89 protein-coding genes and 1 pseudogene are annotated in these 103240 nt (G+C 46.3%); 47 read left to right on the plus strand and 43 right to left on the minus strand.

Annotated features, from left to right (window positions below):
* A partial coding sequence (locus FTU67_RS09435) for an acyl-CoA dehydrogenase family protein (protein WP_373685118.1) occupies window positions 1-622 on the minus strand: 622 nt, incomplete at its 3' end.
* Window positions 623-646: 24 nt separating this feature from the next.
* On the minus strand, window positions 647-1801 hold the full coding sequence (locus tag FTU67_RS09440) for an acyl-CoA dehydrogenase family protein (RefSeq protein WP_005178038.1): 1155 nt from the start codon (window positions 1799-1801) through the stop codon (window positions 647-649).
* 482 nt (window positions 1802-2283) lie between these two features.
* Here FTU67_RS09440 and FTU67_RS09445 point away from each other — a divergent pair, with 482 nt between their 5' ends.
* Together FTU67_RS09445 and FTU67_RS09450 are read left to right on the plus strand one after the other, a co-directional pair.
* Complete coding sequence (locus FTU67_RS09445; protein ID WP_034597686.1) at window positions 2284-3120, plus strand: IclR family transcriptional regulator; 837 nt, start codon at window positions 2284-2286, stop codon at window positions 3118-3120.
* 225 nt (window positions 3121-3345) lie between these two features.
* Window positions 3346-5058 (plus strand): electron transfer flavoprotein-ubiquinone oxidoreductase, encoded by a 1713-nt coding sequence (locus FTU67_RS09450; protein WP_104488878.1) that lies wholly within the window; start codon window positions 3346-3348, stop codon window positions 5056-5058.
* A gap of 235 nt (window positions 5059-5293) precedes the next feature.
* Here FTU67_RS09450 and FTU67_RS09455 read toward each other — a convergent pair whose 3' ends face one another.
* Both FTU67_RS09455 and FTU67_RS09460 read right to left on the minus strand, forming a co-directional pair.
* A complete protein-coding gene (locus FTU67_RS09455) occupies window positions 5294-7048 on the minus strand; it encodes a bifunctional protein-serine/threonine kinase/phosphatase (RefSeq protein WP_180061682.1) in 1755 nt (584 codons plus the stop codon).
* Between the two features lie 62 nt (window positions 7049-7110).
* A complete protein-coding gene (locus FTU67_RS09460) occupies window positions 7111-7920 on the minus strand; it encodes a formate/nitrite transporter family protein (protein ID WP_005178046.1) in 810 nt (269 codons plus the stop codon).
* Between the two features lie 292 nt (window positions 7921-8212).
* Here FTU67_RS09460 and cynS point away from each other — a divergent pair, with 292 nt between their 5' ends.
* Window positions 8213-8662 (plus strand): cyanase, encoded by a 450-nt coding sequence (gene cynS, locus FTU67_RS09465; RefSeq protein ID WP_005178047.1) that lies wholly within the window; start codon window positions 8213-8215, stop codon window positions 8660-8662.
* Window positions 8663-8871: 209 nt separating this feature from the next.
* On the opposite strand, the pseudogene FTU67_RS09470 reads toward cynS, so the two are convergent.
* Window positions 8872-9354: pseudogene (locus FTU67_RS09470) on the minus strand (KGG domain-containing protein); the annotation flags it as partial.
* 439 nt (window positions 9355-9793) lie between these two features.
* Entirely contained in the window at window positions 9794-11035 is a 1242-nt protein-coding gene (locus FTU67_RS09475; RefSeq protein WP_180061684.1) for an MFS transporter, read from the minus strand.
* 657 nt (window positions 11036-11692) lie between these two features.
* Here FTU67_RS09475 and FTU67_RS09480 point away from each other — a divergent pair.
* The 3 genes from FTU67_RS09480 to FTU67_RS09490 all read left to right on the plus strand — a co-directional run bounded on the left by FTU67_RS09480 (window position 11693) and on the right by FTU67_RS09490 (window position 13151).
* Window positions 11693-11932: a DUF2171 domain-containing protein gene (locus FTU67_RS09480; protein WP_163170109.1), complete on the plus strand. Its 240-nt coding sequence runs from the start codon at window positions 11693-11695 to the stop codon at window positions 11930-11932.
* A 91-nt stretch (window positions 11933-12023) separates the two neighbouring features.
* Window positions 12024-12905: an SDR family oxidoreductase gene (locus FTU67_RS09485; RefSeq protein ID WP_228153007.1), complete on the plus strand. Its 882-nt coding sequence runs from the start codon at window positions 12024-12026 to the stop codon at window positions 12903-12905.
* Between the two features lie 81 nt (window positions 12906-12986).
* Entirely contained in the window at window positions 12987-13151 is a 165-nt protein-coding gene (locus tag FTU67_RS09490; RefSeq protein WP_016658124.1) for a hypothetical protein, read from the plus strand.
* A 97-nt stretch (window positions 13152-13248) separates the two neighbouring features.
* On the opposite strand, the gene FTU67_RS09495 is transcribed toward FTU67_RS09490, so the two are convergent.
* The 6 genes from FTU67_RS09495 to FTU67_RS09520 form a co-directional block, all read right to left on the minus strand.
* Window positions 13249-14652, minus strand: a complete 1404-nt coding sequence (locus tag FTU67_RS09495) for an iron-containing redox enzyme family protein (RefSeq protein WP_228278844.1) — start codon at window positions 14650-14652, stop codon at window positions 13249-13251.
* A 316-nt stretch (window positions 14653-14968) separates the two neighbouring features.
* Window positions 14969-16132, minus strand: coding sequence for an acyl-CoA desaturase (locus FTU67_RS09500; protein ID WP_005178063.1), 1164 nt, complete (start codon window positions 16130-16132; stop codon window positions 14969-14971).
* A 17-nt stretch (window positions 16133-16149) separates the two neighbouring features.
* Window positions 16150-17172, minus strand: a complete 1023-nt coding sequence (locus tag FTU67_RS09505; protein ID WP_160241305.1) for a ferredoxin reductase — start codon at window positions 17170-17172, stop codon at window positions 16150-16152.
* 373 nt (window positions 17173-17545) lie between these two features.
* A complete protein-coding gene (locus FTU67_RS09510) occupies window positions 17546-18865 on the minus strand; it encodes a DcaP family trimeric outer membrane transporter (RefSeq protein ID WP_180057674.1) in 1320 nt (439 codons plus the stop codon).
* A 106-nt stretch (window positions 18866-18971) separates the two neighbouring features.
* The gene (locus FTU67_RS09515; RefSeq protein ID WP_005178072.1) at window positions 18972-20354 is read right to left on the minus strand and encodes an aromatic acid/H+ symport family MFS transporter; all 1383 of its coding nucleotides are present in this window, start codon (window positions 20352-20354) and stop codon (window positions 18972-18974) included.
* Window positions 20355-20645: 291 nt separating this feature from the next.
* A complete protein-coding gene (locus tag FTU67_RS09520; RefSeq protein ID WP_005178075.1) occupies window positions 20646-21560 on the minus strand; it encodes a LysR family transcriptional regulator in 915 nt (304 codons plus the stop codon).
* A gap of 118 nt (window positions 21561-21678) precedes the next feature.
* Here FTU67_RS09520 and FTU67_RS09525 point away from each other — a divergent pair, with 118 nt between their 5' ends.
* The 12 genes from FTU67_RS09525 to pcaD all read left to right on the plus strand — a co-directional run bounded on the left by FTU67_RS09525 (window position 21679) and on the right by pcaD (window position 32905).
* Window positions 21679-22788 (plus strand): muconate/chloromuconate family cycloisomerase, encoded by a 1110-nt coding sequence (locus FTU67_RS09525; protein WP_168406264.1) that lies wholly within the window; start codon window positions 21679-21681, stop codon window positions 22786-22788.
* Window positions 22789-22799: 11 nt separating this feature from the next.
* Complete coding sequence (gene catC / locus FTU67_RS09530) at window positions 22800-23090, plus strand: muconolactone Delta-isomerase (protein ID WP_005178078.1); 291 nt, start codon at window positions 22800-22802, stop codon at window positions 23088-23090.
* A 166-nt stretch (window positions 23091-23256) separates the two neighbouring features.
* Complete coding sequence (gene catA, locus FTU67_RS09535; protein ID WP_180061685.1) at window positions 23257-24177, plus strand: catechol 1,2-dioxygenase; 921 nt, start codon at window positions 23257-23259, stop codon at window positions 24175-24177.
* A gap of 74 nt (window positions 24178-24251) precedes the next feature.
* Window positions 24252-25637, plus strand: coding sequence for a benzoate 1,2-dioxygenase large subunit (gene benA / locus FTU67_RS09540; RefSeq protein WP_180061686.1), 1386 nt, complete (start codon window positions 24252-24254; stop codon window positions 25635-25637).
* Window positions 25634-26125: a benzoate 1,2-dioxygenase small subunit gene (gene benB, locus FTU67_RS09545; protein ID WP_131261937.1), complete on the plus strand. Its 492-nt coding sequence runs from the start codon at window positions 25634-25636 to the stop codon at window positions 26123-26125. Before benA ends, benB begins: the two co-directional genes overlap by 4 nt.
* A gap of 95 nt (window positions 26126-26220) precedes the next feature.
* A complete protein-coding gene (gene benC, locus FTU67_RS09550; protein ID WP_019837573.1) occupies window positions 26221-27237 on the plus strand; it encodes a benzoate 1,2-dioxygenase electron transfer component BenC in 1017 nt (338 codons plus the stop codon).
* A gap of 38 nt (window positions 27238-27275) precedes the next feature.
* Window positions 27276-28061: a benzoate diol dehydrogenase BenD gene (gene benD, locus FTU67_RS09555; RefSeq protein ID WP_160241299.1), complete on the plus strand. Its 786-nt coding sequence runs from the start codon at window positions 27276-27278 to the stop codon at window positions 28059-28061.
* A 53-nt stretch (window positions 28062-28114) separates the two neighbouring features.
* The gene (gene benE / locus FTU67_RS09560; protein ID WP_087662389.1) at window positions 28115-29341 is read left to right on the plus strand and encodes a benzoate/H(+) symporter BenE; all 1227 of its coding nucleotides are present in this window, start codon (window positions 28115-28117) and stop codon (window positions 29339-29341) included.
* Window positions 29342-29365: 24 nt separating this feature from the next.
* Window positions 29366-30052 carry a 3-oxoacid CoA-transferase subunit A gene (locus tag FTU67_RS09565; protein ID WP_016658116.1) on the plus strand — a complete coding sequence of 229 codons (687 nt, stop codon included), beginning with the start codon at window positions 29366-29368 and terminating at the stop codon, window positions 30050-30052.
* A gap of 19 nt (window positions 30053-30071) precedes the next feature.
* The gene (locus tag FTU67_RS09570; RefSeq protein ID WP_016658115.1) at window positions 30072-30725 is read left to right on the plus strand and encodes a 3-oxoacid CoA-transferase subunit B; all 654 of its coding nucleotides are present in this window, start codon (window positions 30072-30074) and stop codon (window positions 30723-30725) included.
* 134 nt (window positions 30726-30859) lie between these two features.
* Entirely contained in the window at window positions 30860-32065 is a 1206-nt protein-coding gene (gene pcaF, locus FTU67_RS09575) for a 3-oxoadipyl-CoA thiolase (protein WP_016658114.1), read from the plus strand.
* A 60-nt stretch (window positions 32066-32125) separates the two neighbouring features.
* Window positions 32126-32905 carry a 3-oxoadipate enol-lactonase gene (pcaD, locus tag FTU67_RS09580; protein WP_180061687.1) on the plus strand — a complete coding sequence of 260 codons (780 nt, stop codon included), beginning with the start codon at window positions 32126-32128 and terminating at the stop codon, window positions 32903-32905.
* A gap of 120 nt (window positions 32906-33025) precedes the next feature.
* Here the strand turns inward: pcaD and FTU67_RS09585 are convergent, their stop codons facing one another.
* Window positions 33026-33913 carry a DMT family transporter gene (locus FTU67_RS09585; protein ID WP_180061688.1) on the minus strand — a complete coding sequence of 296 codons (888 nt, stop codon included), beginning with the start codon at window positions 33911-33913 and terminating at the stop codon, window positions 33026-33028.
* Between the two features lie 338 nt (window positions 33914-34251).
* Between FTU67_RS09585 and FTU67_RS09590 the strand changes: the two genes are divergently transcribed.
* A complete protein-coding gene (locus tag FTU67_RS09590) occupies window positions 34252-35343 on the plus strand; it encodes a putative zinc-binding metallopeptidase (protein ID WP_180061689.1) in 1092 nt (363 codons plus the stop codon).
* A 26-nt stretch (window positions 35344-35369) separates the two neighbouring features.
* Here FTU67_RS09590 and FTU67_RS09595 read toward each other — a convergent pair whose 3' ends face one another.
* Window positions 35370-36425, minus strand: coding sequence for an aromatic ring-hydroxylating dioxygenase subunit alpha (locus FTU67_RS09595; protein WP_180061690.1), 1056 nt, complete (start codon window positions 36423-36425; stop codon window positions 35370-35372).
* 237 nt (window positions 36426-36662) lie between these two features.
* On the opposite strand from FTU67_RS09595, the gene FTU67_RS09600 reads away from it, so the two are divergent.
* A complete protein-coding gene (locus FTU67_RS09600; RefSeq protein ID WP_180061691.1) occupies window positions 36663-37586 on the plus strand; it encodes a LysR family transcriptional regulator in 924 nt (307 codons plus the stop codon).
* On the opposite strand, the gene FTU67_RS09605 is transcribed toward FTU67_RS09600, so the two are convergent.
* The 13 genes from FTU67_RS09605 to FTU67_RS09665 form a co-directional block, all read right to left on the minus strand.
* Window positions 37583-38266, minus strand: a complete 684-nt coding sequence (locus FTU67_RS09605; RefSeq protein WP_104470184.1) for an ATP-binding cassette domain-containing protein — start codon at window positions 38264-38266, stop codon at window positions 37583-37585. The genes FTU67_RS09600 and FTU67_RS09605 overlap by 4 nt on opposite strands.
* Window positions 38266-38952 (minus strand): molybdate ABC transporter permease subunit, encoded by a 687-nt coding sequence (gene modB, locus FTU67_RS09610; RefSeq protein ID WP_104484125.1) that lies wholly within the window; start codon window positions 38950-38952, stop codon window positions 38266-38268. Before modB ends, FTU67_RS09605 begins: the two co-directional genes overlap by 1 nt.
* A gap of 12 nt (window positions 38953-38964) precedes the next feature.
* A complete protein-coding gene (gene modA / locus FTU67_RS09615) occupies window positions 38965-39720 on the minus strand; it encodes a molybdate ABC transporter substrate-binding protein (protein ID WP_180061692.1) in 756 nt (251 codons plus the stop codon).
* 11 nt (window positions 39721-39731) lie between these two features.
* The gene (locus FTU67_RS09620; RefSeq protein WP_180061693.1) at window positions 39732-40964 is read right to left on the minus strand and encodes a molybdopterin molybdotransferase MoeA; all 1233 of its coding nucleotides are present in this window, start codon (window positions 40962-40964) and stop codon (window positions 39732-39734) included.
* Entirely contained in the window at window positions 40964-41887 is a 924-nt protein-coding gene (gene moaCB / locus FTU67_RS09625; protein ID WP_005178124.1) for a bifunctional molybdenum cofactor biosynthesis protein MoaC/MoaB, read from the minus strand. The genes FTU67_RS09620 and moaCB overlap by 1 nt, the downstream gene beginning before the upstream one ends.
* 49 nt (window positions 41888-41936) lie before the next feature.
* The gene (locus tag FTU67_RS09630; protein ID WP_180061694.1) at window positions 41937-42461 is read right to left on the minus strand and encodes a molybdenum cofactor biosynthesis protein MoaE; all 525 of its coding nucleotides are present in this window, start codon (window positions 42459-42461) and stop codon (window positions 41937-41939) included.
* A gap of 3 nt (window positions 42462-42464) precedes the next feature.
* Window positions 42465-42716, minus strand: a complete 252-nt coding sequence (locus FTU67_RS09635; RefSeq protein WP_016658102.1) for a MoaD/ThiS family protein — start codon at window positions 42714-42716, stop codon at window positions 42465-42467.
* Window positions 42717-42718: 2 nt separating this feature from the next.
* A complete protein-coding gene (gene moaA / locus FTU67_RS09640) occupies window positions 42719-43753 on the minus strand; it encodes a GTP 3',8-cyclase MoaA (RefSeq protein WP_373685121.1) in 1035 nt (344 codons plus the stop codon).
* Window positions 43754-43933: 180 nt separating this feature from the next.
* Window positions 43934-44563 carry a molybdenum cofactor guanylyltransferase gene (locus FTU67_RS09645; protein ID WP_127799927.1) on the minus strand — a complete coding sequence of 210 codons (630 nt, stop codon included), beginning with the start codon at window positions 44561-44563 and terminating at the stop codon, window positions 43934-43936.
* On the minus strand, window positions 44560-47337 hold the full coding sequence (locus FTU67_RS09650; RefSeq protein WP_180061696.1) for a nitrate reductase: 2778 nt from the start codon (window positions 47335-47337) through the stop codon (window positions 44560-44562). Before FTU67_RS09650 ends, FTU67_RS09645 begins: the two co-directional genes overlap by 4 nt.
* 297 nt (window positions 47338-47634) lie before the next feature.
* Window positions 47635-49245: a nitrite reductase small subunit NirD gene (nirD, locus tag FTU67_RS09655; RefSeq protein WP_168390761.1), complete on the minus strand. Its 1611-nt coding sequence runs from the start codon at window positions 49243-49245 to the stop codon at window positions 47635-47637.
* Between the two features lie 93 nt (window positions 49246-49338).
* A complete protein-coding gene (nirB, locus tag FTU67_RS09660; RefSeq protein WP_168381796.1) occupies window positions 49339-51885 on the minus strand; it encodes a nitrite reductase large subunit NirB in 2547 nt (848 codons plus the stop codon).
* A 31-nt stretch (window positions 51886-51916) separates the two neighbouring features.
* The gene (locus FTU67_RS09665) at window positions 51917-53257 is read right to left on the minus strand and encodes an MFS transporter (RefSeq protein ID WP_005178146.1); all 1341 of its coding nucleotides are present in this window, start codon (window positions 53255-53257) and stop codon (window positions 51917-51919) included.
* Between the two features lie 444 nt (window positions 53258-53701).
* Between FTU67_RS09665 and FTU67_RS09670 the strand changes: the two genes are divergently transcribed.
* A complete protein-coding gene (locus FTU67_RS09670; protein ID WP_016658095.1) occupies window positions 53702-54289 on the plus strand; it encodes an ANTAR domain-containing response regulator in 588 nt (195 codons plus the stop codon).
* A gap of 2 nt (window positions 54290-54291) precedes the next feature.
* On the plus strand, window positions 54292-55296 hold the full coding sequence (locus tag FTU67_RS09675; protein ID WP_180061697.1) for an ABC transporter substrate-binding protein: 1005 nt from the start codon (window positions 54292-54294) through the stop codon (window positions 55294-55296).
* Window positions 55297-55351: 55 nt separating this feature from the next.
* Here FTU67_RS09675 and cysK read toward each other — a convergent pair whose 3' ends face one another.
* On the minus strand, window positions 55352-56350 hold the full coding sequence (gene cysK, locus FTU67_RS09680) for a cysteine synthase A (protein WP_016658093.1): 999 nt from the start codon (window positions 56348-56350) through the stop codon (window positions 55352-55354).
* 298 nt (window positions 56351-56648) lie between these two features.
* Here cysK and plsB point away from each other — a divergent pair, with 298 nt between their 5' ends.
* The 13 genes from plsB to FTU67_RS09745 all read left to right on the plus strand — a co-directional run bounded on the left by plsB (window position 56649) and on the right by FTU67_RS09745 (window position 71694).
* Window positions 56649-59144, plus strand: coding sequence for a glycerol-3-phosphate 1-O-acyltransferase PlsB (plsB, locus tag FTU67_RS09685; RefSeq protein WP_180061698.1), 2496 nt, complete (start codon window positions 56649-56651; stop codon window positions 59142-59144).
* A gap of 161 nt (window positions 59145-59305) precedes the next feature.
* A complete protein-coding gene (locus FTU67_RS09690; protein ID WP_005178157.1) occupies window positions 59306-59623 on the plus strand; it encodes a helix-turn-helix transcriptional regulator in 318 nt (105 codons plus the stop codon).
* Window positions 59624-59696: 73 nt separating this feature from the next.
* Window positions 59697-61421: a SulP family inorganic anion transporter gene (locus FTU67_RS09695; protein WP_180061699.1), complete on the plus strand. Its 1725-nt coding sequence runs from the start codon at window positions 59697-59699 to the stop codon at window positions 61419-61421.
* Window positions 61422-61651: 230 nt separating this feature from the next.
* The gene (gene sstT / locus FTU67_RS09700) at window positions 61652-62845 is read left to right on the plus strand and encodes a serine/threonine transporter SstT (RefSeq protein WP_160243129.1); all 1194 of its coding nucleotides are present in this window, start codon (window positions 61652-61654) and stop codon (window positions 62843-62845) included.
* A gap of 35 nt (window positions 62846-62880) precedes the next feature.
* Window positions 62881-63555, plus strand: a complete 675-nt coding sequence (locus FTU67_RS09705) for a YoaK family protein (protein WP_005178167.1) — start codon at window positions 62881-62883, stop codon at window positions 63553-63555.
* A 15-nt stretch (window positions 63556-63570) separates the two neighbouring features.
* Window positions 63571-64104 carry a DUF2058 domain-containing protein gene (locus FTU67_RS09710; RefSeq protein WP_180057261.1) on the plus strand — a complete coding sequence of 178 codons (534 nt, stop codon included), beginning with the start codon at window positions 63571-63573 and terminating at the stop codon, window positions 64102-64104.
* 178 nt (window positions 64105-64282) lie between these two features.
* Complete coding sequence (locus FTU67_RS09715) at window positions 64283-65521, plus strand: mechanosensitive ion channel family protein (protein WP_180057259.1); 1239 nt, start codon at window positions 64283-64285, stop codon at window positions 65519-65521.
* Window positions 65522-65725: 204 nt separating this feature from the next.
* Window positions 65726-66088: a NirD/YgiW/YdeI family stress tolerance protein gene (locus FTU67_RS09720; RefSeq protein ID WP_180057257.1), complete on the plus strand. Its 363-nt coding sequence runs from the start codon at window positions 65726-65728 to the stop codon at window positions 66086-66088.
* Between the two features lie 289 nt (window positions 66089-66377).
* Window positions 66378-68231 carry an ABC transporter ATP-binding protein gene (locus tag FTU67_RS09725; RefSeq protein ID WP_005178171.1) on the plus strand — a complete coding sequence of 618 codons (1854 nt, stop codon included), beginning with the start codon at window positions 66378-66380 and terminating at the stop codon, window positions 68229-68231.
* A 1-nt stretch (window position 68232) separates the two neighbouring features.
* Window positions 68233-68682, plus strand: coding sequence for a MaoC family dehydratase (locus FTU67_RS09730; RefSeq protein ID WP_168408186.1), 450 nt, complete (start codon window positions 68233-68235; stop codon window positions 68680-68682).
* A 103-nt stretch (window positions 68683-68785) separates the two neighbouring features.
* Complete coding sequence (locus tag FTU67_RS09735) at window positions 68786-69814, plus strand: AraC family transcriptional regulator (RefSeq protein ID WP_005178175.1); 1029 nt, start codon at window positions 68786-68788, stop codon at window positions 69812-69814.
* Window positions 69815-69882: 68 nt separating this feature from the next.
* Window positions 69883-70257 (plus strand): glycine cleavage system protein GcvH, encoded by a 375-nt coding sequence (gene gcvH, locus FTU67_RS09740; protein ID WP_180061700.1) that lies wholly within the window; start codon window positions 69883-69885, stop codon window positions 70255-70257.
* A gap of 255 nt (window positions 70258-70512) precedes the next feature.
* Complete coding sequence (locus tag FTU67_RS09745) at window positions 70513-71694, plus strand: MFS transporter (protein WP_016658086.1); 1182 nt, start codon at window positions 70513-70515, stop codon at window positions 71692-71694.
* Window positions 71695-71753: 59 nt separating this feature from the next.
* On the opposite strand, the gene FTU67_RS09750 is transcribed toward FTU67_RS09745, so the two are convergent.
* A complete protein-coding gene (locus tag FTU67_RS09750) occupies window positions 71754-72947 on the minus strand; it encodes a PilT/PilU family type 4a pilus ATPase (protein WP_045794791.1) in 1194 nt (397 codons plus the stop codon).
* Between the two features lie 253 nt (window positions 72948-73200).
* Window positions 73201-74256, minus strand: a complete 1056-nt coding sequence (locus tag FTU67_RS09755) for a 3-deoxy-7-phosphoheptulonate synthase (RefSeq protein ID WP_104471376.1) — start codon at window positions 74254-74256, stop codon at window positions 73201-73203.
* Between the two features lie 874 nt (window positions 74257-75130).
* On the opposite strand from FTU67_RS09755, the gene hppD reads away from it, so the two are divergent.
* The 3 genes from hppD (at window position 75131) to FTU67_RS09770 (ending at window position 78958) form a co-directional block, all read left to right on the plus strand.
* Entirely contained in the window at window positions 75131-76189 is a 1059-nt protein-coding gene (gene hppD / locus FTU67_RS09760; protein WP_180061701.1) for a 4-hydroxyphenylpyruvate dioxygenase, read from the plus strand.
* Between the two features lie 151 nt (window positions 76190-76340).
* Window positions 76341-77723 carry an amino acid permease gene (locus FTU67_RS09765; RefSeq protein ID WP_005178192.1) on the plus strand — a complete coding sequence of 461 codons (1383 nt, stop codon included), beginning with the start codon at window positions 76341-76343 and terminating at the stop codon, window positions 77721-77723.
* Between the two features lie 14 nt (window positions 77724-77737).
* Window positions 77738-78958 (plus strand): amino acid aminotransferase, encoded by a 1221-nt coding sequence (locus tag FTU67_RS09770; protein ID WP_180061702.1) that lies wholly within the window; start codon window positions 77738-77740, stop codon window positions 78956-78958.
* A gap of 73 nt (window positions 78959-79031) precedes the next feature.
* Here FTU67_RS09770 and FTU67_RS09775 read toward each other — a convergent pair whose 3' ends face one another.
* Both FTU67_RS09775 and FTU67_RS09780 read right to left on the minus strand, forming a co-directional pair.
* Complete coding sequence (locus tag FTU67_RS09775; protein ID WP_180061703.1) at window positions 79032-81140, minus strand: GGDEF domain-containing phosphodiesterase; 2109 nt, start codon at window positions 81138-81140, stop codon at window positions 79032-79034.
* 313 nt (window positions 81141-81453) lie between these two features.
* Entirely contained in the window at window positions 81454-82569 is a 1116-nt protein-coding gene (locus tag FTU67_RS09780) for an S-(hydroxymethyl)glutathione dehydrogenase/class III alcohol dehydrogenase (RefSeq protein ID WP_016658079.1), read from the minus strand.
* Between the two features lie 123 nt (window positions 82570-82692).
* On the opposite strand from FTU67_RS09780, the gene FTU67_RS09785 reads away from it, so the two are divergent.
* From FTU67_RS09785 to FTU67_RS09795, 3 genes are all read left to right on the plus strand, one after another.
* The gene (locus FTU67_RS09785; protein ID WP_180061704.1) at window positions 82693-84261 is read left to right on the plus strand and encodes a phospholipase D family protein; all 1569 of its coding nucleotides are present in this window, start codon (window positions 82693-82695) and stop codon (window positions 84259-84261) included.
* Between the two features lie 195 nt (window positions 84262-84456).
* The gene (locus FTU67_RS09790) at window positions 84457-84894 is read left to right on the plus strand and encodes a hypothetical protein (protein WP_005178205.1); all 438 of its coding nucleotides are present in this window, start codon (window positions 84457-84459) and stop codon (window positions 84892-84894) included.
* A 196-nt stretch (window positions 84895-85090) separates the two neighbouring features.
* Window positions 85091-85600 carry a pyridoxamine 5'-phosphate oxidase family protein gene (locus FTU67_RS09795; RefSeq protein WP_160241276.1) on the plus strand — a complete coding sequence of 170 codons (510 nt, stop codon included), beginning with the start codon at window positions 85091-85093 and terminating at the stop codon, window positions 85598-85600.
* On the opposite strand, the gene FTU67_RS09800 is transcribed toward FTU67_RS09795, so the two are convergent.
* The 6 genes from FTU67_RS09800 to FTU67_RS09825 form a co-directional block, all read right to left on the minus strand.
* Window positions 85597-86187, minus strand: coding sequence for a uracil-DNA glycosylase family protein (locus FTU67_RS09800; RefSeq protein ID WP_171065083.1), 591 nt, complete (start codon window positions 86185-86187; stop codon window positions 85597-85599). The genes FTU67_RS09795 and FTU67_RS09800 overlap by 4 nt on opposite strands.
* A gap of 15 nt (window positions 86188-86202) precedes the next feature.
* Window positions 86203-86931: an SGNH/GDSL hydrolase family protein gene (locus FTU67_RS09805; protein ID WP_180055019.1), complete on the minus strand. Its 729-nt coding sequence runs from the start codon at window positions 86929-86931 to the stop codon at window positions 86203-86205.
* 167 nt (window positions 86932-87098) lie between these two features.
* Window positions 87099-87842: an SDR family oxidoreductase gene (locus tag FTU67_RS09810; protein ID WP_016658074.1), complete on the minus strand. Its 744-nt coding sequence runs from the start codon at window positions 87840-87842 to the stop codon at window positions 87099-87101.
* 15 nt (window positions 87843-87857) lie between these two features.
* Window positions 87858-88556, minus strand: coding sequence for a histidine phosphatase family protein (locus FTU67_RS09815; protein ID WP_016658073.1), 699 nt, complete (start codon window positions 88554-88556; stop codon window positions 87858-87860).
* Entirely contained in the window at window positions 88553-89674 is a 1122-nt protein-coding gene (locus FTU67_RS09820) for a phosphotransferase family protein (protein ID WP_075167054.1), read from the minus strand. Before FTU67_RS09820 ends, FTU67_RS09815 begins: the two co-directional genes overlap by 4 nt.
* Before the next feature lie 91 nt (window positions 89675-89765).
* Window positions 89766-91007, minus strand: a complete 1242-nt coding sequence (locus tag FTU67_RS09825; protein WP_180061705.1) for an acyl-CoA dehydrogenase family protein — start codon at window positions 91005-91007, stop codon at window positions 89766-89768.
* Between the two features lie 94 nt (window positions 91008-91101).
* On the opposite strand from FTU67_RS09825, the gene FTU67_RS09830 reads away from it, so the two are divergent.
* Window positions 91102-92019, plus strand: a complete 918-nt coding sequence (locus FTU67_RS09830; protein WP_075174663.1) for a LysR family transcriptional regulator — start codon at window positions 91102-91104, stop codon at window positions 92017-92019.
* 253 nt (window positions 92020-92272) lie between these two features.
* Window positions 92273-92830 (plus strand): thermonuclease family protein, encoded by a 558-nt coding sequence (locus FTU67_RS09835; RefSeq protein ID WP_005178218.1) that lies wholly within the window; start codon window positions 92273-92275, stop codon window positions 92828-92830.
* A gap of 40 nt (window positions 92831-92870) precedes the next feature.
* Here FTU67_RS09835 and FTU67_RS09840 read toward each other — a convergent pair whose 3' ends face one another.
* The 3 genes from FTU67_RS09840 to FTU67_RS09850 form a co-directional block, all read right to left on the minus strand.
* Window positions 92871-92978 (minus strand): hypothetical protein, encoded by a 108-nt coding sequence (locus tag FTU67_RS09840; RefSeq protein WP_005178219.1) that lies wholly within the window; start codon window positions 92976-92978, stop codon window positions 92871-92873.
* A 63-nt stretch (window positions 92979-93041) separates the two neighbouring features.
* The gene (cydB, locus tag FTU67_RS09845; protein WP_180061706.1) at window positions 93042-94046 is read right to left on the minus strand and encodes a cytochrome d ubiquinol oxidase subunit II; all 1005 of its coding nucleotides are present in this window, start codon (window positions 94044-94046) and stop codon (window positions 93042-93044) included.
* Window positions 94043-95488 carry a cytochrome ubiquinol oxidase subunit I gene (locus FTU67_RS09850; RefSeq protein ID WP_152342407.1) on the minus strand — a complete coding sequence of 482 codons (1446 nt, stop codon included), beginning with the start codon at window positions 95486-95488 and terminating at the stop codon, window positions 94043-94045. The genes cydB and FTU67_RS09850 overlap by 4 nt, the downstream gene beginning before the upstream one ends.
* A 418-nt stretch (window positions 95489-95906) precedes the next feature.
* Between FTU67_RS09850 and FTU67_RS09855 the strand changes: the two genes are divergently transcribed.
* Window positions 95907-96350 carry a MarR family winged helix-turn-helix transcriptional regulator gene (locus FTU67_RS09855; RefSeq protein ID WP_104487291.1) on the plus strand — a complete coding sequence of 148 codons (444 nt, stop codon included), beginning with the start codon at window positions 95907-95909 and terminating at the stop codon, window positions 96348-96350.
* Window positions 96347-97555 (plus strand): MFS transporter, encoded by a 1209-nt coding sequence (locus tag FTU67_RS09860; protein ID WP_180061707.1) that lies wholly within the window; start codon window positions 96347-96349, stop codon window positions 97553-97555. The genes FTU67_RS09855 and FTU67_RS09860 overlap by 4 nt, the downstream gene beginning before the upstream one ends.
* 14 nt (window positions 97556-97569) lie before the next feature.
* Here the strand turns inward: FTU67_RS09860 and FTU67_RS09865 are convergent, their stop codons facing one another.
* Window positions 97570-98550 (minus strand): GlxA family transcriptional regulator, encoded by a 981-nt coding sequence (locus FTU67_RS09865; protein WP_180061708.1) that lies wholly within the window; start codon window positions 98548-98550, stop codon window positions 97570-97572.
* Between the two features lie 114 nt (window positions 98551-98664).
* Here FTU67_RS09865 and FTU67_RS09870 point away from each other — a divergent pair, with 114 nt between their 5' ends.
* Window positions 98665-100452, plus strand: coding sequence for an acyl-CoA dehydrogenase (locus FTU67_RS09870; protein WP_127800243.1), 1788 nt, complete (start codon window positions 98665-98667; stop codon window positions 100450-100452).
* A 106-nt stretch (window positions 100453-100558) separates the two neighbouring features.
* On the opposite strand, the gene FTU67_RS09875 is transcribed toward FTU67_RS09870, so the two are convergent.
* Window positions 100559-101050: a hypothetical protein gene (locus tag FTU67_RS09875; protein ID WP_180061709.1), complete on the minus strand. Its 492-nt coding sequence runs from the start codon at window positions 101048-101050 to the stop codon at window positions 100559-100561.
* 712 nt (window positions 101051-101762) lie between these two features.
* On the opposite strand from FTU67_RS09875, the gene FTU67_RS09880 reads away from it, so the two are divergent.
* Window positions 101763-101939 carry a hypothetical protein gene (locus tag FTU67_RS09880; protein ID WP_155756617.1) on the plus strand — a complete coding sequence of 59 codons (177 nt, stop codon included), beginning with the start codon at window positions 101763-101765 and terminating at the stop codon, window positions 101937-101939.
* Window positions 101940-103240: the final 1301 nt, after the last annotated feature.

The raw sequence follows: 103240 nt of genomic DNA on the forward strand, positions 1-103240 counted from the left end.
ACAGCCCTTCCCAGCCTTTTTCCAGAATAAAGCCGCGAATGTCACCGACATTGCCTTCAGGTGAAACTTCTTTGGCCCAGACCACAAATACATCGGCAATTGGGCTGTTGGTAATCCACATTTTTGCGCCTGTTAAACGATAACCGCCATCGACTTTTTTGGCACGGGTAATCATGCTGCCCGGGTCAGAACCATGATCCGGCTCAGTCAGACCAAAACAGCCAATATATTCACCTGTGGCTAATTTTGGTAAATACTTCTGTTTTTGCTCTTCCGAGCCAAATTCATTAATCGGTACCATCACCAGCGAACTTTGTACACTGGCCATAGAGCGGTAACCTGAATCGACGCGTTCGACTTCACGGGCAATCAGACCATAGCTGACATAATTTAAACCGGCACCGCCGTACTGTTCAGGAATGGTTGGGCCTAGTAAGCCTAGCTCGCCCATTTCACGGAAAATGGTCGGATCGGTTTTTTCATGACGAAACTGTTCCAGTACACGTGGCATCAGCTTGTCCTGACAATAGGCCGCAGCAGTATCACGGATCATGCGTTCTTCTGCAGTCAGCTGCTGCTCCAGCAGGAATGGGTCTTGCCAGTCAAATCTAATTTTTGTCATGTCTATCATCCCTTCTTATTTCGATTAAGCAGTCGCTTGTTTAATCATTTCACGTGCAATGATAATTTGCTGAATCTGGGTCGTTCCTTCATATAAACGGAATAAACGCACATCACGATAGAAACGTTCAATTGAATATTCGCTGATATAGCCGGCACCACCATGAATCTGCAAGCAGCGGTCAGCAACGCGGCCACACATTTCAGTGGCAAACATTTTGGCACATGAGGCTTCAACCGTGACATTCTGACCGGCATCACGCTTACGTGCTGCATCTAGCACCATACATTTGGCTGCATAAATTTCAGCTTTTGAGTCGGCTAACATACCCTGAATCAGCTGGAAATTTGCAATTGGCTGACCAAACTGTTTACGTTCCACCGCATAATTTAAGGCATCTTCCAGCATACGTTCTGCCATACCGACGCTATAGCCGGCAATATGCAAACGACCTTTGTCGAGTACACGCATGGCTGTCTTAAAGCCAACGCCTTCAACTCCACCAATCAGCTGATCTTTATGAACGCGGCAATTATCAAAAATTACGTCACAGGTATATGAACCATGCTGACCCATTTTTTTATCAATTTTGCCCAGACTTAAACCTGGCGTACCCGCTTCAACCAAGAAAGCTGAAATACCGCTGGCGCCTTTAATTTCCGGATTGGTACGCGCCATGACCGTGAAAGTGGTGGCACGTGGTGCATTGGTAATAAAACGTTTGGTTCCATTTAAAACGTAGTAATCACCATCTTTTACCGCACTGGTTTTTAAAGATGCTGCATCTGAACCAGAATCTGGCTCAGTCAAACAGAACGAGCCAATGATTTCACCCGTTGCATAACGTGGTAAATACTTTTGCTTTTGCTCTTCTGTACCATCAATTACGATACCGCTTGAACCAATACCATTGTTGGTACCAATTAAAGAGCGGAAAGCAGCAGAAGTCCGGCCCAGCTCCATCGCCACCAGAATTTCTTCTTCCATGGTGATGCCTAAACCGCCGTATTCTTCAGGAATGGTCAGACCGAACAGCCCCAGTTCTTTCATCTGATCAACAATGTGTTCAGGAATGGCATTATTTTCTTCTACTTCATGCTCGAGTGGAACGAGCTCGTTTTTCACAAAATCGCGAATCGTTGATAGAAGTTGATCAAGCATTTCTGGATCACGAATCATAGGAATCTCCGTTTTATCTGGTTTGGGTAAATTCCTTCACCCTTATTTTCATTTCGCAATACGAAATAAATAATCACAAAATTAAGATTTCAGCAAGAAATTTTATGAAAAAATTTATTTTTTCTATAAATAAGCAAATTTTTACTGAATTTCTGTTTTGATTAATATAGAATAAAATTTCATAATACGAAATTATTTCTTTAAAAATTTAAATTTAAGGATGAATATTAATCAGAAATGATTAAGGGACCATAAAATTAGGCACTAAACGATAAAATTCATTGCTTTATTGGAGGTTTTACTCTAAAAGTACAAACTTTACTTTTATCGTGTTATAAAAATTTATCGCAACCTGTTTGGCCGCGATACAGAATAAAAATCATTTATTTTTTGTGCAATTTATCAATAATTTATGTGTTTTATTTTGTATCGTGAAACTAAGTTGCTATCATATTCATTAATTTACTCTATTTATGCTGAACATGACAAAAAATAAAACAGGTGAAATCCCTAACTTTGATGAAATTCGCTTGGATCCGATTTCGCATATTCACCGCGAAAATAATCCGCAGTTCATTGCCTCTATTGCACGTGGACTTGAGATTTTAAGATGCTTCTCGGCGACCAATCAGTTGTTAGGTAATCAGGAAATTGCGCAAATGACCAATTTGCCCAAACCGACCGTGGCGCGTATTACCAGCACCCTGGTTTCTCTGGGCTATTTAAAACAGTTGCCAAATACGACCAAATATCTACTTGATGTAGGCGTACTGGCATTGGGTTATTCGGCATTAAGCAATATTTCTGCGCGAACGCAGGCTCATCCGTTCATGGAAGAAATGTCACGCTATGCCCAGGCGCCGGTCGCCATGGCCACCCGTGACCGTCTGAATATGATTTATCTGGAAGTAGTCCATACTGACACGACCCTGACCATGCGCCGTTCGGTCGGTTCAACATTACCGATTCATTCCAGTGCCATGGGACGTGCCTGCCTAGCCGCTATGGACGTGAAAGAACGTGAATATCTGTTTGACGCGATCAAGAAAAGACACGAAGAGCAATGGACGACCATTAAACGTAATCTGGAACGTGCGATCCGCGACTATCAGGATTATGGCTACTGTCTGTCTTTAGGTGACTGGGCCAAAGATGTCAACTCTGTGGCGGTGCCATTGATTCATCCTAAACATGGTATTTTGACCTTTAACTGCGGCGCGCCTAGTTATCTGTTAAATCAGGAAAAACTGGAAAACGAGATTGGCCCGCGTCTGATTCATATGGTCAACAATATTGCGATGAATCTCAATAATATCTAAGCACATCATAATCAGGGCGACACAGGTCGCTCTTTTTATTTCGTTCGATATAACCTAATTCCAACACCGCCCTTCCCATGCAAAGCAGCTTTTCTCCTACGCAACAAAGCTCACAAATCTAAACGTTGAATACAGTCCTATTTCAAATAAAAAGTTAAAAAATAAACTTCAAAACCGATTTATATAATGATATAAATATCGTATAGCGAAACAGGATTTCTTATTATGGAAGATATTAACCGAGAAGCCATGGAGTTTGATGTCGTTATCGTAGGTGCTGGCCCTGCGGGTCTGTCTGCGGCGATTAAAATCCGTCAACTTGCAATTGAAAATAACCTGAATGATCTGTCCGTTTGTGTCGTAGAAAAAGGCTCCGAAGTCGGTGCGCACATCTTGTCAGGTGCGGTGCTGGAACCACGTGCCATCAATGAGCTGTTCCCGAACTGGAAAGAAGAAGGTGCACCTTTAAATGTACCGGTGACAGAAGACAAAACTTTCTTCCTGCTGTCTGAAACCACTTCGAAAGAAGCGCCACACTGGATGGTGCCAAAAACCATGCACAACGATGGCAACTATGTCATTTCGCTTGGTAACGTGGTGCGCTGGTTAGGCCAGAAAGCCGAAGAGCTGGAAGTGTCGATTTTCCCGGGCTTTGCGGCGTCTGAAATCCTGTACCATGAAGATGGCACAGTAAAAGGTATTCAAACCGGTGATATGGGCATTGGTAAAGATGGTGAACCGACCCATAACTTTGCCCCAGGTTATGAACTGCATGCCAAATATACCCTGTTTGCTGAAGGCTGTCGTGGTCACTTAGGCAAACGCCTGATCCAGAAATTTAATCTGGATAAAGATGCCGACCCTCAACACTACGGTATCGGCATTAAAGAGCTGTGGGAAATTGATCCGGCCAAACATAAACCAGGTCTGGTGATGCACGGTGCCGGCTGGCCATTGTCTGAAACCGGTTCTTCCGGCGGCTGGTGGCTCTACCACGCGGAAAACAACCAGGTCACGCTGGGGATGATCGTCGATCTGTCTTATGAAAATCCGCATATGTATCCATTTATGGAAATGCAGCGCTGGAAGACTCATCCTCTGATTAAGCAATACTTGGAAGGCGGTAAGCGTATTTCTTATGGTGCGCGTGCCGTAACCAAAGGTGGCTTTAACTCGCTGCCTAAATTCACTTTCCCGGGTGGTTCTTTAATTGGTGATGATGCAGGCTTCCTGAACTTTGCCAAAATCAAAGGCTCTCATACCGCAATGAAATCCGGCATGCTCTGTGGTGAGGCAGTCTTTGAAGCGATTGCTGCTGGTGTCGAAAAAGGTGGTGACTTGGCGATTGCCCGCGTGACTGAGGGTGAAGATTTCTTTGTAAAAGAATTAACCTCTTACACTGAGAAGTTCAACAACAGCTGGCTAAAAGAAGAGCTTTACAACGCGCGTAACTTTGGCCCGGCAATGCACAAGTTTGGTCAATGGTTTGGTGGTGCGTTTAACTTTATCGACCAGAACATCTTTAAAGTGCCATTTACCCTGCATGATTTAGTGCCTGACTTCAGCGCACTGAAAACCGTAGATGCGGTAAGCTTTAAGCCGAACTATCCAAAACCGGATGGCAAGCTGACCTTTGACCGTTTGTCTTCAGTATTCGTCTCCAATACCGTACACGAAGAAAACCAGCCAGCGCACCTGAAACTAACCAATGCCTCGATTCCGGTCGATGTGAACTTGCCTAAATGGGATGAGCCGGCACAGCGTTACTGCCCTGCGGGTGTGTATGAAATTATGGAAAATGATGATGGTTCCAAGCGCTTCCAGATTAACGCAGCCAACTGCGTACACTGCAAGACCTGTGACATTAAAGATCCATCACAGAACATCACCTGGGTAACACCGGAAGGTGGTGGTGGTCCGAATTACCCGAATATGTAAGGTAATTCCGATGAGTCAGAACGAAGCTTCTGGCTCATTTACCCAATCCTGAAGACGTTATGAATAACTCTTCACTTTAATTTTGTAGGTAATCCCAGTTCCTTCGGGAGCTGGGATTAATACATTTTAAGCGCGGATTTCATCATCAAAATGGGGCTGTATTGAAACGACAATCGCTGAGCCAAGTGGCTCTGATTTTATAATCAGTCCAGCATTTAAAAATCACTGATTTAATTTAAACACTAAACATCAACGCCAAAGACAACAGCAAGCATAAAAATAACATAGCTGAAACCGCCTGCCAGAATCTAACAGGATTTTTATCCAGCAAGGAAGAATGAACCTGCTTTAAAAAATACCGGTTAGGATGCTTAAGGTCATACAGAAATTCTGACAATACCTCATAACGTTCATTTGGCATCAGGGCCAAGGCCTTATGCAAGGCTCCATCAATCCACACCGGAATATCTGGCCGATATTCTAAAATTGAATGATAACGCACCGTTTTTAGCTGTTTTAACGTCTGACAACGCGCCAGTTCGGTGCCATAGGGTAACTGTTTGCTGAGTACATAATACAGTACCACGGCCAGTGAAAACTGGTCTGAACGGGTGGAGACCGGCCGCGAACAAAAATATTCTGGTGCCATAAAGGCCAAGGTGCCCAAAGCCGCGGCATGTTGCGGCTGGAACTCGGAAATCCCCTTGACCAGGGTCGCACCAAAATCAATCAGTTTTAGCTCTAACTGTGCATTCAGCATGATATTTTCAGGGCGAATATCCTGATGCAGCATGTCCAGCCGGTGAAAAGCCTGCAAGCCTTTAATGATCTGTTCCGTAATCTGGATGGCGGTTTCAAGCGCAATCGGCTGGCATTGCTGATGCAACCATGTATTTAAGGTCTGGCCAGATAAATATTCATAGGTTTGAAAATAATAAGATTTACTGCGCTGATGCGGATAGGCCGCTAACACCTGTGGATGCTGAATCCGTTTTGCTACCCACTCTTCCAGTAGAAAACGCTCCAGCGCTTGTGCATCCTGAGTTAAGTCCAGTGCTGGAATTTTAATGACCAGTTGCTGCTGCCGCGTCTCATCCCAGGCCAGATATAAACGGCTACGGTGGTTCTGGTGCAGCACGTTTTGAATCCGGTAGCCTTCAAACTGCTGACCTATGCTTAAATCCGGGGCCAGACTCAGCTGGTTGCGACTCGGCTGAAATTGTGACTGGGCCTGCTGTGGCAGCTGCTGTACCTGTACAATTTGCAGGGTTAAATTGTCAGGACTGCCCTGTGCATCAGCCAGATGGACCAGCATTTCTGCTACCTGATCAAGATCTAAAGTTTCGGGGCTGTGAAGTGCCTCGATAATTTGGCTGTCCGACAGATATTCATATACACCATCGGTCATCAACAGGAAAATATCATCCTGTGCCAACGGCAGACTCAAATAATCCACCTCTACTTTCTGCGCCACGCCCAAAGCCCGGCTTAAATAGCTTTCCCGGGAAGATAACCAGACCCGATGGTCAACACTGAGCTGTTCCAGCTGCTGCTCACGCAAGCGGTAAATACGGGCATCACCAATATGAAACAGATGTGCGGTCTCATGTTTGAATACCAGCGCGCTAAAAGTGCAGACATAGCCGCGGTCTTTATCGACACGGCCCTGACTTTGCTGGGTCTGGGCATAGAGCCAGGAATTGGTGGCACGAATCACCCGATCGACCGAAGTTTTGACACTCCAGGAATCGGGCGTCGAAAAGTAATCGGCCAGAAAACTGGACACTGTGGTTTCACTGGCGATATGACTGACATTGCTGCTGCTAATGCCATCGGCAATGGCACAGGCAATGCCCTTTTGCTGTGCCAGATAGCCCTCCGGAACAGCCGCGCCGTGAAAATCCTGATTGCTCTCTTTGCGGCCGGCAGCACTATATTGCCCAAGCCGAATTTGAAGTGAAGTCTGGTGTGAAGATGGCAAAGTGGACATGCGCTGTTCTCAACTGGCTGGAATCTTCCCTGATTCCAAAATTCATCCTGTGGGCTTAAAACTTAGAACTCGCGTTTTGGTGCAGTGCGGACATGCGTGGTATAAAGCGCAAGACCAGTTAAAGCCAAACCACCCACCAGGTTCCCCAGCGCTACCGGTAACTCATTCCAGATAAAGTAGTCCATCACCGAGAAATCACCGCCCATCATCATTGCGAACGGGAACAGGAACATATTCACCACCGAATGTTCAAAGCCCATGGCAAAGAACAGCATGATCGGCATCCACATCGCAATAAACTTGCCACTAACGGTGGTCGACATCATCGCGCCAATCACGCCAAGCGACACCATCCAGTTACAGAGCATGCCGCGAATGAAAATTGTGATCCAGCCAGCTACGCCATATTCTTTGTAGCCCAGCGTCCGGTCTTCACCAATATGTGCAATCGCCAGACCGACCTTGTTTGGTTCGGTCGAAAAGCCGTAGGTATAGACCGCTGCCATCATCACCGCCACAATCAGCGCACCAGTGAAGTTGCCGACAAACACCACACCCCAGTTTTTCAGGATTCTGGCCCAAGTCACGCCCGGACGTTTATCCAGCCAGGCCAATGGTGTCAGGACAAATACACCGGTCAGCAGGTCATAGCCCAGCAGATACAGCATACAAAAGCCCACGGGGAATAATAATGCACCAATTAAAGGCACGCCGGTTTGCACTGCAATGGTGACTGCAAAAACCGCTGCCAGCGCCAGAATAGCCCCGGCCATGGTGGCGCGGATCAGCACATCACGGTTTGCCATATGTAGTTTCGATTCACCGGCATCCACAACTTTGGTTGCAAATTCGGAAGGTGCAAGATAAGCCATTGCGAGTACCCCTCAACGATTGAAATTTAGCGGTGGGATGATTTGCAAATAAAAAGCGCCCAAGACGACTTTCACGTCTTAGGCGCCATTGCCTGAATCATCCAGCATGTTTTAAAAAATTATGGCGTCGTTGCCATCAGTTCAGTGGAGATACAGCAAGGAACGTACCAACTTTTGGTGAAAGATGAATTTACGCCATGGTCAGATTCAAGATCTGAGCTGATTTTAAGCTGGCATACATTGTGCTTTTCCCTTCTCAGTGTTTTAGCCATAAGCAGTTGAGGAAATAGATATGATTAGCCACCGCCAACAAGTGACAGACATGATTTTATCTGCCAAGGTACTGAACAATATTCAGTGGTCCAGTGTGGCGCAGGAAATTGGTTTATCCAAAGAATGGGTGACGGCAGCCTGTTTGGGGCAAATGGCATTGAATAAGGAACAGGCCGAAAAAATTGGTCAGATATTTAACCTGAGTGATGAAGCCGTGGCCTGGTTACAGATTGTGCCGTATAAAGGCTCTCTGCCAACCAGCGTTCCGACCGATCCTTTAATTTACCGCTGGTATGAAGTGGTGAATGTCTATGGTTCTACCATTAAAGAGCTGATTCATGAAGAATTTGGCGACGGGATTATGAGTGCAATTGATTTTAGTATGGATATTCAACGGGAAAGCCATGAAAATGGCGACCGGGTAAATGTGGTGCTATCCGGGAAATTTTTGCCCTATAAATCCTATTAAGATGAGTTTGTGTTGAGCTTAAAACTCTAAGCAATCACAAAAAATCTGCGCTTACCTTATTCATAAAGATGATCAAGTAAAGATCAAAACCACATTCATTCCCCCATAAAAATAGGCTTAATCTTCCCGGACAAAAACGATTGCTGTTTTATCCGGTCAGATTAAGCCTATGTTTTTAGCAAGCTGTACTAGTCCGAGGTAAAGCGTCCATAGCGGTCGCGTTTACGCGTGCCCGAAGATGAGCTACGACCACGGCGATCGTCATCATTATCGTCATCGCGGCTACGACCACGGCGATCGTCATCATCATCGTCATCGCGGCTACGACCTCTACTACGTCCACGGCGATCATCGTCGCCATCATCGTCATCGCGGCTACGCCCACGACCTCTACCACGTCCACGATAATCGTCGTCATCATTATCATCATCGCGGCTGCGACCACGGCGATCGTCGTCGTTTATATGACTTCTGGCGCCGGCACGATGTGCTTCTTCTGACGTAAACTCATGTGCATTGCCACTGGCATGGGCTGCGCGGCCGGCTTCACGCGCTTCTTCGGATGTAAATTCGTGCGCATTGCCGCTGGCATGGGCTGCGCGCCCACCACGACTGGCAATTTCTCTTTGTTCATCTGGATCCATACTCGCAAATCCACGATTTGAAGTACCCTCATTACGTGTATTGGCCATGATTCACCCTTCCTGTTATTTATTTTGATTGTCTATTTTGCGACTCTTTTAAGATAAGAGTGAAAATTAAGATAAACAGCCGCGCTTTGTTTCAGATCATTGGAATGTAGCAGGTCTTTTTTATTTTAAAAAATTAACAGGCTGTATTTAAAATAGTAAAATTTTATTCTTTTAAATATCTTTTTTTAATTTTTTACCATCTTTATATTTCAGCTGCATTTATTTACAATAATGAAATAATGGACGCGTTAAGATGAAGTGGTTTATTTTCTTAATAATAAAAAATATTTAAATAGAGTCCATAATTTTTAAATATATTCTTTAGTCCCTTGATTTCACTTTCATTGTCTTATGAATTGCGGCTTAAATATAAAAAAAGCCAGTCAGTGAGCGCTGACTGGCGAAAAGGAAGACACAGATAAGTAGCTGAATGTCCGATTTAGTCGACCTGGGTAAAGCGGTTTAAGACAGCAATCGACAGCAGCAATAAGGCCACCAGCGCAAAGACGGTGCTCAGGCCAATGGCTTCACTTAAGAAACCGACCAGCGCCGGGCCACTTAATGAACCGCTATAGGCAATGGTCGATACCAGCGATAAAGCAGCCGCTTTAGGCATAATGTTCTGACGGCCAACACGGGAGAACATCACCGGCACAATATTGGAACAGCCAAAACCGAGTAAGGCATAGCCCAGCAGGACTACTGCCCAGTGCGGCGCCATCACAATAATCCCTAGACCCAAGGCCGCACACAGCGCGCTATAGGGGATGATGTTTTTCTCGCCCCACATTCTTAATAAACGACGTCCGGAAAAACGGCCGATGGTCATGGTAATGGCAAAGAAGGTATAGGCCAGACCGGCAAAAGAAGCGTCCATCCCAAAGTTGCTAACCAGATAAATTCCGCTCCAGTCCATTGCTGAGCCTTCTGATAAAAAGGCAATAAAACAGACCAAACCAATTAACAGAATCATCGGGCTTGGGCGAAATTTCTGCTTCGCTGATGGTGCGGTGTCTTCTGGGGCTGAGTCTGATTTTTTCTCAATTTCAGACAGGCTGTTGGGAACGGCCAGAATGGCAATAAAGGCCAGCACCGCGCTCATGATTAAAGCGCTCATTAGCGGTGAAACACCCAATGACAGCAGCACAGTCACAGTCAGCACACCAAGTAAACCGCCCAGACTGCACATACCATGGAAGCTGGACATCATATTTTTCAGGCTGTTCTTTTCAACAATCACCGCCTGTAAATTAATGGCCACACCAAATGCACCCACCGCGGTCCCAAAGATAAACAGCACAATTGCCATGCTTAAGGCAGTACCAAATACCGTCAGTAACGGCAAAATGATCATCGCTGCAACCAGCGCAATCCCGATTAAAATACGGCAGCCAATACGCTGGATTAACAGACCGGCCGCAGGCATGGCCAGCATCGATCCAATCCCCATACAGAGTAGCAACAAGCCAAAGTCTGCATGGTTTAAAGAAAGACGTTGTTGTGCAAATGGAATGAGCGGTGCCCAAGATGCCGTACTTAAACCCAGACCAAAAAAGCTGAGTTTGGTTGCCAGACCTTGTGCATTGAGCTGGGCAGATGCATCAACGACTGTGGTTTTGGAAAACAACATGTATGTGCCACCTTCTAAAAACAGGGCATCCCATTCCAAAAAATTGTCCATAGAAAAACCCCTGCACACTTATAGGAAAACTATAAACTTGCAGGGGCTTTTGTTGGCGGAATTATACACAATTCACAGCACTGTACAGCCCTTTTTTGTCTATTTTACAAACAATTTTGTAATGACAAAAAGTACTTCATTTTTCTCGTTTTTTTGAAAAATTCCAGCTGCAATATTTTTATATAATCATTTAAAAACAAATGCTTAATAGGTTGATTGTTTTATTCAATCAGTTTAATGAGTTTTAGTGATTGCCTGAAAATTGGTTTATATACAGAAACACAGCACTACCCTTTCAGTTTTGATTATTCCGACCGCTCAACCAGCTAGCTGTTTCAGGATTAAGCGTTTAAACCAATAAGTAGCTAGAGATCTTCTGTAGTTTATAATTTTTATTTAAAAATAATAAAATGAGATTTATAAATATATGATTTTTGATTATCTCAACTCATCTATTTCAATATAACAATAGCTTTAATTATTTAAATTTAGCCTCAATCATTTAGATATTTCATAATGTGTAATATATATCTCCATGTAGTGAATTGTTATACTCTATGGCGGAGTTGTTTCGATTTTAAATAAAGCTATTTTTATCTCTTTGAGGCGTTTAAATTAAATAGAGATATTTATTTCATCTGAATTGGAGTAATAAAAATGGCTGATATTAATTTAAATAACATTCAGAAACATAGCGAAGTTATTGCCTCCTGCGGTACTCATGTCGGTACGGTCGATCATCTGGAAGGCAGCGACAAAATCAAACTGACCAAGCAGGATTCTGGCGATGGGATGCACCATTACATTCCGACCTCTTGGGTGGAAGAAATTCGTGGCAACCAGATTATCCTGAACAAGAATTCTGAAGAAGTCACCCGTCAATGGGAAGCGGTATAACTTCTAAAAAGCACGATTTGCCCAGACTCGTGCTTTTTTTATCGCTAAAAATTGCATCTGATTGAGCAAAACAATAAATCGACCCAAAAATTTGGAGAACTCCATGAATCATTATCCTGACAGCCCATCTCCGCAAGAGAAACAGGAGCATCAGCCTGGTGTACAATATAAAATGACGCCCGAACCTGAAATTATTAAAAGCAATTATCAGGGCAGTCAAAAACTCAAAGACAAGGTAGCTTTAATTACCGGCGGTGATAGCGGCATCGGCCGATCTGTGGCGGTGCTGTTTGCCCGCGAAGGTGCCAATATTATTATTCCCTATTTAGAAGAAGATCAAGATGCGCAAGACACCAAGCGTCTGGTCGAGCAGGAAGGCTGTCAATGTCTGCTGATTCAATGTGACCTGCGCCAGCATGCGGCAGTACAACAGATGGTCGATCTGGCTTTGCAGCAATTTCCGCATATTAATATTCTGGTCAATAATGCTGCTGTGCAATATCCACAAAAAACCATTGAGGATATTAATCCCGAACAGCTGCATAAAACCTTTGAAACCAACCTCTACCCGCTGTTTTATGTGACCCAGCTGCTGATTCCTCAAATGCAGGCCGGTGACAGTATTATCAATACCACCAGTATCACCAGCTATCAGGGCCATAATGAGCTGATTGATTATGCCAGCACCAAAGGGGCAATTACCGCTTTTACCCGTAGCCTGTCGACCAACCTGCTAAAAAATAAAACCGGGATTCGGGTGAATGGTGTCGCACCCGGCCCAATCTGGACGCCGTTAATTCCAAGCAGTTTTGATGAAGAACAGCTAAAAGGTTTTGGTGAAGATACCCCCATGGGCCGCATGGGTCAGCCAAGTGAAGTTGCGCCGGCTTATCTGTTTTTAGCCTCCGATGAAGCCAGCTATATTTCCGGTCAGGTGATTCATGTTAATGGCGGTACTATTGTCAATGGTTAACGGCATTTAAAGGCACACAAGCAATGTAGATAACATTTTGAGTTTTATTGAAACATGCAGATCTATACAGGAGTGAAACTGATGTCTAGAGGTGATAAGTCGGCCTATACCGACAAGCAGAAACGTCAGGCCCGCCATATTATTGAATCGGAAAAAGAGCGAGGCCATTCCGAAGAAGAAGCAGAACGCATTGGCTGGTCTACCGTCAATAAACAGGATGGCGGCGGTAAAAAGAAATCTCACTAAATGCCCTTCTGTTCTGCTGGAACCCTTTTAAACTTCTATAAAATGCCAATCCTTAGGATTGGCATTTTGTTAGGTGATGACAAGTAGTCATCAAATTTTATTGAATCTGCTGCAGTGCTTGCGGGAATAAAAACTGGGTCAGTTGACGCGTGGCCCATAAACCAGTGGGATTATGATGCTGATGCGGCGCCAAGTAAGGCAATAGCAGATTGATTTTTTCTTCCGCGCTACGCGCCAGTTTTAATTGCTGCTGCAAGGCCTGCTGTTCGCTTGAATTGAAATAATCGACAATATAATCATCGACCTGCTGCACCGGGGTTACTGCCTTAAACGGCGCACGGCGTTCGGTATAGGCTTGGGCAATCCAGTCATAAATAATCTGCTGTTCAGCGACTGAAAACACCCCAAACATTTTACCTTCTTCATTGTGAATCAGCTGCCAGAAGCGGCTTTCACTCGGATGCTGGCCGCGTTTAATCCACTGTTTATCCTGTAACACCTGAAGGAACTCAACCACTTTCTGGTCATTGCTGAGCCATTCATTCACCGATGCTTGAGCAAAGCGGCAGCGGTTATTATGAATCAGCTTGCCGACCACGGCTTTTTTCTTGAAAATCTTTTCAATCAGCGGGGTTAAATCACTGTTTTTAATAATTTCAGTCGAGCCTAGGCCAACATCATTCAGAGCATAGCCGCGTTTCAGTTTGTCAATAAACTCTGTTTTATTGGCGGCCTGACTATAGCCATATTCCAGTGCGGCGACTGAACGATGCGCGTGACCATTGTCCAGGTTATCAATGGTAATGTGCACATTAAAATACTGATGATCCAGCCCCAGTTCAGCCAGTTCATAATTACTGATCAGCAAATGCAACGGCAACTGTTCATAGCCTAAATTAAAACCAATCACTTCCGGCAGATATTGCTGCGGCGCATAGGCCAGCGCCAGTTGTACCACGGGCTGATAATAGTATTCATCTTCCAGTCCTTCGACCAGATCTTGCAGATTCAGACTGCTCAGCAATTGCTGATACATCGACACGTGATTGGCTTTGGCTGAACCGAGGCCCAGCTCTTCCAGATAAATCATGATCAGATGCTGAAAATTCGGATCAGACCAATGTTTTAAGGTGCTATACAGCCAGGAACCATCAACATATTTTACTGGCGCGACTTTCACCAGAAAGTCATAGGCTGCTGCTACATGCTGAAAGTATTCACGCTGACCACCAGCCTGACGCCGGCTTAAATACTGCTGATAGCGTTCACAATTCTGCATATTCTGCTGAAAAAGCCAGTCTTTGATCTGGACTGGCTCATCGGGTAAAGGAATAGATGGGGGATCTATCTGGTGAAGCTCGCGCTGTAAAAGCTGGGCCGAAAGCTTTTCTTTTTCTGGTGCTGGCGTGCTTTCATCCAGAAAGAAATGAAACAGCTCCCGATAGCTTTTTTGTCGTTCGAGTTTTAAGGGGCGATAACTGTTCTGAGAGACAACTGACATCTTGTTATTTTCCATTATTTTTCACTCAAACCAGCTTAGGAGATTCGCCAAAATCACCATAGTTCAGTTTTGTTAAACCACGTTAACTTGCCAGCTGCTCAAAAATAAAGCGCAGAGATATCATAAACTTATAAAGATAATTCAGTTACATAATCGGCAAGACCGGGCGTTTTTTCTGTAAAAATAGCTCATGCTCCTGTAGCGCTGTTGCACTCAAGTTTGAGTCTTGAGTAAAAAATGCAGCAGTTATGCAAAATAAAAAAGACCAAAAGACATCTTATCTTCTGGTCTTATAAAAGCTGGCTAAAATCTGCTGTTACTGGAATTTGGCTTTCAGCTGGGCCAGACAGGTACGAATCAGGTGACCGCCCTGCCCGATTTTGTCCTGCCAGTGATTTGGCACCGAACACTTGGCCAGACGCACCCAGACACTGGAAAACTGCTGGATAAAATTGGCCTCATTATAATGAATGCCATATTCTGCACACAGCGCCTTGATTTTTGGTGCCACTTCGGCATAACGGTTGGCCGGCATATCCGGAAATAAATGGTGTTCAATCTGATGGCTTAAATTTCCACTTAAAATATGCAGCCACTGGGTGCCACTAAAATTACTCGAACCGCGAATCTGGCGGATATACCATTCAGCCCGGCTTTCATTTTCGGTGTTGTCGGCTTCAAAATTTTCCGCATCTTCAGTGAAATGGCCGTTAAAGATCACCGCGGATGCCCACAGGCTGCGAATCACATTGGCGACAGCATTGCCGGCAAAAACCGGAATGGCATTTGGCCCGGCAAGCAGCGGGAAAAAGACATAATCTTTGACCACCTGACGGCGCATTTTCTTTCTTAAACCGGCCGCTTCATCCCAGACCTGTTTCCAGGTTTTGGTTTTATAAACCAGTACATCTTCTAAATGCAGACGTTGCAGCCCCACATACCATTCAAAAAATACCATCAGCTGAATGGCCAGCGGAATATTCATCAAAAAACGCGGTTCCCATTTTTGTGCTTCGCTAACCCGTAGCAAGCCATAGCCGACATCGTGGTCTTTGTCGACAATATTGGTATAGGTGTGATGAATATAGTTATGGGTATATTTCCAGTCGTCTCCGGTGGCAATGGTGTCCCAGTCATAACTGGCACCGTTCAGGGTCGGATCATTCATCCAGTCAAACTGGCCATGCATGACGTTATGACCCAGCTCCATATTTTCAACAATTTTGGATAATCCGAGTAAACCAGTCCCCAATAACCATACTGGCGGAATCCAGCCGCCAAACATCAGCATCCCACGTGAGGCAATTTCACTATAGCGGACAAAATTACGGATTTTATAAATATACTGGGCATCTTTTTCCCCCAGATCGTCCATGACTTCACGGCGGATGGCTTCCACTTTGGCACCAAATTCCTGAATCTGAGCCTCGGTTAAATATTTTGACTTGCTGTTCGGATGTAACGCGGCAGGCATATTCATGTGATGTTCCCTCCAGATTATAAGTTAATCACGACAGGACTGATTGCCTGCGTCACGCAAAGTTTGATTTGGGTATTATGGTTATGGTCAATTTCACCGGTCAGCAGATTACGCACGCTGCCGCTGACTTTGGTACAGGAACAGGTATTGCAGATTCCCATGCGACAGCCATGGGCCGGTCTTAACCCGGCGGCTTCGGCACTGTCCAGCAAATTGCTGTTGGCCTGAAAATCCTGCTGCGAGCGCAAGAACTGCACCGGCTGCGCCTCCAGAGTTTCATCTGCGGTCATTTGAAAATACTCGGAATGAAACTGCTCGCTTAAATCCAGCTGCTGACAAATCTGCTGGGCGGCCTGCATCATCGAGGCTGAACCACAAGCATAAATATGTCGCTCACCCAGTTGCTCGACCGTGTTTTGCAGTAAGGCCAAAGACAAATGCTGACGCTGTTCTACGGTATTAAAATGATGATATTTAAAATGCGGATACATCAGCGCCAGGGTTTTAATTTCGGCATGGAAGGCATCATCCCGGGTGAAATACAGCAGGTCTATCGGCTGGGTCGAGCTGACCACGGCTTTTTGTAATAAGGAATAAATGGCGGTAATCCCACTGCCCGATGCAATAAAACATAAAGATGGAACTTGTGCCGGCAGCACAAAATTGCCCTGCGGCTGGGACAGCTCCACCACAGCCCCTGCCGGTAACCGGGTCAAGGCATTGGACATTTTGCCTTGCCGTTTGATGGCCAGAATCACATCGCCGTTATCGAGCAAAGTGACAATGGAATAGCTGCGCTGCTGGCGGACCCCATTCATCGCCAGCGTGATCAGAATACTTTGTCCGGCCTGAAAACGCTGTGCCTGAAAATTCTGGTTGGGACGTAAATGAATTTTATAAAAGTCTGGACTTAATGCCTGAATTTCAACAACGCAGGCTTTGACTTTTTTCAATGCCCAGACTGGATTTATTTTTTCTGCAATAAAATCAATAAAATCTTCTCGAATCCACTCGGGTTTATACTCTACAGAAGTGCTCATAGCGGCCTCATGATTTTTTCAGTGAACGGATGTTCTTTTTTTAATGTTCATGCCCACTATATAGATTCATAATCTCGATTCCATGTGAATGCAGGACAAAACTTGTCTTTTCCTTATGTTTTAGCTGGTTTTGTCTGACAAGATTCTGCACTTTTTCGGTCCCGACTTCGATGGGAGAAGTTTTATTGTTCTGATTTGCTTTTGTGCAGGCGCAGGATTTTTCATGAAAATGTCGTATGCTTTTGTCAGACTCGGTGAAAATGCCTGATATTTTTGCTGTAATTTCCCCCCACATTAGACTTAAGTCCAAAAAAAGTCTAAAACCAAAAAAGCCAGAAGTGTCCTTCTGGCTTTTTTAATCTATAGCGTGTAATTAGAAGTTATAGATGGCCACCATATTAATACGGTTATCTTCACCTTTATTACTGCCATTCGTTGCTGCTTCTAAAGCTGTACGTTCACCATAGACATATTCCAGACCTAAGCTAACCGGCTTGATCGGACTATAAAACACGTTGGCCCATGCCTGCCATAAGTCTTTGTTGGCTCTAGTTGCATTAGACTGTGTCTCTGTTGCCGGTGTTGAAGCAATCAAGGCATTTTTATAGTTCTGATCATTATCAAAGCTCATATAGCCATAACCCACTGTGCCGCGCAGTTTTTCATTAAACTTCTGGGTCAGACCGACCGTAATCGAATCAAACTCGCTTTGCTCCAGACCGTTTGCACCCTGGATGGTGCCGGTATTGGCAAAAGACACAAAGCTGCTATCACCCTTCACATGGTAGTAGTCTGCTTTTAAAGTCGTGCTTGGGGTCACATCATATTTAGCGCCCAAGCCCACACCCCACGCCATTTCTTCATCAGAATTGATGCGTTTTTCATGGCCCATGGCACGTGCGCTCACGCTCATGTTATCGGCGAACTGATGATTTAAGCGCGCAGTTAAAGCCGGTAAACGCTGGGTGATGCTGTTATCTTTTGGGTCTTCAGCAGCCACCACCAGATTGGTTTGCGGGCTGAATTTCGCGGTATAACGCACTTGCGGGAAACGTTTAACTGCGCCACCGGCATAGGCCAAAGCATCGACTGTTTCCGGCATATAATCCGGCACTGCAAAGTTTGACCAGGTTTGACCAATTAACCAGTTGGCATAGCTCATATAAGCATGACGGATACGTAAATTATCAAATTTATCACCACCAAGGAAATCTACCTCAATTTTACCGCTCAGGGCTTTGTCACCAGCACCAACCGGTGCTTTAAAGTCCATGCCTAAACGGGTAGCAGAAAGTGTTGATCTTAAACGATCACTACTTTCATTATTGCCTTCTAACGCTACGGCATTAATATGGTTATATGGCAAATCTCGGCTACTGCCCTCAACCTGATAAGAACCATCCATACGGACGTTTCCATACAGGTTAAATTCAGCATTACCCAGCGTCATACCCAAGCCGCGCTTTTCAGTGCTGGCTTTTTGTGCAACAGGTGGTTGTACCGCAGTATTGGCAAGTTGGTTTAAATTCGCTTGAACCGTTTGATTTTGTTGAGCATATTGATGAACAAGTGCTTTCAGTTGTTGCACTTCCTGACGAAGCTGCTCAACTTCCTGGCTGCTTTGCGCATTGGCCATTACACTCATTGTTAAACCGACAGCAATTACTAAAGGTTTGATCATCATTGTTTTCATGGGCACACTTATCCTGTGACTATCCGTTTTTGTCGTTCCTGACAAAGTTTCATTGTTTTAAAGTTTGGCTAGCCTGAAGAACTCAAGCTAGCGGTTTGCTCAGAGATTAATGTGCAGAGCTTTTGACTGCTTTGACATTGCTGTTGGCGAAGCTTTCCTGCTTGGCTTTGGCACCATCTACCGAGACTTTCAGATTTACCATAAAGATCGCTACGGCTGCAATTAGACCAGGGATGGCAATCATCATGAAATTCATCTGGTGTGGCAGGTTTAAAGTCAGCAGTGCACCAGTCAGCACAGGCCCGACAATCGCGCCGATCCGGCCAATTCCAGAGGCCCAACCCATACCGGTTGAACGTACTGTAGTCGGGTAAAACTGTGCGACGAAAGTATATAGTAAAATTTGTGATCCAATGGTGGCTGCACCGGCAATGGCAATTAAGGTATACAGTACTGGCTGTGGACTGTTAAAGCCAAGCAGGATTAGCGCAATTGCCCCCACGGTGAACATAATGGTCAATACCGGTTTCAGATGGAAACGATCTGACAAGGCACCGCCACCAATTGCACCGACCATACCGCCAATATTCAGCGCGAACAGGAACAGCATACTTGCACCGAGTGAATAACCGGCCTGAATCATCAGTTTTGGTAACCAGCTGCCCAATGCATAGACCATTAACAGACACATGAAGAACGCAACCCAGAACATTAAGGTACTGAAGGTACGACCTTGCTGGAACAGTGCACGTAATGGGGCTTCATCACCGGCCATCACTTCATTCAGCACAAACTGGGTATTTGGCGCAATATTCTGTTCTGGAGCAATTTTCTGTACAAAGGTGCGGACCTGTTCTGTTTCACCTTTTTTGGTGAGGAACATCAGGGATTCTGGCAAGAATTTCCACAGCAGCGGTAACAGCAATAATGGTGTACCGGCTAGGTAGAACATGATTTTCCAGCCATAATCTGCCACCAGCCATGCACCTAACAAGGCAGAGGTCATCCCGCCAATGGCATAGCCACTGAACATCACGGCAACCAGAGTACTCCGAATCCGTTTTGGTGCGTATTCGGTCATCAGTGCCACCACGTTTGGCATCACGCCGCCAATACCTAAACCGGCAAGGAAACGTAAAATACCAAACTCAATCGGGTTACTAGCAAAAGCGCCCAGGAAGGTAAAGCCACTGAAAATGGCCACACAGATCATAATGGTCTTTTTTCGGCCCAGTTTATCGGAGAGCGTTCCGAAACTCATGGCACCGAACATCATCCCGAACAGCGCGGTACTGGCCAATAGCCCTGCCTCTACCGCACCAAGTGACCATTCCTGCATCAATAGTGGTAAAGCCACCCCGTAAATAACCAGGTCATAGCCGTCGAAGATAATAATTAATAAACACCATAAAAGTACGCCCCAGTGAAATGGCGTAAATTTCGCGTTATCAACCACCGTATTGATGTTTACTGAATCTGTTGTATTCACGATAAGCCTCCTGCTTGTGAAACCGTCCAAATTTTTGTAAACAATGACCCAATGCGTTATTTTTGTCCAAAACCGATTGCATATATATTCATACCTAAAAAGTTAGGCGGAAAAATTAGTTTTATAAACAATTGTTTATGTTTTAAACAATCTATCTTTATGTAAGAAATATAAATTAAAGTTTATTTTTAAGCTGTGAAACATAAAAAAAGGTCTGAACAAAAGCGCGCCGTTCAGACCTGTTGCAACTTTATCTTTATAAAGGATGGAAAGAGCTAAACTTCAACGCCCTTAAATTACAGTACGATCATATTTAATCGCTTCCAGATCATAGACCTGATAAATACTGTCAAACAGCGAGCGGATATCTTCGCTTTCATCCATACTGCGAATCGCCAGGAAAATCGGGCTTTTAGCAGCATCATCGAGTAAAGGAATATAGTTCAAATGCGGCAACTGTATGGTACGCGCGCTTTCCGGGACTATACACATACCTTCGCCGGCAGCTACCAGCCCCAAAGCCAGCTGAATTTCACGCACTTCTTTTAAACTGCGCGGCTCCAGACTGTATTCGGAAAACAGGCCGCGCACTTGGGTCGAAAAATTCGGTTTGGGATGGTTTGGATAGAGAAAAATATTTTCTTCGACAATATCTGAAAGGTATATACCCTGCCGCTTTGTTGCAAATAGATGACTGTCATGCACTGCCACCATGAGCGGTTCTTCACGCAATAAAATACGTCGAATGGCCGGATCGGAAATGCGTAAACGGCCAAATCCGACATCTATACGACCTTCCTTTAAGGCCTGAATCTGGTTGGTGGTGGTCATTTCAACCAGTTCTATCTTTAAATTAGGATGTTGTTGGCGGAATAAATAGACTATTCTGGGGAGTAAACCATAAAGTAAAGAGCCCACAAAACCAATGGTCACGGTTTTCTCGACCATTCCCACCCGCTTGGTCATGGTTTTGATCTCTTCCGCATTAGACAAAAGTTTTACGGCATGCTGATAGAAAAATTGGCCTGCCGGAGTGGTCTGTAATGGGCGGCTACCGCGCTCAAATAGCTGAATTCCAAGCTCACTTTCCAGATTTTGGATCTGACGGCTTAAAGGTGGTTGCGCAATAAACAGTTTTTCAGCTGCTTTGGTAAAACTCTGTTCTTCTACCACAGCAACAAAGTATCTGAGATGTCTAAGTTCCATACCCTTTCCATACCTTTAGAATATAATAAAATGCCAAAATGATCTTCGACAGTGCGTTTCTATTCTTTTAAGGTATATCACATCAGATACACAACGCAAGATTGCGAAGAGTAAAGTGATGTATAAATCCATTGAAACCATGCTTGTCGAGATTCCTACCATTCGTCCACACAAAATGGCGGTGGCGACAATGCAGACGCAAACCCTGGTATTGGTAAAGATCTCCACAGACGATGGTTTTGTGGGCTGGGGCGAAGCAACCACAATTGGTGGATTAGGCTACGGTGAAGAAAGCCCAGAAAGCGTAAAAACCAATATTGATACTTACTTCGCACCTTTACTAAAAACATTGGCAGGTTTGAACTTTGCACAAACCATACGCGCCCTGAAAAAGAATATTAATGGCAACCGTTTTGCCAAATGTGCCATCCAGACTGCTTTACTGGACATTCAGGCACAGCGCCTCGGTTTACCACTGAGTGAAATTCTTGGTGGCCGTTTACGTGACAGCGTTCCTGTGCTTTGGGTATTGGCTTCAGGCAATACTGAAAAAGACATCGCTGAAGCGCAGAAGATGATTGAAATCAAACGTCACAATGTGTTCAAGCTGAAAATCGGTTCTCGTCCGGTTGAAGAAGATGTTGAACACGTGCTGGCAATCAAAAAAGCATTAGGCAAAGACGTTTCTATTCGTGTTGACGTCAACCGTGCCTGGTCAGAGCTTGAAGCCATTAAAGGTATTCAGCTGCTGCAAGATGGCGGTGTTGACCTGATTGAACAGCCATGCGGCATTGAAAACCTCGATGCGATGCGTCGCCTCACCCGCCGTTTCGATATTGCCATTATGGCAGACGAATCGTTAATGGGTCCAAACAGCGCTTACCAGATTGCCCGTAACAATGGCGCATCAGTTTTTGCAGTTAAAGTGGCGCAGTCCGGCGGCCTGATTGAAGGATGTGAGGTTGGCAAAATTGCCAAGCTGGCCAATATCGACCTATACGGCGGCACCATGCTGGAAGGCCCGGTAGGAACCATTGCTTCAGCGCATGTGTTCTCGACTTTTGAAAGCCTGGCTTACGGCACCGAACTGTTTGGTCCATTGCTACTGACGGAAGAAATTTTAAAAACACCATTGCAATATCAAAACTTTGAATTGGTGTTACCAACCACTGCCGGTTTAGGTATTGAACTGGATGAAGACAAGCTTGACCGCTTACGTCGTCAATAAAGGAGCTAGACATGCTTTTCCACGTACGCATGGATGTCAATATTCCACTCGATATGCCAGCTGAACGCGCTAATGAAATTAAAGCCGTTGAAAAGGCATATTCGCAGGAATTACAGCGCCAAGGTAAATGGCGTCATATCTGGCGCATTACAGGCCAGTATTCAAACATCAGTATTTTTGATGTTGAGAGCAACGAAGAACTGCACAACCTGCTGCAAGGTCTGCCGTTGTATCCATACATGAATATTGAAGTGATGGCGCTTAACCGCCACCCATCTTCTGTCCGTGATGATGACACCTGATTCACAGTTCATATCGGTATTTTAAGAATTTAAAGCCGCTATCGGGGTAGCGACTTTAGAAATCCAAAGGGTAAATAAACAAGGATTGTGGCCAGCCAGATCAGCCAGCCAAACAAGCATTCAGGCAGCCACGACAACTATATACATACATTCAAGGAGTAATTGTATGGATCGTCAAACAATTGAAAACGTAGTTAAGGCTTGTAACGTCGACACTGCAGAGGGTCCGGTAAATCCACGCGTTCAACAGGTTGTGGTACGTCTTGTAACTGATCTTTTCCAAGCGATTGAAGACCTGGATTTAAGCCAGTCTGAAGTATGGAAAGGTATTGAAACCATTATTGACATCGCCAAAGCAGATGAATTTGCATTAATGGGTTCTGCAGTTGGTCTGGAACACTTCCTTGATCTTCGTGCTGACGAAGCAGATGCCAAAGCAGGCCTGACTGGCGGTACGCCACGTACAATTGAAGGTCCTTTATATGTTGCAGGCGCACCTGAATCAGTAGGTTTTGCACGTATGGACGACGGTTCTGAAGAAGGCAAAATCCCGACTTTAATCATTGAAGGTACAGTAACTGACACTGACGGCAACATCATTCCTGGTGCTAAAGTTGAAGTATGGCATGCAAACAGCCACGGTAACTATTCATTCTTTGATAAGTCACAAAGCCACTTCAACCTACGTCGCTCAATCTTAGCTGACGAAAAAGGTCAATATGTTGCTCAAACAACTATGCCTGTAGGTTATGGCTTAAACCCTGAAGGTCCACTTCAAGGTGTATTGAACCAAATCTCTCGTCACGGTCAACGTCCAGCTCACGTGCACTACTTCATCTCTGCACCTGGCTACCGTAAGCTTACGACTCAGTTCAACATCGAAGGTGATAAATACCTTTGGGACGACTTCGCATTCGGTACTCGTGAAGGTCTAGTTGCTGAAGCTGTAGACGTAACTGACGAAGCTGAAATCGCACGTCGTGGTTTGAAAGGTCCTTTCAAATACATCCAATTCAACGTTGTTCTTCAGAAAGATAAAGAAGGCGCTCCTTCTACTGAAGTTGAACGTCGCCGCGCAAGCGCATAATTTGAATGGAATCGGGATGCAATCATTAGATTCATCCCGATGACTTCCCCTCCTTGGAAAGTCGGAGAAAGGACATGCCTCGTATTCCTGTTATTAACACCAGCCACTTAGACCGCATTGATGAGCTATTGGTTGATGATTTTGAATCTGGTGAATTTAAACTACACCGTTCAGTATTCACAGACCAAGCCCTGTTTGACCTAGAAATGAAATACATTTTTGAAGGCAACTGGGTTTATTTGGCACACGAAAGCCAAATTCCAAACAACAATGACTACTACACCACTTACATTGGCCGTCAGCCAATTATCATTGCACGTAACCGCAATGGCGAATTAAATGCCATGATCAATGCGTGTTCACACCGTGGTGCACAGTTATGTCGTTACAAGCGTGGTAACAAAGCAACTTATACTTGCCCATTCCACGGTTGGACTTTCAACAACTCTGGTAAGTTGTTAAAAGTGAAAGACCCTGCCGATGCGGGTTATTCAGATTGCTTCAACAAAGACGGTTCACACGACTTGAAAAAAGTTGCCCGTTTTGAAAGCTATAAAGGTTTCTTGTTTGGTAGCTTGAACCCAGATGTTCCTTCTTTAGAAGAATACTTAGGTGAAGCAACTAAAATCATTGACATGATTGTGGGGCAATCACAACAAGGTCTTGAAGTTTTACGTGGTTCTTCTACTTACACTTATGAAGGTAACTGGAAGTTAACTGCTGAAAACGGTGCCGATGGTTACCACGTGTCTGCAGTACACTGGAACTACGCTGCAACAACTCAGCAACGTAAAGAAAAAGAAGCTGGCGACAACATTCGTGCTATGAGCGCAGGTTCATGGGGCAAACAAGGCGGTGGTTCTTACGGCTTTGAAAATGGTCACATGCTACTTTGGACACAATGGGCTAACCCAGAAGACCGTCCTAACTTTGCCAAAAAAGATGAATATACCGAGAAATTCGGTGCGCCAATGGCGAAATGGATGATCGAGCGTTCCCGTAACCTGTGTATCTATCCAAACGTGTACTTCATGGATCAGTTCGGTTCACAAATTCGTGTGTTACGTCCGCTGTCTGTAGATAAGACTGAAGTGACTATTTACTGTATCGCACCTGTGGGTGAAGAGCCAGAAGCACGCGCACGCCGTATCCGTCAATACGAAGATTTCTTTAACGCATCAGGTATGGCAACCCCAGACGATCTTGAAGAATTCCGTGCATGTCAGGCAGGTTATGCCGGTATTGCCCTGGAATGGAACGACATGAGCCGTGGTGCCAAACACTGGATCCAAGGTCCAGACGATGCAGCCAACGAAATTGGTTTAAAACCAAAACTTTCAGGTATTAAAACTGAAGACGAAGGTTTATACCTTGCTCAACACGAATTCTGGCTCAAACTTATGAAAAAAGCGATTGCTGACGAGAAAGAGCTTGCTGCAACTGAAGGAGAAAACGCATGAGCGACATCACTTTAGAAAAAGTTGCACAGTTCCTTTATCAAGAAGCTCGCTTTTTAGATGATGAACAATGGGATGAGTGGTTACAGTGCTACGCTCCTACTGCTTCTTTCTGGATGCCAGCTTGGGATGACGATGACCAATTAACTACAGATCCACAGTCTGAAATCTCTTTGATTTACTACCCAGACCGTCAAGGTTTGGAAGACCGTGTGTTCCGTATCAAAACTGAACGTTCGTCTGCAACCATGCCAGACACACGTACGAGCCACAACATCAACAACATCGAAATTGTTGAACGTGATGGCGATAAAGTGACTGTACGTTTTAACTGGAACACCTTAAGTTTCCGTTACAAAACCAACTACAGCTACTTTGGTATGTCACGCTACGAAATCGACTTTTCTGGCGACAAACCACAAATTTTAAGCAAGTACGTGGTGCTGAAAAACGATTACATCAACCAAGTAATCGACATTTATCACCTCTAAGACTGTATTGATTTACAGCTAGGTAAAAACCTTTCAGCCAGATGGAATTTTGGCTGAAAGGTCAAGTTTTAAAGATTTCTATAGGATATTCAGCCATGTCAAACCACAATGTTGCACTTCAATTTGAAGATGGCGTTACACGTTTTATTTCTGTTACAGATGGTGAAACACTGTCAGACGCAGCTTACCGTCAAAAGATCAATATTCCTTTGGACTGCCGTGACGGTGCATGTGGAACGTGCCGTGCGTTTTGTGAATCAGGTTCGTATGACATGCCTGAAGAAACTTATATTGAAGATGCATTGACACCAGAAGAAGCTGAACAAGGCTATATTCTTGCATGCCAATGTAAACCAACTTCAGACGCAGTATTCCAAATTCAAGCCACTTCTGATGTATGTAAAACTGAAATTCATGCATTTGAAGGTACATTGGCACGTGTTGAAAACTTATCTGACTCGACTATTACCTTTGATATTCAGTTAGATGAAGGTCAACCAGATATTCACTTCCTTGCAGGTCAATATGTGAATGTGGGTATTCCAGGCACAACAGAAACTCGTTCGTATTCTTTCAGCTCTAAGCCTGGCAACCGCTTAACTGGCTTTGTGGTACGTAACGTACCAAACGGCAAAATGAGCGAATTCTTAAGCCAAAACGCTAAAGCTGGCGACAAAATGACCTTTACGGGTCCATTTGGTAGCTTCTACTTACGTAATGTAGCACGCCCTGTGGTGATGTTAGCGGGTGGTACGGGTATTGCACCATTTATGTCTATGCTGCAAGTGCTTGAAGAAAAAGGTTCTGAGCACCCTGTACGTTTAGTCTTTGGTGTGACCAATGACTTTGACTTGGTTGCAATTGAAAAATTAAACGAACTACAAGAAAAATTCTCTTGGTTCGAGTACCGCACTGTTGTGGCAAATCCAGAATCTGCACACGAGCGTAAAGGTTACGTGACTGGCCATATCGAAAACGAATGGCTCAACGGTGGTGATGTAGACATCTACCTATGTGGTCCAGTGCCAATGGTAGAAGCGGTACGTGGCTGGTTAGATGCAGAAGGTGTTAAACCTGCAAGCTTCCTATTTGAAAAATTCTCTGCCAACTAAGTTTGTTAGACAGTCTAGAAACATAGTCGGAGAATACAATGAATCGCTCAAAAAGATTTGAAAACAAAGTTGTAATCGTGACTGGTGCCGCTCAAGGCATTGGTCGCGGTGTGGCTTTACAAGTGGCTAGCGAAGGCGCACAAGTAGTCATGGCTGACCTTTCTCCTTATGTAGAAGAAGTGTTGGCTGAAATTGAAGAGCTTGGTGGCGATGCTGTTACTGTAAAAGCCAATCTTGAAACTTTTGCAGGTGCAGAATCTGTCGTTGCAAAAGCACTCGATACCTATGGCCGTGTAGATGTACTCATCAACAACGTCGGTGGTGCAATCTGGATGAAACCTTTCCAAGAATTTTCTGAAGAAGAAATTATCAAGGAAGTGAATCGTTCATTGTTCCCAACCCTATGGTGCTGCCGTGCCGTGTTGCCAGAAATGATTAAGAATCAAAAAGGTACGATTGTAAACGTATCTTCTATTGCAACACGTGGTATTAACCGTGTGCCGTATTCGGCTTCAAAAGGTGGTGTGAATGGCTTAACCGCTTCCCTTGCCTTTGAACACGCCAAAGACGGTATTCGCGTCAATGCAATTGCCACAGGCGGCACTGAAGCACCACCACGCAAAGTACCACGTAATGCCAACCCGCTTTCTGAATCAGAACAAGCGTGGATGCAAGAAGTGGTAGATCAAACAATTGATCGTACTTTCTTGGGGCGCTACGGCACCATTCAGGAACAAGTGAATGCGATTTTATTCCTTGCTTCTGATGAATCATCGTACATGACAGGTACGGTTGTACCTGTAGGTGGTGGTGATCAGGGTTAACCTGATCATCTTTTTTGTACAGGATCATTGCCAGACTTGCACGGAGGCAAACAATGAGTCACCTGTTAGATACCTTAAGAAAAGACTGGTCCTTATCAGCCACAGTTGCAGGATTTTTAGCTGTACTGATTTCCTATGCCGGTCCTTTAATCATCTTCTTCCAGGCAGCCCAACAGGCTCAAGTGTCCAATGCCATGATGATTTCATGGATTTGGGGCATTTCTATTGGCGCAGCCGTTGCCGGTATCTTCCTTTCAATTAAATTCAAAGTTCCGGTGGTCACCGCCTGGTCGGCACCCGGAACGGCCTTGCTGGTCACCCTCTTTCCTGATATTTCCCTGAACGAAGCCGTTGCAGCCTACATCACCTCAGCCGTGGTGATTTTCATTATTGGGATTACCGGTTATTTCGACAAATTGCTGGCCTTAATTCCGCAAGCAGTTGCAGCAGGCATGATGGCCGGCATTTTGTGCCAGTTTGGCTTTGGTCTGTTTACCGCCAGTAACAACATGCCGTTTATTGTATTTGGCATGTTGCTGGTGTTCTTACTGGCCAAACGTTTTAGTCCGCGCTATGCCATGCTGTATGTACTATTGACCGGAATTGGCCTGAGCCTGTTGCTCGGCACCATGAATCCGGTCGAAATGAGTTTTAGCCTGGCAGTGCCGCAGTTTATTGCGCCGGAATGGACCTGGAACTCGACCCTTAACCTGGCCTTACCGCTGATTTTAGTCAGCCTGTCTGGTCAGTTTCTACCGGGGATGGCCATTTTAAAGCTCAGTGGCTACGACACGCCGGCTAAACCCATTATTACCACCACCAGTATCGCTTCGCTGGCGGTGGCGTGTGTTGGCGGGATCACTATTGTCCTGGCCTCAATTACCGCCGCGCTGTGCATGGGCAAAGACGCGCATGAACTGAAAGAAAAGCGCTATATCGCCGGGATTGCCAACGGCCTGTTCTACATTTTAGGCGGTTTATTTGCCGGCAGCATTGTGATGCTGTTTAGCCTGCTCCCGAAAGAATTGGTGGCAGCATTGGCCGGTCTGGCACTTCTAGGAGCCATTGGCATCAATTTAAATGCCGCCATGCATCAGGAAAACCAGCGTGACGCAGCACTTATTACCTTCCTGGCAACTGCATCGGGTATGCAGTTTTTAGGTCTCAGCTCAGTTTTTTGGGGAATTTGTCTGGGTATTCTGGCTCATGTCATTTTAAGCAGAACCGGTTTATCAGGACTGACCTCACCTTCAAGCCCAAGCAAAAGCACGGGTCAATGAAGTTTGTTTGACTAGGAAACAACTATGATTGATAAAAGCTCAGCATCTTTAAAAGATGTGCTCTCTCAAATTAAAGATGGTTCAACCATCATGATTGGTGGTTTCGGTACAGCAGGTCAGCCTGCTGAACTGATTGATGGCCTGATTGAACTGGGCATCAAGGATTTGGTCATCGTCAATAACAATGCCGGTAATGGCGACTACGGTTTGGCCAAATTACTCAAAGCAGGCGCTGTACGTAAAATCATCTGCTCGTTCCCTCGTCAGTCTGACTCTTATATTTTTGATGAACTGTATCGTGCTGGCAAAATCGAGCTGGAACTGGTGCCGCAAGGTAACCTGGCTTGCCGTATTCAGGCTGCAGGTATGGGTTTAGGCCCAATCTACACCCCAACTGGCTTTGGTACTTTACTGGCTGAAGGTAAACCGACCTTAAATTACGAAGGCAAAGAATTCGTTCTGGAAAACCCGATTAAAGCCGATTTTGCTTTAATTAAAGCCTACAAAGGCGACCGTTGGGGCAACCTGGTGTACCGTAAATCTGCTCGTAACTTTGGCCCGATTATGGCCATGGCGGCAGATGTCACCATTGCACAGGTCGCAGAAGTGGTTGAACTGGGTGAGCTTGATCCTGAGCACATCATCACTCCGGGTATTTTTGTACAGCATGTGGTGTCAGTTGCTGCCAAACAGCCTGAACAATCAGCATAAATACGTGAAGGAGAACACGATGAGCTATACCAAATTAACACGTGACCAGATTGCTGAACGCGTTGCCCAAGACATTCCAGATGGTGCCTATGTCAACCTCGGGATTGGCCTGCCAACCAAAATTTCAAACTACCTGCCTGCAGATAAAGATGTATTCCTGCATTCTGAAAACGGTTTATTGGCCTTTGGTCCAAAACCTGCGCCAGGTGAAGAAGATCCGGAACTGATCAATGCCGGTAAAGAATATGTAACCATGCTAACCGGTGGCTGTTTCTTCCATCATGGAGATTCTTTCGCGATGATGCGTGGCGGTCACTTGGACATCGCCGTATTGGGTGCCTTCCAGATTGCAGAAAATGGTGACCTGGCCAACTGGCATACTGGTGCCCCAGATGCAATTCCTGCAGTAGGTGGTGCAATGGACCTTGCAGTTGGTGCCAAGAAAGTCTTTATCACTACCGATCACGTGACTAAAAAAGGCGAGCCGAAAATTGTAGCGGAGCTGAGCTATCCAGCAACTGGCCTGAAATGTGTAGATCGTATTTATACCGACCTGTGCGTGATTGATGTGACAGCTGAAGGCATGAAAGTGATTGAGAAAGTTGACGGTCTGTCATTTGAAGAGCTGCAATCCCTGACCGGTGCGAAGCTGATTGATGCGACACAGGGTTAAGTAATCCCTCCCAACCTCCCTGAGCGAGTTTTAAAGCACGGCTTTAAAAACTCAGCGCAAGCAAGGGAGGAAAAGTCCCTCTTTTCTAAAGGGGGATTTAGGGGGATTAAAAAAGAATTTAGGAAACAGAAAAAATGAAAAACGCATATATCATTGATGCTATTCGCACCCCATTCGGTCGCTACGCAGGCGGACTTGCCCCTGTACGTGCAGATGACCTGGGTGCCATTCCCATTCAGGCGCTGATGGAGCGTAACCCAAGTGTTAACTGGGAAAAAGTAGATGACGTGATTTACGGCTGTGCCAACCAGGCCGGTGAAGACAACCGTAACGTCGGCCGTATGTCTGCGCTATTGGCGGGTGTGCCGCATCAGGTGCCTGCAACAACCTTAAACCGTTTATGCGGTTCATCACTGGATGCAGTTGCCATGGCAGCGCGTACCATTAAAGCCGGTGAAGCACATCTGATTGTGGCGGGTGGTGTAGAAAGCATGTCACGTGCACCATTTGTGATGGGTAAATCTGAATCTGCCTATGGCCGTAGCCAGAAAATTGAAGACACCACCATGGGCTGGCGCTTCATTAACCCGAAACTCAAAGAAATGTATGGTGTTGAAACCATGCCTCAAACTGCTGAAAACGTGGCAGAACAGTTCAACATTAACCGTGAAGATCAGGACAAGTTTGCGTTTGAAAGCCAGCAACGTACTGCTGCTGCTCAAGCCAAAGGTTTCTTTAAAAATGAAATCGTACCTGTAGTGATTCCACAGCGTAAAGGCGAACCAGTTGTGGTCGATACCGATGAGCATCCACGTGCATCAACCACGTTAGAAGGTTTGGCCAAGCTAAAACCTGTGGTCAAAGCCGATGGTACTGTGACTGCCGGTAATGCCTCAGGTATTAACGATGGTGCAGCAGCATTATTAATTGCCTCTGATGAAGCTGTAGCGGAATACGGTTTAAAACCACGTGCCAAAATTATTGGTGCAACTGTGGTGGGTGTGGAACCACGCATTATGGGCTTTGGTCCAGCGCCAGCCATTAAAAAACTGTTGGCCCAAACCGGTCTGACGTTAGAGCAGATGGATGTGATTGAGCTAAACGAAGCTTTTGCTGCTCAAGCACTGGCGTGTACCCGTGACCTTGGTCTGGAAGATGGTGCCGCGAAAGTGAACCCGAATGGCGGCGCCATTTCACTGGGTCATCCACTCGGTGCATCAGGTGCGCGTCTGGTCACCACGGCCCTGAACCAGCTGGAAGCCACTGGCGGCAAATATGGCCTGTGCTCAATGTGTATTGGTGTCGGTCAAGGCATCGCTTTGATTATTGAACGCGTTTAAAGATACGATAACAAATTAAATTTCCCCTCCCTTTTTTAAAGGGAGGTCGGGAGGGATTCAATGCCAACATTTACATCTCAAGATGCTGAAATTAATTACCAAACCTTTGGTGATGCGACAAAACCTGCGCTGGTATTTTCTAACTCGCTAGGTACCAACTTTAACATGTGGCAACCGCAAATTGACCACTTCCAGCAGGACTTTTTTGTCATTTGCTATGACACCCGTGGTCACGGCACATCTTCTGCTCCACAAGGTCCATATACGCTTGACCAGCTCGGCCAAGACGTGGTGAATCTGCTCGATCATTTAAATATTGAAAAAGCAGCCTTCTGTGGTATTTCGATGGGTGGTTTGACCGGTCAGTGGCTGGCAATTAACAAGCCTGAACGTTTTAGCCATGTTGTGGTCTGTAATACGGCCGCTAAAATTGGTCAGGAACAGGCCTGGAATGAGCGTGCCACACTGGTCCGTGAACAAGGTTTGGCCCCTATTGCATCAACGGCGGCCGGTCGTTGGTTTACCGAACCCTTTATCCAAAGTAACGCAGCAACTGTAGTGACTCTTTCAAACGACCTGGGAGCTGGCAGCCCTGAGGGTTATGCAAGCTGCTGCGAAGCTTTGGCTAAAGCGGATGTACGTGAACAGTTAAAAGACATTCAGGTACCGGTATTCATTGTTGCTGGTCAGCAAGACCCGGTAACAACTGTAGCCGATGGTGAATTTATGCAACAACGCATTGCCAATGCTGAACTGTTTGAAATTAATGCTTCGCATATTTCCAATATTGAACAGCCAGAAGCCTTTAATCAGGCGGTGCAGGCGTTTATTCAACGCTAAACCCAGCTCGGTTGAAAGCATTTAAAAAAAGATAATCTCCGGATTATCTTTTTTTGTTTTTAGGCAATTTTTAAAAAGATTGATGATTCTACTGAGATGCCCTGCCCATCTACTTCAACTTTAAGCCCAGATCACCAGCATCGCGGCAATCACCACCAGTACCAAGCCCAGATGATCGGTTCGGGCCAGTTTTTCCTTAAAGAAAAAGGCAGAAATCAGCAAGCTAAATAGAATTTCAATCTGTCCCAAAGTTTTGACCAAGGCCACAGTCTGCATACTCATGGCACTAAACCAGCCAAGGGAGGCCAGAAAACTGCAAATACTCACCTTAAAGGTCAGTCCCAGCCGCTGCCACATGGCCTGTAAGGTATGCTGGCTAAACAGCCCCAAATACAACAACATGCTGATACATTGCAGCCCGATCACAAAACATAATACCCAGCCGGCACGATGTAAAAAGGGTAAATTATCCAGTTCCAGACTCGCTTCACGCACCAGCAGTGAGGTAATGGCAAAACTGAGACCACTGCCCACCCCAATCGCCAACGTGCTGACAGACAGCTTGGTATTGGCCGGCCCTTTACTGAGTAAAAAGACCGCCACGCCGCCTAATACGACGCCAACCCAGCCCAGCAGACTTAAATATTCGCCCAGTAGTGCCACGCCAATTAAAGCCGCCAGAATCGCCTCGCTTTTGGCCAGTCCGACACCAATGGCATAGTTTTTCTGCTTGAACAGTTGCACCATGAGAATGGTGGCCAGAATCTGGCAAAAAGCCGCCACAGCAATATACAGCCAGAATTTCCCGCTAAAGCTAACCGGCGTTGCGGCAGGCTGCTGCAGATATAAAAAACTCAAATAACCGACCGCAAACGGCAAGGCAAAAATAAAGCGTGCAAGCGTGACGCCATAAACGTCGACCGTCATGCTGAGCTGTTTTTGAAAGGCATTGCGCCAGGCCTGCATAAATGCAGCCATCAGGGTAAAAAGAATCCAGGTACTGGCCATGCGAGTATGAAAAATATGATCGGGAATAAGGTTTAATCTACTCCTTTCATGGCGCATATTCGACCATTTTTCATTCATTTACCGTGGCTTTGCTGAATAAATCTCCAATTCTGTCTATTTGCAGCTTTTATGTTCCTTTTAATCCGGAATGCAATGACTGCAAGGCACATGCTTGCCGTTTGCATCCACATGGCTTTTCGACTCAAAATGAAGCTAAGCGACTGATCGCATCAGGCAACTTTGTAAATCTGCTACAATTTTATAGCGGGTTTCAAATACCCTCCTGACTCAATCTATGTTTAGATAAATGGACGTATCCTGCAGGCTGAGGACCAAGAATGAAGTATTTTGAATGTGCGGTATGCCATCAGCAGATTTTTTTTGGTGCCTCATTTTGTGAATATTGCAAGGCGCCCATTGGCTTTGTTGCCTCCGAAAAAGATATGGGCACCTTTCGTAAGGATAGCGAAAATGAATGGGGCAGCCTGAATGAAAGCTATCGTAATCAGAAATTTAAGCCCTGTTTTAATTATAGTCACTATCAGGTCTGCAACTGGATGATTCCTGTCGATGATGAAAATATCTATTGCGAATCCTGCCAGCTTACCCACACCATCCCCAATTTAGATGAACCGGAAAATATCCAGTACTGGCGTTATCTGGAACAGGCTAAACGGCGGTTTTTATATCTGGCGCAGCGCATGAATATTATGCCGCGGCCAAAACGTTCTGAAGATGACCGCTATGGCCTGCGCTATGAATTTTTAATGCCCATGGAAGGCCAACCGGTGCTGACCGGCCACGCCAATGGTCTGATTACCCTCAATGCCATTGAAGCCGATGTGGTGTACCGGGAAACCACGCGCGTAACCATGGGAGAAAACTACCGCACCCTGCTTGGCCATTTTCGCCATGAAAGCGGCCATTATTATTTTGATGTGATGCAAAACCGCCATCCGGAACTGGTCGATGAATTCCGCTACTATTTTGGTGATGAACGTCAGGATTATGGCATGGCACTCAAACGCCATTATGAACAAGGCCCGCCCTCCGACTGGCAAGACAGCTATATCAGCACCTATGCCACCACCCATCCCTGGGAAGACTGGGCTGAAACCTGGGCGCATTATCTGCACATGATGGATACTTTGGAAACCGCCTATTTTGCCGGAATCCGGGTGCAAGGTAACGGCCGTACCCTGTCCAATCTGTACTTTACCGAATGCCCGATTGGCGGCAAGGATATTGAACACATTTTAGAAAACTGGATTGCCCTGACCTTTAATCTGAATGCGCTGAATCGTAGTATCGGGCTGGATGATGCCTATCCGTTTAAACTGACCGAGCCGGTAAAAGACAAACTGCGTTTTATTCACCGGCATGTGCTGGATAAAGCCTTTAAATCCAATCAGGCCAGTCATCCTGCTTAAGCTCGCTTTCAATTCAATGAGATTTGCTACACGATATAGCGTTTACTTAGGCCCCATTCGGCCAGAATCCGGCGGTATAAGGCCGATGCGCGATCTGCTTCAAAATGGGCTTCCATGCTTAAATCCAGCGGCAGTTCTTCCGGTTTCTGGCTTTCTACCATGTCATGATCTTCGGCAAAAATCTGCGCATTAAAATCGTAAACTGCTTGCAGGTCGCCGGTGGTATCAAAATTCCGGGTTAAAGGCACAAATAACCGGGTCTGATGGGCCGATACCGGACAACAGGCATTTAAGATTTTTAAGATGCCATCATTCGGAAAATAAATGGTCAAGGTCGCTGCAAAAGGTGGATAAACATCAAATTCACGCGTCCATAAAAAGCCTTCGGGTGCTAAATGCTGCATACCATGCGGATAATTGCTGACATTGGAAATATAGATACTTTTCAGGCCATAGTCAGTGCGTTCGGTATGATATATCGGTACCACCGGATTGTCCCGATCAGCAAAGGCCTGATGATGCACCCAGGCAAAATGTGCAACATCAATAAAACCTTCTAACTGACGGCCGCTAGAACCGGCAATATCCACACTGGGTGGTAAAATGGATTGATGCTCCGCATCTTCCCAGGTGTCCAGCACCGGAAAATTGGCTGGCTGTTCATCCCGCCCGAACAGGCTGGTCCAGACCAGACCATATTTCAGCACCACCGGAAACGTGGTCAGGCTAAAACGCTCCGAAATCTGGGTCAGGTCGGGCTGGGCCGGAATTTTGGTGCATTTGCCGGCACGGTTATAGTGCAGCCCATGATAAGGACAGACAATTTCCTCGCCCTCTACCCAGCCTTTGCTTAAAGGCACACCGCGATGCGGGCAAATATCCCGCACCAGCTGGATGTCACCGCTTTCTGTCCGGTACAGCGCCATTTTCACATCCAGTAAAGTCACCTGTTGCGGCTGGCTGCTGACATCCTGAATTCGTGCCACCGGATACCAATGCTGCGCCAGAATATGCCAGTCACTGGCATCAAAGCGGCTGTCATGGGGTTGGGCAAACAGGTTGATTACAGGAATCGCATTCATAGGCTGGCTCACTTTTAAGCTATACAGGGTCAAGAACAAACGGAAATCCGCGATTTTCTCATGTCGTTTATTGTTAATTTCCTGTTTTAAATTAAGAGCTTCTGCTTTTTCTGTCTATTAGAATGTTTTTGATGATCTGTTCTAAAAATTCGAACACTTTAGTCAAAATTGACCTGAACTGGCGCAGATCTTGCTCTTTTAAAACCTGTCGATATCACGCTGGCCAGGTCTTAAATGGTGAATACCCCATTTTCGCGTTTTTCAGAATATTTTATTGCGGTGGCGCAAACCGGCAGCTTGCGTAAGGCAGCCGAACAGCTGTTTATTTCGGTATCTGCCGTGCATCGACAAATTGTACTGGCCGAGCAGGAACTTGGGATTGCACTATTTGAACGTCTGAATCATGGGCTACGGCTGACTTTGGCCGGAGAGTTACTGTATGCCGATCTGTTAAAATGGCAAAAGGAATTTCAGCAGACCCGCATCCGTTTTGATGAAATTCAGGGCCTGCATCGTGGCAGCATTGAATTTGGCTTAATTTCAGCGCTCAGCGAAAGTTTTGTGCTGCAGTCGATGCAACACATGAGCCAGCATTATCCCTGGATTGATTTTCACGTGCATGTGCTGGACAGTGAAAAAGTCGCGCAGATGATTCAGGCCGCGGAGCTGGATTTTGGTCTGCTGCTGAATCCGCAAGCGCATCCGCATTTAGAAGTGGTGGCTTTTGTGGAAATTCCGCTGGGTTTTGTGATTCCGGTTGAGCATCCTCTGGCAGAACAAACACCGCTGTATTTTTCCGATACCTTGCCTTATGCCCATTTAATGCCAGCACCACCGCTGATTATTCATGAATATGTCAGCGCGCTGTATAAGCACCATCAGTTTAGTCCGCGTAGCCGCATCGAATGTAATGACATTCGTATGTTAATGTCATTGTTAAAGCAGAATTTGGGCCTGGGGCTAATGAGTTATTTAGATGCACTGCCGCTCCTGGAACATCAAACAGCCATCTTTAAACCGGTTCAGGACAAAGGTTTATATCCACTAACGTTGGCCCTGTGTGTGGCACCGAAACGGCAACTTTCCCGGATTGCGCAAATCATGATGAAACAGTTAACCGAGCAGATGGAGCAGCTGCAACAGCAGATTGCCCAGCTTTAAAAAACCGGCTGAATCAAAGGTACTACATTGTCCCGTTGTAAACGGCTGATGCCCTGCACTTTTTGCATTTGATACACCGTGGCCTGAAGTTCCAGCAATTCTTCCGGATGATGGGTCACATAAATCATACCCAGCTGCAATTCGCGCTGAATGCGTTTTAAAAATGGCAGTATCTGCTGTTTTAACTGCTGATCCAGTCCGCTTAAGGGTTCATCCAGCAGCAATAACTGCGGTGCAGACAATAAAGCCCGGCCAATCGAAACGCGCTGTGCTTCCCCGCCGGATAATTGATGCGCTTTGCGTCGAATCAGCCTGGACAGTTCTAACAGCTCAACAATCTGCTCAAACTCAAATTTACGCTGTGCCAGCGGCTGTAAACCTTCTGCATATCTTAAATTCTGCTCAACATTCAAATGCGGAAATAACAGGGCTTTCTGAAAAATCAGGGCAATTTTACGTTGATGCACAGGCACAAATACCTGCTGCTGGGTATCGAGCAATAAACGGTGATTCAGCACAATCCGGCCCTGTTGCGGCCGTAACAGTCCAGCCAGCAGATGCAGAAAGCTGGTTTTACCGGAACCGGAGGGCCCCAGAATGCCGACAATCTGCTCTGCACAGGTCAGCTGCAGCTGTAATTTGAACTGCGCATTCTGATAATCGATCTGACAATCCAGCATCAGTTTTGCCCCAATTTACGTTGATATCTGTGCAGAATAAAATAATTGGCCAGTAAGGCGGCAAAAGCCAAGCCGGTGGATAACAGCACCAGACGCATGGCAGCAGCTTCGCCATCAGGCTGTTGAATGAGCGTATAAATAGCGATGGGAATGGTGCGGGTTTCATCCGGGATATTGCCAACAAAGGTAATGGTGGCGCCAAATTCACCCAGACTGCGGCTAAAGCCCAGAATACTGCCCATAAGAATCCCGGGCAGCACCAGCGGTAAGCTAATACTGAAAAAGACTTTCAGCGGCGCAGCCCCAAGTGAGGCTGCCACCTGTTCCAGCTGTGGATTTAACATTTGAAAAGACAAACGAATCGGTTGAACCAGCAAGGGAAACGCCACCAGCATGGCAGCCAGTACTGCGCCTTTCCAGTTAAACGCCAGCTCAATGCCCCAGTGGGCCAAAACCTGTCCAATCCAGCCTTGCGGGCTAAACAGCACCAGCAATACATAGCCCAGCACTACCGGTGGTAAAACCATCGGCAGTTGTAACATGGCTTCAAGCAAAAACTTGCTGCGAAATTCATAGCGTGCCAGCATCCAGCCCAGACAAATTGCAAATGGCAGGCAAAACAAGGTCGCGACGCTGGCCACTTTGGCAGACAGATACAAGGCACTTAGTTCTTCGGGACTGAGCATCAAAGCAGCAACCTAGGGGCGAAAACCATGTTGAACAAAAATCTTGTGAGCCGCGGCGCTACCCAGATAGCGCCGGAACTTGACCGCCTGACGATTCTTTTCACCCTGTTTGGTTAAAGCCGCGGTATAGACAATGTCCGGATGGGTCTGCACCGGAAACGCACCCAGCACTTTTACTTTATCGCTACTGACGGCATCGCTGCGATAAACAATGCCGACCTGACAGGCACCGCGCTCGACAAAGGCCAAAGCAGCCCGGGCATCCGACGCGCCAATAATGCGTTTTTCCAGCCGTTTATACCAGCCCAGCTTGGTCAGACTATGTTTGGCATATTTTCCAACCGCCACCGAATCGACCTGTCCGGTACACAGCCGCCCTGTAAAGGCCTGAGGAAAATTAAAGGTAGGATGCGCCCGAAACGGAATCCGCGCATCTTTCAGGGCAATTGCCACCAGCTGATTATAAATAATTGGTTTGACCTGACTGGCTTTGACCTTGTTGCGTTTCACCAGATAGGTCATCCAGTCCTGATCGGCGGGGAAATAAAGATCGACTTTTGCACCGCGGACAATATGTTTGGCCAGGGTCGATGAAGTGCCAAAAACCGGTACAATCTTGGCTTCAGGATGTTGCAGCTGATAATGCCGAATCACATCCGTCAATGCCGGGCCCAGACTTGCAGCTGCATACACCTGAACGGAATTGGCTCGACTGAATGTGCTTAAGCACAAGGCGACACAGATTAAACCCAGTTGGATGGTCTTCAAAACGCACTCCCTCAATGCTGTATGAATATTCCCTTTAAGCATTGGCCTTTTTGAATCGGCTGATGGGCCGGCACACGCACCAGACAGTTGGCATACATCAGATTACTGAGCATATGCGACTGCTGCTTGGCTAAACTGTGCAGTTTCAACACCCCATCTTCAAAACAGGCGGCCATTCTTAAAATCCTTTCTCTCGCATCGGGCTTTAAGTCATGTTGTATTTGCCCTGTCCACCACGCGGGCGGCTGACTTTGCCCTTGTAATACTTCTAATAAAGTTTGCGTATAGATCGAGATTCCAACATATACCGCCGCAGGATTGCCCGGCAATGCCAATAAGTGACAAAATTTGTTAGCCGATTTTCGGTATCTGGCGAAAAAAACCGGTTTCCCCGGCTTCTGTTTCACTTTCCAGAACACCTGCTCAAAGCCTGCATTTAAAGCCACCGGACGGATAAAATCATAATCACCAACCGAAATTCCGCCAGTGCTGATGATGACATCATACTCCTCCTGAAGTTGCTGAAAGTATCGGATTAAGGCAATTTCATTATCTTCCACATGCACAATATGCACAGGTTGATGCCGTGCCTGACACCAGGATGCAATTAAAGGCGCATTGGCATCAAAAATTTTTCCTGCTTGCAGATCTGCAGCCGACTGCGCGACTTCATCGCCGGTAATCAGCACGGCAACTTTAGGCTGCTGATAGACCTGTACCTGATCAATACCGGCCATGCTTAAGGCGGCAATTGCGCCGATATTTAAATATTGTCCGGCTGATGCCAGTAACTGACCTTGGCTAATTTCTTCGCCCACATCCCGGATATCGGCATGCAGTTTGAGCGCAGTCTCTAGCTGAACCAGATGGCTCGACATCCGCTGCACAATTTCCTGACGTGCCACCGTGGTGGTACCGGCAGGAATGGGCGCGCCGGTAAAAATACGCATCGCCTGTCCACGCTGCAGCGTCACATCGGCCGATTGTCCGGCCCGGATTTCACCGACCAGCTGGAACTGCTCGCCTGGCGCTATCTCTCCATCGCTACACAGGGCATAACCATCAACCGCGCTTTGGGAAAATAAAGGCAGATCAATCCCCGCATAAATATCTTCAGCTAAATAGCGATGCAGGCCCTGTTGTAGTTGCAGGGTTTCCACCTCCAGACAGGGTGTTGCCGCAATCATCTTATCTAGTGCTTGATCCAGACTGATCAGCCCGCTTTCTACACCACAACCTGACATTATTGATAGCCTCCTGCATGTGGAATATTTTTCTGCACATCAAAGACATGCACCAAGGCCGGTAATACCGCCAGCAAGGATTCCTTCGCCCCCTGACGACTGCCCGGTAAAGTCATCACCAGACTATTTTCGATATAGCCGGCGACTCCACGGCTTAAAGCCGCATACGGCGTGCGTTTCTGGCCAAAACTGCGCGAGGCTTCCATCAGCCCTGGAATTTCCCGTTCTAATAGCGGAGCCAGGGTTTCTACGGTTAAATCTTTCGGGCCAAGACCAGTGCCGCCAACGGTTAAAATCAGCGGATACTGATTTTTCTGCTGTTCAATTAAGGCCAGCAACTGTTCCGGGCTATCCGGAATCACCTGATACTGAACCTGCTGGAAATTGGCCTCTGCCAATATTTCCAGAATATTCTGGCCGGCGGTATCCGGTTTTTTACCCGCGGCGACGGTATCGGACAGCACAATCACCGAAGCCGGCATCGGCTGCGCCAAGACCCGGCTAAAATGGGATTTACCGCCTTTTTTCTGCTGTAATTTGCATTGATCCAGACACAAATCTTCCGGTTCACAGTGCGGTTTCAGCATGTCGTATAAGGTCAGTCCGGCCAGACTAGCTGCGGTTAAGGCTTCCATCTCGACACCGGTCGGGCCAATAGTTTCTACCGTGGCAATAATTTCGACATGCTGTTCATGCAGTTCATAGTCCACATCGGCCCGGTAAATGGGTAAAGGATGGCATAGCGGAATCAGCTCATCGGTACGTTTGGCCGCCAGAATACCGGCAATACGCGCGGTTTTCAGCGCATCGCCTTTTTCAGTATTGCCCTGACGCAGCAGCTCGATACAGTGCGGCGGCGCATATAAAATGGCACTGGCCACCGCAGTACGATAGGTTTCGGCTTTCATGCCTACATTTTTCATGACTTTATTCCGGAATTATTGATTTAAAAAATTAGGCTTAACATCAAATTTAAAGCGGCCATTGATAGGCGTTTTCGCCTGCATGGGGGTGATTGCAGCACTCGGTATGCGTATTCGCTTCCACTGGCGGATGATCTTTACGAATACAGCAGCCTTCGACATACTGGCTGCTGCCATCGCAATAAAATTCTTCTTTCCAGACCGGGACTTCATGTTTGACCCGCTCCACCGCCACCTCACAGGCCTGAAAGGCTTCACGGCGATGGGGCGCATACGCCATGGCAATAATTGCGGTTTCACCAATGGCTAAATCCCCAATCCGGTGGATGACCCGCACATAAGACACGCCATATTGCTGCTGAATTTCCTGCTCAATCTGCCGGATCATTTTTTCTGCCACCGGTGCATAGGCGGTATATTTCAGCGACTGCACCGCTTTACCTTCATGATGATTGCGGACTGTGCCCACAAAAATGCCAATGCCACCACATTCAGGAAACTGCTGAATCTCATCGAAGCTGGACTGGCTGAGTGGCATATCCTGAATCCGGGCAAACTGTTTTAGATGTTGCATCGTTTAACCTCCTGCCACCGGTGACAACAGCACCAGCGTGGTACTGTGCTGCAAAGTCTGCTGGCGCGGCACAATATCTTCACCAATCGCGCAGGCACAACGTTCGACCAGAGACGCTGCCGCTGGATAACTGTGGTTTAACTGCAGCAACAAGTCCGCAATGGCCGTACCGGGCAGGCACTGCATCTGAATAGTTTCTGGCAGCGCCTGTTTTACAGCGCCAAAGGCTTCAATCTGAATCAGGATATCGTGCATACTTAACCTCCAATCATATACATGCTGATTTTCCGGGTGCTCCCGGCAGTGGTTGTGGCTTGAGAATGAATGGCATGAAAGCCGGCTTTTTTCTGCCAGATATAGCTTTGTAATTGCTGCAGTAACTGCTCACGTGCCACGGGCGCCGTGTGAGTCTGTAGCTGTTCAATCAATACTTTTAAGGGCACAGGCTGTTCGGCAAACAGGCAGTTATACAGTTCACCCTGGGCACTTAAACGCAACCGGTCACACTGGCCACAAAAGGCATGACTGATGGTGGAAATAATCCCTACCGGGTGGCCATCGACCCGATATTCCCGTGCCGGATTCGCGCCTTGGCTGTGGATGGCTTCGACCGGAAAATGCAGGCTTAAACGCTGCAAAATTTCCTGTTCGGTCACTACATGCGCGGCGCTCCAGCGTCCATCACCATCCAGCGGCATAAATTCAATAAAACGCAGCGGAATCTGCTCGGCTTTGCTCCACTGCAAAAGCGGCACCATCTGGTCGTCATTAATGCCTTTAATGAGCACGCTATTCAGTTTGATGGGCAAATGCGCCTGCTGCGCGGCCTGAATCCCGTCGAGTACCGGCTGTAACTGTTTTTGGGTTAGCGTAAAAAACTGCTGCGGATCTAAACTGTCGAGACTGATATTTAAATCATCCAGACCGGCCTGTTTTAATTCCTGCGCATAGTGGCTTAAATAATGGCCATTTGTGGTCATGGAAATTCTCGCCAGCCCCAATTGGCGTAGCGGCTGTAAATCCCGGATAAAATGCACCACCCCCTGACGCATCAACGGTTCGCCGCCGGTAATCCGGATATGCTGAATCCCCTGCTCAACCATCAACTGGCAAAACTGCAGCAAGGCTTCAAAACTCAGCAACTGATGTTTCTTCATCCATTCAGGATGTTCAGGCATACAGTAGACGCATTTAAAATTGCAGCGATCGGTCACAGAAATCCGCAGTTTGCGTTTGCTCCGGCCAAACTGATCCTGAAAATATGCGGGTCTCACGGGAATCTGGGGATTGATCACGCCTGTTATCCTCTGGGCAATTGCTTCATGGCTGTGCAATAGGCAATAGGTTTGCACGGATCACATGCCGCGCTTTAGGCTTGAATTTGCAATTAATGTTCCAACTTTGGGCTTTTAATAAAGAGAGTGTTTAAATTCTGCCCAGCACATGCTAGAAGCGAAGAAATGAGATGATTTTTAAAGAAATTTCAGCTGACGATACTGTTGCAGTTCATCCAGCGAGTTAATACTGTGAAAAAATAGCGCACGATTTTTAAATTTTGCCACCTGAGCATGCATTTCTGCGAAACAGTGCTTTAAACTGCGCTGATGTTGTGCAAGATGCGCGCGAAGTGTGGGCAAACTGCTGCGTTTCATCAGACAAAATGGATACAGCGCCTGTCCGTTCATCATCACATAGGCCACGTCGGCCTGCGGCTGTCTGGCCAGACGCTGATGCAACCGTGGCAGCACATCGGGCGGAATATAGGTCACATCACAGGGAATAAACAGCACATAATCGGCCTGTACATGGCCCCAGGCGCTTTTCATCCCCATCAACGGGCCTAAAAAACCGCCTTCATCATCATGATAACAATGCAGATGCGGCAGCAATCTGGCATAAATGGAACGATCGCGATGGCTATTGATCCACAATTGCTGAATTTCCGTTTTAAAGCGCCGCTGGATTTTGAGCAGCTGGATATCATCATCAAACTTTTGTAGCAGCTTGTTCATGCCATTCATGCGGCGGGCTTGTCCGCCCGCCAGAATGACCAGATCCGTGGCAGGATAATCCATCTGAATGGTGGCATAGTTGCGATTCATGGCATTTCCTCCATCTGACAGGCTTTAATCAGGCCACGAATTTCCGGTAAACATGAACCGCAATTGCCGCCAGCTTTTAAACAGGCCGTGACCTGTTTTTCATGGCTTAACTGCTGCTCCCGAATGGTCTGGATGATGCGGTTTTTGCCGACTTTAAAGCAGCTACATACCAGAGGTCCTTCATTGTTCTGTACCGACATGGCCTGTCCGGCCAGCAAGGCTTTACGATGCGTGGCACTTAAACGCTCACGTTTAAACAGGCTGGCGACCCAGTCCCGATCGGGCAATAAAGCGTTGGGCGCAATATACAGGCTGGCAATTAAAATCCCGTCCTGTAACACCACACTATGGCTGATGAATGCCGATGGATCTTCCAGCTGCAGCCATTCAAAGCGGCTATCTTCCAGCTGCAGCAGCTGTTTAATCTGTGCGGCGGTATGTTTAAATTTTTTCCGGTCGGCCAGTTCATAACGCACCGCTTTGGCGGTCTGAATCTTGCTCCACCACGCTACCTGCGCCAAAGTGGCCTGAACTGCCGCTTCATGACCGTGGCGAATATACAGCACGCCCTGCCAGTCGGTATAAAATGGCTGGATGCTAACCGGGGTATGTTTAAATTCGGGTTCGCCGGAAATGGCATCCACCACCGGATTGACCACTTTTCCAATTCGCGCATCGGAAGCGACCTGATCATTCCAGTGAATGGGCGCAAACAGCTGACCACGGCGAATACCAGTCGAAACTTCAACCCGCAGTACACAACTGCCCCAGCGGGATTTCAGCTCCACCAGCTCCCCATCTTTCAGGCCATATTTCAGTGCATCATTGGGGTGAATTTCACAATAGGGCTCGGCTTTGTGAGTGCTTAAATTGGCCGATAAACCGGTACGGCTCATGGTGTGCCACTGGTCACGAATCCGGCCAGTATTCAGAATGAGAGGATAATCGTCACAAGCGCCATGTACCGGGTCGATGGCCTGAGTGGCAATAAAACGGGCTTTGCCATTCGGAAAGCTAAACTGTCCCTGGGTAAACAACTGTTCCACCGGCGGATTCTGCTGAGGCGTTAACACTGGCCATTGCAGCGGCTGTAGCTGTTCATACTGTTGCAGGCTTAGCTGGCTCAGACCGCTTAAATTAAAGTAGCGAAATAGCGGATAGTCCTGACGCTGTGTCACCGGACCATTTTCACAGGCCGATAAAGCCACATGTTCCAGAAAAATCTCATGCACATGCTGATAATCGAAACCGCGAAAGCCCATGGCCTTGGCCACCTGACTGATCGCCCACCAGTCGGCCCTGGCCTGACCCGGTGCGGGCAAAAAGGCACGCTGTCTGGAAATGCGCCGTTCGGAATTGGTAACACTGCCCTCTTTTTCGCCCCAACCCAAAGCCGGTAATAAAATATCGGCATAGGCGGTGCTATCGGTATCCTGACAGATATCCGACACCACCACAAAATCACACTGCGCCAAGGCGCGTTTGACCTGATCGGCATTGGGTAAACTCACCACCGGATTGGTGGCCATAATCCACAGTGCCTTGATTTTCCCGGCTTCTACCGCTTCAAACAGATCGACCGCTTTTAACCCCGCTTGGGTGGCAATTTTTGGACTGTTCCAGAACTGTTGTACCAGCTGTTGATGCTCCGGATTCTCTAAATCCAGATGGGCTGCCAGCATATTGGCCAAGCCACCGACTTCACGGCCGCCCATGGCATTCGGTTGTCCGGTCATGGAAAACGGTGCTGCGCCCGGCTTGCCAATTTTGCCGGTCAACAGATGACAATTGATAATACTGTTGGCTTTATTGACCCCTTGTGAAGACTGGTTCACCCCCATCGAAAACAGGGTCATGACTTTGTCAGTCTGGGCAAATTTTTCAAAAAATAGCTGTAATTTCTCGGCAGAAATCCCGGTACGCGCTGCCACATTTTCCAGCTGCTGCTCCGCGGCGCTGGCTTCTAACGCCTGCTGCAAGCCTTCGGTATAGGCAGCGGTAAAATTGTGGTCCTGATGACCATTTTGCTGTAAGTACTGCAGCAAGCCGTTAAATAATGCAACATCTTGCCCGAGCATAATCGGCAAATGTAAATCGGCCGCTTCACAGGTCGCGGTAAAGCGTGGGTCGACCACCACCACAAACAGATTGCGCTGTTCTTTGGCCTGCATCATGCGCTGATACAGAACCGGATGGCACCAGGCAGTATTGGAACCGACCAGCACCACCATCTCGGTCTGTTCAAAATCTGCATAGCTGGCAGGCACCAGATCTTCGCCAAAGGCCCGTTTATGCGCCGCCACCGCAGAAGACATACACAGCCGCGAGTTGGTATCAATATTAGCCGTGCCCAAATAACCTTTGACAAATTTATTGACCACATAATAGTCTTCGGTCAGCAATTGCCCCGAAACATAAAAAGCAATACTTTCCGGGCCATATTGCTCAATACAATGCTGGAATTTTTGCGCAATTTCGGTGGTGGCAGTCTGCCAGTCTGTTGGCTGACGGTTGTCCTTACGGCCCAGCATTGGGGTTAATACCCGTGTCTCTAGCCCCAAGGTATCGGCCAGATTGCTGCCTTTAATACACAGTTTGCCAAAGTTGGCCGGATGCTGCACATCGCCTTCGACTTTCACCTGCACGCCCTGTGGTGAATGGCTGACATGGGCCTTAACCCCACAACCCACACCACAATAAGGACAGGTGGTTTGTGTAGTCATCGTTTTTAGTTCTGTGGAGCTTTCTAGTTCCACAACGGGAATACTGTTCATGGATGCCCCTTAGGTGTTGAAACACAATTTAATTCTTTTCAAAAAGATTCATTCCAACGCTGTCTTTTCAATGCAACCCATTTATCTGGATTAAGCTTCGGTTCGACCTACTTTTCTTTCGGGAAAAGTAGGCAAAACCTGAGCCACACTGTGGCGTAAGAACCGCAAAACTCGCCTTCATCGGGCATTTATCAAAAAGGTCGCAGAAACATTCATTTTCATATTTTGTCCTGGCTCAAACAGTTGCGGATGACGTTTCCGTGTATCCGCTTAGGTACAGGACAGAATAGTTTGTTCTTAACCCGCTTTCTTTAATGCAAAATCCCGACCAAATAGCAGTTTATTCCGAATCGAAGTGATTGGTGTCTGATCTACAATCAGCTCGGCATACCATGCACCATCCTCGGTATCACCAAACAGTACTGCACCAATGACTTTGTCTTTCTGGATGATGATGCGTTTATAAATCTGACGTTTTTCATCATTCAGGACAATGTCTTCAAAATCATCTTCCGGTTCAAAATTACCGGCCGAGAACACATCACAACCACTGACTTTGAGCTGGGTCGGAACAGTAGGTGCCTTAAAGGTCAAGCTACCGTGTTCTGCCAGATGCGAGGCACAAATAAAGGCTTGGCCCCACAGCGGTTCCACCAGACCAAAAGTTTGACCACGATGTTCGATACACTCACCGACTGCATAAATACTCGGGTCATAACTTTGCATGGTGTCATTGACCAGCACCCCACGCTGACAGCGCAGGCCGGCACTTTGCGCCAGGGCAATATTCGGACGGATTCCCACCGCAAACACCACCAGATCGGCATCGAGCAGCGTGCCATCGTTTAGCCGGACTTGTGTGACATGGCCATTTTCACCAAGCAGCATTTCGGTATTGGCTTCGGTCAGGATACGAATACCTTTTTCTTCAATACTGTTTTTCAACATTAAGCTGGCTTTGCTATCCAGCTGACGATCCATAATACGGTCCATTAGATGCAGTACGGTAACGTTCATGCCACGCTGTTTCAAACCATAGGCCGCTTCAAGTCCAAGTAAGCCACCACCAATAACCACAGCATTTCGTTTCTGTTCGCAATATTCCAGCATCCGGTTCACATCATAGATATCGCGGAAGCTGAGCACACCGTCCAGCTCTGTGCCCGGAATTGGGGGAATAAACGGCTGCGAGCCAGTGGCTAAAATCAGCCGGTCATAATTCACCACTTGCCCCGACTGGGTGAAGACTTGCTTGCGTGGACGATCAATTTTCACCGCAGCATCACCGGCAATCAGCTGAATACCTTTTTCGGCATACCAGGCATGCGGATGCAGCATGATATCGTCCACCGTTTTATCACCGGCCAAGACCGGGGACAGCATAATCCGGTTGTAGTTGCCCCACGGTTCTTCGCCAATCACGGTAATCTCGTAACGATCAGGTGCCATATCCAGCAAATCTTCCAGACAGCGCATGCCCGCCAGACCATTACCCACCAGCACCAGCTTCATTTTTTCCTGTTGCACGCCATTATTGGTGATATAGGTTTTTTGTGCGGTCGGACTGACAAAAACCCGGCCCTGTTCAATTTTGCTTGGAAACACCAGTAATTTCTGGTCTTTATCTTCCAGACACCGGCCGGTGGCCAGACTGAAATGCTGTTTATAGATTGGTGATGCCACTACACGCTCACCTTGCAAATCACCCAGAATACCGCGCGACATCACATTGGCGCCGCTAAACGGGTCCTGATTACTCAGGGCATAAACACGCTGTTCCTGCCCCACACGGAAAATTGCAATCTGCTGGCCTTCCACCAAGGCTGCCACGCCGGTATGTGGTGTAATCTCCTCCAGATGACAGACCTCTACCCAATCCAATTCATTCATATCTTTTAAAATTGTCATCATCGTTATCCTGTGCTTTGGCATCTTCTGCTGCATATCCCATTTGGTTTTTCTGGCGGATTTGCTTTAGAAGATGCGTCTTGATCTTGAAGGTTATGCCTGCATCACCGGAATCCGGCTTTCATCACGCTCGGCTGCCGTTTTCGGGCGAATCTGCCCACGCTCGGTGGCAAACTGGATGTGCGGATCGTGCTGCTGCTCGGCTTTGGCATTGATAAAGGTTTTAAAGCGTTTGCGTACTTCCGGATCTTCAATCGCGGTGCGCCATTCATCCTGATAAGTACCCACCACATGCTGCATGCGGCGTTCTAGTTCTTCGGCCAGACCTAAGGAATCGTGCACAATCACGTCTTTCAGATAATCCAGCCCGCCCTCCAGGTTGTCGCGCCAAACCGAAGTACGTTGTAAACGGTCTGCGGTTTGAATGTAGAACATAAAGAAGCGGTCGATGTATTTGATTAAGGTGCTGGTATCCAGATCGGAAGCCAGCAGCTCGGCATGACGCGGTTTCATGCCACCGTTACCGCAAACATACAGGTTCCAGCCTTTTTCAGTGGCAATCACGCCCACATCTTTACTTTGTGCTTCGGCACATTCACGGGTACAGCCCGATACCGCCATTTTCAGTTTGTGTGGAGAGCGCAGGCCCTTGTAGCGGTTTTCCAGGAAAATCGCCAAACCAACTGAATCATCCACGCCATAACGGCACCAGGTGCTACCCACGCAAGATTTCACGGTACGCAGTGACTTGCCGTAGGCATGACCCGATTCAAAACCGGCATCAATCAGTTTTTGCCAGATTTCCGGTAACTGATGTACCTGCGCCCCAAACATATCCACGCGCTGACCACCGGTCAGTTTGGTGTACAGGCCGTATTCCTTGGCAATCTGGCCAATGGCAATCAGGCCATCTGGAGTCACTTCACCACCGGCCATTCGTGGGACCACCGAATAAGAACCATCTTTCTGGATATTGCCCAGATAGTAGTCATTGCTATCTTGCAGGCCGGCATGACTTGGTTTTAGCACAAAGTCATTCCAGCAGGAGGCCAGAATATTGGCCACAGTTGGTTTACAGATATCACAGCCCAGACCGTGACCATGTTGCTGGATTAAATCTTCAAAAGTCTTGATCTCGTTCACACGCACCAGGTGATACAGTTCCTGACGCGAATAGGCAAAGTGTTCACAAAGATGGTTATTGACCGTCACCCCTTGACGCTGCAATTCGGCTTTTAATACCTGAGTCACTAAAGGTGCACAGCCCCCACAAGCAGTTGCGGCCTGGGTACATTTCTTCAGTGCACCGAGTGAAGTTGAACCGGCTTCAATCGCCTGGCAGATATCGGCTTTAGACACGTTATTACAGGAACAGATGGTGGCGCTGTCTGGCAGCAAATCGACACCGCTGCCACCGGCTTTGGCACCTGACTCGGCAAAGCCCGGCATGATCAGGCTTTCTGGCTGTTCTGGAACTGCCAGACCATTCAGCATCATTTGCAGTAGATCGTTATATTCTTTGGCACAGCCAACCAGCACCGCACCCAGCAATCGGTTTTTTTCCGCATTAACCACAATTTTCTTGTAGATCAGCGCATCTTCATCGGCATAAAAATAGCTGAGTGAATTTGGAGTCATGGCATGTGCATCACCAATAGATGCCACATCCACACCCATCAGCTTTAATTTAGTGCTCATGTCGGCGCCAGCAAAGCAGTTCGGGTTTTGCTGCATCACATGCTTGGCGGCAATTCGAGCCATGTCATAGCCCGGTGCGACCAGACCGTAAATCTTGTTTTGCCACAGCGCACATTCCCCAATCGCATAAATATCCGGATTGGAAGTCTGACAGTAATCATTAATCACAATCCCGCCGCGCTCGCCAATGCTGAGTCCGCTTTGGCGCGCCAGTTCATCACGTGGACGAATCCCGGCAGAAAACAGGATGATATCGGTTTCCAGTTCAGCGCCATCACCAAACTTCATCACATGCTTGGCCGACGCGCCATCTTCAATTGAGGAGGTGGCTTTCTGGGTATGGACTTTCACGCCCAGATCTTCAATTTTGCTGCGCAGCACCTTACCGCCCAGGTCATCAACCTGCACCGCCATCAGACGCGGCGCAAACTCGACTACATGGGTTTCCAGATTTAGGTCTTTTAAGGCTTTGGCTGCTTCCAGACCAAGTAAACCGCCACCAATCACGACACCAGATTTGGCATTCAGACTAGCGGCTTTAATTGCATCCAGATCTTCAATAGTGCGGTAAACAAAGCAGTTTTCACGGTCATTGCCCGGAATAGGTGGCACAAAGGCATAAGAGCCCGTCGCCAGTACCAGTTTGTCATAGGCAATCACATCACCCTGATTGGTGGTGACCAGTTTATGTACCGGGTCAATATCCGTGGCTTTGGTATTGAGGCGCAGATCAATGCCATAGGCATCGGCGAAGTCACTGCGGCATAGACTTAGGTCTTTGGCAGACTTGCCGGTGAAGTATTCAGTTAAATGTACGCGATCATAAGCCAAACGCGGTTCTTCTGCCAAAATGGTGATTTCAACTTCATCGCCCGCAGTTTCCAAAACCGATTCGATAAATTTGTGGCCGACCATACCGTGGCCAATCATGACAAGTTTCATACAGTTCTCCTCAATAATATTCTGTGTTGGCTTAGGCTGCGTTATTGCGTTCAACAATGGCCTGTTCGAATAGGCGTTGTTCTTTTTCTTTATGCTCCACCGAGAAGCGAATCATCAGGACAAAACTTGCGGCAATTACCACCAGTCCGCCCAGAACCATCAGGCAGGTCTGAATATCCAGTACGCCTTTTAACAGGAAGCCTGCGGCGACTGCGCCGACGTTCCCACCGGCACCAATAATGCCGGCCACACCGCCCAGTGCATCGCGGTCAATAAATGGCACCAGTGCATAGGTCGCGCCGCAAGCCATGTGAGTAAACAGGGCAAAAATGGTCATGACTAAAATGGCCAGCATGGCACTGTTCATTTGCGAGAACAGAATCAGGAACAAGCCTTCCATTAAAATCATGGCAAACAGCACTTTGGTACGCCCATCCAGACCGCTTTTTAGTGCCACCTTGTCAGAGACAATGCCGCCCAATGCACGGGCAAACAGGGCCAGCAAACCGAAGATGCCCGCCGCCATACCGGCTTCTTTCAGGCCAAAGCTAAAGTGTTCGACGTAATACATCGCCACAATGTTGTGAATAAAGATTTCAATCCCGAAACAGGCAGCATAGGCACCAAATAAAATCCAGACGCGGTAGTTACGTGCAGCATGCAGCAGAATCGCCATACCGCCTTTTTTGTCGCTGCCGACCTGAATGCCCTGTTCGCGTAATTCTTTAAAGTTGCCTTGGGTACAGTCCTGAGTCAGTTTCCAGTACAGGATGCCGACAATAATCATCATGATGCCCGGTACCAGCAAAGCAATACGCCAACCCATGGCCTGCTCGACCCCAAACATCACCAAGGCAGATAACAGCAAAGGCATCAGTGCCTGGGTCGCACCACCGCCGGCATTGCCCCAGCCTGCCGTAGTGGCATTGGCGGTTCCCACCACATTCGGTGCAAACATGATGCTGGTGTGATATTGGGTAATCACGAAGCTGGCACCAATGGCGCCAATCAGCAAACGGAAAAACAGGAAAGATTCATAACTGTTGGAAGCCGCCACCCCAAACACCGGAATACTGCCGATAATTAACAAGGCGGTATAGGTTTTGCGCGGGCCGTATTTATCACACAGCGGCCCGACAATTAAGCGGACCAGAATGGTGATGGCCACCGCAGCAATATTGATATTGGCGATCTGATCTTTGGTTAGGTTGAACTCGCCGGCAATGACTGGCATTAACGGTGCGCAGGCAAACCAGGCAAAGAAACAGACAAAAAATGCGAGCCAACTCATATGGAAGGCTCTCATCGCTGAAGTTTTAAAGTTAAATAGACTTATTTTTGTCGCTTTATTCGCTTGCAAATTTGAAGACATAACCATCTCCTACCTGAACTGAACGTGTGGGTTAACCTGCTATACGGATAGCTGCATAACAGATTCGAACAGAGCGGACGTCGTTGGCCGTCTTTCAAATTTTGGGAGTCTTCTTTGACTCAGCTGGAATAATGCAGATAGCGTGCCAACTTTTTAGAAAAGCTCAGCAGCTTGCTGTTTTTTATTGGGTTTTGAGGGTTATCTATGCTGGGTGAAGGTATTCAGATGCTGTCTACCTCCCGATTTCACGGTTCTGGCAGCCTCCTGTTTTATTTTTTAAAGCTCGCTGCCTTATCTTGGTGCGTTTTGTTTCATGCAAGTGCATCTTCCCATCAAGTCCAGATTTAATTTTTGATTTTAAAGGTTTTATTTTAATAAATTCGGGTTTGGCACCATCTTTGCTTTATTAAAAGTACTCGTTGTACAGACTCTATTGAGAGTTGCATGCCAAAACTGAAAATCGCGTTAATTGATGATGATCTCGAGCGCGCAGAGTTCATCAAAACCTCCTTAATTCAGCATGAATTTGAGGTGGTTGCCTGTTTAATTATCAATCATTCCAATATGTTCCATTTACAGCAACTGCATGCCGATGTGATTCTGCTGGATATGGACCATCCACATCGGGACATTATTGAAAGCTGCGTCAGCCAGTTTGATTTACCAACCGTGCTGTTCACCAAAAACAGCCACAAAGACACCATCAAAAATGCCATTGATGCCGGTGTTACGGCTTATATTGTCGATGGGATTGATCCGGCCAAACTGGACAGCATTCTGGAAATTTCTATCGAGCAGTTTAAAAAACACAAAAAGCTGCTGCACGATCTGGAAGAAACCAAAGGCAAACTGGCTGACCGTAAAGATATCGAAAAAGCCAAGGTCTTGCTGATGCAGATGCATGCCTTAAGCGAAGAAGATGCCTTTGGCCTGCTACGCAAAAATGCCATGAGCCACCGGATGACCATTGGTGAAATGGCACGGCGCCTGCTCGATGCCCAGCAACTCCTGCAAAAACAATTTAAGGATTAGCCATGCATAACTTAGAAAAAACCAAACTTCAGATTGGCTATATTCCTTTGCTCGACTGCGTCGCCATTTTATGGGCCAAACAGCGTGGCTTTTTTGCCGATGCCGGCCTCAATGTCGAACTGCTAAAAGAACCGTCCTGGGCCAGTTTAAGAGACCGGCTGGCCTTTGGTTTTATGGATGCCGCGCATTGCCTGTCGGCCATGTTACCGGCGGCGGCGCTCGGCACCGACCAACTGGGGATTCCGCTGCAAACGCCGCTGGTGCTAAGTACCAATCAGGCTTACATCAGCCTGAGTCAATCGCTGTGTTTTGAACTGGGCATCCAGCCGGAAGATGATGCCGCACACATTGCCAAAAAACTGATAAACGCGCATCAGCAACGCCCGATACAGCTGGCGCACGTCTTTCACGCCTCGATTCATCATTACTGTTTAAGAGAATGGCTGGCCTTGGCCGACCCGATCCTGGCGAAAAATATTCAGCTCATTACGCTGCCACCACCGTATATGGTCGAAGCGATTTCCCAGCAGCAGATTGATGGCTTTTGCGTCGGCGAACCCTGGAATACCCAGGCCGAATTACAAGGCTATTCTAAAATCCTGCTCTCGGGTCAGCAGGTTATTCCGCAAGTGGCCGATAAAGTACTGGCGGTAACCGCAGAATGGGCCGCCCAGCATCCGAATACCTTAAATGCCATGACCTCTGCCATTCAGCGCGCGCAAGCCGAATTGCACCAGCTGGAAGATGTACAAGCGGTCTGGCAAATGCTAAATGAGGCCGGCATCATCCAGTTTCCTTGCTCCGCACAGGTCCATGTCGAACGCTATTATTTTATTCAGAATATTATTCGCAGTTTGGTGGATGAATCGTCAGCCCAGCCGCAAGCGCAGGATTTTATCTGGCTTACCGAGCAGATGTTGAAATGGGACGCGCTGGATGTGCTCGAGGTGGAAAGTGCTGCGGTCAGTCAACGCTGTATTTATCCGCTACCATCAAGTCACGTCTAATCAAAAAGCCCGCAACGATGGCGGGCTTTTTTAGCTATTTTTACAGTCGACAGACTTAGTCGGCAGAAATATCTTCAAACAGCACTGAAGATAAATAGCGCTCGCCACCATCTGGCAAAATCACCACAATATTTTTACCGGCATTTTCCGGACGTGCAGCCAGCTGTGCCGCAGCCGCCATTGCGGCACCACTGGAAATTCCAACCAGAATGCCTTCCTGGGTTGCCGTCTTACGCGCAAAATCAATTGCTTCCTGGCTTGGAATGGCAATGACTTCATCAACCAGGTCTAAATCGAGGTTTTTAGGAATAAAGTTGGCGCCAATACCCTGAATTTTGTGTGGTGCCGGGCTAATCGCTTCACCACGTTTGGCCTGGCCAATAATGGCTGATTCTGCCGGCTCAACCGCCACCGAATACAACGGCTGGTTCTGCACTTTTTCGAAATAACGCGAAATACCGGTAAGCGTACCGCCCGTGCCCACGCCGGCAACCAGAATATCGACCTGACCGCCTGTGGCTTGCCAGATTTCTACCCCTGTGGTTTTTTCATGAATGTCCGGGTTGGCCGGGTTTTCAAACTGCTGCGGCATGAAGTAGACATCCGGTTGCTCCGCCACCAAACGCTCGGCTTCTTCAATCGCGCCTTTCATGCCTTTGGCTGGTTCGGTCAATACCAGATTGGCCCCCAGCGCTTTTAATACTTTACGGCGTTCAATACTCATGCTGGCCGGCATGGTTAAAGTAATCGGATAACCTTTGGCTGCTGCTACAAAAGCCAGCGCAATACCGGTGTTGCCGCTGGTTGGCTCAACAATATGCATGCCAGCTTTAAGCGCGCCACGCTGTTCTGCATCGGCCACCATTGCCGCACCAATCCGGCACTTGACGGAAAATGCCGGATTACGGCTTTCCACTTTGGCAAATACATTGGCTCCCCCGCCAATGACACGATTAATGCGCACCAGTGGCGTATTGCCAATGGCTTCGGCATTGTTGGCATAAACCGCAATCCCCAAATTGTCCGGGGCGGTAAAAGCTGTATCTGTTGTCATCATGTTTTCCTTAAGTCTTTTTTCATTTACCTCACCTTCTATCATACAGGCTTCTTTAAATTTTAAAATTCGATTTCTCTAAGATTGGTTACAATAAAAACTGAATAAGTTTCACACAAATACGGCCAGTTTTTCGTTAAATTAGGTGATCACCCCATGAAATCTATTCAGTCCAGCCTATAAATCGCTGTAAACTTAGTTCAATTTTGATCTTGACTGACGACCGTGTCAGCCCACCGGCCTCAGGTTCTACTGTAAAAACAGCCCATCCGGCCCATGAAAATATTTAGGGAATGCAATGTCTAACAAGAGTTACAGCCGACTTTATCGTAACCTGACGCAAAAAATTCTAGATAAGATTGTGACCCCGCAAGTCCTGGGCAGCACCAGCGAACTGGAACAGAATCTGGCGCAGAATCAGCTACATACCCGTATCTGCTATGTACTGCAAGATGCCTCTTTAAGTAATACTGTACTGATTGATAAAGAAGCGCAAGCGCGTGGCCTGCCTTCGGTGTTTTCACCACTGATTTTAGGCCAGTACAATGAAGATAACTCGATGCTGGCACTGAATGAGCAGGATCATCCGCATGACAGCTATCATTATTCAGCCCGCCTGATTCGTCTAATTGAGGCCTTGCAGCAGCATCCGGATCAGGATGTGCAGCTAGTACCGGTAACTGTGCTCTGGGGTCGTGCGCCGGAATATGAAGATTCCTGGTTTAAAGCCCTGTTTGCCGATGCCTGGGCCAAACCGAACAAGCTGAAACAAACCCTGAATATTTCCTTATATGGCCGTGAAAACTATATTGAATTTCACAAGCCGGTATCGTTAAGAGCTTTGCTGGAAACCGCGCAGACCGAGCGCCCGAACTTTTCTCCGGCGCATTTTGTGGTGCAAACCCTGGACCAGAACTTTAACCAATATAAAGAAGCCATTTTAGGCCCTGACCTGTCCGACCGCCGCAACCTGATCAATAAACTAATGAAAACCGAGGCGGTGCAACAGGCGATTCGTAAAGAAAGTATTGATCAAAAAGTCAGCATGTTTGAGGCAGAAAACCGTGCCAAAAGCTATCTGACCGAAATTGTATCGGACTTTTCCTATTCGACTTTACGCTTTGCCGAGCTGGCACTGACCAAACTCTGGACCCAGCTCTATGACGGGATTGAAGTGCATCATTTCGATACCGTGCGTGAACTGGCCAAAGACTATGAAATTGTCTATACGCCGTGTCATCGCAGTCATATTGACTATCTGCTGCTGTCCTATGTGATTTTTAACCGTGGCCTGATGGTGCCGCATATTGCTGCCGGCATTAATCTGAATTTACCGGTGGTTGGGCAAATTTTACGTGGTGGCGGTGCCTATTTTATTCGCCGTACCTTTAGTGGTAATGCACTATATACATCGGTATTTAAGGAATATCTGCACAGCCTGCTGTCACGCAATACCCCGCTGGAATATTTTATTGAAGGTGGCCGTTCCCGTACCGGCTTATTGCTGCCACCGAAAAAAGGCATGCTGTCGATGACGGTGCAAAGCCATTTACGCGGTGCCACCAAACCGATTGCCTTTATTCCGACCTATTTTGGCTATGAAAAGCTGATGGAAGGTACCTCTTATTTAAATGAGCTGAATGGCAAGCCCAAAGAAGCTGAATCGTTATGGGGCATTTTGAACTCGGCGCGGAAAATTGAAAAAGTATTTGGCCAGGTCTATGTCAACTTCGGCGAACCGGTGTTCCTGGACAATATTCTGCAACAGAATCAGGCCGATCAGATTCAGCTTTCAATTCATGATGAATTGCCACGTCCAGTCATCAACACGGTTGATCAGGCAGCACGGGAGATTCTGGAAAATATCAATAAAGCGGTGGTCATTAACCCGATTTCGCTGATTTCCACCATCTTGCTGAATGCACCGCAACACGCCTTAAGCCAGGATGATTTACTGCGCCAGATTGAACAGTATCGTGAGCTGCTTAAAGCGATGCATTATGATGATCGCATGATTATCACCCAGCTGTCGGCACCGGAAATTATTGAATATGCGCTGAAACTGAAACAGGTTGAGCATTATCAGCAGGATAACCAGACCTGGATTCGTGTGGCCGAGAGTCAGCGTATTTTACTCAGCTACTTTAGCAATAATATTCTGCACTGCTTAAGCTTACCGGCACTGATTGCCCTGCTCGTGCAGGATATGCCGGCGATCACCACAGCGCAGCTTAAGCAGCACGTCAGCCGCTTATATCCATTCTTGAAATCGGAGCTGTTTTTAAAATGGTCGGCCACAGAACTTCCTGCGCAGATTGACCGTATTCTCAGCAGCATGCAGCAACTGGGCTGGATTGACGTGTCGGAGAACATTCAGCTGCTTGAACTCCAAGCAACACATCCAATGCATAGTCTGGCAACGCTGGCACGCAGCAGCCTGAACAACTTTGTGCTGATTAGCCAATTATTGCAGGAATATGCCGAGCCGTATCAGTTAGATTTAAAAGCGCTGGAAAAAATGGCTAAAACCGTATTTAAACGGCTGGCAGAGTCAGGTAATTTAAACAGCGGTTATTACTTCGACAGTGCCACGTTAAAGAGCTTTATGGGCAGTTTACAACAGCTTGGACTGCTGGAGATGCAAGGTCAGCAGTTACAACTGAAACCACAATTTGATACAGAAATATCAGATTATCTGGGCTGGTATGCCCCTGAGCTGCAACAGCAGATTGCAGATAAGCTGCTGTTCTCTGAGAAAGAAATCAAACAGTTTAAAGAGTATAGTAAAAAATAAAGTATCAGATTCTCAGATATTATTTTGATACTAATCACACGATCTTATCAGTTAATTTGATATATTTATTCACAAAAAACAATGGGGTTTTGGCGCTTTTATTCAGCGCTTTGCCCCGACTCGCTCTATACTAGCAGCAACGTGTTTTAGAGAAATTAACTATGAGTGATGGTCTTGAAATAGACGTAATGCGTGATTCTGCTGAAACTGTCGTAACGATTTTAAAATCGCTTGCCAATACCGACCGTCTATTGATTCTTTGCCATCTTTCCCAACAAGAGTTGAATGTATCGCAAATTGAGGAAATTACTCAAATTCGCCAGCCGACCCTGTCGCAACAGCTGATGATGTTGCGTAAAAGTGATGTGGTGAACACCCGCCGAGACGGTAAACAGATTTATTACACTATTAAAGATCCGAAACTGGTTGAAGTTCTCAGCACGCTCTATCGACTGTATTGTCCTGCTACACCACTTTAATAAATTTTGCATAGGCAGATTTCTTAGCATTTTTTATGCATAATATATCTAAATTTATGATTTAGATTTTTATATGTCAGATTTTAAGTCACGCCTGCTCAATCGCTTACCCGCCTGGCAATGGTTAAAACATTATAATACCGTGACCCTGAAATCTGACCTGCTGGCCTCGCTAATTGTCATTGCGATGCTGGTGCCGCAAGGTATGGCCTATGCCATGCTGGCCGGTCTTCCACCGGTAATGGGACTGTATGCCAGTGTACTGCCGATGATCATCTATGCTTTTTTCGGCAGCAGTCCTACGCTTTCGATTGGCCCGGTGGCCATCATCTCCATGATGACCTTTGCCACTTTAAATCCTTTATTTGAAGTCGGCTCTCCGGTGTATATTCAGGCTGCCTGTCTGCTGGCGCTGATGGTTGGGGTCATTTCCCTGCTGCTCGGTATGCTGCGTTTTGGCTTCCTGATCCAGCTCATCAGCCATCCAGTTATTAAAAGCTTTATTATTGCTTCGGCACTGCTGATTGCACTGGGCCAGTTAAAGTTTCTGTTTAATGTGCCGCTACAAGCCAACAATATTCCGGAATTTGTGCTGAGTATCTTTGAATATATCGGCCTGATGCATTGGGAAAGCCTGATCTTTGGTATCGCATCCATTCTGTTTTTGGTCTTCATGCCGAAGTTTTTTAATCTGGAAGCAGTCAAACAGCGCCTCGGGGCCAGCGGATTTATTATTAAATCTTTACCGCTGGTGCTGGTGGTGGTCTCCATTGCCCTGGTCTATTTCTTCAATCTGCAACAGGTCGGCATTAAAACTGTCGGTGAAATTCCTTCCGGTTTCCCGGCGCTGTCGATGCCGTTCTGGAATCTGGAGCTGGTACTGCAACTGTTACCCGGCGCCGCGATGATTGCCATGATCAGCTTTGTGGAGTCATTATCCATTGCCCAGGCCACCGCCTTGCAGCAACGTAGCCAGCTGAATAGCAATCAGGAACTCATTGCCTTGGGTGCAGCCAATATTGGGGCCGGCCTCAGTTCAGCCTTTCCGGTGACCGGCAGCCTATCACGTACCGTGGTCAATGCCGATGCTGGCGCCAAAACCTCTATGGCTGGCGTGCTATCATCTTTGTTTATTGTGCTGGTCAGTCTGTATTTCACCGGTTTTTTCCGTGATCTGCCACTGACTGTACTGGCGGCAACCATTATTGTGTCAATCTGGAAACTGGTCGAGCTAAAACCGTTTATCGACACTTGGCGTTATTCCAAGGCTGATGGTCTGGCGATGTGGATTACCTTCTTCGGCGTGTTATTTATTGATATTTCTACCGGGCTGATTATCGGGATTGTTTCAACCTTTATTCTGCTGCTGTGGCGTATTAGCCGGCCGCATATTGCCGAAATTGGACTGGTCGAAGGCACCCAGCATTTCCGTAATATCCAGCGTCATCAGGTCATCACCTCGGCCAAAGTGCTGTCGATCCGGATTGATGAAGACCTGACCTTTTTAAACTCCAATACCTTAAAAGGTTTCCTGATTAATGCAGTCAGCCAGAAACCGGAACTGGAGCATGTGGTAATTAACGGTTCCAGTATTAGTGCCATTGATTTAAGTGCGCTGGAAATGCTGGAAGATCTGGACAATGAACTGAGAAAACTGAATATCCAGCTGCATTTTTCCGAAGTTAAAGGCCCGGTCATGGACAAACTGCAACGCTCTAAATTACTGAATCATTTAAGCGGTAAAATTTTCCTGACCCATTATCAGGCCATTCGCGAGCTGAGTCCGGACATCACCTAAAATGCCGATCCTGTCTGCTTTTCAGGCAATTATTCGCCCTAAAAAGCAGGCATAAGCATAAAAATATGAAAAAATCATGACTTTTGAATGGCTTAATTTTTCGAATATTCTATTTAAAAACAGCCATTTGATTTTTATATGAATTTTTTTTGTAAGCTATTTAAATTTTCGGTATAAAATACATCGCTAATTTTTCCCTATATTGTCCGTAATTCAGACAAGGCCTTCCTATGTTCTCAGCATATCTGCGCTTGAGCTTAGTCACTCGAATTCTGATCGCTATCATTTTAGGTGTGATAGTTGCGGTGGCTTTTCCACAATTTGCGCCCTACTTAAGCCTGCTCGGCGATTTATTCATTAAAGCGCTTAAATCCGTGGCACCGATTCTGGTGTTTGTCCTGGTGTTATCCTCTATTGCCAATTTCAAAGTTGGCCATAGTGCGCATATCCGCCCGATTATGCTGATGTATGCCGCAGGTATGTTCCTGGCTGCCCTGGCTGCAGTAATTGCCAGCAGCCTGTTCCCAAGCACGCTGTTCCTGGATATTCCGGCCAATACCGACATGCAACCACCGGGCAGTCTGGCTGAGATTTTAAAGAATCTGCTATTAAGTTTTGTGGCTAACCCGGTAACAGCAATTAGTGAAGCCAACTTTATTGGTATTCTGGCCTGGGCTGTGGCTTTAGGTGTGGCCTTCCGTCATGCAACAGACAATACCAAAGCCTTCCTGACCGATGCTGCAGATGCTGTGAATAAAGTGATCCGTCTGGTGATTAACTTTGCGCCGTTTGGTATTTTCGGTCTGGTGGCGGTGACTTTTGCCGAATCTGGTATGAGTACCTTGGTTAGCTATACGCAATTATTAACTGTGCTGATTGGTACCATGATTTTCGTGGCGCTGGTGATTAACCCGATGATGGTGGGCTTTGTCACTCGTTCCAATCCATATCCACTGGTATTCAAATGTTTACGTGAAAGTGGCATTACCGCCTTCTTTACCCGCAGCTCTGCCGCTAACATTCCGGTGAACCTGGATTTGGCCAAACGTTTAGGCGTACAGGAATCGACTGCCAGTGTCGCCATTCCATTGGGTGCTGCGATTAACATGGCTGGTGCTTCTGTAACCATTACTGTGCTGTCACTGGCGGCGGTAAATACTTTAGGCATTCAGGTTGACTTTAGCACCATGCTGATTTTATCCGTGGTCGCAACAGTTTCGGCTTGTGGTGCATCAGGTGTGGCCGGTGGTTCATTGCTGCTGATTCCGGTGGCATGTGGCCTGTTCGGAATTTCATCGGACATCGCCATGCAAGTGGTGGCCATTGGTATGGTGATTAGCGTGTTGCAGGATTCAACTGAAACTGCACTGAACTCATCTACCGATGTATTATTTACTGCCGCAGTTGATCGTAGTTTGCGTTAATATATGCACTACGTCTGTTGATTAATCAATGAATTATGCCATTTCAAAAATTACCGCTCTGGGTTCAGCTGGGTGCATTTTTTCTTTCTGTTAATGCCGGAATCATTAATGTTCTAGGACTGGTGACTGTGTTGCACCAGTCCGTTTCCCACATGACCGGTAATGTCAGCATGCTGGCAATGGCACTTTTGGACTGGCAATGGTCACAGGTAATTTATCTGTTTCTGGTCGTTGTCTGTTATGTGATTGGTTCATTTTATAGTGGACTTATCTTGGGAAATAGCCACTTTCTCCTCGGACGCCGTTATGGGCTGCCGCTGAGTTTAGTGGCTATTTTTATTCTGCTGTGCTGGATTTTACTGCCGTATTTCCCGCGTTATGCATTGCTCTGGGCCTGTGTAGCGATGGGCGTTCAAAACGCCATGATCAGCTATTACAAAGGCACCATCATCCGGACCACGCATTTATCCGGGGTATTGACCGATTTGGGTCTGGCCTTGGGCTATCGCGTGCGTGGCCTGCATGTTGGCAAACGCCGGGTGATTTTGCACCTGCTGATTTTAATTGGCTTCTTTATTGGCGGTCTGGTTGCGACAGCGGTTTATCCTTTATTACAATTAAACTCTTTCCTGGTGCCGGTGGCTTTAAGCTTTAGCTTAAGTCTGGTGTACTGGGTGATTTATTTTCGTTATCGACATTTTCAGAAATAGTTCGGACATTTTCTCATGGTCAAAAATGCATTACAGGCACAGTTACTCAAAGCAGGTTTAGTCGATAATAAAAAGGCTAAAAAACTGTCTAAACAGGTAGTACATGAGCAGCGCACAGGTGTGAGTAAAGATGCTGAAGTCAAAGCCAAAATCGAGCAGGACAAACAGCAGAAAATGGCCCGTGATCAGGCGCTGGAACAAGAGAAAAAAGCCGCCTTGCAGGAAAAAGAGCTAAAAGCCGCCATCATGCAAATGATCAACCAGCATAAAATCCGCGACACCGATGGCGACAGCGTGTATCAGTTTATTGATGGCACCATTAAAAAAGTCTACATCAACCAGCAGATTTATAATGCACTGGTGGCCGGCAGTCTGGTGATTGCCAAGGAAAATGACGGTTATGCCTTCTTGCCAAAAGCGTTGGCAGAGCGTATTAACCAGAAAATGGAAGGCTTTATTCTGGTGAATAATTCACAAAGCAACGCGGATACCACCGATGAAGAGGATCCGTATGCTGCTTATGTCATTCCTGATGACCTGATGTGGTAAGCACTACAAAGAAAACCGGCTTGGGCCGGTTTTTTTATGGGCCGTTTCATGTGATTCAGAGCCGATTAAACGTAAGCAGATGCACAGGATATGTATAAAAATTTTATTAGAGGTTATAAATTTAAACATAAACCTTTAAACTCTATCACATTTTTAAAATGAATTAAGCGAGGATCACTTGGAACAGTTTGACGTCATCCAGAATCTGCAAGACTGGATAGATCAATACCCATGGCTAGAAATGCTGTCATCTCTCAGTATTGTGATTTTATTGGCGATTATTGCCAATTTTATTGCCAAGCAGGTGGTGGTACGCGGCATTCGCAAGCTTATTTCCAAACTTTCTTTTGCCCACAACGAAATTATTGCCGAACACAGCGTCATCCGCCGTATTGCCAATATTGTGCCGGCGATTGTAATCATGAACGGGATTACCACCGTTCCACATTTTTCCGATAAAGCCATCACCTTTGTACAGATGGGTGCGCAGGCTTTTATCTTCCTGACCATTGCCCTGGCCATTGGCGAATTGCTGAATATCTTTAACCTGATTTACCAGCGCAATCCCAAGTCACGCAATAAACCGATTAAGGGCTATTTGCAGCTGGTCAAGCTGATTATCTTTATTGTCTGCGGTCTGATGATTCTGGGCACTTTCTTGAAAAAAGATGTATTCACCTTGCTGGCCGGTTTTGGTGCCATGGCTGCGGTGCTAATGTTGGTGTTCCAGAATACGATTTTATCGCTGGTGGCTTCGGTACAGATTGCCTCTTATGACATGGTGCGTTTAGGGGACTGGATTGAAATGCCATCTTTAAATGCCGATGGTGATGTCATTGATATGTCATTACATACCGTCACAGTACAGAACTTTGACAAGACCATTACCACCATTCCGACCAACAAATTAATTACTGACACCTTTAAAAACTGGCGCGGTATGCAGGAAGCCGGTGCACGCCGGATTAAACGCTCGATTCATATTGATCAGAGCAGCGTGCATTTCATGAGCGCTGAGGAACAGGCCAAGCTGAAAGAATTTATTTTGCTGGATCAGTATTTAAATACCAAAGCGGAAGAACTGGAGAAATTTAACCAACAACTGAACAACCATGCCCAGTACAACCATCGTCGTCTGACCAATCTGGGAACGTTCCGTGCTTATGTCGAGTTTTATCTTCAGCAGCATCCGGGCATTAGTAAAAACCAGTCCCTGATGGTGCGTCAGCTACAACCGACCAGCGAAGGCTTACCACTGGAGATTTATGCCTTTACCAATACCACAGTGTGGAAAGAGTATGAAAATATCCAGTCAGATATTATGGATCATTTACTGGCAATTATTCCGGAGTTTGGTTTACAAGTGTATCAGGCGCCATCTGGAACCGATTTTAAAGAGTCGTTTAAAGCATCTTAAGTTTTTAGACTGAAACTAAACACATGAGAACCCACCGCTTGGTGGGTTTTCTTTTTCATCTTCCCTTTCGAATGTATCAGACTCATTTCCCTGTTCTTTCTTACCTAAACACTGCCCGCTGATGTTTACAATGACACAGCATTGCAGCACGCTGTTTTTACGTATACTGAAATTAAGCTTATAAAAGAAAGAGGTACATCCTGCATGAAAATTAAAATACCGTTAATCTTCGCCAGTGTTCTGCTTGCACTTTCAGCTCCTGCCTTTGCGGATGATGACCAGAAAATTATTGCGCAAGCAGCAAAAAATATTATGACCACTGCGCAGGCACTGAAAGCCGCAGATGAAACACCAGTTACGGTGTATGGCACTATTCATAAACATATTAAAGATGAAATGTACCAGCTTCAGGATCAGACCGGCATCATCCATGTCGAAATTGATCATGATCTGGCGACACCGGCGCAATTGCTGAATCCGGGTAAAAAAGTCCGGGTGGTCGGTGAAGTGGATACACACCGTTATAAACCAACCGATATTGATGTAGTCGAGATTGAAATTCTGTAAGTTTCAGGCAGATATTTTCTGATCGAAGCTCGCAAAAAATATGAGGTTTCTTTCAACTGCAAAGCCTTATTTATCTGCCTGATTTTAAAGCAGCACCGCCCTGAAAAGTTTTACTTTTCTTTTAAACTGGGTATTCTTGGCAATAAATCTGTTGTTTATCTCGCAAGCGTTAATCGTGATCAATAGTGCTTGGAACCGGCTTTGAATAAAACACACTCTTCGTCTGTTCAAGCCGCATGGCCGATACCAATGATGATCATCAATCTGCTTGCTCAAAAGGACATTGTGTATGTTTAAGTGGTTCGAGAGCCTGGTTAATCCATACCCCACCAAAGGTTTAAATAAACCACTACCTACCCGTTTTTTTCCTTTTGTCTGGCAGGCCGCGCGCGGTGTTCGTCCGTACTTATTGCTATTGGTGCTGTGTACCGCAGGTGCGGCAAGTTTTGAAGCCCTGCTCTATGCCAAAATTGGCGAGCTGGTGAACTGGCTCAGTCAAAGTCAGCCAGATACCTTTCTGGCCGAACATCAAACCAATCTGACTATTCTGACTTTTATCCTGCTGGCCAATATTTTCTTTGCTAGTTTGCAATCCATTATCAAACATCAGATTTTATATAGTAATTTCCCGATGCGCCTGCGCTGGCGTTTTCACAACTTACTGCTGCGTCAAAGTCTGGATTTTTTCCATAATGATTTTGCCGGGCGGCTATCGGCCAAAGTCATGCAAACAGCGCTGGCGGTACGAGAATTCTGGATTATTCTGGGCGATATGCTGGCCTATGTGGTGATTTACTTTATTACCATCAGCGTGGTGTTAGGCGCCATTTCACCTATGCTGATTATCCCGTTGCTGGTATGGCTGGGCCTGTTTATTGCCGCAGCCAGTTATTTTATTCCACGTTTAAGCAGAATCTCCAATAGCCAGGCTGATGCCCGCGCCGTCATGACCGGCCGCGTGACCGATGCCTATACCAACATCCAGACCGTGAAACTGTTTGCCCATGCCGGCCGCGAAAGCCAGTATGCCAAAGAATCCATGCAGGAATTTATGGTCACGGTCTATAAACAGATGCGCTTGGGCGCACAGTATGAAATCAGCATTAACCTGCTGACGGTTGTGCTGTATGTCGGTGTGCTGGGTACGGCGCTGTGGTTATGGATGAATGGCCAGGCAGAACTCGGCATTATTGCCGCCACCACCGCCATGATTCTCAAGCTGAACAGCATTGCTGAATTTATGATGTGGCAAACCTCGGCGCTGTTTGAAAATGTCGGTACCATTCAAGACGGGATGAAAACCCTCGGCCGCCCGATCACAATTGAAGATAAACCGGATGCCAAAACCTTGAATGTCGCGCAAGGTGAAATCAAATTTGAAAATGTCAGCTTTGCCTATAATGACAAAAACGTAATTGAGCAGTTTAACCTGACCATCCGTCCGGGTGAAAAAATCGGGATTGTCGGACGTTCCGGTGCTGGGAAATCGACCCTCATCCAGCTGTTACTGCATTTTTATCAGATTAATCAGGGCCGGATTCTGATTGATGGTCAGGATATTGTCGATGTCACCCAGGACAGCCTGCGTAAAAATATCGCGCTGGTGACTCAGGACACGTCGCTGCTGCATCGTACCGTAGCTGAAAATATTAAATATGGTCGCCCTGATGCCAGCGATGAAGAAATGTATGCTGCAGTGGCCAAAGCCAAGGCTGAAGAATTTATTCCGCAGCTGACCGATTTACGTGGCAAACGCGGTTATGAAGCCTATGTGGGTGAACGCGGCGTGAAACTGTCGGGCGGACAACGTCAGCGGATTGCGATTGCCCGGGTATTCTTAAAAGATGCGCCCATTTTAATTCTGGATGAAGCCACCAGCGCGCTGGATTCTGAAGTTGAAGCCGCAATTCAGTCCAGTCTGGATGAACTGATGCAAGGTAAAACCGTTATTGCCATTGCTCACCGTTTATCGACCATTGCGCAGATGGATCGCCTGATTGTGCTGGATCAGGGTCAGATTGCCGAACAAGGCACGCATGATGAACTGGTGGCACTGAACGGAATTTACGCGCAGCTGTGGCAACGCCAAACTGGTGGCTTTCTGATTGAGCAACAACAATTAAAGCAAAAACAAGGAACCTGATATGTTGTATCTGGAAGATTTGAAGGTGGGTGATCACTTTGTCAGTCGTGACTACGAAATGACTTTAGAAGAAATTCAGCAGTTTGCCCACCTGTATGACCCACAAATTTTCCATACCGATGTGCAGCAAGCCGCGCAGCATCCGGTATTTCAAGGCATTGCCGCCAGTGGCTGGCATACTGCCGCGGTAACCATGCGTTTGTGGACTGAATGTTTTCCGGTTGCACATGGCCTGATTGGTTCAGAATCCAGTCTGCGCTGGCCGCGTCCGACCCGTCCGGGTGACCTGATTCATGTTGATGTTGAAATTACCGCCATCAGTCCATCCAAAACCAAGCTGGACCGTGGTCTGGTCAGTTATGTGACACAGGCCTTAAACCAGCATGGTGAAGTTTTACTGATTTCGACCACCAAAATTGTGGTGTTCCGGCGGCATGCACAGGTGGCCTAAGCAGTCATTTTGTCAAACAATTTTTCTAGTTTTCCGGTTTTTTTCATGCCAATATAGGCAAGCAAATTTAAAAAATAATACTCATTAGTGCAATGGACCGTGCATGAAAACACTTTTACCGCGTCAGGATCAGGGTGTTCCTGGTGTTTATGGCTTACTTATTCTGGATGTTGTTTCCCGTTGGGGATATAACGCTGAAACCTTTTTTGCTCCCTTCCATCTGACCACTGAACAACTGGCCGATCCTGACTTTCGGATTCCGACCAGCATGGCCAATGACATGGTCAAACATGCGCTGTATCTCACCGGTGAATCGACGCTGGGCTATCATTTAGGCACGCAAATGCGCATCTCGATTCATGGCTTTATCGGCTATGCGATTATGACTGCCAATGATATTAGTGATGCTTTAATGCTGGCCAACCGCTTTATTCAGCTGCGGATGCCCTTTTTACAGCTGTTTTTCTCTACCTTTGGTGAAAAAGCCACCCTGCAGCTGCAAGGTGAAATTGATCTGGAACCGCTCAGAACCGAAATTGCGATTGCACTGATTATTGGCATGATCACCATGGCCAAAGCCATTACCGGCATGGAGCATCTTTCTGGTGAAGTCGATTTTGATTTCCCGGAACCGCTGGGCTTTGAAAAATATGCAGCCAAATTCCCGAATCATAGTTTCCGTTTTGACCAGCCCTATCTGATCTTAAGTTTTGACAAGCAGTATTTGGGGCTGAAAATGATTCATGCCGATCCGATTGCCAGCCAGATTGCCATTAACCAGTGCGAAGCCGAACTTTCTGCCTTGGGCGAACGGCGCCGCCTGTCGATGCGCGTGCGCGATATTCTGACCAATTCCGAACAGCATTATTTAAGTATCGAGCATGTCGCCGACCAGCTGCATATGTCAGATCGCACCCTGAAACGCCAGCTGGCAGCCGAAGGTACCTCTTTTTCTACCCTGGTTGATGAAGTCCGTTACCGGCATGCCACCTCGCTGCTGTCACGTACCGATTACACCCTGGAACAGATTGCCGATGAACTGGGCTATAGCGATGTCGCCAATTTTAGCCGCGCCTTTAAGCGCTGGAGTGGCCGCAGTCCAAGCAACTGGCGTAAAGATCCGTATTTATAAAACTTTTGTTTTTCTGCAAAAGCATGTATAAACATGCCAAAAATGATTTAAATAGTTAAGGAGTCATCATGAATCACCCTTCAGAACTGAAATATGCACGTACACACGAATGGGTACGCATTGAAGGTGATCTTGTTGTTACAGGTATTTCTGATCATGCTCAAGATGCACTGGGCGATCTGGTCTATGTCGAAGCACCTGAAGTGGGCCAGCAAGTGACCGCGGGTGAACAGGCCGGCGTGGTGGAATCTGTGAAAACTGCGTCTGACATTCACGCGCCAGTATCCGGCACAGTGGTTGAAATTAACCCGGCGCTGGAAGATGACCCGGATTTTGTGAATGATGAGCCGTATGGCAAAGGCTGGATTTATAAAATCAAGCCAGACAACCTGGCCGATGTCGAAAAACTGCTTTCAAGCAGCGAATATGAAACCGGTTTATAAAAAATAATCTTGCAAGAAGATCAGCCTACGGGCTGATTTTTTTAGCTTAAAAGCCAAATTAAGTGCAATAAATATCATATTAAGATAATTTAATTAATAAAATTTAATAAATACCATTAAAATAAACATAGATTATAGCAATACTATATTTTTACCATAAAATAATTTAAGATGGGCCTTGTCTCTCCCATATATCAATAGCGGCAGATCAGCACAACAACAAACGCCCTATTGATCCCAGCACAAAGGTTTAATATGTCAAATACCGCGTCACAGCCTTTATGGAACAAACCTTTTCTTCTGTGTTTTTCCAATAACCTGTTTCTGTTTATTTTCTATTTTGCCCAGACCACCATTTTGCCAATTTATATCCTGAATGAGCTGAACGGTTCACTGGCACAGGCCGGTCTGGCCATGACCCTGTTTATGGTATCTTCTATTCTGGTTCGGCCATTTAGCGGGTTGATTATTGAAAAGCTGGGCCGTAAAAAGACCTTGTTCCTGTCCGAAAGCATGTTCTGCCTGCTGTCTTTTGCCTATATTTTTGCTGACAACCTGACCCTGCTGCTGATCATCCGTTTTATTCATGGTATCTGGTTCAGTATTTTAACCACCGTTACCGTACCAATTGCCAATGACTTTATTCCGGAGCAGCGTAAAGGTGAAGGCATGGGTTATTTTGTTATGTCGGTGAATTTAGGGATTGTCCTCGGACCTTTGCTGGGCATTTCCTTAATCCAGACTTGGTCCTATAGCATTATTGCGACTGTATTGGCGGTGATTATCAGCCTGGGCTTTGCCTTCTGTTTTATGATCCCGCTGCGTGAGCCAGAAAAAACCGATACTGCTGCAACTGTTCGCCGTAAGCTATCGCTGCATGACTTTATGGAGAAAAAGGCTTTAACAGTTTCAGTGATGGCGATGCTGGTGGCCTTTTCCTATGCCAGTATCATGTCTTTTATTTCCACCTATGCCGAAGAAAAAGACCTGCTCAGTTATGCCAGTATGTTCTTTATTGTGTTCGCCATTTCCATGATGAGCCTGCGCCCGATTACCGGGAAAATTTATGACCGTTATGGTCCGCGCTATGTGATTTATCCTTCAATCTTAATGTTTGCCGCAGGTCTGGCATTGCTCAGCCAGATGCAGGGTGTGGTCAGTTTTATGGTCTCTGCGATCTTTATTGGGATGGGATTCGGCACCTTGCAACCATGTTTACAAACCTTGGCGATTCAGCGCGCGCCTAAATCGCGGATTGGCCATGCCACCTCAACTTTCTTCACCTGCTACGATATTGGGATTGCCCTCGGTTCGCTACTGGTCGGCTTACTGATTAGCTGGCAAGGCTATAGCATCACCTATCTGGTCTGTGCCGGGGTGGTGTTGTCGAGTCTGCTCTTTTATAAGTTTGTGGTTAATCACCCAGCCACGGCCTAAATTAAAAAACGCCCCAATTGGGCGTTTTATTTTTTAAGTGATGCTAGATAAATTGCAGCTTAAGCACTCTGTTGAGGAGCAGATTCCGTATCTTCATCTTCCGGTTTTGGCTCTTCCAGCATGCTAAAGCTCATAGCTGCCGAAGCTTCGCTTGGCCGGTTACTTTTCAATTTAATCTGTAAGCGCAATTCATTCATCGAATCGGCATTACGAATTGCTTCTTCATAGGAAATCGCGCCTTCGTTATACAAATCAAATAGAGCCTGATCAAACGTCTGCATGCCCAGTTCACGCGATTTGCCCATAATCGACTTTAACTCATGGAACTGGCCTTTTAAAATCAGTTCAGAAATCAGCGGCGTATTCAGCATAATCTCGACTGCCGCACGGCGGCCTTTACCATCTTCGGTACGCACCAGACGCTGGGAAATAATGGCCTTCATATTGGACGACAGATCCATCAGCAACTGGTTACGGCGCTCTTCCGGGAAAAAGTTGATAATCCGGTCCAGCGTCTGGTTGGCGTTATTGGCATGCAAGGTGCCCAAACATAAATGCCCGGTTTCAGCAAAGGCAATCGCATGTTCCATGGTTTCGGTGTCGCGGATCTCGCCAATTAAAATCACATCCGGTGCCTGACGTAAGGTATTTTTCAGCGCATTGTGCCAGGAATGGCTGTCGACCCCGACTTCACGATGGGTAATCATCGACTTTTTATGCTTGTGCACATATTCCACCGGGTCTTCCACGGTAATAATATGCCCGGCTGAATTTTCATTACGATGATCAATCATCGCCGCCAAAGAGGTCGATTTACCTGAACCGGTTCCCCCCACCACCAGCACCAGACCGCGCTTTTCCATAATAATATGCTTCAGTGATTCCGGCAGTTTCAGCTGGCTAAAGTTTGGAATTTCCGCGCTAATGGTTCGAATCACCATCCCGACATGCAGCTGCTGTTGAAACACATTGACCCGAAAACGCGATACCTCCGGCACACTAATGGCAAAGTTGCATTCCAGATCAGTTTCAAACTCGCTACGCTGTTTTTCATTCATGAGGCTGTAGGCAAACAGCTTGGTTTTTTCTGCGGTCAGCGCCTGTTGTCCCAGCGCTTTCATCATGCCCTGATGTTTAATGCTCGGTGGAAAATCCGCGGTAATAAATAAATCTGATCCCCCAAATTCAACCACTTTGCTGAGCATATGAAACATAAACTTACGCGCATCTTCGAGTAATTCTGCACTGTACATCATCAATTATTCACTATCTGTTCTGTCATCATTTTTGGCCCCAACGCGCCGGTATTCAACCGATTGGCAGCGCTGAGCATGTTGTCGATATTGCATCAATCATCCTGATTTCACAATCAATAAAAATTTCAACTTATTCAAAAAATTCAAGATAATCTGCCAATTTCATCAAACTTTTCTATTTTAATTTTAAGGTGCTGATAAAAAATAAGCCCCTGAGGTTCAGGGGCTATTCATTCAATACAATTGCAGTTTAAGCACTACGTTTTAACGGTCGTAAGACCAGTTCTTGTGCGACCTGAAACAATAACTGTTCAGTCTTGTTCCAGCCTAAACAGCCATCGGTCACGGACTGGCCATAGGTCATCTGATCCGAGATTTTCTGTTGTCCATCGACCAGATGACTTTCCAGCATGACACCGCGAACCTGAGTCTGTGCACGCTCTGCCACAATGGTTTTTAACACCTCTGGTTGTAATAACGGATTTTTACTGCTGTTGCCATGACTGCAATCAATCACCAGCGCTGGCATCTCGCCTTTGACTTTGGCTTTGATTTTTTCAATTTCAGCCAGCTGGTAGTTCGGGCCAATATTGGCGCCACGTAAAATCAGATGTGCTTTCGGGTTGCCCTGTGATTCTAAAATACACGGTAAACCTTGCTGGCTCATGCCTAAGAACTGATGCGGATGTGAAGCCGATTGAATTGCGTCTAAAGCAATTTGTACCGAACCATCGGTACCATTTTTGAAGCCAATGCTGTACGGCATGTGGCTAGAAATTTCACGGTGAATCTGAGATTCACTGGTACGCGCGCCAATCGCACCCCAGGCCAGTAAATCGTCAAAGTAGGCCGTTGCCATCGGGCTTAGAATTTCCGAGGCAATAGGCAGCCCCATTTCAATAATTTGTAAGTACAGTTCACGTGACTTTTCCAGTCCCAATTGCATATTGGATGAACCGTTTAATTCTGGATCGTATAAGAAGCCTTTCCAGCCAACCGTGGTGCGCGGTTTTTCGATATAGGCGCGCATTACCAGGAAAATCTGGTCTGCCACCTGGCTTTGCAGTTGTTGTAATTTTTGTGCGTATTCCAGTGCTGCCGCAGGATCATGGATGGAGCATGGGCCGGTAATCACCAGCAAACGTGAATCGGTACCGTTAAGAATATTCTGAATGGTTTGACGCTGCTCGGCAATTTGCTGTGCCAACGCGCCAGAAAGCGGCAATTGCGCCTTGAGCTGATAAGGTAAGCTTAAAATTGTTTCTTTGGCTGAGGATTGTTGTAATGCAGTATTTAAAGCGTTCATTGATTCTTCCTTTGGACTGTGGTTTGACAGTCCGAACTTTTATTTGAGCGATATGGGTCTAATACAGGTCAGGTTGGTCATAGCTTGACTAAAGTAAAACCAATAAAAGTTGCTAAAGTATGAATAGTTAAATGTACGCATGAGAATCTCCAAAAGATTGATTAAATTCAAGATATAAAAAAACCTGATCAGGGTTGCCGATCAGGTATCAACTGGTGGGCAACCTTATTTTGCCCGAACGCGTTCAGGCAATTATCTAAACTGCCAGAAGTAATAGTATGCGTTTGAGATTACAGGTTGCTTTAACATCTTTATTTCTTCAAAAAAGTATGTGTCTGAAAAATAAAATACGCGCTATTTCCAGCTTTGACAATAGTTTTCTGGATGTTTTTTAGCATTCTTCCGGATTTCCTTTCACATTTAGCAAAACACAGCTTTCCTCCAATTGATCTCCTATCTTCCGGGTTAAATCACGTCGAAAGACTCAAATTACTTTTGGATAAAAAATTATCCGCATTAAAATTACCTTCTATTGGATATTTACAGTCAAAACACCACCATTAAAAACCTTTTAAAATCATTAACTAATTCATTAAAAATCATAGCCCACCCACCATAATTTACAAAAAGTTACAATTATATTTCTTCCTATTCACCAATAAAACACAAAACAATATTTTATAAATATCATTACTTTAATTTATCATTAAGCCTGATTTGAGTTATAAGTTACGAAATGCGTAATCATATTACGTATTGAACAAAGATTAACTCTTGCTAAGATATTTTCATCTGGAACTCCCTGATTTCAGGAAATTCCTGCAAAAACAACAAGTGAAGCAATTGGATTGCTCACCATACATGAGGATGGAACATGCACAACTTAGCTAACCCTTTAGAGCTATGCGGATTTGAATTTATTGAGTTTGTCTCGGAAAATGGCGCTCTGGATTCAGTTTTTCAAACGCTCGGTTTTACCCAAGTGGCTAAGCACAAATCCAAAAATGTCTACTTATGGTGTCAGGGCGACATCAATATCATTCTGAACTATCAGCCAGAATCCTATGCATCGTATTTCTTTAATGAACATGGTCCATCGGCCTGTGCCATGGGCTTTAAGACCAAAAATGCAACCCGTGCCTATCAGAAAGCGCTCGAACTCGGTGCCGAACCAATCAAAAACGTGATTGGTCCTATGGAACTGAATATTCCAGCGATTAAAGGCATTGGTGGCTCACCAATCTTTCTGGTCGACTGCGATATTTATCAGCAGGATTTCGAGTTCTTTGAAGGTGTTGATCCGCGCCCGGTGGGTACTGGTTTAAAAGAAATTGACCATTTAACCCATAATGTCTACAAAGGCCGGATGCAGTACTGGGCCAATTTCTATGAAAAAATCTTTAATTTCCAGGAAATCCGCTACTTCGATATTAAAGGTGAATACACTGGTTTGACCTCAAAAGCGCTGACTGCACCAGATGGCAAAATCCGTATTCCACTGAATGAAGACTCGGACAAAGGCAACGGACAAATTGCCGAGTTCCTGTCAGAATTTAACGGCGAAGGCATTCAGCATATTGCCTTCTCAACCGATGACTTACTGGCGACCTGGGACAAGCTCAAAGCCATGGGTGCCAAGTTTATGACCCCACCACCGGCAACCTATTATGAAATGCTGGCAGAACGTTTACCGGAACATGGCGAACCGACTGCAGAGCTGCAACAGCGTGGCATTTTACTGGATGGCAATACCAAAGATGGTGAAAAGCGCCTGCTGCTACAGATTTTCTCGGAAAATATGATTGGCCCGGTGTTCTTCGAATTTATTCAACGTAAAGCAGATGATGGCTTTGGCGAAGGAAACTTCAAAGCCCTGTTCGAATCGATTGAGCGCGACCAGATTAAACGTGGCGTGCTTGACGTCTCTGCCTGATTTTCAGGTGTTCTAAATCCCGACAACGCCGCTCTTGCACATGCGATTTGGCATGTGTCAGGGGCGACGCATGTTTAAATTTCAGCAATCACATCACCTGCGCCAAAACAACAACAACACAGTGATGTCGATTTTACATGGATGATAAAAGATGCAACAACATGATGGCAAACTACATAAGGGTTTGAGCAACCGGCATATTCAGCTCATTGCCCTCGGTGGCTCAATTGGCACCGGATTATTCCTCGGCATCTCCCAGACCATTAAACTGGCTGGCCCGTCGGTCATTCTGGGTTATGCCATTGCCGGCCTGATTGCATTTTTAATGATGCGTCAACTGGGTGAAATGATTGTCGAAGAACCGGTCAGCGGTTCTTTTAGTCATTTTGCCTATAAATACTGGGGCAAGTTTGCCGGCTTTATGTCGGGCTGGAATTACTGGGTACTGAATGTGCTGGTGTGTATGGCCGAACTGAGTGCCATTGGCCTGTATATCCATTACTGGTGGCCGGAGATTCCAACCTGGGTCTCAGCACTGGGCTTCTTTATTTTTATTAATGTGATTAACCTGCTGCATGTCAAACTGTTTGGCGAAATGGAATTCTGGCTGGCGATTATTAAAGTGCTGGCGATTGTGGCCATGATTGCGTTTGGTAGCTATCTGCTGGCGTCCGGTAACGGCGGTCCGCAGGCGCATTTAAGCAATTTATGGGAACTTGGCGGCTTTTTCCCCAATGGTGTGATGGGCCTGGTGATGGCAATGGCCATGATCATGTTTGCCTTTGGCGGTATTGAGCTGGTCGGTATTGCCGCAGCAGAAACTGACAACCCGAAAAAGACCTTACCGAAAGCGGTCAATCAGATCGTATACCGGGTTTTATTATTCTACATTTTAACCCTGCTGATTATTCTGGCCTTATATCCATGGAACCAGATGGCACAAGGCGGCAGCCCGTTCGTGATGATGTTTGACTCCTTAGGCAGTCAAGGCGTTGCCACAGTATTGAATTTCGTGATCTTGACTGCTGCGGTGTCGGTCTATAACAGTACCAACTACTGTACCAGCCGTATGCTTTTAGGTCTTGCGGAACAAGGCAATGCACCGAAGTTTTTAAGCAAAATCAATTCACGCGGTATTCCGGTAAATGCGGTGATGGTTTCGGCCTTTTTCACCCTGCTCTGTGTGCTGCTGAATTACCTGTTCCCGGAAACGGCGTTCAGCCTGTTGATGATGCTGGTGGTGGCAGCCATTGTGATTAACTGGGTGGTGATTTCCTATACCCATCTGAAATTTAAACGTCAGATGCTGGCGCAGCAACAGCAAACCCTGTTCCCAAGTATTGCCTATCCGTTTACCAATTACCTGTGTATTGCCTTTATGCTCGGTATCTTGGTGATTATGAGCCAGACCCCATCGATGCGTATTGCAGTCGGTCTGCTGCCGGTATGGATTGGCCTGTTATCGCTGGCCTATTACCTTAAACAGAAAAAACTGGCGCGCGATCCTGCGCTCATCAAAGCCAAAAGCTATTAATTCAGGAAGATTGTATGTTTCAACATGTCGATACCTATGCCGGCGATCCGATTCTGTCCCTGATGGAAGAATTCCAGCATGATCCGCGTCCGCATAAAGTTAATCTCAGTATCGGGCTGTATTATAACGAGGCCCAGCAGGTTCCGCAGTTGCGTGCCATCCAGCAGGCTTATCAGGACCTAAATGCCGAGCAGCAGAAGGTCAAACTGTACCTGCCAATGCAAGGTATGCCGGCTTATAACAGCGCCGTCCAAGCACTAATTTTTGGCGAAGATAGTCCGGCTTGTCAGGCCGGTCGTGTAGTGACCTTACAAACGCTGGGTGGTTCGGGCGCGATAAAAGTGGCGGCAGATTTCTTAAAACGCTATTTCCCGGCCTCTGAATTATGGGTCAGCCGCCCGACCTGGGATAACCATATTGCGATTTTCCAGGGCGCCGGCATTCGCTGTCATGAATATCCGTATTTTGATCCGCATAGCGGTCAGGTGAACTTTGCTGCCATGCTGGATTGCCTGCAACAGCTGCCGGCGCAAAGTATTGTTCTGCTGCATCCCTGCTGTCATAACCCGACCGGTGCCGACTTATTGCCAGCGCAGTGGGATCAGTTGATTGAGCTACTGGCGCAGAAGCAGCTAATTCCGCTCTTGGATATGGCCTATCAGGGCTTCGCCGAAGATTTTCACGCAGATGCTTATGCCATCCGGGCGATGGACAGGGCCGGCCTGAATTTTCTGGTCAGCCATTCATTTTCCAAAATTTTCTCTTTATATGGCGAACGGGTTGGCAGCTTAAGTGCGGTCTGTGATGATGCCACCACCGCCCAAAGCGTGTTAGGCCAGCTGAAAGCCACCGTACGCCGGATTTATTCCAGCCCGCCGACTACCGGCGCGATGCTGATTCAGCATGTGTTGCACACGCCGACGCTGTACCAAAGCTGGCAGGACGAACTGACCGAAATGCGTGAGCGCATTCAACAGATGCGTGAGCGTTTAAAACAGCAGCTCGAACTTGCCTTACCGGGGCAATCTTTTGACTATCTGACCCGGCAGCGCGGCATGTTCAGCTATACTGGCTTGAGTGCAGCCCAAGTCGATCAGCTCAAGCAGGAGTTTGGTATTTATCTGGTGCGTAGTGGCCGGATGTGTGTGGCAGGACTAAACCAGAACAATGTCGATGCAGTGGCACATGCCATGGCACAGGTATTACAGCATAGTGATACTGCTCTCACTGCTTAAACCTCTGTTCCCTCGCAAATAAAAACGGGCCATGTGCCCGTTTTTATATTTTTATATCGTAGAAATTTGAAGATTATGAAGCGGCTTTTAACATCTGCTTGGCTTCAAGCTGATTGACAGCATTGCTAAATAAATAGCCCTGACCAAAATGGCAGCCAAACTGTTTCAGGGTTTCAAACTGCTCCTTGGTTTCAATGCCTTCGGCAATAATATCCAAGGACAAAACCGGCCCTAACTTGATAATCGCTTCGACAATGGCCTGAATTGATTTATCACTATTGATGCAGTTGACGAAATCACAGTCAATTTTCAGGCTATCTACCGGATAATCACGTAAATGGGTTAAGGAGGAATGTCCGGTGCCAAAATCATCCAGCGAAATGCGAATACCGGCCTGTTTCAGTTTATGGATGGTACGAATCACACATTCAGAGCCACGCTCGGCCAGTGATTGCTCGGTAATTTCAATTTCAATTAATTGTGCCGGAATCTGATAATGCTGCATCCGTTTTAACAGCACTTCTGCGTAGTTATCGCGCATCAATTCCACCGGCGAGGCATTAATTGACACCGGCACCGTCTGTAGACCCTGTTTGATCCAGCTTTGTAAATCACTAAAAATCGCCTGCTGCATCAATTCGCTGATTTTTGTGGTCAGTTCATAATCGCTAAAGGCTTCTAACAGCTCTTTCGGATAACGATAACGCTGCTGTTCATCCTGCCAGCGCAATAAAGCCTCAAAGCCAATCAGCTCACCGGTTTCAATACACACTTTCGGCTGATAAAACGGTACAATCCGCTGTTCACGAATAATCATGCGTGCGGTCTGCAACTGCTCTGCCTTGCTCTGGACCGCCGCCAGCATAGAATGATCAAACATGCGGATGCCACCTCGGCCACCGGCTTTCAGGTCATTCAGCGCGGTATCGGCACATTTCATCAGTTCGGGAATTTCTCTGGCATCTTTGGGATACATCGAACAGCCAATGCTCATGCCGCAGTTAATGACCCGGCCGCTATAGGTAATGGGTGCATCCAGCAGTTTGGCAAACTTCTTGGCCAGTTCAATCAGCTGCTGTTCATTTTCAACCGAATGCACTACCACGGCAAACTCATCACCACCCAGGCGCGCAATACTGACCTGTTCTGAAATATATTTTTGAAAGCGTTTGGACAATACTTTTAATAAATGATCGCCGGCCTGATGGCCCAGGGTATCGTTAATATTTTTAAAATGATCCAGGTCAATCAGCATGACCCCGACCAATGTGCGGGTTTCTTTGGCGACCTGAATTGCCTGTTTGGTTTTTTTCCGGAAAGTTCGGCGGTTAATCAGCTTGGTCAGATCATCGACTTCACTGCTGAGTCTTAATTTATCTTCGGCAATTTTTTGCAAGGTCACATCACGCGACACACATAAAATACTGGTGGTTTCGCCGTGTTCGTTCAGCACTGGGGTCAGCATATTGTCCCAGTATTTCACTTCATCCTGATTAATGCTCATACCCGGGAAACGGGAATTTTTGCCTTTAATCGCCTCACGAATGGCCTGCTGACCTTTTTCACGAGCTTCGGGTGGTAACAGGTCAAGCCATTTCATGCCGAAGTTCTTTTCCCGCTCTTTGCCTAGCAAGGCCTGGCAACCCGAACGGTTCATATGCGACAGTGAGCCATCCGGTTTGACAATCTTGATACAGTCAACACTGACATCCAGCATATGGGTGTGGGCACGTAAGGTATCTTTGGTTTCCCGATATTTCACCGCACTGTCATGAATATTGGTACAGCTGATCATCCACTGGTCACAACCCTCGAGCTGCTTCGAATTTCGGGCAATTAACAAAAACCAGTGATAGCGCTGCTGGCGATCCCGAATCCGGCATTCTTTTTCAAAACTCTGACCACTTTTTTGCGCACTTTCCCATAAAAAACACAGATGCTCGGCATCTTCCGGGTGAATGGCATTCAGCCAGCTTTGAGCAGTCAGGCTTTGCTCATCTGAAGCAAGATACTGTTTAAAATTAGAATTATATAGATGATGTCCGGCTGAACTAACCCAAATCAGTTGTGGCATCATTTCAATGGCGCGAATAAAGTCTTTCTGAAAAGGAGATTTCTCAAGTTTAGGCGTGACCTGTTTGGACTTGTCTTTTAATACCTCAAGCAGATTAATATGACTCATATCGCATTTTCCAAGTTATAGTGCCAATAAGATCACACCTCTATACAAATATGTATTATAAGAGCTATAAAAATTATTTTTAACCCACGGTAAATAAAAATACCCAGTTTTTGTATATTCTTTTTGTAATTAAAATGGCTTAAGAATATACAATTTTCTGTGCATATTCCTGACTTTAAGCATGCAGCCTAGTTCTACTTTGTAGCGAGACTGGGCAGTTTTGATAGAAAAAAGATATCAGTTGTGATGGTTTCTGTGAGTGCAGATACAAAAAAACACCGGGTCTAAGCCCGGTGTTTTTTAGATAAGGTCATTACGACTCGAAATGAATTACACTACGAATTGATTTACCTTCATGCATTAAGTCAAATGCTTCATTAATCTGTTCTAACGGCATGGTATGGGTAACAAAAGGCTCCAGCTGAATATCACCTTTCATGGCCTGCTCGACCATGCCTGGTAATTGTGAACGGCCTTTAACGCCACCAAATGCAGTGCCCATCCATTTACGGCCCGTCACCAATTGGAATGGGCGGGTCGAGATTTCTTTACCGGCACCAGCCACACCAATAATCACCGATTGGCCCCAGCCACGATGGGCACATTCCAGCGCGGAACGCATGACGTTGACATTGCCGATACATTCAAAGGAATGATCAACACCCCAACCGGTCATTTCAACAATCACTTCCTGAATTGGGCGCTCATAATCATTCGGGTTAATGCAGTCAGTCGCACCAAACTGTTTGGCCAGTTCAAATTTTTCCGGGTTGGTATCAATTGCAATAATACGGCCGGCTTTGGCCTGACGCGCACCTTGCACCACGGCCAGACCAATCCCGCCTAAACCAAACACGGCAACGCTGTCACCTTCCTGCACTTTGGCAGTGTTATGCACCGCGCCAATACCGGTGGTTACACCACAGCCCAACAAGCACACCTGTTCATGGTTGGCTTCCGGGTTAATTTTGGCCAGTGACACTTCGGCCACCACAGTATATTCACTGAAAGTTGAGCAGCCCATGTAATGATAAATGGGCTGACCATTATATGAAAAACGGGTGGTGCCATCTGGCATCAAACCTTTACCCTGGGTAGCACGCACCGCCACGCACAGGTTGGTTTTACCCGATTGACAGAACAGACATTCACCACATTCCGCGGTATACAGTGGAATCACATGATCACCCGGTTTAAGGCTGGTCACACCTTCACCGACTTCCACCACCACACCCGCGCCTTCATGACCCAACACGGCTGGAAACACCCCTTCAGGATCATCACCTGACAAGGTAAAGGCATCCGTATGACATACACCGGTATGACTAATTTTAACCAAGACTTCTCCAGCTTTTGGCGGAGCCACGTCTATTTCTACAATTTCAAGGGGTTGACCCGGACCAAATGCGACCGCAGCTCTTGATTTCATGAAATTGATCATCCTTTTGATACGTCTTTAACAGATGTCTTACAGTAACCGCTTTTTATCAACAGATTCAACCTATAACATCATGATAATCTATATGAATCAGTAAAAATCTACTTCATAAAAATGATGCCATTAAAATATTACAACATGATCTGGTTGTGCTGTCTGATTCTGGCATGTACCGGTTGTAATTCGCTTGAACAGAACTATGCTGCGCAGGATGCGCCAATTGAACCAGATTTTGAACACTGGATGCCGCGACCAGAGGCACAGGCACAACTACAACGCGGACAAACCGCCTATTTACCGCTGTATGACGGATTTATCAGTATTGCTTCACGTTTATATTTAATTCATAACGCCAAACATCATTTAGACCTGCAATATTACATCTGGACCGATGACGAAATTGGTCATTTAGTGCTGGCCGAATTACTCAAAGCCGCCGACCGCGGGGTACAGGTCCGGTTACTGATTGATGACCAGAATGGCACCCAACTGGACGATACCTTGCTGGCACTCAGCCATCATCCGAACTTTAAAATTCGCCTGTTTAATCCTTATAAATTCCGTCATTTTCGGGCACTGGATTATGCCTTCCGGATGCAGGCAGTGAATCACCGCATGCACAACAAACTGATTATTGCCGATGGCGCGATTGCCGTGACCGGTGGCCGCAATATCAGCCGGGAATATTTTGATGCCAGTGATGACTTTCAGTTTACCGATGTAGATATTCTCTTTGCCGGTAATGCGGTCAAAAAAGCCAACGATAATTTCCGTGCTTTCTGGAACCATGAACTGAGTTTTAATCTGGTCCAGCTGATGGACCAGAACAGCAATAAATACCATCGTAATAGCTTGACCTTGCTGCGGGAAAAATATGCCAGCCAGCAACTGGATGAACAGGAGGTGCAACGCCGGATCAGTTTTGCCGAGCAACAGGTGGCGCAGTATTTAAAACAGCGTTCCTATCATTGGGCCAAAGCGCATTTTGTGGCCGACCCGCCAGAAAAAATCCAGGGCAAAGCCAAAGATGAAGAGATGATTTACCATCAGATGGTTCAGATTATGGGCACACCCAATCAGCATCTGGAACTGGTGTCTGCCTATTTTATTCCAACCCAACGTGGTACAGATTATATGAGCCGTTTGGCAGAACACGGCATTGATATCCGGGTTTTGACCAACTCGTATATGGCCAATGATGTACCGATTGTGCATGCCTTCTATCAGCAATACCGGCCGCAGCTATTGGCCAGTGGCATTCGACTGTATGAGTTCAAGCGTTATATTCAGCGCGAAGAACGCACCTGGTATGAAATTATTACCGGTAACGTGATTCCAGCCAAAGGCCGCAGTGCTTCCAGCCTGCATGCCAAATTCTTTGATATTGATGGCAAGGTATTTATTGGCTCTTTTAATTTTGATCCGCGCTCGGCTTTTTTAAATACCGAAGTCGGGCTGGTGCTGGAATCTGATGAGCTTCAAGATGAAATTTCAGATTCATTGAATCAGTACCTGCCGCAAATTGCCTATGAACTAAGGTTGGATGAGAAAGGACATATTATCTGGCTGGATTATCAAAAAGATGGTTCAGTGATTCAGCACAAGGTTGATCCGGAAACCACCAGTTTCCAGCGTTTTGTGATGAATTTAATGACCCATGTCCCAATCGAGTGGATGATGTAATGACATCCACATTACAGTAAATATACATTGACCAAGATAATTGAATACGAGTTGCTCTATGGGTTTGCAGCAAACCCGATACCCGGAGAGATTGTGTGATCTCTCACTTCGTATTTATCGCCAGAAGGTTTTACTCTTCTGCTACATTACTTTAAAATTCACGCTTTATTTTTCTTCTTTTTTAGATCTCTCCTCATGCAATTTTTTGATTTAAGCCGTCAATTTAAATTAAGTGATATTCTCAGCCCGACTAAAACCCTGAATGAATTGGGCCAGCAAGAGTGGTTTCTGGCCAAAGTGCGGGTCGAACATGATTGCCTGTCCGACTCGGAGCAGCTTGAAGGTCAGGTAGTGTTGCAATCGAATGAGAATATTCAGCTGGAACTGGAATGGCTGATTCAGGACACCGGTTTTGAATTGCAGGTGTTGTTTAAGGGTGTAGAAACTGCGGCTGAACAGGAAACCTTGGTGATGGTCAAAGGTGCACAACTGGTGGATGATGCACAGCAACCGCTCTCAGCCCAAGCCCTCAGCTTATGGATTGATGGCACTTTATTACCGATGTTGCCGCAAATCCGCAAGGAAATTAAAGCCCGCCTGAATTTATGGGATTATGTGGAATACGGAGCTTAAGTCCTTTTATTCTGCTTTTACTGCTGAAACATGAAAAAAGAGCGAAGTTTCTCGCTCTTTTCTGAGCTGTGCTCGTCAGATTTCCTCTCGTTCTATTTTTAAATCCAATTTATGATGAATATGCAGTTGCGCTTTCACGCATAACAATAGTTCTGGTCTTTATTATGCTGGTTTTAACTATAAAATGAGTATAAAAATGAACAAGAATATGGATGCTCAAACCTGGGGGCAAATACGACAAGTGGTTGCGCAGGCGCAGCGCGCCAGTATGCACTGCTCCATCGCCAGTGTGAGTCCAGAAGGTATCCCGAATATCACCCCGATTGGAACCTTATTTTTAAACGACAGCTCTCCCACCGGTTTCTTTTTTGATACCTACTCTGCCACGCTGCAACAGCATCTCAAACATAATGCGCAGGCCTGTATTCAGGCCGTAAACAGTAGCCGCGGGTTCTGGCTAAAATCAATGATGTCAGGTCAATTTCGCACTTATCCGGGTGTGCGTTTATATGCCAAGATTGGTGAGTTACGCCCGGCCACTGCCGAGGAAATGCATCAGGTGCGCCGTAGAATTGCGCCGTTAAAATGGACACGCGGCAGCAAGCTGATCTGGTCGGATTTCACCCAGGTTCGGGAGGTGCATATTCATGCATTTAGATGGGTAGAATATCCATCAATGATGCCAAAGACATCCTCTCTTTTTTAAAGCAGGCCGACATCCTTAAACAGACCGCAATAAAGTTCAGCCTTTTTCTCCACCGCTAAGGGATAGGCGCGAGATGAAGACGGCATACGGTATAAATGCAGCTCTCGACCAGCAAAGATCGCCTGTGAAGATTGGCCAATTACCGGTTTCGGCGTGCCTTCCGGCATTGATTCCATCAAGGTATCAGTGGCTTTATCACCCGTGGTCATAATGTACTGGCACAGCGGCATTTGCTGGAGCAGCCGATTTAAATCGGTCGGGGTGTGAATATGCAGAAATTTATCTGAAGCATTGCCCTTTAAACGGCTGATCCGGTAGGCGGTATCAAACAGCGCAATACCGGTATCTTTTAAAAAGTTTTGAATCAGTTCGAGCTGAAAGTTTTTATTCGGCAGGTCTAAAAAATAGTTTTTATCCTGAAAAAAGCAGATACCAAAAATCCGCCACATATCATTCTGATAATTCGGATAATAAAATTCCATTTTCCAGCGATTTTTGGGCGGTGGAAAACTGCCCATCATCAGCAGTTTGGCATTGGAGGGTAAAAAAGGCTCAAAGGGATGGGTTTCAATTTCAAGATCATCAATCATAAGGTGGCAAACTCAATTCACTTTATTCATCTTAAGCCGTTGTTTAATTTTGAGTGTTACTTCTTTGCCCCATATTTGATAAATTTCTTTACTCGGATGAAAGCCATCTTCGGCCATTTCCAGTTGCATCTGCTGATATTGCGCAATGTCATATTCAATCCAGTCCATGTTTGGCTGTTTTTGAATAAATTTATGCAGTTCACGGTTCATCTGCTTAGCATATTGGCCAAACAGCCATGCCAGCGGGTTCGGTAAAGCCGGGAAAAGCTGCATCGGTGGTACACCTGCTGCAAGGATGAGTTGTGGCTGAAATTTAGCTGCAATCAGTTGATACAACTGCGCCTGTTTTTGCATCCAGATATCGGCCGGCATCAGTTTGGTGACATCATTCACCCCGACCGAGGTGACCACTACATCAAACTTTTCAGTGTTCAGCTGCTGAACGCTTTGAATGACCTGTCCCGTGGTATTGCCTGTTTTGGCATGCAGTTTCCAGCTGACCTGAAATTCGGAAGTGAGTCCGGCCAGAATCGCGCCGAGCAAGGCATCTTCCTGATGGCTGACGCCAACACCGGCAGCAGCTGAATCCCCCAGAATCAAAATAGATAAGGCCTGTCCCTGACCGCTCGTGCCTTCACGTTCCCCTTCTGGCTCTGCCAATCTTAAAGTATTTTTCTTGACCCGGCGGCCTTGAATAATCAGGGCGGGAATTAAACCCAAGGTTGCAAGCTTCAGAAACATCGCGTTGTCGATCATCTTCAAAAAAATCGGGCCTATTTTAACCAAAATAAGCCCTCTATTTTTATCTTTCTATGAAATATTTTTAAATTTTCAAATATTTAAAACAAACATTTAAAATAAAAAGTGAGAAGCGCCAAATGGAACTTTTCACTTGATATACATGTGGATTAACCGAGTTTATTGACCAGTTTTAATGGTAAGACTTTCATGGCCAAGCCCAGTGGCAACCATGGCCATTTCGGCACATAGGCTTTTACCGGTGCTTTTTCAATTTCTGCAGCCAGTAAGCGTGAACCAGTTTGCTCATCCACTTCAAATGGTAATTTTTTCGCGCCTTCGTTAATTTCGGTACGGATATACCCCGGGAAAATGGTGGTGACTTTAATTGGCGTATCAATCAGCTCGGCACGGATGCCTTCAGCCAGATGCGCCACGCCGGCTTTACTGGCGCCATACGCAGTCAGATGTTTTGGCATACCACGCATTGCGCTCATGGAAGAAATCATCACCAGATGGCCAGAGTTTTGGGCACGGAAAATTTCTACCGCAGCTTCACATTGCGCCAGCGCTGAAATAAAGTTGGTTTCAACCGTGGCGCGGTTAATCGCAAAGTTACCTTTGCCGATCCGGCGGCCTTCACCAACCCCGGCATTGACAATAATCCGGTCAATCGTGCCCAGTTCTTCCTTAAAAGCACGAAACACCTCAAATACCTGATCATAATTGGTCACATCTAAGGTTTTTGCGGCCACGCTCACGCCGTACTTGCTTTCCAGTTCCTGTTTTAAGCTTTCCAGACGTTCCATACGACGCGCACAAATGGCCAGGTTATAGCCTTTTTGCGCAAATTCGCGGGCCATACCGGCACCAATGCCGGAACTTGCGCCGGTAATTAAAATTGTTTTGGTCATCTGTCTATTCCTTGATTAAATCCAGGTTAATAATTCTGGATGTTGTGCTTTTATAAAATGATGTTCATTCAGACTTAACAGTTGCGGCTCATTGCCGACCAGACGCAAAGTGGTCATGCTGGTATTGGCGATGGCCCAGTTCAGTGCAAAAGTCCGGTTAGGATTCAGTTCCAGAATTTTTCCAGCAACAACCGAAATGACTCCGCCCGAAGTAAACACAATCGCGTAACGCGGTTTGGTTTGGGCCAGTTCATCACACAGGTTTTGCAAGGCGGTTTCGACCCGGGCCTTGAAATGCGGCCAGGATTCTTCATATTCATGGTGATATTCACCGCCAGTCCAGCGTTCAATGGCACCTTCAAAAATTTTTGCCAGATACGCCCGCGGATTAAGCTCTTTGGCTACATCGGCCTTTAATAAATGCGGTTCATTAAAGCGCGGTTCGTATTGGGCAAACACCTGCTGATGATTAAACTCGTTCCAGTCCGGATTGGTGACCAGATGAGCTTCAGGGAAACATTCGGCCAGAGCGATCTGTGCAGTCTGCTGATGGCGCTGCATGGAGCCGGCCACCACATAGGGTTCTTCTTTTAAGATGTTGTCAAAATACTGCCCCAGCAGTTTGGCCTGCAATTCCCCATTCGGCGAAAGCTGGTCATAGCTTTCTGCACCAAACGAAGCCTGACCATGACGGATTAAATAAATAGTCGTCATTTCGGCAGCAGCTCCTTAAATTTGGCCATATATTTTTGTGCCAGCTCATTGGCTTCAATTTTTTGCAGCCCAATCAGTTTTAAGGCGCGGATATGCAAGGCATGAATCACAATCCAGAAATCTTTAAAGGCCGGATTATTGGTCTGTTTATGATAATAACGGTAGTAAATCTGCTGGGCGATCACTGCCAGACGGAAAATCCCGAACACTTCATAGAAGGTCCAGTTTTCCGGTTGCAGGCCGGTTTTTTCCAGATAGTAATCGACCACCTGTTTACGGGTGAACATGCCTTTTAAATGGGTCGGCTGACGGCGGGTGGCTTTAAAAATCTGGTTATCGGTTTCTTCTACCCAGTAGGCCAAAGCCGAACCAAGATCCATCAGCGGATCGCCCAGAGTTGCCATTTCCCAGTCCAGCACGCCAATCACTTCGGTTGGACGCTGCGGATTTAAAATCACATTATCAAAACGCCAGTCATTGTGAATAATACAGGTGGTAGAATCTGCCGGAATATTCTCGTGCAGCCATTTACGTACATATTTAAATGACGGCACATTCAGGGTTTTGGCTTTTTCATAACGGCTGTCCCAGCCTTCCACCTGACGACGGCAATAGCCCTCACCTTTACCGAGTTTTTCCAGTTCAGTGCCCTGATACGGCACCTGATGCAGCTCGATTAATTTATCAATCACATTAATGCACAGTTCCTGAACCTGGGTTTCATCAAAGTTCAGTTCTGGCGGCAGTTTGGCCCGCGGGATAATACCTTCCACGCGCTGCATGATATAAAAATCACAGCCAATCACCGATTCATCCTGACACAGCGCCACCATCTGCGGTAACACCGGATAATACGGCGCCAGATTTTTTTGTACATGATATTCACGCGCCATGTCATGCGCAGATTTGGCTTTGGTGCCTTTGGGTGGACGACGTAAAATTAAATCGGCATTGCGATAGTTCAGACGATAGGTCCAGTTGGAGGCACCGCCTGAATATTGGGTCACTTCAACGGGTTCCTGAACATCAACCCCTTGCGCCTTTAACCACTGGCTTACTGCCTGAATATCCAGTTCCTCGCCTTCACGAACCTGACCGCCAACATCAATCACTGACATGTTATTTTCCTGATTTTTCACTTTTTTAGGTCTTGCCCTATTAGAGCATTTTCAGCTGTAAAGACCCACACTGTTTCTGGTGTTTTGCCACTTATTTTTTACGACGGGTACTGTAGCCACGTTTGGCCAGTTCCAGTTTGGCAATCATGCCTTTATGCACTTCATCGGGACCATCGGCCAAACGTAAGGCACGCGCCTGGGCAAAGAAACCGGTCAATGGCGTATCGCGGGACAGCCCGGCACCGCCGTGGATTTGCATGGCCATATCCACCACTTTTTCCAGCACGCTTGGCGCCACCACTTTAATGGCAGAAATTTCTGTGAGCGCGGCCATATTGCCTAAAGTATCCATTTTATAGGCGGCATAGAGCGTTAACAGGCGTGCCTGATCAATTGCCACACGCGCTTCGGCCACACGCTCCAGGTTGCCACCGAGTTTCAGGATTTCCTTGCCAAAGGCAGTCCGGTTCATGCCGCGGTCAATCATCAGTTCCAGTGATTTTTCTGCCGCACCGATACAACGCATACAGTGATGAATCCGGCCGGGTCCTAAACGGCCCTGGGCAATTTCAAAACCTTGGCCGGCACCACCAATAAAATTGGCCACTGGCACACGGACATTGTCAAAGCTGACTTCACCATGCCCATGCGGCGCATCGTAATCGCCAAACACCGGTAACATACGTTCAATTTTCACCCCTGCAGTATCGACCGGGACCAGCACCATTGAATGTTGATGATGACGGTCTTTGCTTTCGTCCGGGGTATGCGCCATAAAAATAATGATTTTGGCATTCGGATCACCCAGACCCGATGACCACCATTTACGCCCGTTCAGGACAATCTCATCGCCTTCTACCACCGCCGTGGCCTGCATATTGGTCGCATCAGAAGAGGCGACTGCCGGTTCAGTCATACAAAACACCGAGCGGATTTTGCCTTCAAGCAGCGGCATCAGCCATTGCTGTTTTTGCTGTTCTGAACCATAACGCCATAACACTTCCATGTTGCCGCTATCTGGCGCGTTACAGTTAAATACGGTCGGGGCAATCAGGCTACGGCCAGACAATTCGGCAATATGTGCATATTCCTGCACTGACAGGCCCTGGCCCAAATTAGGACAAGGCAAAAACATATTCCACAGTCCCGCGGCTTTGGCTTTGGCTTTTAAACTTTCTAATTGCGCCGGCCACTGCCATTGCGTCCAGTCACCGCCCTGATTCAGTTCATGCACCTGCTGCCAAAAGTCGGCTTCAATTGGTTCAATTTCTGTTTGAATAAACTGTTGGGTTCTTTCGAGATAATCCTGTGCGCGTGCTGACAATTCAAACATGACTGTAGCTTCCTCAATCTGTTGTTATATTGGCTTTACAACACCTTAACCTAAAAATTATTATGCATGAAATGATTTTATTGAATTAAATACTATGCACAATATTCATAATAATAGCCCGATGGATCTGGGTGCTTTTCATCGTATTGATATTAATTTATACCCGCTGTTTATTGCGATTTTTGAACAAAAAAATATTTCCAAAGCGGCGCAGCTCTTATGTATCAGCCAGTCGGCCACCAGTCATGCCTTACAACGGCTTAGGTTACAGTTACAGGATGATCTGTTTATTCGCACCGGCCATCAGATGTTACCAACGCCGTTTGCCGAGCAGATTTATCCGACCATTAAAACTGCACTGCTGTCTATTCAGCATATTGCCCGGCAAAAACAGCAGTTTGAACCGGCGATGGTACATACCCTGAAAATTGCCATACATGATGAAATTGAACCGATTATTTTTCCCAAACTGGTGCAGCATTTTCAGCAGCTGAATCTGGAGATTCAGTTTTTAAGCAGCAAGCTGGACCGTAAAACCATGATCAATGATCTGGCGACCCAGCAAATTGATTTTGTGATTGATCTGGAACACAAGCTGGGCGATAAAATCCAGTTTCAGGCGCTGGTACAAGACCGCTTCGTGGTTTGTAGCCAGCGTTCATCCATAGATAAAGAATTATATTTGTCTGCGCCGCATATTGGTGTTTCTTCACGCCGTAGTGGCTTGCTGCTGGAAGATATTTATTTAAAGCGCAATCAGCTGTCGCGAACCCTGTTATTACGCTGTCAGCATTATTCCACTGCCCTGCAAATTCTGGCGCAGCATGACACGGCGATGCTGACCATTCCGGAAAGTATTTTGCGGCATTTACATATTGACCCGAAGCTACATATTTTTGAATCGCCTGTAGACTTGCCGCAAATTGATTTGGGGATGTTCTGGTATAAGGAGATGCAGGAGAATGCACGTCATGCATTTTTAAGAGCGGAAATTTCTAAAATTTTTGCTTAGGCTATTTTAAATGAGGTCAGAAAATTTACTTAGGCTATTTAGATCACTCAAATTCAAGGCGCTTTATCTTCATTAAATTTCAAACATCGCTCAAGCCCTTGCCAGATCAGGCGTTGCAGCGTAGCTGATTTGTTAAAAACTAGCTAATTGGCGATTTAATCGACCGGCGAATTGCGCCATTTCTTTTACACTAGCACTTTTATTTTTCACGGTTTACAGCTGGCTGGTCTGTTCAGCTGAATTGAAAGCGTCTATGTTGACTGAACTCTCCCCTTTCTGGCTGCTGGCATTGGCCGCTGGATGCTGTCTTGTTGCGTTTATGCTGTTGGGTAAGATTTCCCGCTTTGTGCAGCAACTGTTTCGACCTTTTAAAAAAGGCAAAACCTATTGGGCGCGGGTCACTGCGGTCAGCGATGGCGATACCCTCACCCTGTACCGTTTTAATTTAAGACGTTCAGAAACCCGCATCCGCTTTGCTTATATTGATGCGCCAGAATCGAGTCAAAGTTATGGTCCGGAAACCCGGCGTCTGGTGAAAACCATGCTGCATCAGAAGGTTGTGCGAGTCAAAATTACCGATATTGACCGCTATGGCCGCCATGTTGGGGTGATTTATCGCTACCGTAAAAATGTCAATGAAGAACTGGTCAAACGTGGTGCCGCCTGGGTCTATGAAGATTATATTCGTGATCGCAAGCAGCTGGCGCATATGCGTGCCTTACAGACTCAGGCCAGAGCACGGAAAAAAGGCCTCTGGAAAAGTAGCCGCCCGGTGCGGCCAAGTGTCTATCGCAAACAGAACCGTAAATAAAATGCTCAGGTGGATTTTTAAAGTCCGAAGATGATTCAGCTTAATAAGCCCATTGCACCAGCAAACGAAAAGCCCCGGCAATCAGCGCCAAAGCCACAAAGCCGGCCAGCCAGAGACCAATAAACCACAGCAGCTGTGTACGTTTCATTGCGGCTCCTTGATGACTAAGGGAATAACTGACCTATAATGATGTGCTTCATGTCGATTTTCTTTAATGATAGCCATCATCCCCCACCCGGACTTTATGGCGAAAAATCCAATAGGACATCGCGCTATAACCTAGAATAATCGGAATTAAAATCAGCGCGCCAATGAGAGTAAAACGCTGACTGCTTTCCGGTGCAGCAGCCTGCCAGAAGCTGACCGAGGGCGGAATAATATAAGGCCATAAGCTGATTAAAAAACCGCTATAGGCCAGAAATACCAAGGCCAGCGTATACAAAAATGGGCGAAACTGTTGCTGTTGCCGGCAGGCTTTTAAAGCCAGATAAGTAAAGATCAGCACCAGTATCGGCACCGGAGAGAAATACAGCAGCTGCGGCAGACTAAACCAGCGCTCGGCAATGTGCGGCTGGGTTATCGGGGTATAAATACTGACGGCTGCTAAAACAATCAATAGGCCGATCAGCATCTTCGGCATTAAACGGTACATACGCTGCTGTAGTGCCTGATCGGTTTTAAAAATGAGCCAGCCACAACCTAAAGTGGCGTACAACATTACCACGCCAGCACCAGTAAACAGGCTAAACGGCGTTAACCAGTCCAAGCCATGGCCCGCATATACCCCCTGCTCGGTACGAATACCCTGAATATAAGCGCCCAAAATTACGCCTTGTAAAAAGCTGCTAAAAACAGAGCCACCAATAAAAGCTTTGTCCCACCAGTGTTTGCTGCTGTTGGCCTTAAAACGAAACTCAAAGGCAACACCGCGAAAAATTAAGGCAATCACCATTAAAATGACCGGTAAATACAGGGCTGAAAGCACCGTGGCATAGGCCAAGGGAAAAGCAGCAAACAGGCTGGCACCTCCCAGCACCATCCAGGTTTCATTGCCATCCCAAATTGGCGCGACGGTATTCATCATCACATCCCGCTCTGCCTGTTCGGGAAAAAATGGAAATAAAATCCCGATACCCAAATCAAAGCCATCTAACACCACATACATCAGCACCGCGAAGGCAATAATCCCGATCCACAGCAAAGATAAATCTATCATGGCTCATGCTCCTGTTTGGGGCGCTCGGCGGGCGGGTTAAGCCGCTCGGTGACACTGCTTAACGGCCGTCTGGAGGCTTGAGTAAGCTCAGCATCAGAGGCTGATGATGGCGCTGAATGAATCAGTTCCGGCCCTTTGTGCATCAGTCTGAGCATGTAATAAATGCCCATCCCAAACACCACAAAATACACCAGTACAAAAATCATCAAACTCAGGCCAACCTGCTCTGCAGACACCGGCGATAAGGCATCTTCGGTACGTAACACCCCATAGACCACCCATGGCTGGCGGCCGACTTCTGTGGTAAACCAACCGGCCAATAAGGCAATAAAACCGGAGGGCCCCATCCACAGGGCAAAACGCTGAAAACGACGATGTTCATATAAACGCTGTCGTTTACGTAGCCACAATCCCCATAGCGCCAGAATCAGCATCAGCACGCCTAAGCCGACCATAATCCGGAAACTCCAGAACACAATGGTCGAATTGGGCCGATCTTCCGGGGCAAATTCTTTTAAACCGGTCACGGTGCCATCCAGCGAATGGGTCAGAATTACGCTGCCCAAGTTGGGAATCGCCAGCACATATTTGGTTTCTTCGGCCTGCATATCTGGAATACCAAACAGATACAGCGGCATGCCTTTCTCATGATTGGTATTCCAATGCCCTTCCATCGCTGCCAGTTTGGCTGGTTGATGTTGCAGGGTATTCAAGCCATGTAAATCGCCCACCAGCACCTGTAAGGGAGTTAAGATCAGCATCAGCCACAAGGCCATTGAAAACGAGGTTTTTACCAGTGCATCCCGACGGCCTTTAAGTAAATGCCAGGCAGCCGTGGCAGCCACCAGCAAAGCAGAGACCAAAAAGGCAGCAATGGCCATATGCGCCAGCCGATACAGGAATGACGGATTAAAGACAATGGCCCACCAGTCCTGTGGCACCAGAATGCCATTTTCGATGCTGAAACCTTGCGGAGTTTGCATCCAGCTATTGGCTGATAAAATCCAGAACATGGAAATACAGGTGCCAATTGCGACCATTAAAGTCGAGAAAAAATGTGCTTTAGGTCCCACCCGTCCCCAACCAAACAGCATGATGCCGAGAAAACCCGCTTCCAAAAAGAAAGCGGTGAGCACTTCATAGGCCAATAATGGTCCGGTGACACTGCCGGCGATACGGGAAAATTCACTCCAGTTGGTGCCAAACTGATAGCTCATGACAATGCCAGAAACCACCCCCATGGCAAAGGCGACCGCAAAAATCTTGACCCAGAATTTAAACAGGTCCTGATAAATCGGATTACGACTGCGTAACCAGCGCCATTCCAGAATCGCCAGAAAACTGGCCAGACCAATGGAAATGGCCGGAAAAATGATATGAAATGAAACTGTAAAGGCAAACTGAATCCGGGCCAGTTCCAGCGCGGTAAAACCGAGGGTCATCATGCCACCTTTCAAAAGGTCGAGCTGCGCTCAGGGTGTAGAGTTTTAAATATAGCGTTTTGAATTTTTCTCATCGCGCTTCAGCATAGGACGAAGTTGTATAGGCCTTGTGTAGGCTTTTGATCAAGAATCTTTAAGCGAGTAATTTCTGCAACTGATGAGTTTTTTTGGAAGATAGAAGCGCTGATTTTTTATTCTTGCGGTTTATCAGCTGGATAGACAGGACTGGATGAGAGGAATTTTTGTAGTTCAGTTGATTGACCTTAACGCTGCTTAACAAATCTATAGCAATACACGTTGCCCCCTCATCTTTTATCATCTGTTTTTTTGAATCCTTCGCTGGCTTCCCTACTTGAAAAAAATTCCGAACAGGCGTACATTGACTTTGTTTTAGTTACCCTGGTTAACTATTTTTTTTATGCCAAGCTCTCCCTTAAAATTTCGTACCGCCTTATTACGCTGCGCACGTCTGTTCAGCGATGAAGTTAATACTCTGTTATTGCCGCATCAGCTTAATTATTCCTTGTGGCAGGTGTTATATGTCATTCATTTAAAACAGCAATGTACCCAGGTAGATATTGCCGCCTATTTAAAGGTGTCCAAACCGAGCATCACCAAACGTATTCGGGTGTTGCTGGACTTGGGTTTAATCCATCAGCTTGAAAGTAGCGATAAACGGCAGAAATGCCTGACTTTTAGCTCTCACGGGCAGGAACTTTTCAAGCATTGTTCAAGCCAGATTGATCAGTTTGAACAGCAGCTGCTGCAGTCTTTTGCAGTTGCGGACATCGCCCATACCCGCGAGATCCTTAATCAGCTGAGTGAACAGTTACAACCGACCCTACAAGGTGAAGACAAATGAGTTCAGCACAAGCACCGCTATGGACCAGAAACTTTATCCTGGTCGGCCTGATCAATTTTCAACTGGTACTGATTTTTTATCTATTGGTGATTGTGATTGTCGGTTATGCCGTGGCGGAATTAAATGCCAGCATTGCCGAAGCCGGTTTAATTTCAGGACTGTTTATTGTCGGCACCTTATTTGGCCGTCTGCTGATTGGCAAATGCCTACAGCGTTTCGGTTATCGTAGCACCCTGCTTTTTGGGCTGGCCGGTTTCTTGCTGCTTTCCTTAGGCTATTTTATAGAGATGGGGGTGACTGCCCTGCTCGGCATCCGTTTTATTCATGGCTTTATGATGGGAGTCGCCTCTACCGTACTCGGCACAGTCATCGCACAAACTCTGCCGCCCACCCGCCGTGGTGAAGGTATTGGCTATTACAGCATGAGCAGCACCCTGGGTACGGCGATTGGTCCTTTTGTCGCGATCTGGATGATGCTGCACACCAGTTATCAGACAATTTTTAGCTTATCCAGTGCCTTAGCGCTGGGCTGTCTGGTGGTGGCCTGTTTTATCCGGATGCCGAACCTGGCACAGCCTAAACCTGCAGCCACCGCGACAGCAGGCAAAGGTTTTGGCTTCTGGACCCAATATCTGGAAAAGAATGCACTGCCGATTTCCCTGATTATGCTGTTTGCTTCCATCTGTTATTCCGGCGTGCTGTCGTTTATTAACTTTTACGCCAAAGAAATTGATCTGGTCGAAGCCGCGTCCTTATTCTTTTTGATGTATGCCATCGCCATTTTTTTTTCGCGTCCATTTACCGGGCGGCTTATGGATCGTAAAGGTGAAAATATCATTATGTATCCCGCCTTTATTGTAATGGCGATTGCCCTGTTTCTGCTGAGTCAGGCGCATAACTCCAGTATGCTGCTGCTTTGTGCTGGCTTGCTTGGTCTGGGCTATGGCAATATTCAATCGGTCTGTCAGACTATTGCGGTCAAAAGTACCTCACTGGAACGTATGGGACTAGCGACTTCGACCTATTTTATCTGTCTGGATGCCGGGCTGGGCTTCGGGCCGTATTTGATCGGAATCGCGCTGAAATCGGTTAGTTATACGCAGATGTATTTCTATAGTGCCATCGCCGCGCTGTTGTGTTTAGGCCTGTATTATCTGCTACATGGTCGTCATGCTCAGCAGGTGCAGCCACAATTATCACGCTAACGAAAGCAACACGCTTAAAACCGCCGGCCAAAGCGCTGGCGGTATTCCATTGGGGTTAGGCCGGTTTTCTTGCGAAATAAACGCCGGAATGAACTCGGATCTTCATAGCCCACCATTTGCATAATCCGGTCAATCGGCTGCTCGGTTTCTTCCAGCCGTTTTTGCGTAGCTTCAATACGAATAGCCTGCACATACTGATTCGGCGCCACATCTAACACTGCTTTAAAACGGCGAATGAGCGTGCGCGGGCTGATATTAAAGCGCGCCGCCACATCTTCCATATTCAAGTTTTCACTAAAATGCTGCTCCAGCCAATGCTGGATTTCTTTTACCAAACCATCCTGATGTGGCTTGCTCATACGCATCAAGGAATAGGACAACTGGTTGTCACGGCGAAAATCCAGCACAAAGGATTTGGCCGTCTGAATGGCAATTTCAAAGCCATAAAAACGTTCAATTAAATGTAGCCCCAAATCGAACCAGGCCAACCCGCCACCGGCACAATAGACATGATCGGACTGGGTAATCAGGCGATCCGCCTGCAAATGGACCTCCGGATAGCGCTGCTGGAACTGATCTTTAAAACCCCAATGCGTGGTGGCACTGCGGCCCTGTAAAATTCCGGCTTCGGCCAGAAAAAAATTCCCGGTACAGTTTCCGGCAATCAGGCATTGAGCTTGATCGGCCTGTTGCAGAACATTCATGAGAGACTGATTTTTTTCCAGAATCTGCTCGATGGAACCGGCCAAAGTCGGAATCACCAGCAAATCGGCCTGCTGGATTTCACTATAGGCCAGATGCGCCTCAATGCGTAAACCATTACTGCATTGCACCGTTTCTCCCTGTGGCGAGGCAATCTGCACCTGAAACAAACGCTGGATGTCCTGTTTCTGAATCCGGTTCCAGCTAATGCCGGCCAGACTGAATAAATCGGCCACACCGGTTATGGCCGAAGCCAGTGCACCATCATAGGCCAGAATAAAAACCCGCTTCATGCTTTCTTCCCAAATGTCGTTTTTGGCTCCTTGAGTGTCATTATTGACAATTTATCTGCCAATACAAGTCTTGTTAAGCTAAGAGCAATCAATAAAAACAGGTAACGGCATCCCATGACCGCACTCATCAATCAAAAAGATCTGGATTTTTTACTCTATCAGGTATTTTCAGCCGAACAGCTGACCCAGCTGGAACGTTATCAGGAACATGACAAAGCCACCTTCGACAGTATTTTAGATACGGCGCGCGGCATTGCAGCAGACTATTTTGCCCCGCACAATGCCAAAGGCGATGCGCAAGAACCGCATTTTGATGGTACACAGGTACATACCATTGCCGAAGTGAAACAGGCCTGGCAACAGTTTGCCCAGGCCGGTCTGTTATGTGCCCAGCATGATTATGATCAGGGCGGTATGCAGCTTCCCACACTGATTAATATGGCTGCCAATGCCTATTTTATGTCGGCCAATCCTGCCACCGTGGCTTATTCATTTTTAACCGCCGCCGCAGCGAATCTGATTCAGGCCTTCGGTACCGAGCAGCAGAAACAGACCTTTGTCCCGTCGATGTTCAATGGCCGCTTTTCCGGCACCATGGCCATGACCGAGCCGAATGTCGGTTCCTCTCTGGGTGATCTGACCACCAAAGCCATTCCACAAGCTGATGGCAGCTACAAAATTAAAGGCCAGAAAATGTTTATTTCTGGGGGTGATCAGGACATTACTGAAAATATTGTGCATCTGGTGCTGGCGCGGATTCAGGATGCGCCACAAGGTGTCAAAGGCATTTCCCTGTTTATTGTGCCGAAATTCCTGACCAATGAAGATGGCACGCTGGGTGAACGCAATGATGTCAAACTGGCTGGCCTGTTACATAAAATGGGCTATCGCGGGACAACATCGACTGTGCTGAATTTTGGTGAAAATAACCAATGCTTAGGCTATTTGATTGGTGAAGCCAGTCAGGGCCTGAAATATATGTTCAAAATGATGAACGAGGCGCGTGTCGGTGTCGGACTGGGCGCCGCAATGATTGGTTATCGCGGTTATTTGGAGTCGCTGGAATATGCCAGAAACCGTCCGCAAGGCCGACTGGCCAGTGAAAAAAATAGCGACAGCAAACCGGTCAATATTATTGAACATAGCGATGTGAAACGGATGCTATTAGCGCAAAAGGCCTATGTAGAAGGTGCTTTGGCACTGTGCCTGTTTGCCGCACGACTGATTGATGAACATCAGGCGGGTGGCTTGGAAGATAGCGCCATTCTGCTCGATCTGATCACGCCTGTGGTCAAGTCCTTCCCCTCTGCCTATGGTCCGAAAGCCAATGATCTAGCAATTCAGGTACTTGGCGGTGCCGGCTATACCCGTGATTATCCGGTAGAACAGTATTATCGGGATAATCGCTTAAATCCGATTCATGAAGGCACTTTTGGTATTCAGTCACTGGATTTACTCGGGCGTAAATTATGGCAGCACAATGGCAAAGGCTTAAATCTGCTGATGCAACGCATCAACACCACGCTGGAACAGATTCAGCATCCGGCCATTCTGGATCTGTCTAGCAAATTCTGCAAACATCTGGCTACGGTACAAAGCACCACACAAAAACTGGGACAGGCGCTTATGCAAGGTCAAACCAATGAGGCTTTGGCCAATTCTGCCCTGTATTTAGATATGATGGCTAAAGTGATTATTTCCTGGTTATGGCTGGATATGGCCAACAAGGCGCAACAGCAGTTTGGCCAGTCTGAGTTGGCAGAAGATCAGCAATTTTTAGCAGGCAAGTTGCAAGCGGCGCGCTATTTCATTCGCTGGGAATTACCGGAAATTGAACATCAGGCCAAATTACTGAGTGAATTTGATGATACCTGCCTGTCGATGCACAGTGACTGGTTTTAAAACCGGATGATGGAAAGCAGGTTTTAAATATCTACCTTCTAAAGAAAATCCCCATGTAGTTTATTACATGGGGATTTTTTATATACTTCTAGAATGCAGATGCCGTTTAGAATTGTGCATTCAAGACATTGGCCGCCATTTTACCCTGCCACAATTCACGTAGGGTCGGTAAATAGAATTTTTCACCCAGCTCGACCAGTTCTGCATCAATTTGCGCATGAACTTCATGCATAAACAGATAGTCCAGCTCTACCGTCGCCAATTGGCTTTGTGATTTTTTATAGTCCTGACGTTTTTGCTGTGCTTGCTTCACCAAACGGTCTGCAAAAGCGCGATCTTTATATTTCGCAATAGCATTTAAACGCAGCTCAATCAGGCCCCAACCACTGAGCAGCAATTTAAACAATTCCAGATCTGCCGTGGTTGATTCCCAGGTCATGTCTTCCAGGTTTTCATTTTCAGGCAGCACCGGCAGCAGCAGCTCCATCACACTTGGGAAAATTTTCTTAAAATTTAAAATAAATTTAACAGGATGCTCACCCGGATAATCGGTAAATTGCACCTTTTTCTGAACATCCGTTAAATAGATATCAAGCATTGAAAATTTTCCTAGATAGATTGCTGTTTTACAAAGCTTTATTTCTTAGCTTGTAAAACTGTAATAAAAAACGAATCGCATTTTAGCAATTATGACATCTTATTCAATGTTATTTAAGCCATGCGTCTACATGAGGACGGCTTTAGCTCTAAAATTCTTCAATCTGGAAAGATGACTTTAAACGGTTCGAAGGCTTTTAACTTTTTAAAAACTTTGATTCGGGGCTAGTAGATGGTTCTTTTCTTTATTGGGTTCTTGAGTTTGAATCTTATATTAATCAACATCTAGTTAGTAGTTAGTAGTTCAATAAGCACGAATACTCCATATTAAAATGACACACTGTTTTGCCTTCAATGCACTCTCATCTATTATGCTGAGATATCTCAGACTTAAAAAATAACGATGCTTTTTCTTATTGCGATCCTATTTTTAGTTTTTATTCTCTATTACTACAGGCTTGATCAGGCCAGCGCGACGAGCAGCGAGTTTGTGTTCTACCTTTGCCTTTCCTTAATCATCCTCTGCATCGTGAACGCTTGGCGTGTGTTGACTTAAGTAGCAAGTAAGTATTAAAAAAACCTTCTCATCTCCCAGCGGTCACAAAACTGCATATACCGTGACCGTCCAGTTACACCTATATTTTTCCTTTCACAAGCGGTTCATAGTACAGGTATATCATCACGGGATTAAAAAAATTAATGTGAGATGTATCGTGAAATACGGAATTTTAATTGTTCTACTGTTAAGCTGTGTAGTCAGCAGTGGCCTGAGTTTCTGGGTTGGATTCAAGGCAGATGATTCATTATTATTGATCATTGGCGGACTGCTTGTTTTTGCATCAATCTTGATTGCCCTTGAAATTAAAAAAGTCAAAAAAGATCCGTTCTAAGCCAAGCCGGCAATTTTTCTATGCTCTATGGATGCGGGTATAGCGCCTATTCACGCTCTTTTAGACAATCCTGACAGCGCCGAATTTCTTCATCATCACCCGTGTATTCGACTTCAGTTGCGCCATGAAAGCTAAACAGACAAAGAAGGAACTGGATCATAATATTCTACTCTTAATAATCTGCCTCCTGTTCTGGAGGACGGCGTTGGGAGAAAATCAGAAGTTAGCCCTGATACAAATTTTATATAAATAGAAATTTTACAAGTTATCATAATATGACATTCATAAAAATTAACATTCATTTAAATTATCTCATTTCGATAATCTAAATAAAAAATTACCCACTAAACCCAGAAGTCCTGAATAACGACTTTGTGGATGCTTTCATCGAAATCCGTATTGGATAGATTTAAGTTTTTGTTCTTAATATTGATATAACAATAACTTGCTGCAAGTCCTACACCAATCAAAGCTAATAGTTTCATTGCTCACCTCACCTATTGGAAGATCTGGATTTAAACTATCATTCAAATTTGTAGCTTTCACATTCAATTTTGATCATTTTTTGTACAGATTGTAATTTCCGGAGCAATGTATAAAGCCATAAAAAAGCCCACCAGTGGGTTGAGCTTTTTAGGTCTTGACCAAGAGAAAGAAGCAATAGGGATGAGCGCTGTTAATACTCTTGATCTAAACCATTGCTACACGTTTCATTCTCTTCTTCATCGAGCAGGTAGTCGATTTCAGTCACCTCATGCAGGCCAAATAAAGTGAATAGAAGATGGAGCATAATTTTTCTCCTCAAAAAAATGCCTCCCTAGAGGAGGAGGCAGTAAAAAAAAGAAACTACAGCGATAGATTCTGCTGAAAATTATATATAAATTTATAATTTATATATTTGCATAATATTACATATTTTATGCCAAAAATTAGCCAACCCAAGCCGTTTTAAATGAATTATTAATAGAAAATTATTATAATTTTAAGATAAGTTTAATAGTATTCAAAACTCGGAGGCATCCTCAACCTCGAATCGACTGCCTCGCTGTCATTGTAAAGTGCAATTTAAGAAAAACCACCAAAACCCAATATTCAACGCATAGTTGTTAAACCGGAGTTGAGCTATACTGCAAACCTAATGACAAAGCTGGTTTTGTGAACCTAATCTCTTCTTCTCTGTACACGACAAATTTCACAGAACCCTTATCCTATCAGGATTCTGCTTTCTTAAAATTGCCAAAATTTCCTTAAACTCTTCTTTTTTCCCAAAACCAATTAAACGCTGAATCGCCATTTGAACA

The sequence above is a fragment of the Acinetobacter sp. YH12132 genome, assembly GCF_013418645.1.
Lineage (GTDB): Bacteria > Pseudomonadota > Gammaproteobacteria > Pseudomonadales > Moraxellaceae > Acinetobacter > Acinetobacter indicus.

What these genes read in the sequence shown, in the direction of transcription:
- FTU67_RS09440 (WP_005178038.1), bottom strand. Translation starts at nt 1,801, where the DNA reads ATGATTCGTGATCCAGAAATGCTTGATCAACTTCTATCAACGATTCGC.
- FTU67_RS09445 (WP_034597686.1), top strand. Translation starts at nt 2,284, where the DNA reads ATGACAAAAAATAAAACAGGTGAAATCCCTAACTTTGATGAAATTCGC.
- FTU67_RS09450 (WP_104488878.1), top strand. Translation starts at nt 3,346, where the DNA reads ATGGAAGATATTAACCGAGAAGCCATGGAGTTTGATGTCGTTATCGTA.
- FTU67_RS09455 (WP_180061682.1), bottom strand. Translation starts at nt 7,048, where the DNA reads ATGTCCACTTTGCCATCTTCACACCAGACTTCACTTCAAATTCGGCTT.
- FTU67_RS09460 (WP_005178046.1), bottom strand. Translation starts at nt 7,920, where the DNA reads ATGGCTTATCTTGCACCTTCCGAATTTGCAACCAAAGTTGTGGATGCC.
- cynS (WP_005178047.1), top strand. Translation starts at nt 8,213, where the DNA reads ATGATTAGCCACCGCCAACAAGTGACAGACATGATTTTATCTGCCAAG.
- FTU67_RS09475 (WP_180061684.1), bottom strand. Translation starts at nt 11,035, where the DNA reads ATGGACAATTTTTTGGAATGGGATGCCCTGTTTTTAGAAGGTGGCACA.
- FTU67_RS09480 (WP_163170109.1), top strand. Translation starts at nt 11,693, where the DNA reads ATGGCTGATATTAATTTAAATAACATTCAGAAACATAGCGAAGTTATT.
- FTU67_RS09490 (WP_016658124.1), top strand. Translation starts at nt 12,987, where the DNA reads ATGTCTAGAGGTGATAAGTCGGCCTATACCGACAAGCAGAAACGTCAG.
- FTU67_RS09495 (WP_228278844.1), bottom strand. Translation starts at nt 14,652, where the DNA reads ATGTCAGTTGTCTCTCAGAACAGTTATCGCCCCTTAAAACTCGAACGA.
- FTU67_RS09500 (WP_005178063.1), bottom strand. Translation starts at nt 16,132, where the DNA reads ATGAATATGCCTGCCGCGTTACATCCGAACAGCAAGTCAAAATATTTA.
- FTU67_RS09505 (WP_160241305.1), bottom strand. Translation starts at nt 17,172, where the DNA reads ATGAGCACTTCTGTAGAGTATAAACCCGAGTGGATTCGAGAAGATTTT.
- FTU67_RS09510 (WP_180057674.1), bottom strand. Translation starts at nt 18,865, where the DNA reads ATGAAAACAATGATGATCAAACCTTTAGTAATTGCTGTCGGTTTAACA.
- FTU67_RS09520 (WP_005178075.1), bottom strand. Translation starts at nt 21,560, where the DNA reads ATGGAACTTAGACATCTCAGATACTTTGTTGCTGTGGTAGAAGAACAG.
- FTU67_RS09525 (WP_168406264.1), top strand. Translation starts at nt 21,679, where the DNA reads ATGTATAAATCCATTGAAACCATGCTTGTCGAGATTCCTACCATTCGT.
- catC (WP_005178078.1), top strand. Translation starts at nt 22,800, where the DNA reads ATGCTTTTCCACGTACGCATGGATGTCAATATTCCACTCGATATGCCA.
- catA (WP_180061685.1), top strand. Translation starts at nt 23,257, where the DNA reads ATGGATCGTCAAACAATTGAAAACGTAGTTAAGGCTTGTAACGTCGAC.
- benA (WP_180061686.1), top strand. Translation starts at nt 24,252, where the DNA reads ATGCCTCGTATTCCTGTTATTAACACCAGCCACTTAGACCGCATTGAT.
- benB (WP_131261937.1), top strand. Translation starts at nt 25,634, where the DNA reads ATGAGCGACATCACTTTAGAAAAAGTTGCACAGTTCCTTTATCAAGAA.
- benC (WP_019837573.1), top strand. Translation starts at nt 26,221, where the DNA reads ATGTCAAACCACAATGTTGCACTTCAATTTGAAGATGGCGTTACACGT.
- benD (WP_160241299.1), top strand. Translation starts at nt 27,276, where the DNA reads ATGAATCGCTCAAAAAGATTTGAAAACAAAGTTGTAATCGTGACTGGT.
- benE (WP_087662389.1), top strand. Translation starts at nt 28,115, where the DNA reads ATGAGTCACCTGTTAGATACCTTAAGAAAAGACTGGTCCTTATCAGCC.
- FTU67_RS09565 (WP_016658116.1), top strand. Translation starts at nt 29,366, where the DNA reads ATGATTGATAAAAGCTCAGCATCTTTAAAAGATGTGCTCTCTCAAATT.
- FTU67_RS09570 (WP_016658115.1), top strand. Translation starts at nt 30,072, where the DNA reads ATGAGCTATACCAAATTAACACGTGACCAGATTGCTGAACGCGTTGCC.
- pcaF (WP_016658114.1), top strand. Translation starts at nt 30,860, where the DNA reads ATGAAAAACGCATATATCATTGATGCTATTCGCACCCCATTCGGTCGC.
- pcaD (WP_180061687.1), top strand. Translation starts at nt 32,126, where the DNA reads ATGCCAACATTTACATCTCAAGATGCTGAAATTAATTACCAAACCTTT.
- FTU67_RS09585 (WP_180061688.1), bottom strand. Translation starts at nt 33,913, where the DNA reads ATGGCCAGTACCTGGATTCTTTTTACCCTGATGGCTGCATTTATGCAG.
- FTU67_RS09590 (WP_180061689.1), top strand. Translation starts at nt 34,252, where the DNA reads ATGAAGTATTTTGAATGTGCGGTATGCCATCAGCAGATTTTTTTTGGT.
- FTU67_RS09595 (WP_180061690.1), bottom strand. Translation starts at nt 36,425, where the DNA reads ATGAATGCGATTCCTGTAATCAACCTGTTTGCCCAACCCCATGACAGC.
- FTU67_RS09605 (WP_104470184.1), bottom strand. Translation starts at nt 38,266, where the DNA reads ATGCTGGATTGTCAGATCGATTATCAGAATGCGCAGTTCAAATTACAG.
- modB (WP_104484125.1), bottom strand. Translation starts at nt 38,952, where the DNA reads ATGCTCAGTCCCGAAGAACTAAGTGCCTTGTATCTGTCTGCCAAAGTG.
- FTU67_RS09620 (WP_180061693.1), bottom strand. Translation starts at nt 40,964, where the DNA reads ATGTCAGGTTGTGGTGTAGAAAGCGGGCTGATCAGTCTGGATCAAGCA.
- moaCB (WP_005178124.1), bottom strand. Translation starts at nt 41,887, where the DNA reads ATGAAAAATGTAGGCATGAAAGCCGAAACCTATCGTACTGCGGTGGCC.
- FTU67_RS09630 (WP_180061694.1), bottom strand. Translation starts at nt 42,461, where the DNA reads ATGCAACATCTAAAACAGTTTGCCCGGATTCAGGATATGCCACTCAGC.
- FTU67_RS09635 (WP_016658102.1), bottom strand. Translation starts at nt 42,716, where the DNA reads ATGCACGATATCCTGATTCAGATTGAAGCCTTTGGCGCTGTAAAACAG.
- FTU67_RS09645 (WP_127799927.1), bottom strand. Translation starts at nt 44,563, where the DNA reads ATGAATCGCAACTATGCCACCATTCAGATGGATTATCCTGCCACGGAT.
- FTU67_RS09650 (WP_180061696.1), bottom strand. Translation starts at nt 47,337, where the DNA reads ATGAACAGTATTCCCGTTGTGGAACTAGAAAGCTCCACAGAACTAAAA.
- nirD (WP_168390761.1), bottom strand. Translation starts at nt 49,245, where the DNA reads ATGACAATTTTAAAAGATATGAATGAATTGGATTGGGTAGAGGTCTGT.
- nirB (WP_168381796.1), bottom strand. Translation starts at nt 51,885, where the DNA reads ATGAAACTTGTCATGATTGGCCACGGTATGGTCGGCCACAAATTTATC.
- FTU67_RS09665 (WP_005178146.1), bottom strand. Translation starts at nt 53,257, where the DNA reads ATGTCTTCAAATTTGCAAGCGAATAAAGCGACAAAAATAAGTCTATTT.
- FTU67_RS09670 (WP_016658095.1), top strand. Translation starts at nt 53,702, where the DNA reads ATGCCAAAACTGAAAATCGCGTTAATTGATGATGATCTCGAGCGCGCA.
- FTU67_RS09675 (WP_180061697.1), top strand. Translation starts at nt 54,292, where the DNA reads ATGCATAACTTAGAAAAAACCAAACTTCAGATTGGCTATATTCCTTTG.
- cysK (WP_016658093.1), bottom strand. Translation starts at nt 56,350, where the DNA reads ATGACAACAGATACAGCTTTTACCGCCCCGGACAATTTGGGGATTGCG.
- plsB (WP_180061698.1), top strand. Translation starts at nt 56,649, where the DNA reads ATGTCTAACAAGAGTTACAGCCGACTTTATCGTAACCTGACGCAAAAA.
- FTU67_RS09690 (WP_005178157.1), top strand. Translation starts at nt 59,306, where the DNA reads ATGAGTGATGGTCTTGAAATAGACGTAATGCGTGATTCTGCTGAAACT.
- FTU67_RS09695 (WP_180061699.1), top strand. Translation starts at nt 59,697, where the DNA reads ATGTCAGATTTTAAGTCACGCCTGCTCAATCGCTTACCCGCCTGGCAA.
- sstT (WP_160243129.1), top strand. Translation starts at nt 61,652, where the DNA reads ATGTTCTCAGCATATCTGCGCTTGAGCTTAGTCACTCGAATTCTGATC.
- FTU67_RS09705 (WP_005178167.1), top strand. Translation starts at nt 62,881, where the DNA reads ATGCCATTTCAAAAATTACCGCTCTGGGTTCAGCTGGGTGCATTTTTT.
- FTU67_RS09710 (WP_180057261.1), top strand. Translation starts at nt 63,571, where the DNA reads ATGGTCAAAAATGCATTACAGGCACAGTTACTCAAAGCAGGTTTAGTC.
- FTU67_RS09720 (WP_180057257.1), top strand. Translation starts at nt 65,726, where the DNA reads ATGAAAATTAAAATACCGTTAATCTTCGCCAGTGTTCTGCTTGCACTT.
- FTU67_RS09725 (WP_005178171.1), top strand. Translation starts at nt 66,378, where the DNA reads ATGTTTAAGTGGTTCGAGAGCCTGGTTAATCCATACCCCACCAAAGGT.
- FTU67_RS09730 (WP_168408186.1), top strand. Translation starts at nt 68,233, where the DNA reads ATGTTGTATCTGGAAGATTTGAAGGTGGGTGATCACTTTGTCAGTCGT.
- FTU67_RS09735 (WP_005178175.1), top strand. Translation starts at nt 68,786, where the DNA reads ATGAAAACACTTTTACCGCGTCAGGATCAGGGTGTTCCTGGTGTTTAT.
- gcvH (WP_180061700.1), top strand. Translation starts at nt 69,883, where the DNA reads ATGAATCACCCTTCAGAACTGAAATATGCACGTACACACGAATGGGTA.
- FTU67_RS09745 (WP_016658086.1), top strand. Translation starts at nt 70,513, where the DNA reads ATGTCAAATACCGCGTCACAGCCTTTATGGAACAAACCTTTTCTTCTG.
- FTU67_RS09750 (WP_045794791.1), bottom strand. Translation starts at nt 72,947, where the DNA reads ATGTACAGTGCAGAATTACTCGAAGATGCGCGTAAGTTTATGTTTCAT.
- FTU67_RS09755 (WP_104471376.1), bottom strand. Translation starts at nt 74,256, where the DNA reads ATGAACGCTTTAAATACTGCATTACAACAATCCTCAGCCAAAGAAACA.
- hppD (WP_180061701.1), top strand. Translation starts at nt 75,131, where the DNA reads ATGCACAACTTAGCTAACCCTTTAGAGCTATGCGGATTTGAATTTATT.
- FTU67_RS09765 (WP_005178192.1), top strand. Translation starts at nt 76,341, where the DNA reads ATGCAACAACATGATGGCAAACTACATAAGGGTTTGAGCAACCGGCAT.
- FTU67_RS09770 (WP_180061702.1), top strand. Translation starts at nt 77,738, where the DNA reads ATGTTTCAACATGTCGATACCTATGCCGGCGATCCGATTCTGTCCCTG.
- FTU67_RS09775 (WP_180061703.1), bottom strand. Translation starts at nt 81,140, where the DNA reads ATGAGTCATATTAATCTGCTTGAGGTATTAAAAGACAAGTCCAAACAG.
- FTU67_RS09780 (WP_016658079.1), bottom strand. Translation starts at nt 82,569, where the DNA reads ATGAAATCAAGAGCTGCGGTCGCATTTGGTCCGGGTCAACCCCTTGAA.
- FTU67_RS09785 (WP_180061704.1), top strand. Translation starts at nt 82,693, where the DNA reads ATGATGCCATTAAAATATTACAACATGATCTGGTTGTGCTGTCTGATT.
- FTU67_RS09790 (WP_005178205.1), top strand. Translation starts at nt 84,457, where the DNA reads ATGCAATTTTTTGATTTAAGCCGTCAATTTAAATTAAGTGATATTCTC.
- FTU67_RS09795 (WP_160241276.1), top strand. Translation starts at nt 85,091, where the DNA reads ATGAACAAGAATATGGATGCTCAAACCTGGGGGCAAATACGACAAGTG.
- FTU67_RS09805 (WP_180055019.1), bottom strand. Translation starts at nt 86,931, where the DNA reads ATGTTTCTGAAGCTTGCAACCTTGGGTTTAATTCCCGCCCTGATTATT.
- FTU67_RS09810 (WP_016658074.1), bottom strand. Translation starts at nt 87,842, where the DNA reads ATGACCAAAACAATTTTAATTACCGGCGCAAGTTCCGGCATTGGTGCC.
- FTU67_RS09815 (WP_016658073.1), bottom strand. Translation starts at nt 88,556, where the DNA reads ATGACGACTATTTATTTAATCCGTCATGGTCAGGCTTCGTTTGGTGCA.
- FTU67_RS09820 (WP_075167054.1), bottom strand. Translation starts at nt 89,674, where the DNA reads ATGTCAGTGATTGATGTTGGCGGTCAGGTTCGTGAAGGCGAGGAACTG.
- FTU67_RS09825 (WP_180061705.1), bottom strand. Translation starts at nt 91,007, where the DNA reads ATGTTTGAATTGTCAGCACGCGCACAGGATTATCTCGAAAGAACCCAA.
- FTU67_RS09830 (WP_075174663.1), top strand. Translation starts at nt 91,102, where the DNA reads ATGCACAATATTCATAATAATAGCCCGATGGATCTGGGTGCTTTTCAT.
- FTU67_RS09835 (WP_005178218.1), top strand. Translation starts at nt 92,273, where the DNA reads ATGTTGACTGAACTCTCCCCTTTCTGGCTGCTGGCATTGGCCGCTGGA.
- FTU67_RS09840 (WP_005178219.1), bottom strand. Translation starts at nt 92,978, where the DNA reads ATGAAACGTACACAGCTGCTGTGGTTTATTGGTCTCTGGCTGGCCGGC.
- cydB (WP_180061706.1), bottom strand. Translation starts at nt 94,046, where the DNA reads ATGATAGATTTATCTTTGCTGTGGATCGGGATTATTGCCTTCGCGGTG.
- FTU67_RS09850 (WP_152342407.1), bottom strand. Translation starts at nt 95,488, where the DNA reads ATGACCCTCGGTTTTACCGCGCTGGAACTGGCCCGGATTCAGTTTGCC.
- FTU67_RS09855 (WP_104487291.1), top strand. Translation starts at nt 95,907, where the DNA reads ATGCCAAGCTCTCCCTTAAAATTTCGTACCGCCTTATTACGCTGCGCA.
- FTU67_RS09860 (WP_180061707.1), top strand. Translation starts at nt 96,347, where the DNA reads ATGAGTTCAGCACAAGCACCGCTATGGACCAGAAACTTTATCCTGGTC.
- FTU67_RS09865 (WP_180061708.1), bottom strand. Translation starts at nt 98,550, where the DNA reads ATGAAGCGGGTTTTTATTCTGGCCTATGATGGTGCACTGGCTTCGGCC.
- FTU67_RS09870 (WP_127800243.1), top strand. Translation starts at nt 98,665, where the DNA reads ATGACCGCACTCATCAATCAAAAAGATCTGGATTTTTTACTCTATCAG.
- FTU67_RS09875 (WP_180061709.1), bottom strand. Translation starts at nt 101,050, where the DNA reads ATGCTTGATATCTATTTAACGGATGTTCAGAAAAAGGTGCAATTTACC.